Source organism: Mesorhizobium sp. Pch-S, from assembly GCF_004136315.1.
GTDB lineage: Bacteria > Pseudomonadota > Alphaproteobacteria > Rhizobiales > Rhizobiaceae > Mesorhizobium.
Window position 1 is genome coordinate 2,712,832 of sequence record NZ_CP029562.1, and the last position, 113,679, is coordinate 2,826,510.

Below are 113,679 nucleotides of genomic sequence, written 5' to 3' on the forward strand. Positions count from 1 at the left end.
CGACCCGGCCGTCACCGAACCGCTGCATGCGCAGCCGATCGATCCGCCGACCGTCACCATGTCCTTCATCGTCAATGATTCGCCGCTCGCCGGCACCGAAGGCGACAAGGTCACCAGCCGTGTCATCCGCGACCGCCTGATGAAGGAAGCCGAAGGCAACGTCGCGCTGCGCATCGAGGAGTCGGCCGACAAGGATTCGTTCTTCGTGTCGGGCCGCGGCGAACTCCAGCTCGCCGTTCTGATCGAGACGATGCGGCGCGAAGGCTTCGAACTTGCCGTGTCGCGTCCGCGCGTCGTCATGCAGAAGGACGAGGACGGCCAGCTGCTCGAGCCGATCGAGGAAGTCGTCATCGACGTCGATGAGGAACATGCCGGTGTCGTCGTGCAGAAGATGTCGGAGCGCAAGGCCGAGATGGTCGAGCTGCGGCCTTCGGGCGGCAATCGCCAGCGCCTGGTGTTCCACGCGCCGACGCGCGGCCTGATCGGCTACCAGTCGGAACTGTTGACCGACACGCGCGGCACCGCGGTGATGAACCGTCTGTTCCATTCCTACCAGGGCTACAAGGGTGAACTGCCCGGCCGTACCAATGGCGTGCTCATCTCCAACGAGCAGGGCGAATCCGTCGCCTATGCGATGTGGAATCTGGAAGATCGCGGTCCGATGGTCATCGACGCCGGCGTCAAGGTCTACCAGGGCATGATCATCGGCATTCACTCCAGGGATAACGACCTTGAAGTGAACGTGCTGAAGGGCAAGAAGCTCACCAACATCCGCGCCGCGGGCAAGGATGAAGCGGTCAAGCTGACGCCGCCGATCCGCATGACGCTGGAACGCGCGCTCGCCTGGATCCAGGACGACGAACTGGTCGAGGTGACGCCGAAGACGATCCGTCTGCGCAAGCTCTATCTCGATCCGAACGAGCGCAAGCGCTTCGAGAAATCGAAGGTCAGCGCGGCCTGATGGTTCAAAAGGGCGGGGATTTCCCCGCCCTTTCTTTTTGACCGACCATTATGGGCGAGCGTTGCGCAGGATCACGTCCGCGTCGCCCACGGTCAGGTCGATCTCTACCCGGCAACCGTCCCGAACCGGCCGATTGAGGCCCGCAGCCGTAGTGATGTGGCCCGCATGTTCCATGGCACTTATCCGGGCACGGGGCAGGCCAAGTTCCGCCGCGAGCAGACGGTCGAGCCGGATGGCGAAAGGGATCTGTGTCGCTAGAGCGATCTCCAATCGCGCCGGGGCGGCTGGTCCGTTCGCAATCTCCTCCTTGCGGGCGACGCGTCCCGCGAATTCCTCGACCCTGTGCGCGAACCGGCGCAGGGCCGCGACATCGAAGGCGTAGCGCTCGACCAGAGACGGATCATTGGCCTCCAGGGACGAAAGCAGATCCGGATCGAGGTCGCGGGCGTTGCGGCGCTCGAACAGTGTGTGGTTCCAGGTGTCGTCGCATGTGGTGCATTTGTAGACGAGCCAGGCATCGAGCCGCCTGCCATTGGCGTTGAGTCGGAATTTGCCGCTGCATTCGAAGGCGCGTTGGATGCCGCAACGCGGGCAGGAGCGCCAGGGGCGGGGAAAACGGTTTGCAATGAGAGTCCATCGGACGCGGAGCGTGCACGACATGCCGGTTGGTCCTTCCCGTCGGGAAGTCCGTCCAAGCGGCGATAAACGAGATGCCTCTCTTCGAGGCGCGGAATGGCGTTCGTGTGGAGATCAGGCGAGGAGAGCCTCAGCGCATGACCCGAAAATCAGATTCGATTTTTGAAAGGATCATGCACCAAATCAAGGCATCGTCCGGCGCAGAGGCGCTGGCCAAACCGGTCTCGAACCACCACAGGAACGAACGCAATTGTAAAAGCGGCAACGCTCTTGCGCGCTGCCATGCGAGTTCTGGGAGAGCTGACGAGACCGGCGGTTACGATGGCAAAGTCGGGAGCCCGAGGCTGATGACGATGCGGCGTTCTAACGAGCGGCGCCGATGAGATCAAGATGTGCCTTCCGCACTTTTTGAAAGCGGGGTGATGAGAGAACGGCCCCGCATTGCATCGGATGACATTCGGCCTATGCTTCGGCGCCTGCCTCAAGGAGCGCGTCCATGACGTTCACGTCCCTTCTCATTTTCGCCGGTGCGCTGTTCGTCGCCGCCGGCTCCCCCGGGCCTTCGATCGCTGCTTTGGTGGCGCGGGTGATTTCGAAGGGATTCCGCGACGTGCTGCCGTTCCTGCTCGCCATGTGGATCGGCGAAGCGATCTGGCTGTCCTTTGCGGTGTTCGGGCTGGCGGTGGTGGCGCAGAGCTTCCATCTCGCCTTCGTCGCCATCAAATGGCTCGGCGTTGCCTATCTCGCCTACCTCGCCTGGAAGATGTGGACGGCGCCGGTCGAAGCGACCGGAGGTTCATTGCCGAAGGAAGATTCGCCGGTGAAGCTTTTCCTCGCCGGCATGGCGGTGACGCTCGGCAACCCGAAGATCATGATGTTCTATCTGGCGTTGTTGCCCACCATCATTGATCTCGCTTCGGTCACCATGCTCGGCTGGATGGAGCTGACGGTCACGATGGCTGTTGTGTTGATTCTGATCGACTTTGCCTGGATCGTGGCAGCAGCACAGGCACGCAGGCTCCTGAAAAGCCCGCGCGCCATGCGAATCGCCAACCGGGTCTCTGCCGGCACCATGGCGGGTGCTGCCGCGGCGATCGCGGCGCGAAGCTGAGTTTTCCTTTCGGAAAGAAGGCTATCTCGCCATTGCGTGGTATTCAGCGTTCGGTCGCATGTCGATGGCAGCGGCGACGCGGTTCGACATGTTGAAGAAGGCTGCTGTCGAAGCGATGTCCCAGATGTCGCGATCGGTGAAACCAACCTTGCGCAAGGCCTCGCGATCGGCCTCGACGATCTTTGCCGGCTGCTCGGTCAGCTTGACCGCGAATTCCAGCATGGCGCGCTGCTTTTCGGTCAGGTCGGCGGCGCGGAAGTTCATCACCATCATCTCGCCGAATGCCGGATCGCCGGCCAACTGGCGCACGGCCGCGCCATGCGCGGTCAGGCAGTAATAACAATGGTTGATGGAGGAGACGACAACCGCGATCATCTCGCGCTCGAGCTTGGATAATCCGGAATCACCGAGCATCAGGTCGTTGTACGTGTCGGTGAAGGCGCGCAGCTTCTTTTCGTCGAAAGCGTAGGCCTTGAGCACATTGGGTACGAGGCCGAGTTTTTCCTCACACTTTGCAAAATAGGCCCTGGTGGCGTCGCTCAGTTCTCCCTGGGGCAAATCCAGTGCGGTGATTGTCTCGCTCATCGCGGTCTCCTTTCGTCGGCGCCTGCAAATTTCTTATGCAGGCAGCATTTTTCTTAGGCAGCCGTCAAACCTTTGTCGCCAAAAGGCGATCATCTGCTACGATAGTCGCAATGCAGCCTATGGCGGAGGTAAATCGCATCATGGCCAGCCTGAAGTCCGCAACCAAACCAAAGAAACCGGTGGTGAAGGGAGGCGGAAAAGAAGGTCAAAGGCCAGGGCGGCTGGCAGATCATCTGCTGGCGAGAGCACCATCCGAAGACGTTGCTGCGTATGACGCGGCCGATATCGCCCGCGCCGCCGAACTGGCCGAGAATGCTGTTTCCCGCCATAAGAAGGGCGAAAGCATCGTTGCCATCGATACGGCATCCGGCGTGTCGCGCCAGGCGCGGCCAGTCACGGTCATCACCGTCGTCAATGACAACATGCCTTTCCTGTTCGATTCGATCCTCGGCGAGATCACCGAGGCCGCGGGCGAGCCGACACTGGTTACCCATCCTGTCATCGCGGTCAGGCATTCGAAGGCCGGTGTGACCGAAATCGTCGGAGACGGTGGCCTGGTCAAGGAAGACGCGGGCCTCGACAAGGTCAGCGTCGTGCATGTCCATATCGGCCGGCTTTCGGAAGAGGCGGCCGCGGCGCTTGGTGCGCGGCTGACCAAGACACTGGCGCAGGTACGCGCCGCCGTCGTCGACTGGAAGCCGATGCTGGCGCGCCTCGACCAGGCGATCTCGGAATTCCGCTATGCGCCGGTTCCTCTGGACAAGAAGCATGTCGCCGAAGCCATCGCTTTCCTCGAATGGCTGCGCGACGACAATTTCACCTTCCTCGGCATGCGCGAGTTCAAATATTCCGGCGGCGAGAAAAGTGGTAGCCTCGAGCGCGCCGACAAGCCGGGGCTGGGCATTCTTTCCGATCCGGATGTGCTGGTGCTGCGGCGCGGCACCGAGGCGGTGACGACGACGCCCGAAATCCGCGCCTTCCTGCATGGACCGGAACCGCTGATCGTCACCAAGGCCAACGCAAAGTCGGTGGTGCACCGGCGCATCTATCTCGATTACATCGGCATCAAGACCTACGACAAGAACGGCAAGCTGGCGGGCGAGCTGCGCATCGTCGGCCTGTTCACCTCGACCGCGTACACGCGCTCGGTGATGAAGATCCCTTATCTGCGTTCCAAGGCGGAAACGGTGATCGCCAAATCCGGCTTCAACCCGGACGACCATTCCGGCAAGGCACTGATCAACGTGCTGGAAAGCTATCCGCGCGACGAACTGTTCCAGGTGCCGATACCCACCTTGCGCAAACATGCGGAGGCCATTCTCGGCCTGATCGAGCGGCCGCGCGTGCGTGCGCTGGTGCGCGCCGACCAGTTCGACCGCTTCGTCTCCATCCTCGTTTTCGTGCCGCGTGACCGCTACGACAGCGTCGTACGCGAGAAGATGGGTGCGTATCTGAAGACTGTTTTCGATGGTCGTTTGTCGGCTTATTATCCGGCCTTTCCCGAAGGCGGCCTGGCCCGCGTGCATTTCATCATCGGCCGCTCAGGCGGCAAGACGCCGAAGGTCGAGCAGGAAACGATCGAGGCGGCGATCCGCGATATCGTGCGCACCTGGGAAGATGCGCTGGCGGAGGCCGCCGAGGCCGGCGGCAACGATCCGGCTTTGAAGGCGATCGCCGCGCGGTTCCCGGAAAGCTATCGTGATTCCTTCTCGTCGGCGGTGGCGCTGGTCGATGCCGAACGCATCGCAAGAATCTCCGCGGAGAACCCGATCGACATCGACTATTACCGTGACGCCGGCCAGAAGCCCGAGCAGGCTTCGCTGAAGATCTATCATCACGGCAGTCCGGTGGCGCTGTCGCGGCGCGTACCGTTGCTGGAAAACACCGGATTCCGGGTCATCAGCGAGCGCACCTTCGAGATCGACAAGGAGGACGGCAACCGCGTTTTCATCCACGACATGGAGCTGGAGAACGCCTACGGCCAGCCGATCGACCTCGCCGACGAGGGGAAGCTGTTCGAGGATGTGTTCCTGGCGGTGTGGCGCGGCGACGTCGACAATGACAGCTACAACAGCCTTGCCCAGACAGCCGGGCTGAAGGCAACGGAGATCCTGGTGCTGCGTGCCTATGGCCGCTATCTGCAGCAGGCTGGCATTCCGCAGAGCCAGGACTTCATCGCGGCGACGCTGAATCGCTATCCCGACATCGCCCGGGGCCTTCATGCGCTCTTCGTTGCGCGGCACGGTGCGGATGCGGCGGGCGAAGGCATCACCACGGCCAAGCACCTCAAGGCGAAGATCAAGGACGCGCTGGAGGATGTGCCCAGCATCGACGACGACACCATCATTCGCCGCTACCTCAACCTGATCGAGGCGACGCTGCGGACCAACCATTTCGTGGATGGCAAGAAGGAACGCGGCCAGTCGCTGGCGATCAAGCTCGACTCGCGGGCCGTCGACGGATTGCCGGAACCCAGGCCATGGCGCGAGATCTTCGTGTACGGCTCCGAGGTGGAAGGCGTGCATCTGCGTTTCGGCGCGGTGGCGCGCGGCGGCCTGCGCTGGTCGGATCGTGCCCAGGACTACCGCACCGAGGTGCTGGGCCTTGTGAAGGCGCAGCAAGTCAAGAATGCCGTCATCGTGCCGGTCGGCGCCAAGGGCGGCTTCTATCCGAAGCGCCTGCCGCCGGCCAGCCAGCGCGACCTGTGGTTCGAGGCCGGGCGTCAGGCCTACATCAACTTCGTTTCCAGCCTGCTGTCGATCACCGACAACATCGGCATCGACCATGTCGTGCCGCCGGCCGGTGTGGTGCGTCATGACGCCGACGATCCGTATTTTGTCGTTGCGGCCGACAAGGGCACGGCAACCTTCTCCATACCGCCAACGCGATTTCGGAAAAGCACGGCTTCTGGCTGGACGATGCCTTCGCTTCGGGCGGTTCTGCAGGCTACGACCACAAGAAGATGGGCATCACCGCCAAGGGTGCCTGGGAGGCGGTGAAGCGGCATTTCCGTGAAATGAACCGCGACATCCAGACTTCGCCGTTCACGGTGGTCGGCGTCGGCGACATGTCGGGCGACGTGTTCGGCAACGGCATGCTTCTGTCGGAACAGACCAAGCTGATCGCGGCCTTCGACCATCGCGACATCTTCATCGATCCGGAGCCGGACGTGGTGGCCTCGTTTGCCGAGCGCAAGCGCATGTTCGACCTGCCGCGTTCGAGCTGGCAGGACTACGACAAGTCGAAACTGTCCAAGAACGGCGTCATCGTCTCGCGCAACCAGAAGTCGATCACGCTGCCGGCGGAAGCTGCTGCAGCGATCGGCCTTGCCAAGTCGACTGCGACGCCGGCCGAGATCATGACCGCCATCCTCAAGGCTCCGGTCGATCTGCTGTGGTTCGGCGGCATTGGTACCTACGTGAAGGCGGTCTCTGAGACCAACCAGGATGTCGGCGACCGCGCCAACGATCCGATCCGCGTCAATGCGATCGATCTGCGCGCCAAGGTGATCGGCGAGGGTGCCAATCTTGGCGTCACCCAGCGGGGCCGTATCGAGTTCGGACTGGCCGGCGGTCGCAACAATTCGGACGCCATCGACAATTCCGGCGGCGTCAACTGTTCCGACGTCGAGGTCAACATCAAGATCGCGCTGGCATCGGCGATGCGGAAGGGTTCGCTGGCGCGGCCGGCGCGCAACAAGCTGCTGGCAGAGATGACCGATGAAGTCGGCAATCTGGTGCTGTCAAACAATTACGAGCAGACGCTGGCACTTTCGCTCGCCCGCAAGCGCGGGCTGGCCGACATTGCGCATCAGGGCCGCTTCATGGCTGCGCTCGAAGCGCGTGGCCTGCTCGACCGCGCCGTCGAGACGCTGCCGTCGCCGGCGGCGCTTGCCGAGCGCGAGGCGCGTGGCGAACCATTGACCCGGGCCGAGCTCGGGGTTCTGCTTGCCTATGCCAAGATCGTGCTGTTCTCGGACATCGTTGCCTCGGATGTGCCGGACGACGCGCATTTCAACACCGACCTGACCGGCTACTTCCCGGAACGGATGGTCAAGAAGTTCAACGAGGAGATCCATGGTCACCGGCTGCGGCGCGAGATCATTGCCCGTGTCGTCGCCAATGACCTGGTCAATCGCGGTGGCCCATCCTTCACCAACCGGCTGATGGAAGCGACCGGCCGCAGCGCGGCCGACGTGGTGCGGACCTTCGCGGTGATCCGCGACGGCTTCGGCCTGCCCGCGCTCTACAGCGATATCAACGCACTCGACAACAAGATCGACGGACAGGTGCAGATCGATCTCTATCAGATCATAAGCCGGCTTATCTTCGTGACGGCGGGCTGGTATCTGAAGAACGACGCCGGCACCGCGCCGCTCAGCCAGCGCATTGCCGAACTGCAGGAGGCCCGCAAGGCACTCGAGCCGAAGCTGGTGTCGCTGCTGTCGGATTTCTCGCGCGAGCGGCTGGAGGAGAAGCGGCACGGCTTGTTCAAGGTCGGCACGCCCGACAGACTGGCGGAGCGGCTGGCTCTGGCCGACGTCGCCGAGTTGATCCCGGACATTGCGCTGACATCGCGCCTCGCCGGATCGGATATCGTCGCGGCGGCGAAGGCATTCTTTGCCGTGAGCGAGGCCTTCCGCATTCCCCGCATCGAGGAAGCCGCGCGATCGGTGACGCCGCCGGACTATTACGACCAGTTGGCGCTGTCGCGTGCCACCGACACGATCGGCGCTGCACGGCGCGGCATCGCGGTGGCGGCACTTGCGCAGCACGGCAAGGCAGCCGACCCGGTCGCGGCCTGGCTGGAAGCCGGCGGCGAACGCATTGCACGCGTGCGTGAACGGCTGCAGGCCCTGACGGAAGGCGGCGACATCACGGTGTCGCGTCTGTCCGTCGCCTCAGGCCTGATGAGTGACCTGATAGGGGCTTGATGCCCGATTCCGGTCTTTGGTCTGACCCGATCCGCAGCCTGGAAGCTTCGAGCTCTAGGCTGCGAGCCGGCTTCTCGACAGGCCCTCGCGAATGTGGCGGGCAAGCTCGAGCGTCGCGGGGGCCGCATCGCGGGTTGGCAGATGCAGGTTGATCGCGAAGGACGGCAGCGGCGGCAAGCCGGCTTCTGCGGGCAGGATGTCGAGATGCGGCGGCACGGTGAAAGCAAGCCATGCCGTTATCGCCAGATCCGTTGTCACTGTGGCGGTGGTGGCATCGATGCTGCCGTTCTCGAACACCGTGCGCCATTCGCGATCCTGATTGTGCAGGGCTGCCAGGACCGCGGGCCTGAAAGCACAGGTTTCGGCCACCATCGAAACCGGAAGCGGTGTCTTCAGATGTGCGACACCGCCCCTGGCGCCGACCCAGACCAGGCGGTCGACGGCGAGGCACTCGCCTTCCGAAGTGCCAAGCGGCGTCTCGACCAGAGCCAGATCGATCTCACCCCTGGCCAGCGCATGCGTGAGATCGGGCGAGGATGCGCAGAGCAGCGAAATCTCGACCTGCGGGAAGGCGTCCGCGAAACCCTTCAGAACAGGCGCGATGAGTGGACCGGCCAGATCGAAAGGCACGCCGAGCCGGACTGGTCCTTCGACGCGACGTGCCGTCATGTCGGCCCAGATTTCGTCGTTGAGGCCAAGCAGCCGTCTTGCCTTGCCTTGCAGGCGCTCTCCGGCGCTTGTGAGCCGCAGCCCGCGCCGGTCACGCGAAAACAAATCATGGCCCAGGGCTTGCTCCAGCCGGGCGATCTGCTGGCTGACGGCGCTTTGGGTGAGGTGCAGGGCATTGCCCGCAGCCGTCATGTTGCTGCGCTCGGCGACGGCGAGGAAGGTTCGGATCAAGGCAAGGTCGAGATTGCGGGTCATAGCCATCATTATGAGCGCTAATGACCTCTATAATCAACATGCGTTTCTCTAATGGTGTGTCCGGCGCTAGCTAGGAGCTTGCCGCTGTCGCCTGGAGACGCCCATGTCGCCCGAAACCATTCTGCCACTGGTCATCTTTGCACTGGTCTCGTCCGTCACGCCGGGCGGGGCGACGACGATGGCGACCGCGTCGGGTGCGCATTTCGGCTTCCGCCGTTCGATCCCGCTGATGGTGGGCATCGCCGCCGGGCTGGCCAGCATGGCCGCCGCCGCCGCCGCCGGTCTGGCCGGCGTTCTTGCGGCGTTACCGTCACTGCAGCTTGCCTTGAAAGCAGTCGGCTCGGCCTATCTTTTGTGGCTCGCCTGGAAGGTCGGTTCCGCCGGTGCGCCACGCCTCGATGCCGATCTGGCGCGCCCGACCAGTTTTGTCGGCGGGGTCTGGTTGCTGTGGTTCAATCCGAAGGCCTGGGCGATGACCTTGGGGGCGGCGGCCTCCTTTGCCACGCTGGCCAGCGGCCCGGCCCAGCTGAGCATTCTGCTGGCTCTCGCCTTCGGCTTTGCCGCCTCCGTCTCGGTGTCGCTCTGGTGCACTGCCGGCACACTGATGGCACGGCTGATACGCACCGAAGCTCAGTGGCGTGGTCTCAACATGGTGCTCGGCGTTTTGCTCGCGCTTTCGATCGTACCGATGTGGCTGTGAATCTGATGATAGATATGCGCACAAACGAGCGGGTAGGCTTCATCGGCCTTGGCGTGATGGGGCAACCCATGGCGCTCAACATGGCGCGCGCAGGCGTGCCGCTTTTTGTATGGAACCGGTCTTCCGGGCTCTGCGAACCACTGCAAGCAGCGGGCGCAAGCGTGGCGACAAGCGCCAGGGAAGTCTTTGCCAGGACGCGCATCGTCATCCTGATGCTGGCCACCGAGCAGGCGATCGATGCGGTGCTGGCGCGCGACACGGCCGATTTCTCCACCCACGTGGCAGGCCATGTCATCGTGCATATGGGTACGACCTCGCCGGGTTATTCGCGCGAGCTGGAGGCGGATATCCGTGCCGCCGGCGGCCAGTATGTCGAGGCGCCGGTCTCGGGTTCTCGCAAACCGGCGGAAGCGGGGCAATTGGTGGCCATGCTGGCCGGCGAGGCCGCGGTCGTGGAGGAGGTCGAGCCGCTGATGCGACCGATGTGCCGGGAAATCGTGCGCTGCGGCGCGGTGCCCAAAGCTCTTCTGATGAAGCTTGCGGTCAACATCTTCCTGATCACAACGGTGACGGGTCTGGCCGAGTCCGTCCATTTCGCCGAGCGGCATGGGCTGGACCTTGCACGCCTGACGGCTGTGCTCGATTCGGGCCCGATGGCGAGCGATGTCTCACGCATCAAGCTGGCAAAGCTGGTTGCCGGTGATTTCAGCGTACAAGCAGCGATTACCGACGTCTTCAAGAACAACCGCCTGATAGCCGAGGCGGCGCGCGAGGCGAAAGTCGCCTCGCCTTTGCTCGATGTCTGTCACGTGCTCTATGGTGAGACCGAGGCGCTGGGCCTCGGTCAATCCGACATGGCTGCTGTCGTCCGCGCGATCGAACAGCGCACCATGGCGGTGCGGAACACCTGACGGGCACCCGCGCGCCTTCGCGCTGGCGTCGCAGGATTTCAGCATCCGTCGATTGCGTTCGCAGCCGCACGATCATTGGCCTTCCCGCAGGGTCACGGCACCAGGCAGGTTTCAGGTCTTTGCAGCGCAGTCAAAAACGTGCAGACATGGGCCACCGCGAACGGGACAAAGCGGTGGAGGACAGATGAGCGACGTGACCATGCAGCGCGCCTCCGGGCGCGGCATCTGGGGCTGGATGTTCTTCGACTGGGCGGCGCAGCCCTTCTTCACGGTGGTCACAACCTTCATCTTCGGCCCCTATTTCGTCTCACGCCTGTCGGCGGATCCTGCCATGGGCCAGGCGGTCTGGGGCTACGGGCTGGCTGCGGCGGGGTTGGTGATCGCGGTGCTCTCGCCGATCCTCGGTTCGATCGCCGACCAGACCGGGCCACGCAAGCCGTGGATCGCTTTCTTCGCCACGATCAAGATCGTCAGCCTGATGCTGCTGTGGTTCGCTGCACCGGGATCGAACCTTTTCCTGATCGTGCTGTTCTTCTCGCTGGCCTCGGTGGCGGCGGAATTCTCGACGGTCTTCAACGATTCGATGATGCCGCGCCTGGTGCCCAAGGCGGAGATCGGCAAGATCTCCAACATCGCCTGGGGGCTCGGCTATCTCGGCGGCATGGTGGCGCTGATCTTCGTCGTGGCGCTGATGGCGGGCTCGCCGGAGACCGGCAAGACGATCGTCGGCCTCGACCCAATCTTCGGTCTCGATCCCAGGCTCGGCGAGGACGCCCGCGCCACCGGACCATTGTCGGCATTGTGGTATTTCATCTTCATCCTGCCGATGTTTTTCTTCACGCCGGACGCGGTGAAAGGCATCCCGGTGGGGCCAGCGGTCAAGCAGGGTCTGGCAGAGCTGAAATCGACGCTTGCCGAAGTGCGCAAGCGTGTCGGCATCTTCCGTTTCCTCGTCGCGCGCATGATCTACCAGGACGGCGTCAACGCGCTGCTGTCCCTCGGTGGCGCCTTCGCAGCGGCGATGTTCGGCTGGTCGATCACCGAGATCGGCGTGTTCGGCATCATCCTGAACGTTGTTGCCATCCTGGGCTGCTGGGTCGCGGCGCGGCTGGATACCGGGCTCGGGTCGAAGGTCGTGGTGATGATCTCGCTGGTGCTTCTGACCATCGCTACGGTCGGCATCATCTCGACCGGGCCTGGCTATACGCTGTTCGGCTGGCTGCAGCTTCCCGGCGTTGATTCGGGCGGCTTGTTCGGCACACCGGCCGAGAAGGCCTATATCGTCTACGGCCTGCTGATCGGCGTGGCTTTCGGACCGGTGCAGGCGTCGTCGCGCTCCTACATGGCGCGCAGCGTCACGGCAGAAGAGTCCGGCCGCTATTTCGGCATCTATGCGCTGGCCGGGCGGGCAACCAGCTTCCTGGCGCCGTTCCTGATCGCCACCGTCACCGCGACCACCGGTTCGCCACGTCTCGGCATGGCGATGATCATCCTGTTCCTGGTCGGGGGCATGATAATCCTTGCCGGTACGCCTTATCCGGCCGACAGGAAGGAAGGCTAGGCAGCAACTTCCTGTCTTGCCCGGCGAGCAGCGGAACTCTGGTTCGGCAGCGCGCCACCCGCGCTGCCTTCCCGGCGAACGAGGAGAGGCGAGGGTTAGTGCCGGAAATGCCTGATCCCGGTGAAGACCATGGCGATGCCGTGGTCGTCGGCTGCCTTGATGACATCGTCGTCACGCATGGAGCCGCCGGGCTGGATGACTGCCGTGGCACCTGCTTCGACGGCGGCAAGCAAACCGTCGGCAAAGGGGAAGAAGGCGTCGGAAGCGACGACCGAACCCTTGGTCAACGGCTCTGCGTGACCGGCTGCTTCCGCGGCGTCGAGGGCCTTGCGCGCCGCGATGCGCGAGGAGTCGACACGGCTCATCTGGCCGGCGCCGATGCCGACCGTGGCGCGGTCCCTGGCATAGACGATGGCGTTGGATTTTACATGCTTGGCGATGCGGAAGGCGAATTTGAGGTCAGCCATTTCGGCTTCGCTCGGTGCGCGCCTGGTGACGACCTTGAGATCGAGATCGTCGACCACGGCATTGTCGCGGTTCTGCACCAGCAATCCGCCGGCCACTGATTTCACGATGGTGCCGGTCTGGCGCGGATTGGGCAGGCCGTCGGTGACCAGCAGGCGCAGGTTCTTCTTGGCGGCGACGATTGCTGCAGCCTCTTCGGACACATCGGGCGCGATGATCACCTCGGTGAAGGTCTTGACGATTTCCTCGGCAGCCTCGGCATCGAGCAAGCGGTTCAGGGCGACGATGCCGCCGAAGGCCGAGACCGGATCGCAGGCCAGAGCCTTGAGATACGCTTCCCTGAGTGTCGCGCCTTCGGCGACGCCGCAAGGGTTGGCATGTTTGATGATCGCGACCGCGGCAGTGCGGACCGGGTCGAACTCGCCGGCCAGTTCGAAAGCCGCATCGGTGTCGTTGATGTTGTTGTAGGACAGTTGCTTGCCCTGCAGCTGGCGCGCCGTGGCAACGCCCGCGCGCCTGTCGCCATTGACATAGAAGCCCGCTGACTGGTGCGGGTTTTCGCCGTAACGCATGACGTTTTCCAGACGTCCGCCGAAAGCGCGCCATGTCGGCTGCTCGATCTTCAGTTCCTCGGCGAACCAGCCGGAGATCGCGGCATCATAGGCAGCCGTGCGGGCAAAGGCTTTTGCCGCGAGCCGCTTGCGGAAATCCAGCGGCAGCGCGCCACCATTGGCGGCAAGCGTTTCCAGCACCGCGGCATAGTCTTCGGGTTCGGTGACGATGGCGACGTAGGCATGGTTCTTGGCCGAGGCGCGCACCATGGCCGGACCGCCGATGTCGATGTTCTCCACGATCGCGGCGTAGCCGGCGCCGGAGGCGCGGACTTCTTCGAACGGGTAGAGATTGACCACGACCAGGTCGATCGGCTGTATAGCGTGGTCGCGCATGGCGGCGGCATGTTCCGGATCGTCGCGCACGCCGAGCAGGGCGCCATGCACCGAGGGATGCAGCGTCTTGACGCGGCCGTCCATGATCTCGGGGAAGCCGGTCAGTTCAGACACGTCGCGCACGGTTATGCCGGCAGCGGCGATCGACTTGGCGGTGCCGCCGGTCGAGACCAGTTCGACCCCGGCCTTGGCAAGTGCCGCCGCGAAGTCGATGAGGCCGGTCTTGTCGGATACGGAGAGCAGCGCGCGACGAACGGGAACGAGGTCCGGCGCGGGAATGTTCTTGGCGGCAACGGCCATGGCTGGCGGCCTTTCTGCGGGCTGAAGAAGATGGTCCGCGCCGTAGCACACGGAGGCTCAAAATCAAGCAGAGTCAGCGTCGGAAAGCGTGCCGCGTACAAACTCACGCAGAGAGCGCGTCCATCTTGTCACGCCAGAAGGACAGGCGTTCCTTCAGCGCAGCGCCTTCGGGTTGGGAATCGTCTTCGAAGCGCTCGAGCACCTCGATGGCGATGGCGTCCTGGCCATGACGGTTGTATGCCGCCTGCAACTCGGCCGCGCGATGGCTGCCCAGCCGAAGCGTGAACCACAACCGGTTCGGCATTGCGTCGAGATCCGGCGAATGCCCGACCCAGCGCTGATCCGTTTCAGCACAGATCAGCCCATAGATCCCTGCCCGGACATCCCGTTTCTTGTAGGCCGCTACGGCGGCCTTCCTGTCTATGCTCATGTTGGAAACCTTTCGGGCGGCATGTAAGTGCAACGCCCGGTAACGTCAATTATACCCGGGTAATATTTGACATTGCCGGCGAAGACGCTATGAAGGCTGACCAAGGAGAATCCTGATGCCTTTGTCTCTGACTGCCGCCAGCACCGCATTCGACGGCGATCGCCGCCTCGCCGACGGACCGCTGGTCGAAGTGGCGCTTGCCGTGAAAGCGCACGAAGGCGCCGCGCCCCTGCTGGTCTTCGATGACGCTACAGGCGCGGTCATCGATCTCGACCTGCGTGGCTCGGATGCGGAGATCCTTGCACGGCTCGCCGCGCGGTTTCCATCGCTCCCCTCGGCCAAAGCCGCTGCTGAAGACCTGCCCACGGCGGAAGGGTCGGATACCGCAACACGCGGCCGGGGCAGGCCGAAGCTTGGGGTGATCGCACGCGAAGTCACCCTGTTGCCGCGGCAATGGGAATGGCTGGCGGCACAGCCCGGCGGGGCTTCGCAGACATTGCGCCGGCTGGTCGATACGGCACGCCGCGCGGATGGCGATGGAAGCGCCCGGCGCAACCGACAGGAGGCCGCCTATCGTTTCGTCTCGGCCATGGCTGGAAACCTGCCCGGCTTCGAGGAGGCATCGCGAGCCTTGTTTGCCAACGATCCGGAAGGGTTCACACGCGAAATCGCAAGCTGGCCGACCGATATCAGGGCGTATGCCCTGAAGCTTGCAGGGTACGCGGACACCTGATGTCGGAGCGCCGCGATCAGGTCCTTGAGGCAAAGCCGGCCGTGCCGGTGCGCACGAACTGCCAATGCACTTCCGCTTGCGTCGATGCGTGGAAATGCAGCACGATCTGCCGGCTGCGACGCGGCCCGACGATACCGGCGAAGAAAATCGATTCCTCGACCTCGGGCTGTACCTGCGGCGAGGTGAACACCCAGATGTCGCCACCCTCGGCGGCAAGCACGAGCCGGTCGTGCTCGTCGCGGAACAGGCTGGCGTCGGGGTGGATATGGAAGCGGACAGCGACGCCGTCGCGACCATCATTGCGGATCGCACTGTTCCCGGCTTGCAGGAAACGGTCGCGGCCGGTGAGGACATTGCCGTTTGCCGACAGCACGACTTCGCGCTCATGCAGGATTCCGAAGCGCTGCGCATAGCCATCATGCCGGGCGACGAAGCCCTGGCGGCCGCTGTCGTCGAGCCGTTCGCTCGAGACTTTGCGCGGACCTCCGAGCAAGGGTGAGCCCGGCAGGCCGCCGAGCCGCATCGACAGGGCGAAACGCGCGGAAGATGTGTCGTTGAGCGTTGCCGTGGAGTGCGCGGCGGTGGCCCGTGCCAGCGGGCGGAATTCGGCGGCGCCGTAGGTGTCCACCCCGGCATTCACGATGTAGTGCTGGCGGCCCGACGACAGTTCGAACGACAGGCAGCCGGCATGGGCGGAATTGGAAACATCGATCGGCGGTGGTGTGCCCGTATCTGCAATCACCGTGACGTCGCCCATGGCCAGCCGCTCGTAGCCGGAATAGGGCGCATGCAGCAAAGGGGCGCCGGCGGTGTCGTCATGGCGCAGGATCGCGGCAATCCGGTCCTGGATGGTGGCACCCATGCCGTTGAAGCGGGCGAGGCTGCCGTCATGGTGGCGGAAGAAACGCAGCGCCGGCAGCATTCGGTCGATGGCGTTGATCAACGCCGCCGGCGGTGTCTCGGCCTGATTGGCGTAGGTCTGGCGCAGTGGCAGGAGATCGGCCAGGATCTCCAGGACGGTCAGCGGATTGCGCGAGATATGACCGCCATCGGGAAGGATCTGGCGGTCGAGCTCCTCGCCGAGATTGCGGGTGGCCGAGCGTAGCGCCGAGGCCGGCGCGGGCAGGGACAATGCCGCAAAGGCGAGAGCGACGCGGGCGCGCAGCCTGTCCTTGCCATCGGGCATCTCGCGCGCCAGCGAACGCAGGTAGCGAATCTGCACGGCCAGCGTTTTCAGGAAGGCGCGGTAGAATGGAAACTCGGCCCCTTGCAGGACGATGGAGGAATGCTGCTGCCAGGCGATGATGCGCTTGGCCGTGGTGGCCGGTTCCCAGGCCGGGCCTGCGATGCGATTGCCATGCTGGGCGATCCAGTCGGAGACCAGCGCGCGGGCATTGGCGGCGGCAAGATCGGTTCCGGCGGCGCGCATGTGGCGAAGCCAGCGGAAACCATGCAGTGAGCGCACCCAGCCATCATGAGCGACGTCGAGCTGGAATGGCGACAGGCCTCCGGTCTCGACCAGATGGCCAGAGAGCGGGAAACGGCCATAGTAGATCTCATGCGCGATCTGCGGATCGGCCAGCCTGAGATCGGGCGGCGCGATCAGCACGCGTTCAGGTGTGCGACCGGAATAGCGCCAGCGATAGACAGGCCCGGCGCGCAGGCTCCGGCGCGTCTTGCGCCAAAACTCCTTTGCGACGAGCGTCCACAGACGCGTCGTATCATCGGCAGCGAGTGCCAAAAACCACCTCGATTTGTCCCGTCCGCCCGCCTGAATTATAGGATTCAACTATATTCTTGAAAGCGAATTCGGCGGGAAGCCCACAGATCAGGGTTAAGCCAGACCTTTTTGGGGTATTTTGCCGCGACACGATTTGCAGAGTGCGGACTGTCAATCCGTTCTGCGCAGGCGGGCAGCAAAGAAGCCGTCGAGGCCGGACAACGTCGGACTGTCCAGGCTGAAGCCTGCAGGTGTGGTGCGTAGCGTGCCTTTTGGCGTCACGAAAGAGGCGATGCCCGGTATCTCGTCCGGCCGGACTGGATCGTCAACAACACCCTTCGCTTCGGACAGGAAGGCATCGTGGAGCTCCTCTCCTTCGAGCGGATCGAGCGAGCAGTTGGAAAAGACAACGCGACCGCCAGGCTTCAGCAGCGTGACGGCTTTCTCCAGCAATCGACGCTGCAGGTTGGCAAGCTTGTCGATGTCGGCGAGCGTCTTGGTCCAGGGTACGTCGGGGTGGCGGCGCACCGTGCCGGTGGAAGAGCAGGGCGCGTCCAGCAGAACGGCATCGAAAAGCTCGGCGGGGCTGTAGTCGAACAGGTCGGACTGGATGACCTCGGCGTTCATGCCCAGCCGCTCGAGGTTCTGCCTCAGCCGCGCCAGTCGGCTTTTCGATGTGTCGACCGCCGTTACCTTCGCGCCAGCCAGGATGAGCTGTGCCGTCTTGCCTCCGGGGGCCGCGCAAAGGTCGGCAACACGTTTGCCGGTGATGTCGCCGAAAAGCCTTGCCGGGAGCGCGGCGGCTGCATCCTGCACCCACCAGGCGCCTTCTGCGAAGCCTGGCAGCTCGGTGACAGGCGCGGGCAGCTTCTCCACCCGAACCGTACCTGTCGGCAGGACGATGCCTCCAAATCGTTGCGCCCACAGTGCCGGGTCGGCTTTCACCGTGAAGTCGACCGGTGCTTCCAGCCGATGCACGGCGAGGATCGCATCGGTCGTCTCCTGACCATAAGCGTCGCGCAACCGTTGTTCGAACCAAGCCGGCGCATCATCGGTCGCGGCGAGAGCCTGCGGCAACTCGACATCCTTGGTGCGGACCAGAGCGCGCAAGACACCGTTGACGAGACCGGAAAAGCGTGTGGTGCGCGGATCAGCCTTGGCATGGGTGACAGCGAGGTCGACGGCAGCACTGTCGGGCACATCCAGGAACAGTATCTGCGCGGCCGCGACATGCAGGATGTGCGAAAGCGTGGTGGCGTTTGCTGGCAGCGGCTTTTCCAACCGGCGGGAGAGCAGGCCGGCAATGGTCATGCGGTGGCGGAGCGCGGTTACCAGAATGGCGCGCACCAGTGCGCGGTCGCGCCCGTCAAGCGCCCGATACTGCGGATGGCCGTGCTCGTTGTCGGTCAGTCCATCGAGGGGAGTGCGGGCATCGACGACCGCAGCCAGCAGTCGCGCCGCTGCCTGACGTGCGGCAAGGCCGGGTGCCTGCGGCGCATTGTCGGAACGATGAGGCGATGGCTTGCGGGCAGCCTTGCCAGCTTGCGTCACTGCCATGGACCTTTCGGGCCGGACGGGTTGCGGCCCCAGGGATTGGATTTCGGCGCTTCCGGTTGCTCGCTTTCGCCGGAGGAAGGCTCGGAGGCGCCCCAGGGGCCGGCCGAATCGATCTGGCCATGGCGTGGCGAAGCTGCCGCTTCGGGACGCGTCGCTTCGCCGGCCTCGCGGGCCTGGCCCATTTGCACCGCAAGCGCCTGCAAGGCAGCGATGCGGTTTTCCGTATTCGGATGGGTGGAGAAGAGGTTGTCCATGCGCTCGCCGGAAAGCGGATTGATGATGAAAAGATGCGCGGTCGCAGGATTGCGTTCGGCATCGTCGTTGCGGATGCGTTCGGCGCTGCGCGCGATCTTGTCAAGGGCGGAAGCCAGCCAGAGCGGATGACCGCAGATTTCCGCGCCGCGCCTGTCCGCCTCATATTCGCGGGTGCGGCTCACCGCCATCTGCACGATCATGGCAGCGAAAGGCGCAACGATCATCGCCACCAGCACGCCGATGAAGCCGAGCGGATTGTTGTTCTCGCGGTTGCCGCCGAAGAAGAAGGCGAAATTGCCGAGCATGGAAATGGCACCGGCAAGGGTTGCCACGATGGTCATGGTAAGCGTGTCGCGGTGCTGCACATGGGCAAGCTCGTGCGCCATCACGGCTGCGACTTCCTCATGCGACAGGCGCTGCAGCAGCCCGGTCGAGGCCGCAACTGCGGCGTTCTCCGGGTTGCGGCCGGTGGCGAAGGCATTGGGCTGATCGGTGTCGATCAGGTAGACACGCGGCATCGGCAGGCCGGCATTGGTGGCAAGGCTCCTCACGATGGCATAGAATTCCGGCGCGCTGCGCTCGTCGACCTCGACGGCGTGGTTCATCGACAGCACCATCTTGTCGGCGTTCCAGTAGCTGAAAAAATTGGTGGCGATTGCGATGACCAACGCAATCATCATGCCGCCGGAGCCGCCGATCAGGTAGCCGACACCCATGAACAGCGCCGTCATGGCGGCCAGAAGCATGGCTGTGCGCATCGTGCTCAAATGTTTCTCCATCGCCTCGTAAGGGTCGATCCCTCGCCCTTGTTTCGCTATATGATGGTAAGAAGCCCAAGCTGTTTCAATCCACTGGAAGAAAAGCATGTCGGACGAAAACCGCAAGCCGAACGAGATGCCGGGCGAAGCAGGCCAAGATAAGGCGCTGTCGCCGGCGGCAGAACGGGCACTGGCCGAAGCCGAAATCCGCCGCCGGGCCTATCGCCAGGCCGAGGCAGCCCTGCCCAGGGAAATCGGCGGTCGTGGCGGCAACGATCCCAATCGTTATGGCGATTGGGAAGTGAAGGGCCTGACCAGCGATTTCTGACGCGGGCTCGATCTCGACGCCGCACGGTTTTCCCGAGGCTGATCCGCCGGTGGAACCGATACAGTCGCCGATGCTAAATTAGTGTTCTATAACGCTAATTCTCAACGCGGCCGTAACTTTACCCGGCATTTACCTTCGTTAGCGTTTTGGGGCCCGGAAAAGCCAGGCCTTTACCAAGCACTCACCAATCTTGGTCCAGATGCCGGCCCATCCGGCAGGAAACCCGCATTCGAGATACGGGTTCCGCGGGCGGGGAAGGGCGATGATGTTTTTCGGCAGGCTTCGGCAGCTGGTCGGCAGGTTCGGCAAGAACCGCGACGGCAATTTCATGGTCATGGCGGGCGTCGTGCTGGGTGTACTGGCGTTGGCCGTGGGCTTTGCGGTGGATATCGGCCAGATGATGAATGCCCGCTCGGCGCTGGGCAACGCCATCGATGCAGCGGTGACCTCGACGGCACGCGATCTGACTACCGGGACTGCCACCGAGGCTGAGGCGACCAAGATCATCAAGGTCTACCTGGACGCCAATAGCAGCGGCGGCATTTTGAGCGCCAACCAGATCGTGATCGACAAGGTAACGCTGGACCGCACGCAATACACGCTTCAGGTTTCGGCCTATGTCGACGTACCGCTCTTCTTTCCGTTGTTCGGTACGGAAAAGACGCGGCGAGTGTCGCAAACGGGAGCTGCCGTCTATTCGTTCCGCCAGCTTGAGATTGCGATGATGCTCGACCTGACTGGGTCGATGAAAAGCGGGACAAAGGTCCAGGATCTCAAGAATGCCGCAAAAGATGCAGTCGACACTATTTTCAAGGATCAAAGCCCTAGTCGCCCTCGGGTGCGAGTGGCGCTTATACCTTATGCAAATGCGGTGAATGTCGGCAGCAGCCTGGCCGCGAGTTCCGTTTTCATTGAAACCAAGGATAGTGAACGCAAGCAGGCGCCGGGCAACACCACACCGCGGCTGCCGTCGAATTCGAGCAACGGCACGAACAACAAATACAACTGCGCCACCGAGCGTAAAGGCGATTACCAATATACTGACGATGGCCCCGAAAGCAGCATGGTCAATCGGGATCTATTCATAACGACTTTCTCGGACGGATCTGCCGGCTTCTCTGCTACTGTCATGTGCCCTAAAGCGGAAATAATGCCGCTCACGTCGGATGCTCAGGCGCTTAAGTCCCGGATCGATGCATTTGAATTTGAGGGCGGCACGGCCGGTCATATCGGCGTGCAATGGAGCTGGTATCTGCTCTCGCCGAACTGGGCGGGAGCGCTCCCCGAGGCGCAACGTCCAATGGACTATGACAGTACCAAGATAGGCAAGTATGCGATCCTGATGACGGACGGCCTGTTCAATCTTTCCTATTTCGACGCTTCCACCGACAGAGGTGTGTACAAGGATGGCAAGGCTCCGCCACGTGACGCGGCCATCAAGCTGTGCGAAGGCATGCGTGCCAAGGGCATCGAAATCTACACCATCGGGTTCGATCTTTATAACCGCGATATCAGTGCAGATTCACGGGCCAAGGCGATTGATCTGTTACAGAAATGCGCCAGCCCCGACAGTGGCGGGAAGCATTTCTTTGACGCCTCCACGGGACCGGAACTGAAGGCTGCGTTCGACAAGATCGCCAGGAACTTGAACAGACTGGCTCTGACGAAATAACCGGCCTGCCAAGCGGTTCAAACGGAAACGGAAAAGGCCGCCACATCTTGCGATGGGCGGCCTTCCGTGGCTTTCGTCCAGGCGCGGCCCGTGGTCACGATCCCTTCGGACCGTGCACCGCGCGTCTCGCGCTTCAGCGGAGAGGCTGCTCTCCGTGAAGGCGATCCGCCGGGATCACGCTCTGGAAAACGAAATCACTCGACATCGGATCACCTCCTTTCAGTTCGTTGAACACGCCAACAAAGTGGGGTGTTTTCCGCCCAAGCGCAAGTGCAGGACCGCAACAGTTTCATGCTGCCGCGAAAAGCGCTGGAATTCCGGGCTTTGCCAGATGCAGGATGTCGTAGGCGGAACCATGTTCGGGTGTGGTCGCTGCCTCCGCGGAAAGCCGGAAACGCGAGAGACGCCAGTTGGCCAGGTCGATCGCCGTTACCGCGGCATAGATGCCCGCCTGTTTGACGAGCGCGGTGTTGTGTTCGTTCTCGCTGCGTTTCAGCGCCGCGAAATTCGCAGCCGGATCGATCAGGACGTCTTCGCGATAGACGGAGCGTGCGCCTGTCGCCGATCCCAGATGCACATTGAGCGGCAGCCAGGTTTCGATCGCGGGACGACCAAAGCCATCGATCACTTTCTGGAAGCGCTCGCCGGTGATGAAATCGCTGGCAGCTTCGTCATCCAGCCAGAGATAAAGCGACGAATAGGCATTGTTCAAGGCGCCGTTCTCGCCGCGCCGCTGCGCAACGAATGCCTTGAAGCCGAGGCCGGGCGTGTCGTCCCAATCGGGACCAAGACTGGCCGCCCGGCTGGCGATCTTGTTCATATCGTAGTCGGCGGGGAGGCGGTGGATGTACTGCATCATCAACATGGCTGGGCTCCTTGATTTCGACGTAGCTTGCCATCGCCCTTTCATTGTGAAAACATATCTATGAATATATCAGTCATAATGTTTGAACATGAATGACCCGACGCGAACACTCGATATCGATACAGTCCAGGCCTTCGTACTGGTAGCGGATCTTGCCTCTTTCACGCGCGCAGCGGAGGTGCTCGACACATCGCAGGCAACGGTCAGCCTCAAGCTGAAACGGCTGGAGACCCGCCTCGATGCCCGCCTGCTGGAGCGTACGCCCCGTCATGTTCGGCTGACCGCGCAGGGCGAACGTTTCCTGCCGGCGGCGCGCAACCTGCTCGAAGCGCATGAGCGTGCGCTTTCCGGCATCCAGGCAGCCGCACCCAGTCGCCTCACGCTCGGCATAAGCGATCATGTCGCCGGGCCGGAGCTGCCGCTGCTGCTTGCGAGGCTGAATGCATATGATCCGTCGCTGGTGGTGGAGGTTCGGATTGCTTCTTCGCGTGATGTCGTGACCCGTTACGGGCACGGCGAACTGGATGCGGTGATCGCGCGGCGCGGCGACGACAACGCCGACGGCGAGATCCTGTTTCGAGAGCCATTCCGCTGGTTCGCATCACCCTCGTTCCAGCACCGGCCCGGTGAACCGCTCAGGTTGGCGGCGTTGTCTGCGCCCTGCGGCATCCGTGCGCTCGCCATCGACGCTCTCGACGAGGCGGGGCTGCCCTGGACCGAAGCATTCGTCGGAGGTGGTGTCCTTGCATTGGGCGCTGCGGTGAGTGCTGGTCTGGCCGTAGCCGCACTTGCCCAAAGGGTCGCACCTGCGGGTGCCGTGGATGTGGGTAAAAGTCTTGGGCTGCCGCCCTTGCCGGGGCAGGACATCGTGCTGATGACACGTCCCGGCCGGCGCGATGCACGCGAGGTTCTCAAGGTTCTAGCCGCCGCTTTCCGGAGTGCTGCGGGACGGTGACGAGCCCTTGCGGCGACTGCTGTGTGGTTCATCTGGCAGCCATCCTGATCGGGTAAGGAGGTGGGGCTGACGGAGAACCGAAATGAGCCACCGCGTCGACCGCGATATCGACAAGATCTATCCGAGACAGGAATTCGTCGCCAAGCTGCGCCGACTGGCAGATGCGCTCGAAACCGAGAAACGGTTCGAGATCAGCATCGGCGGTGAGAGAATCCGCGTTCCCGCCGGGGCGGTGGCAAGCATCGAACACGAACGCGGCGGAGACGAAGAAGAGATCGAATTCCAGCTTCGCTGGCGCAATGAGGCTGCCGGAGACGAAAATGCCTCCGGCAGGTAGTCCATCGCCAGGATGCCTCAGGCCTTCTTGTTCTGCCGGTTGCTGACGAGATCGTCGACGACGGCAGGATCGGCCAGCGTCGAGGTGTCGCCAAGCGCGCCGAAATCGTCTTCGGCGATCTTGCGCAGGATCCGGCGCATGATCTTGCCGGACCGCGTCTTGGGCAGGCCCGGCGCGAACTGGATCTTGTCGGGCGAGGCGATCGCGCCGATCTCCTTGCGCACATGCGCGATCAGTTCCTTGCGCAGGTCCTCCGTCGGCTCCACACCCGCCATCAGCGTGACATAGGAGTAGATGCCCTGCCCCTTGATGTCATGCGGGTAGCCGACGACAGCCGCTTCCGAAACCTTGTCATGGGCGACGAGTGCCGATTCCACCTCGGCTGTGCCCATGCGGTGGCCCGACACGTTGATGACGTCGTCGACGCGCCCGGTGATCCAGTAGTAGCCGTCCTCGTCGCGACGGCAGCCATCGCCGGTGAAATATTTGCCCTTGTAGGTCGAGAAGTAGGTCTGCACGAAGCGCTCATGGTCGCCATAGACGGTGCGCATCTGACCCGGCCAGGAATCGGTGATGCACAGATTGCCGTCTGCTGCACCCTCCAGCACCTTGCCGTCATTGTCGACCAGTTGCGGTTTGACGCCGAAGAACGGCCGCGTCGCCGAACCGGCCTTGAGGTCGGTCGCGCCAGGCAGCGGCGTGATCAGGATGCCGCCGGTCTCGGTCTGCCACCAGGTGTCGACGATCGGCACCTTCTTTTCGCCGACGACGTTGAAGTACCATTCCCAAGCCTCCGGATTGATCGGCTCGCCGACCGAACCCAGGACGCGCAGGCTCTTGCGCGAGGTCTTCTTCACCGGTGCCTCGCCGGCACCCATCAGCGCGCGGATGGCGGTCGGAGCGGTGTAGAAGATGTTGACGTTGTGCTTGTCGACCACCTCCCAGAAGCGCGATACCGACGGATAGTTCGGCACACCCTCGAACATCAGCGTGGTGGCCCCGTTGGCGAGCGGGCCGTAGAGGATGTAGCTGTGGCCCGTCACCCAGCCGACATCGGCCGTGCACCAGTAGATGTCGCCATCGTGGTAATCGAAGACATACTGGTGCGTCATCGAAGCATAGACGAGATAGCCGCCGGTAGTGTGCAGCACGCCCTTCGGCTTGCCGGTCGAGCCTGAGGTATAGAGGATGAACAGCGGATCCTCCGCCTTCATCTTCTCCGGCTTGCATTCGGCCTTAACCGTCCTGACCTCGTCGTGATACCAGAGGTCGCGCCCTTCGACCCAGCCGATCTTGCCGCCGGTGCGGCGCACCACGACCACGGATTTCACCGCGGTCTTCTGCTTGGCGGCGATCTCGATCGCCTTGTCGGTGTTTTCCTTCAGCGGAATGCTCTTGCCGCCGCGCAGGCCCTCGTCGGCCGTGATGACGAAGGTCGAGGCGGCGTCGACGATGCGGCCGGCCAGCGCATCCGGCGAGAAGCCGCCGAACACCACAGAGTGGACCGCGCCGATGCGGGTGCAGGCCAGCATCGCATAGGCGGCTTCCGGGATCATCGGCATGTAGATGGTGACGCGGTCGCCCTTCTTGACGCCGTGTTTCTTCATCACATTGGCGAGCCGGCTGACATGTTCATGCAGCTCGTTGTAGGTGATCTTCTTGTCGTCGTAGGGATTGTCACCTTCCCAGATGATCGCGACCTGGTCACCGCGTTTCTTCAGGTGGCGATCGATGCAGTTGTGCGAGACGTTCAACTGTCCGTCTTCGAACCACTTGATCGACACCTTTCCGTCGAACGAGGTGTTCTTGACCTTGGTGTAGGGCTTGAACCAGTCGAGGCGCTTGCCGTGCTTGCCCCAGAATTTGTCCGGGTTCTTCACGCTCTCCGCGTACCACTTCACATACGTTTCGTTGTCGATCAGCGCATGCTTTTTCCATGCTGGTTGAACGCGGTGGACCTTCGCCTCGGTCATGTCTTGGTCTTCCTCCTGAGATCGGCCGCCGGTTGGCGGTACTGCGGCCTGCGGGCCGCGAAATCGCGGGCATTATTATCAGTTCGGACGTTACGGCAATATTAGACATTGGGTTTGCCCGTCCGTAACAGAAAATTGCGCGCGGCCGCACACGGTTAGGTCGAACCCTGAGGGCGGCTCGCACGTTTAAAGACATGGTTAACGTTCGAGGCGCACAGTTTTTCCGGGAGGACCGGCAAGGGCTTGTTGAAGCTCAACACACCCGAGATCGACTTGCGAGGGCTGCCATGCGCGACCATTCCGAACTGGAACTGCTGCTCAAGGGCTACGGGCTGACGACGGCCCGCATCCTCTACCACTATCCCGACCACCCGCACCTGCTGCAGACCTACATCTGGCAGGACTACGACATCGCTCCCAAATTCCCGATACTGGGTGCCTTCATCTCCTTCTGGCGCGAGAAGCTCGAAGGTCCGCTGCACTCGGTGTGCTTCACGCACCAGAAGCTGATTTCGGCGAATGAATGGCGCAAGGTCGACGGCGAGATCTTGCTGCACTGATCGACCGTGAGGCTTGCCGCGACAACTGCGGCGGGACAAGGAAGGCCATCATGATCAGCGGCGGGATTTCGACCGCCGCTTGACGGAAGCGAATTATTGCACCGTCTGACGGATCGGCGAGACCGCAGGTCGACGTTCATTCTGGCCCAAAAGCTCATCTCCTTATCGGCTCTGGCTGATTGCAAAAGCCACGGCACGCGGCTAAGCGCGGACCAGGCTTTCGGTCGAACCCGAAGCTGCACTTACGCTCTTAGAGGTTCGCTTGAGGAGGATTCCCGTGAATACGAAGAAACTGCTGACCGGCGTTGCATTCGCCGCTTCCGTGCTGGTTGCGGCTACCGCTGCCCGCGCCGACATCGTCATCGGCCTTGTCGCGCCGCTGACCGGTCCTGTCGCCGCCTATGGTGACCAGGTCAAGAACGGCGCCGAAGCTGCCGTTGAAGTCATCAACAAGGATGGCGGCATCAAGGGTGAGAAAGTCGTGCTGAAGCTCGCCGACGACGCCGGCGATCCGAAGCAGGGCGTTTCCGCTGCCAACCAGCTGGTCGGGGAAGGCGTGAAGTTCGTCGTCGGTCCGGTCACCTCTGGTGTCGCCATGGCGGCTTCCGACGTGTTTGCCGAGAACGGCGTGCTGATGGTGACGCCGACCGCAACCTCGCCGGATCTGACCAACCGGGGTCTTACCAACGTGCTGCGCACCTGCGGTCGTGACGACCAGCAGGCGGAAGTGGCTGCAGCCTATGTGGTCAAGAATTTGAAGGACAAGAAGGTTGCCATCGTCGATGACAAGGGCACCTACGGCAAGGGTCTGGCCGACTCCTTCAAGAAGGCGATCAATGCCGGCGGCATCAAGGAAGTCAGCCACAACTCGCTGACCCCTGGCGAAAAGGATCTCTCGGCCCTGGTGACGCGCCTGAAGTCGGACGGCGCCGAAGTGATCTATTTCGGCGGCTACCATCCTGAGGGCGGCCTGCTTGCCCGCCAGCTCGCTGACGCCGGCGTCAAGGCGCTGATCATCGGCGGCGAAGGCCTGTCCAACACCGAGTACTGGGCGATCGGTAACCAGGCCGCCGCCGGCACGCTGTTCACCAACGCGACCGACGCGCTGAAGAACCCGGACTCGGCTCAGGCGGTCGAAGCGCTCAAGGCCAAGGGCATCCCGGCCGAAGCCTTCACGCTCAACGCCTATGCCGCCGTCCAGGTGCTGAAGGCAGGTATCGAAAAGGCCGGCAAGGACGACCCGGCAGCTGTCGGCACCGCGCTCAAGGGTGGTGAAGCCATCCCGACTGCCATCGGCAAGTTGACCTATGGCGAGACCGGCGACCTGACCAGCCCGAGCTTCTCGCTGTTCAAGTGGGAAGACGGCAAGATCGTCGCGGCCGAGTAAGGCCGCCAGACTGTTGAAGCAGAAAGGCCGGGAGGTTTCCCGGCCTTTCTTTTTTTGATTTGGCGGGAGAGCGGCCCTATCGGTGACCGAAAATGGCCGAACCAACCCGCACCGAACTGGCACCGAATGCCACGGCCAGTTCGTAGTCGCCCGACATGCCCATCGACAGTTTCTCGACGCCGGCCTCGCGGGCGAGTTTTTCAAGCAGGGCAAAGTGGGGGCCGGGGTTTTCTTCCGCCGGGGGAATGCACATCAGCCCCTCGATCGCGAGGCCGTGCTCGTTGCGGCAGCGGACGACGAAGGCCACGGCATCTTTCGGCTCGATACCGGCTTTCTGGGGTTCCGAGCCGGTGTTGACCTGCACATAGAGCTTTGGCGCCTTGCCTTGCCGGGCGATTTCCTTTGCCAGTTCGGACGCGATCTTTTCACGGTCGACAGTCTCGATCACGTCGAACAGCGCGACTGCCTCCTTGGCCTTGTTGGATTGCAGCGGTCCGATCAGGTGCAGCTCGATGCCGGGAAACTCCCCGCGCAGCGCGGGCCACTTGCCCTGCGCTTCCTGCACGCGGTTTTCGCCGAAAACACGCTGGCCCGCGGCAAGCACAGGCCGGATGGCGTCGCCGTCGAAGGTCTTTGAAACCGCGACGAGGGTCACGGCCCCCGCCGGCCGGTTTGCCTCGCTTTCGGCTGCCGCGATTCTCGCCCTGACCGTTTCGAGTTGCTGAACCGCGTCACTCATGTGCCAACCTGTCCTGATCCTGCTGTTTTTGCCGGGCCTCGAGACCCATATGGTTGACGGGTCCCCGAAAGCATGGTGAAGACCCCGACCATGTCCTTGAACTGCCGGACCAACCGGCGGTTTCCCGCATGCTTTGTAAGTGAAAAACCGGCCATGGCAACCGAACGATACAATCCTCGCGCAGCAGAGCCCAAGTGGCAGAAGGCATGGGACGAGGCCAAACTCTTCGAGACGAAGAACGACGATCCACGGCCGAAATATTATGTGCTCGAGATGTTTCCCTATCCTTCGGGGCGCATCCACATGGGCCACGTGCGCAACTATACGATGGGTGACGTCGTGGCGCGCTGGCGCCGCGCCATGGGCTACAACGTCCTGCATCCGATGGGCTGGGACGCGTTCGGTCTGCCGGCGGAGAACGCTGCGCGCGACAACAAGGTCAATCCGCGCGACTGGACCTACAAGAACATCGAGACGATGAAGGGCCAGCTGAAGACCATGGGCCTGTCGCTGGACTGGGCGCGCGAGATCGCGACCTGCGACCCCAGCTACTACAAGCACCAGCAGAAGATCTTCCTGGATTTCTGGAAGTCGGGTCTCGTTGAGCGCAAGTCGGCCAAGGTCAACTGGGATCCGGTCGACATGACCGTGCTGGCCAACGAACAGGTCATCGACGGGCGCGGCTGGCGTTCCGGTGCGCCGGTGGAGCAGCGCGACCTGACGCAATGGTTCTTCAAGATCACCTCGATGAGCCAGGACCTGCTCGACAGCCTGGACACGCTGGACAAGTGGCCTGAAAAGGTCCGCGTCATGCAGGCCAACTGGATCGGCCGTTCCGAAGGCCTGCTGGTCCGCTGGGCGCTGGCCAATCCGCCTGCCGGCGAAACCGAGGTGGAAGTCTATACGACACGTCCGGACACGATCTTCGGTGCGTCGTTCCTGGCGATCGCCGCCGACCATCCTCTGGCGAGGAAGGTCGCCGCGGGCAATCCCGAACTCGCCGCCTTCATCGAGGACGTGCGCCACATGGGCACGTCGGCGGCGGCGCTCGAAACGGCCGAGAAAAGAGGTTTCGATACAGGCCTGCGCGTCGTCCATCCGTTCGACGAGAACTGGACGCTGCCGGTCTATGTCGCCAATTTCGTGCTGATGGACTATGGCACCGGCGCGATCTTCGGCTGCCCGGGCCACGACCAGCGCGACCTCGACTTCGCCAACAAATATGGCCTGCCGGTCATTCCGGTGGTGCTGCCGGACGGCGTCGATGCCGCCGGATTCCACGTCACGGAAGAGGCCTTTGTCGATGATGGCGCGATGATCAACTCGCGCTTCCTCGACGGCATGCGTTTCAAGGAAGCCTTCGACGAGGTGGCGACCAGATTGGCTGACGTGACGATCGGCAACCGGCCGCAGGCCGAACGCAAGGTGCAGTTCCGTCTGCGCGACTGGCTGATCTCGCGTCAGCGCTACTGGGGTTGTCCGATCCCGGTCATCCATTGCGAAACCTGCGGCGCCGTGCCGGTGCCGGCAAAGGATCTGCCGGTCGAGTTGCCGACCGATGTCACTTTCGACAAGCCTGGCAATCCGCTCGACCATCATCCGACCTGGAAACATGTCGGGTGCCCGCAATGCGGCAAGCCAGCTCGTCGCGACACCGACACGATGGACACCTTCGTCGATTCGTCCTGGTATTTCGCCCGCTTCACCGATCCGTGGAACGACAAGGCGCCAACGACGCTCGAGTATGTCGACGGCAAGAACGGCTGGCTGCCGGTCCGGCAGTACATCGGCGGCATCGAGCACGCGATCCTGCATCTGCTCTATTCGCGATTCTTCACGCGCGCCATGCAGGTCACCGGCCATCTCAACGAAGTGAAGGAGCCCTTCGAGGGCATGTTCACGCAGGGCATGGTGGTGCACGAGACCTATCGCGCCGGCACAGGCCCGAATGCGTATTGGGTGCAGCCCGTCGACGTGAACATCGTGGACGTCGACGGCAAGCGCAGCGCCACGCTGATTGCGGATGGCAGCCCGGTCGAGATCGGCGCCATCGAGAAGATGTCGAAGTCGAAGAAGAACGTTGTCGACCCGGACGACATTCTGGCGAGCTACGGTGCCGATACGGCACGCTGGTTCATGCTGTCGGATTCGCCGCCGGAACGCGACGTCATCTGGACCGAGGCTGGCGTCGAAGGCGCGCATCGTTTCGTGCAGCGCATCTGGCGGCTGGTGTCCGAGACCGCGCCTGCGCTGGCAGGCGTTGAAGCTTCGGCTGCACGTGATGGCTCGGCCGCAGCTGTTTCGAAGGCTGTCCACAAGACCGTGAAAGCCGTCGGCGAAGACATCGAACGGCTGTCCTTCAACAAGGCGGTGGCCCGTCTCTATGAACTGCTGAATACGATCCAGCCCGCTGCGACGGCCCTCGTCGAGGGCAAGGGCGATCCGGCAACCGCTGCGGCGTTGCGCGAGGCAGTCGAGGCGCTTGTCGTCATGATCGCGCCGATGATGCCGCATCTGGCGGAGGAATGCTGGTCCACTCTGGGCGGTGCGGGTTTTGTCGCGAATCAACCCTGGCCACGCTTCGATCCCGCACTGGTGGTCGACAACGATGTCGTCTATCCGATACAAATCAATGGCAAGAAGCGTGGTGATTTGACAATCGCCCGCGACGCAGACCAAGCTCAGGTCGAACAGGCCGTCATGGCCCTGGACTTCGTACAGAAGGCGCTCGAGGGCAAGGCGCCGCGCAAGGTGATCGTCGTGCCCCAGAGGATCGTCAATGTCGTTGCCTGACACTCGTAAGACAGCGGCTTCGTTCGCACGCCGCACGGCACTCTTCGGCCTGCTTGCCGGCGTTGCGCTGGTTTCGGCGTGCCAGGTGCGCCCACTCTATTCGAACCAGCCGCTGTCGACCGGTTCGACGGTGAGCGCGCGCGAAGAGCTGGCCTCGATCGCCGTGAAGCCGGTCTCGTCGCGTTACGCCCAGCAGGTTCGCAACAACCTGATCTTCGCGCTGACCGGAGGAGGCGAGCGTCCGAGCGCACCCGCCTATTCTCTGGCACTCAACGTCACCGAATCGGTGATCTCCACGGCGAGCATCCAGGTTGCCAAGGATCAGGACCAGCCGACCGCCGGTACGGTCATCATGACGGCGGCCTATACGCTGACCGATGCCAAGACCGGCAAGTCCGTGGCCAACGGTCAACGTTCGATCTCTTCGTCCTTCGACAAGCCGGGCCAGGAATTCGCGTCCTATCGCGCACAGATCGATGCTGAAAACCGCGCGGCGCGCGAACTCGCTGAACTGTTGCATCTGGCGCTGGCCCAAGACCTCGCCAAGCCCGGCGCCAGGTAAGCGGCGCGCTGGCGAGCGGCGAAACCATGCGCCTGACGGGGCTGGTTGCTGAAGGGTACCGGTCGCTCAAATCGATCCGGCTCGAGCTTGGCCAGGTCGGACTGTTCGTCGGCGAGAACGGCGTCGGAAAATCCAACCTCTACCGCGCCCTGCAACTGATCAAGGCCGCCGGCGAAGGCACGCTTGCCCGCTCGATCGCCGGCGAAGGTGGCATGCAGTCAGCCCTGTGGTCCGGCACACGCCGTCTGGGTCGGCCCGTCCGTGTCATCCTGCAGGCGGATGTCGAGGATGACGAGACCGCGGCGCGTTTTTCCTATCGGGTGGAGATCGGTCTGCCGCCACCCGTTTCGGCGGGATTTGCCTTCGAACCTCACGTCAAGGAAGAGACCCTGACGGTCGAAGCCGGACGCCGGCCGGTGGAAATGATGAGCCGCAAGGGGCCTGCAGCCCACGCGCGCGACAGCGACGGCAGGCGTATCGAACACCCCGCGAAGCTGCTCAATTCGGAAACGGCGCTGGCAGCGCTCGGCGCATCCGGCCGCTATCCGGAAACCGGGGATCTGCGGGCGGCGGTTTCGGGCTGGCGCTTCTATCACGGTTTTCGGACCGACGCCGATTCGCCCGCGCGGAAACCGTCGCTGGCAATCACCTCGACGCTGCTGGACGAGGATGGTGGCAACCTTGCTGCCGTGTTCGCAACGCTCGCCCATATCAGGCAGGACACCGTCGATCTCGATCGTGCGCTGGCCGATGCGCTGGGAGCAAAGCTGGAAGTGCCGGAGCCGGGCGAAACCGCCACCTTCGGCTTGCGTCTTCCGGATTTCCCGCAGCGCCTGTTTCGGCCGCAGGAACTTTCGGACGGGCAGATCCGCTTCCTGGCGCTTGCCGGCGCGCTGATGTCGTATCGCCTGCCGGGGCTGATCGCACTCAACGAGCCGGAAGCCAGCCTGCATCCGCGCATGTTGCCTGCACTGGCCGACATGATCGCCAAGGCCGCTGAGCGGACCCAGCTCTGGGTGGTGACGCATTCGCGCGAACTGGCGGATCTGATTGCCGACCGCACCGGCGCGAGAGCGCTCACCGTGGTGCGGCTGGACGGGGCGACGACGATTGAGGGCCTCAGGCTAACGGGCCAGATGTCGGATGACGACTAGGACGTTTCCGTTTAACGGAAACGCGGAAATGCTCTAGCGGGCCACGGGAATTCCGGTGCGCGGCTTGATCAGGTTCCAGCCCAGCGTCATTCCGGCGGCGGCAATCAGGATGGCGGCGGCGCCCACCAGTTGCAGCGGATGCAGCCGCTGCCCGAAGACCATGAAGTCCGCGACAATGGCTACGACGGGGTAGATGAAGGACAGTGCGCCGACGAGATTGGTGGGCAGTTTCTGGATTGCGCCGTAGAGCAGGATGTACATCAGGCCGGTGTGAACGACACCGACTGCGGCAAGCAGGGCCCAGGTTCGGGGTTCCGTCGGCAGGTTCGTCAGATTCGCGAACGGGACCAGCATCAGGATACCGACAGTGACCTGAATGAGCGCGATCAAATGTGGCGGGACGCCCTTGAGCTTCTTCGCGACGATCGCGGCTATCGCGTAGAAGAACGCTGCACCAAGCGCCAGCAGGATGCCGACCAGGTAGTTCGAACCGGTGTGGGCGGCGCTCGGCTTGGCTTGCACGATCAGCAGCATGCCTGCGAAAGCGATCGCAAGCCAGGTCAGTTTGGTCAGCGTCAGGCGTTCGCCGAACAGCAGCGCTCCCAGTGCCACCAGCATGAAGGGCTGGGTGTTGTAGACGGCCGTGGCAATCGAGATCGAGGCTCGCGGGAAGGCGGCGAACAGCAGCAGCCAGTTGGAGACGATGGCGATGCCGCCGATGACAGCATAGGCGATCTGTTGGCGAGAGATCACGTCGCGCCTGAACAGGCCGAGAGCGCCGCAGACGATCAGCAGCGTGACGGCGCCGAAGGCACAGCGCCAGAACACCACGTCCATCACCGGCTGTCCGGACAGGACGACAAACACGCCGATCGTTCCAGAGATCACCATGGCAGCGGTCATCTCGACCGTCCCGCGCGTGTTGTCCGACATGATGCGACCTTTCCTTCGTTCGTGACCGTTTTGTACGCCGTCGGAGGTTCGGAATATATGGATCAGGAAAGGTATTTGCGGAAGATCGCCTAATCCTGTAAGGTTCTTTGGATTAAAATCCTAAGGATATGCAATGTTGGACGATCTAGACCGGCGTATCGTCGAAATCCTGGTCGATGACGCGCGTATTTCGCTGAAGGAGCTGGCAGCCCGCGTGAACCTGTCGTCGCCGAGTGCGTCGGAGCGATTGCGGCGGCTGGAGGAGCGCGGCGTCATCCGCGCTTTCACGGTGGATGTCGATCCGGCCGCGCTCGGCTACACGCTGCAGGCGATCGTGCGTATCAAGCCGCTGCCGGGCAGGTTGCACCAGGTGCAGAAACTGGTCGAGGAAATTCCGGAATTCACCGAATGCGACAAGGTGACGGGGGATGACTGCTTCATCGGGCGGCTGCATATCCGCTCGATCAGCGACCTCGACCGGATCCTCGACAAGATCACCGACAAGGCCGAGACCAGCAGCGCCATCGTCAAGGCGCAGCCGGTGAAGCGTCGGCTGCCGCCGTTTGCCTGAACCGTTCCGGACAAAAAAGAACCGGCGCCGTAACGACGCCGGTTCTTTTTCTAGAGCGTTTCCGTTTTTCACGGAAACGCTCTAAGTTTTTGTTTTCGTCGCATTTTTGTAACGCCAAGTGATTCCACTTGGCTACAAAATGCTCTAGCGAAAGCTGAAATCAGCCGATCTTCTGGCCGGTCTTTGCCCAGTCGGCGAGGAACTGTTCAAGCCCCTTGTCGGTGAGCGGATGCTTGACCAGGGCCTTCAGCGTGGCCGGCGGGATGGTGGCGACGTCGGCGCCGATCAGGGCGGCGCGCTTGACGTGGTCCGGCGTGCGGATCGAGGCGGCCAGGATCTCGGTGTCGAAACCGTAATTGTCATAGACCTGACGGATCTCGGCGATCACTTCCATGCCGTCGAAGCCCATGTCGTCGAGACGACCGATGAAGGGCGAGATGAAGGTGGCGCCGGCCTTGGCGGCAAGCAGCGCCTGGTTGGCCGAGAAGCAGAGCGTGACGTTGACCATGCGGCCTTCGGCACGGATGGCGCGGCAGGCCTTGAGGCCGTCGAGGGTGAGCGGCACCTTGATGCAGACATTGTCGGCGATCCTGGCCAGCACCTTGGCTTCCTTCATCATGCCGTCGAAATCGGTGGCGGTGACTTCGGCCGAGACCGGACCCTCGACGATGTCGCAGATCTGCTTGGTGACCTCATCGATCTTGCCGCCGGATTTCAGGATCAGCGACGGGTTGGTGGTGACGCCATCGAGCAGGCCCAGCGCGTTGAGCTCCTGGATTTCCTTCACATCTGCGGTGTCGACGAAGAATTTCATGGTGGTCTCCTTGGGAGGGAATGAGGCACTGCGCTGTTGCAAGCGTTCTGGGGCTTGGCGTTGCTCTTTGCTCTAGACCAAAGTCGGGGCAAGGTCACGCGTCATGAAAGAAGATTCGCCCTTCACGACGGCTGCACCCGTCCTGGTGCCGATGCCGGCCGAACGAGCCTACACCTACGCGGTGCCGGAACGCATGCATGTCGTGCCAGGTTCCATCGTACGGGTGCCGCTCGGACCGAGGCTGGTGGCGGGGGTCGTATGGGATGGCGCGATCGAGCACGTCGACGCCAGGAAGCTGAGACCCATCGACCATGTCTTCGACTGTCCGCCGATCGATCACGACATGCGCCGTTTCGTCGACTGGATCGCGCAATACACGCTGACCCCGCCCGGCCTCGTTGCGCGCATGTTGTTGCGCGCGCCCGAGGCCTTCGATCCGGAACCCTGGATCGAAGGCCTGCAGCGTACCGCTGCGATCCCGGACCGGATCACCGCCGCGAGGTCTCGCGTCCTGGAAACCGCCGATGGCGGCCTGGCGTGGACGCGCTCGGGCCTGGCACATGCGGCCGGTGTTTCCTCGACCGTCATCGACGGCCTGAGGGCGCAGGGCGTGTTCGAGACGGTGATGATCCCGCCGCGTCCGGTTGTGGCGGCACCCGACCCGACCTATGCGCGGCCAGAGTTGACGCCCGATCAGGCGGCGGCAGCCGAGACCCTGCGCGCCGGGGCCGCCGCGGGGACCTTTGGCGTGACGCTGCTCGACGGCGTCACCGGATCGGGCAAGACGGAAGTCTATTTCGAAGCCGTGGCGACAGCGCTCGACAAAGGCAAGCAGGTGCTGATCCTGCTGCCGGAAATCGCGCTTACCCATGCTTTCCTCGAACGCTTCCAGACGCGCTTCGGAGCCAAGCCGGCGGAATGGCATTCCGACCTTGCGCCAAAAATGCGCGAGCGCGTGTGGCGGCAGGTCGCGGAAGGCACGGTGCGGGTGGTGGCCGGCGCGCGCTCGGCACTGTTCCTGCCGTTCAAGGAGCTTGGCCTTATCGTCGTCGACGAAGAGCACGACCCTGCCTACAAGCAGGAGGACCGGGTCTTCTACAATGCCCGCGACATGGCGGTGGTGCGCGGCCATATCGGCGCCTTCCCGATCGTGCTCGCGTCGGCCACGCCGTCGGTTGAAAGCCAGGTCAATGCCAATCAGGGCCGCTATGCCCGTGTCGACCTGCCCGCACGTTTCGCCGAAGCCGCCCTGCCGACCTTGCGCTCGATCGACATGCGCCGTGCGCCACCGGCGCGTGGCAATTTCCTGTCGCCGCTGCTTGTCGAGGCGATGACCAAGACCCTTGCCAGGGAAGAGCAGTCGCTGCTGTTCCTCAACCGGCGCGGTTACGCGCCGCTGACGCTGTGCCGGTCCTGCGGTCACCGTTTCGGCTGCCCGGTCTGTTCGGCGTGGCTGGTCGAGCATCGCTTTCGCGGGCAACTCGTCTGCCACCATTGCGGCCACAGCGAGAGGCGTCCCGATGCCTGTCCGGAGTGCGGCACCGTCGACCATCTGGTGGCGTGCGGTCCTGGCGTGGAACGCATCGCCGAGGAGGTGGTCGCCACTTTCCCGGATGCACGCACCATCGTGCTGTCCTCCGACCTTGTCGGCGGGGTGCGGCGACTGAGGCTCGAACTGGAGGCCATCGCGAAAGGCGAGGCTGATATCGTCATCGGCACGCAACTTGTCGCCAAGGGCCACAACTTCCCGAACATGACGCTGGTTGGCATCGTCGACGCCGACCTTGGCCTTGCCAATGGCGACCCGCGCGCGGCCGAGCGCACTTTCCAGCTTCTGTCTCAGGTAACGGGCCGGGCCGGCCGCACAGGCAAGAAGAGCCTTGGGCTGCTGCAGACCTACCAGCCGGACCACCCGGTCATGCGGGCGATCGTCTCGGGAGACGTCGGTGCTTTCTATGAGCGCGAGATCGCGGAGCGCGAGCGTGCTGCGCTACCGCCGTTCGGACGGCTCGCCGGTATCATCGTCAGCGCCGAGACGCGCCACGACGCAGAAGCGCATGCGCGCGGCTTGCGCCGGGCGGCACCGGATGCGTCGGATATCTTCGTGCTGGGGCCTGCGGAAGCGCCGTTGGCTCTGGTCGGTGGCCGTCACCGGTTTCGCCTGCTCGTGCATGGCGAGCGCCGTTCCGACATGCAGGGTTTCGTACGCCAGATGCTGGCCGAGGGACCGAAAGTGAGGGGATCGGTGCGGGTGAGTGTCGATATCGATCCGCAGAGCTTCCTGTGAAGTCCTTTCCATGAGCGATGTCGCAGGCAGCAACCTCGAATTCCATCCTCTCAACCGAGAGCAGCATGGTAGGGGCGTAGCGGCATTCTACGAGCGGGCAGGCGACTATGTATTGATGGAGCGCGGTGAGCTCCCCGATGCGGCGAGCGTTCAAGCATTCTTCGAGGATTGCCCTCCGGGGTGCGATCCGGCAAGCTCCCTCAAGCTGGCGTGCTTTGACGGGCAGGATGCCATCATCGGAATCGCAGACATGGCTTTCGGTTTTCCCGAAGCATCGGATGCCTATATCGGGCTGCTGCTGATCGATCCCGGTATGCGAGCACAGGGTGTTGGCCGGCGTTTCGTGCAGCATCTCGCTCGCGAGGCACGGGCGCGGCTGTGCCAGCGGCTTCTGGTTGCCGTGCTCGATATCAACACGCGTGGCCGCAGCTTCTGGGAGCGCGAGGGGTTCGTGCTGGAGAAAACGTTCGAACCGCGACACATCGGTGCGAAAAGTCATGTGCTGCATCGGCTGATCAAGCCGCTGTAGGCGCGTTCATCAACGCGGGATGGCGACCATCAGCAGCAGGGGCGCATGTTTCGCTTCTTCGACCCTCCGGATATGCCAGCCTGCGGTTTCAAGCCTGGCACGGAGCTTGGCGCTGATTGATTCGATCTGGCTCGCCGATGGCGGTTCATAGGCGAGGGCAAGTCTGCCGTCGGGTTCGAGCAAACCACGGAGGGTTTTGAGGGCTTCATCCGCGTCGATCCAGAACAGGTTGACGTTGACGGCGAAGGCGATGCCGAAACGGTCGGCGCCGGCATCGAAGTTTTCGATGGCGGCCTGAACCAGCCGTAGCCTGCCGCCGCGTTCATCAATTTCGTTGAGTGCACGCGCAGCTTCGATCGCCGTGTCGGAGCGGTCTATGCCAACCAGCCTGCCGGTCGTCAGTTTCGACAGCACGAGCGCTGCAGCGATGCCGCGTCCGCCGCCGATTTCGAGGATCGTTTCGTTGCCCGCGATGCCGAGTCGATCGATCGTCCAGGCAAGCCGTTCGGGAATTTTCATCGCCAGCGCTTGTCCAACAGCGGGATGGCATATCTGAACGGCAGACCGAGGCGGTGGCAAGGGTTGGCGGGATGGATGAGAAAGGTTTCCGTTGATGGAAACTTTTTGTTGCCTTGCGGATCTCAGGCGAATAGTTTCCCGATCTGGAAACTATGAGGACCACTCGTGTCGCTGACCCTTTATCTCCACCCGCTCGCAGCATTCTGCCACAAGGTGCTGATCGCCTTTTATGAGAACGACCTCGATTTTCGGTCCGAGACCGTGGACCTCCTGGATCCCGGTTCGGCGGCGAGCCATCTCGCACGATGGCCGGTCGGCAAGATCCCGGTGTTGCATGATGCAGTCGGCAACCGCGTCGTTCCGGAGACCAGCATCATCATCGAATATGTGCAGCGGCATTATCCGGGGCCTTCTCCGATGTTGCCGCGGGAACCGGAGGCCCGGCTCGATGCCCGTTTGTGGAGCGCTTTTTCGATCTCTATGTCAGTGAGCCGATGCAGAAGATCGTTACCGACCGGCTGCGGCCGGAGGGCGGCAACGACCCGGTCGGCGTCGCCCATGCCCGCAACACGCTGGATACGGCCTACGCCATGATCGACGGCCAGCTGGCAGGCAGGGAATGGGTGATTGGCGACGACTTCACCATTGCCGACTGTGCTGCAGCGCCCTGCCTTTTCTTTTCCTCGATCGTGCACCCGTTCGGTGCCGATCAGGATAATCTCCGCGCCTATCTCGAACGCCTGCTGGCCCGGCCAGCGGTGAAGAGAACACTTGCAGAAGCGCAGCCCTTCTTCTCAATGTTCCCCTATCGCGACGCCATGCCGGAGCGGTTCGCAAGCGGCGCCGCCTTTGTCTGAGGATAATCCATGCAGCAAACCCAGCCTCTTGACCGCATCTTCCTGGCGCTCGCCGATCCCGGCCGGCGCGGCATGATTGAACAGCTGGCGCGCGGCCCGGCGACGGTGAAAGAACTGGCTCGACCGGCCAATATGCGGCTGCCGTCAGCGGTGAAGCATCTCAAGGTGCTGGAAGAGGGCGGTATCGTGGTTTCGCGCAAGGCCGGTCGAACGCGCACCTATGCCATGCGGCGCGATGCGTTCGCACCGGTGAACGACTGGGTGGGTGCGCGGGAAACAGCACTCAATGCTGCATTCGATCGCCTTGCCCAGGCGATTGCCGACATGCCGGAAGAGGAATGATCATGACTGTCGAACACAAGACCTTCGTCGTCGAGCGCGAACTGGCCGCCAGTCCGGAACATGCTTTTCGCTTTTTTTCGGAGCCCGCGCTGAAGGAGCGCTGGACCTCCTGTCATCCCGACTGGACGGTGCTCGAGGAGGAGTTCGATTTTCGCGTCGGTGGTGTCGAGGCCAAGCGCTGGCGTACTGACGAGGGGCAGGAGCAGACCTTCTTTGCCCGCTATCTCGATATCGTGCCTGCGCGGCGCATCATCTATGCCTTCGACATGGGTTTTGGCGGTGAGCGGCTTTCAGCCTCACTTGCGACGGTCGAGTTTTTTGCCGAGGCGTCTCAAACGCGCATGGTCTTCACCGAGCAGATCGCCTGGCTTGGCGATGCGGGCTCGTTGCAGTTGCGTGTTGCCGGCACTGGCGACGGGTTGGAGCTGCTCGCGGATATCATCGCGATGGATGTCGCTGGTGTACATTAAAACTTTGAATCTGCATTGATATATCAATTGATATATCAGGTTGGATCGCGCATCATTTTTGCCGAAATCGTTTCCGACACCTTCGCTGGTGTTCAACTGGCCATCGCCAGGAGCAGGCCGCCGACAACGGCAAAGTTGATGATGAAGGCGGAGCGGAGGCCCTGCCTTTGCGGGCCTGAGTAGCGCCAGAAATTGAGCGCAAGCCCGCTTGCGGCGATGGTGAAGACGATCAAGGCGGCAGCTGCATAGGACCTGTGGAAGCCAAGGACCACGCATAGCCCGGCTGTGACCTCAAGCAGTGAGCCGGCCGCAAGCAATGGTACAGGTGCCGGGAAGCCATGCTCGCCAAGTTGCCCGGTGATGGCGCGGAAGCGCAGGAAATGCTCCAGCCCCGCCCAGACAAAGACGCCACCGAGCAGGATGAAGCCGAGAAGTTGAAGGGACGGGTTCATGGCGGACCTCGCATGGTGTGAACGTATCGCACCATGCTCCGGCATCTCGCCGCGATCTTGAACGAAACGGCCAAACAGCCTGGAGCAAGTTCAGTGCCCGGCGGTTTCCGTCCAGAAAGCTTCAGAGCGTCTCCACATCCCGCAAAAACCCTCTAGTCTTCGGGTGTGCCGGCCGTAACGGCTGCCAGCCAGCGGCGAACGATCTTCTGTTCGTCCTCGGAGTATCCGGCGGCGAGATCGGCTTCGAGCAGGCGGACGCGGCCGCGCGCCTCGGCATAAAGTGCCTTGCCCTTTTCGCTCAGTTCCAGCTGGCGGATGCGCTCGTTGCTGGCGTGGCGGCGTTTCACGATCGTGCCGGCCTTTTCCAGATTTGCGACGATAACGCTCAGCGTCTGCGGCGTCAGCAATGCCGCGCGTGCCAGATCGGCGTTGGACAGGCCGGGATAGCCACTCAGCATCGCCATCACCGCGAACTGCGGCTGGGTGATGCCGAGATCCGCGAGTGTCGCCTCCATGCGATAGCGATAGGCACCCGCCGCCTGGCGCAGCAGATAACCGAAATAGCCGTCCTCGCCGCGCTTGCCTTCGCCGACACGCGGTATTGGCTGTCTGGAATCCGGGGCGGCTATGACGTCTCTCCTCTCATCTGGAATGGCCATCGTGGTCGTCAGGCAGAAGCACCGTCAAGGGGCCGCAGTTTTCGTCCGCAACGAACATGGCAAGCAAGGATGCCGGTTCGGTCTTGCTGGCGTTCTCCGCGAACAGGTGGATTGCACCTTTCGGTTCGAACCAGCTCTGTCCTTGCGTGTAGGTCATCGGCGGCTCGCCGGCGAGCTGAGATTTCAATGTGCCTTTCAAGACGAACGCGGTCACGTTGCCGGGATGGTGATGGCGCGGCGTGTAGGCGTCCGGGGGAAAGTCGACAATGGCCACCGTCACTGCCTTGCCGGGAATGTCCGGCAGCGGTGTGCAGGAGATCGGCTTGATTTCCGTCACCGGGCGGCCCGAGGCCACAGCAGGCATGCTGCCTTCAGCCATATGCATGGCGTCGGGTCGCGAGCTCGGTGCCGTCATGTACAACCCTGCCGAGACTGCACCCGCTGCAGCGACCACGGCCAATGCGAGGACGTACCGCCGCTTCGCCAGGCCATGCGGGATCCTGTCGTGAAAAACCTGGCTGCTCATGGCGTGGTTCTCCTGAAATCGGCATGCCAACCAAGCTCCGCAATGGCTCTTTCAATGGAGACCTGGCCGTTCGGCTCAGCGATGTTGTAGATGCCGGCGCCGCGATCGACGGCGAGCAACGCTGCACAGGCGGCCGCGTCGATGTGTACGGACGCGCCCGGTTTCGGTGTATCAAATCCGGTACCTGGACCATAGAACTGGCCGTAGCGCAGGATGACGCCGTCCATCGGCGCTTCGAGAGCCTGACGTTCGAGCGCAATGACGCCGTTGATGCTGGTGGCACGTGGCCCCTCCGCGCCGGTATCGAGCGGGTCCTTCTCGTCATGCGGCAGCGGGCCGGGCGCATAGGCCCAGGCGATGCTCTGCACGATCAGTCGCCTGGCACCGGCCCGCTTTGCAGCCTCGACCAGATTGCGGGTGCCTTCGTCGCGGATGCGGGCGTTGCGCACGATCGCTTCGCTCATCCGTGCCGGGTCGAGATCCCTCGGCAGGTCGGTCAGCTGGTGGATGATGATCTCGGGCCTGGTTTCAAGCATGGCTGCCGACAGCGCGTCGGCATCGAACACGTCCACGATCACGGCAGTGGCGCCTGCCGTTTTCAGCTCCTCGCCTTTTGAGGCCGAGCGGGTGGTGCCCCACACCAGGTGGTCCTTTTCGACAAGCATCGGCGTGAGGCGTCGCCCGACCGCTCCGCTGGCCCCAGCGAGAAAAATTCTCATACCCATTCGATCGTCTCCATGTATCAGTGTTCTGATATCAGTGTTCTGATATATGGTCAAGCAGGTGAATTTGACCCGTTGCCGGGGTGCGTCTGCGCGCTTGACTTCCCAAGGCGATGATCTTCAATGCGGTCTCGTTTCGAGGGGACCAAAATGGAATTTTCATTTCCTTGGCCGACCACCCAGGGTGAGTGGCTCGCATGGTCGAGCGCGGCGATAACGTTGCTGCTCGGTCTGGCGCTGTTCTTTGCGCCAGGTCTCTGTTTCAAATTGCTGCGCTTGCAGCCTAAGCCGGAAAAGCCGGAGGCCATCGCCGAAGGGCGGGCACGCATGGCGGGTTTTTATCTCGGAGTAGGGCTCTGCGCGATTCTGTTGGCCCAGCCGCTGCTTTATATGGCGCTCGGCTTCTCGTGGCTGTTCACCGCCTTCGGGCGAGTGCTTGCCATGATGTCCGATGGCGCCAATACACCCTACAACTGGGGCGCGGTGGTTGTGGAGCTCGTGCTGGCGGTGTTGCCGCTTGCCTTCGCCTTTGGCTTTTTGCCCTGAATCGCGGTGAATCCGCCGCCAGCCATTGAACTCGGCCGCCGGATGCGACAAAAGTGCCTTGAAAGCATGTCCGTGGACGCATTGCGGTCCTGAAAAGCCTGTGCTAGACGGCAACCGACTTTCGACCGGGGGACAGCGGAAGCCGCGTCCCTTGGCTTGAAAAAATGCAGTAAGGTCAAAGATTTAGCCAGAGTTTTCGCTCGCGCCAACGATCTGCGGCCTCTCAGACAAGAGAAAAGACGGTCCGTGGCCCAAACGTCCTCGCCAATCTCCGCTGTCGCAGAACGCTATGCGTCATCGCTTTTCGAGCTCGCGCTCGAGGCGAAATCCGTCGCCAAGGTCGAAGCCGATCTCAACAGCTTCGATGCTCTGCTCGCCGGCAGCGCCGATCTGAAGCGCCTGATCGAAAGCCCGGTGTTCACCACCGAGGAGCAGGTTCGCGCCATTTCCGCCATTGCCGAGAAGGCCAAGATCTCCGGTCTCGCCGGGAACTTCCTGCGTGTGGTGGCGGGCAATCGTCGTCTGTTCGCCGTGCCCGGCATGATCAAGGCGTTCCGCCGTATCGCTGCCGAGCATCGTGGCGAGACTGCTGCCGAGGTGACGTCGGCGCATGCGCTGACTTCGGCCCAGGAAGCAGAACTCAAGGCCGCACTGAAAGCCGTCGCCGGCAAGGACGTTGCGATCACCGTTACGGTCGATCCTTCGCTGCTCGGCGGCATGATCGTGAAGATGGGCTCGCGCCAAATCGACACGTCGCTTAAAACCAAACTCAATTCGCTCAAGCTTGCACTGAAAGAGGTCGGCTGATGGACATCCGCGCCGCGGAAATCTCCGCAATTCTGAAAGACCAGATCAAGAACTTCGGCAAGGAAGCCGAAGTCTCCGAAGTCGGTCAGGTTCTGTCGGTGGGTGACGGTATCGCCCGCGTCTACGGTCTCGACAATGTCCAGGCCGGTGAGATGGTCGAGTTCCCCGGCGGCATCCGCGGCATGGCGCTGAACCTTGAGGCCGACAATGTCGGCGTGGTTATCTTCGGTGCCGACCGCGACATCAAGGAAGGCGACACCGTCAAGCGTACCGGCGCCATCGTCGACGTTCCGGTCGGTCCAGGCCTGCTCGGCCGCGTCGTTGACGCTCTCGGCAACCCGATCGACGGCAAGGGCCCGATCAAGGCCACCGAACGTCGCCGCGTCGACGTGAAGGCTCCCGGCATCATCCCCCGCAAGTCGGTGCATGAGCCGATGTCGACCGGCCTCAAGGCGATCGACGCTCTGATCCCGATCGGTCGCGGTCAGCGCGAGCTGGTCATCGGCGACCGTCAGACCGGCAAGACCGCCATCATTCTGGACACCATGCTGAACCAGAAGTCGGTGCACGAGACCGGCCCGGAATCGGAAAAGCTGTTCTGCGTGTACGTCGCTATCGGCCAGAAGCGCTCGACCGTCGCGCAGTTCGTCAAGGTGCTGGAAGAGCGCGGCGCGCTCGATTACTCCATCATCATCGCCGCCACCGCTTCGGATCCGGCGCCGATGCAGTTCCTTGCGCCGTTCACCGGCTGCACCATGGGCGAATACTTCCGCGACAACGGCAAGCACGCCCTGATTTCCTACGACGATCTGTCCAAGCAGGCCGTCGCCTACCGCCAGATGTCGCTGCTGCTGCGCCGTCCGCCGGGCCGCGAAGCCTATCCGGGTGACGTCTTCTACCTGCACTCCCGTCTGCTCGAGCGCGCTGCGAAGCTCAACGACGACAACGGCAACGGTTCGCTGACCGCGCTGCCGGTCATCGAGACGCAGGCCAACGACGTGTCGGCCTATATTCCGACCAACGTGATCTCGATCACCGACGGCCAGATCTTCCTCGAGACGAGCCTGTTCTTCCAGGGTATCCGTCCGGCCGTGAACGTCGGTCTGTCGGTGTCGCGCGTCGGTTCGTCGGCCCAGGTCAAGGCGATGAAGCAGGTCGCCGGCTCGATCAAGGGCGAGCTCGCGCAGTACCGCGAAATGGCGGCCTTCGCGCAGTTCGGCTCCGACCTCGATGCCGCCACGCAGCGCTTGCTGAACCGTGGCGCGCGCCTGACCGAGCTGCTCAAGCAGCCGCAGTTCTCGCCGCTCAAGACGGAAGAGGAAGTTGCGGTGATCTTCGCTGGTGTGAATGGCTATCTGGACAAGCTGGCAGTCAACCAGGTCGGCAAGTTCGAGCAGGGTCTGCTCTCGCACATGCGCACCGCCGGCAAGGCGGTTCTCGATGCGATCCGCAAGGAGAAGGCGCTGTCGGACGATCTGCGCGGCAAGCTCAAGGCCGAGATCGACAATTTCGCCAAGACCTTCGCGTAAGGCGACGGAAGACGGGACCGGGTTTGAAGCATGCCTTCACTAAAAGACCTTCGTAACCGCATCGCCTCCGTCAAGGCGACGCAGAAGATCACCAAGGCGATGCAGATGGTCGCCGCGGCGAAGCTGCGTCGTGCCCAGGAGGCCGCGGAAGCGGCGCGTCCTTATTCCGAGCGGATGGGCGCGGTGCTGGCCAACATCACCCAGGCTGTCGGCGGTGGCGGTGACGCTCCCGCCCTCATGACCGGCACCGGCAAGGACGACGTGCATCTGCTCGTCGTCTGCACGGCCGAGCGTGGCCTGTGTGGTGGCTTCAACTCGCAGATCGCGCGTTTGGCTCGCGACCATGTCCGCAAGCTCCTCGCGGCCGGCAAGCAGGTGAAGATTATCTGCGTTGGCAAGAAGGGCTTCGACATCCTGCGCCGCGACTATGCCTCGCTGATCATCGACCGCGTCGACCTGCGCGAAGTGCGCACGCTGAGCTTCGCGAACGCGGATGCGATCGCCAAGAAGGTGATCGGCCTGTTCAACGACGGTCAGTTCGACGTCTGCACGCTGTTCTATTCGAACTTCAAGTCGGTGATCAGCCAGATTCCGACCGCGCAGCAGATCATTCCTGCCGCGGCAGTGGAAACTTCGGGCGAAGCCGCCAACGGTGCCGCTGTCTATGAATACGAGCCGGAGCCAGGCGAAATCCTTTCCGACCTCATCCCACGCAACATCGCGGTGCAGATTTTCCGGGCGTTGCTGGAAAACGCGGCCGGTGAGATGGGCGCCAAGATGAGCGCGATGGACAATGCGACGCGCAACGCGGGCGACATGATCAACAGACTGTCGATCACGTACAACCGCCAGCGTCAGGCGCAGATCACCAAGGAACTGATCGAAATCATTTCGGGCGCCGAGGCGCTCTAAGCGTGAACCGCGAAGGCAGGCGGCCTTCGCGAGGAGCACGCGGTAACCAAACGGACGAAAAAGGGTAAACACGATGGCGAAAGCAGCGACCCCGAAGAAGGAGGCACCGGCCAAGGCCGCGGCTGCTTCCAAGGCGCCGGCGGAGGCAAAGGCCGCTCCGGCAAAGAAGGCGGCCGCTCCGGCCAAGGCTGCGGCGCCAGCCAAGACGGCTGCCCCTGCCAAGGCTGCAGCTCCGGCCAAGGCGGCGGCAACGAAGGCTCCGGCCAAGACCGCTGCGGTCAAGGCCACCGGCGCTGCCGGCAGGGTTCGCCAGGTCATCGGCGCCGTTGTCGACGTGCAGTTCGACAACCATCTGCCGGCGATCCTGAACGCGCTGGAGACCGAGAACGTCGGCAACCGTCTGGTTCTCGAAGTCGCCCAGCACCTCGGCGAAAACACCGTGCGCTGCATCGCCATGGACTCCACCGAAGGTCTGGTGCGTGGCCAGTTGGTCTACGACACCGGCGCTCCGATCTCGGTTCCGGTCGGTCCGGGCATGCTCGGCCGCATCATCAACGTCATCGGCGAGCCGGTCGACGAAGCCGGTCCGGTCGACGGCGTTGAAATCCGCGCCATCCATCAGCCGGCTCCCGCCTATGTCGACCAGTCGACGGAAGCACAGATCCTCGTCACCGGCATCAAGGTTCTCGACCTGCTCGCCCCTTACGCCCGCGGTGGTAAGATCGGCCTGTTCGGCGGCGCCGGCGTCGGCAAGACCGTTCTGATCCAGGAACTGATCAACAACGTCGCCAAGGCGCACGGCGGTTACTCGGTGTTCGCCGGCGTTGGCGAGCGTACCCGCGAAGGCAATGACCTCTATCACGAGTTCATCGAATCGGGCGTCAACAAGAAGGGTGGCGGCCAGGGTTCGAAGGCAGCTCTCGTGTACGGCCAGATGAACGAGCCGCCGGGAGCCCGCGCCCGCGTCGCTCTGACCGGTCTGACGGTTGCCGAGTACTTCCGCGACCAGGGCCAGGACGTGCTGTTCTTCGTCGACAACATCTTCCGCTTCACCCAGGCGGGTTCGGAAGTGTCGGCTCTGCTCGGCCGTATTCCTTCGGCCGTCGGTTATCAGCCGACGCTCGCCACCGACATGGGCGCGCTGCAGGAACGCATCACCACCACCACCAAGGGCTCGATCACCTCGGTGCAGGCCATCTACGTGCCTGCCGACGACTTGACCGACCCGGCGCCGGCAACCTCGTTCGCGCACCTTGATGCGACGACCGTGTTGAACCGCGCCATCTCGGAAAAGGGCATCTATCCGGCGGTGGATCCGCTGGACTCGACCTCGCGCATGCTTGACCCGCTGATCGTCGGCGACGAGCATTATCAGGTCGCCCGCCAGGTGCAGTCGATCCTTCAGCGCTACAAGTCGCTGCAGGACATCATCGCCATCCTGGGCATGGACGAGCTGTCGGAAGAGGACAAGCAGACGGTTGCCCGCGCCCGCAAGATCGAGCGCTTCCTGTCGCAGCCGTTCTTCGTCGCCGAAGTGTTCACCGGTGCGCCTGGCAAGCTGGTTGACCTCGCTGACACCATCAAGGGCTTCAAGGGCCTCTGCGATGGCGACTACGATCACCTGCCGGAAGCCGCCTTCTACATGGTCGGCAACATCGACGAGGCGGTCGAGAAGGCCCAGCGTCTGGCTGCCGAAGCGGCCTGATCGCAAAAACCAATCGCGCGGGCGATGTCGTCCGCGCGTTTCGTTCCGAGCGTTAGTGAGACGACATGGCTAAAGCTTTCAAATTCGAACTGGTCTCTCCCGAGCGCCTGCTTGTCTCGGAAGACGTCGAGTCCGTCGTCATTCCGGGTGCGGAAGGCGAGATGACCGTCATGGCGGAGCATGCTCCGGTCATGACCACCATCAAGCCGGGCGTCGTCACGGTGAAGCCGGCTTCCGGCAATGTCCAGCGCTTCGTGGTGTTCGGCGGTTTCGCGGACATCCTGCCTTCGGGCTGCACGCTGCTGGCGGAATCCGCCGTCGCCGTCGGCGACATCGACCGGGCCGACATCGCTCGCCGCATCCAGGAGGCGCGCGAGGATATCGCCGACGCCAAGGACGATGCGTCCCGCACCAAGGCCGAGCAGTTCCTGCACCAGCTCACCACGCTGGAAGGCGCGATCCTGCCTGCCTGACGGGTTGCTTGCACAGAATTCAAAAAGCCGGGCTTCAACCCGGCTTTTTTGTTGTCTGAAAACGATGGAGTTCTGCGTGGTCCTGAAGTTGCAGCGTATCCAGAGCAATTCCGGCAGCGGTTTCCGTCCAGACTTGCATAAAAACAAATAGTTAGAGCGTTTCCGTGAAAAACGGAAACGCTCTAGACGCGCCAGAGGCGTTTCGCATTGGCTGAGAGCAGCTGCGACCGCTCGTCTATGCTCGTGCCCGCCAGCAAGGCGTGCGTGGCAGCGACCCAGGTCGAAAGCCCTCCGCCCAGCGTGCAGACCGGCCAATCGCTGCCCCAAACCACGCGATCCCAGCCGAAGCTTGTGATGACGTGCTCCGCATAAGGCCGCAGCGTCTCGACGGACCATTCATCCGGATTTGCGTAGGCGACGATGCCCGAGATCTTGGCCACCACATTCGGCCGACGGGAAATCTCGGCGATATGCTCGCGCCAGGGATGCTCGATCCCGCCCTTGATGTCCGGTACCCCGCAATGGTCGAGCACGAATGTCGTCTCGGGCGCGAGGTCGATCAGAGCGATGGCCTTGGGGATCTGGTGCGGCAGCACGCAAAGATCGAAGGTGAGGCCGCCGCCGATCCGTCGGATGTTTTCGCGAAACAAGGCGCCTTCGGAGACATCATCCGGCACGACATGCAGCACGCGGCGGAAGCCCTTGACGAATGGCTCGCTGCGGACGCGGTCAAGATAGGCTGGAAAACCGCTCTCTTCCGGCCGGCAGGAAGCGATGGCGCCGCGCACCAGACTGTCCGCGTTCGTCGCCAGGGCCTTCACATGGGCGGTTTCCGCTTCGATGTCGTTCGGGTGGACATCCACCTCCATGTGGAATGCGCCTTCGATGCCCGCACGACGGGCCTCGAGCGCGTATTGTTCATGCAGAAAGTCGCGGTTGAGCGCCGGCACGCTGCTGAGCCAGGGGTAATGCAACGCCTGCCTGTCGATCAGGTGCAGATGGGTGTCGAAGATCATGGAGCTTCCCTGAATGCGGCGGCGAAAGCACGCCCTGCTTCGACCATGAGAGCATCATTCCGGCGGGAAGGAAATGCTTCTTGGCGGGAAGCTTTTTTGCCGCACCGGCGGCAAGACGTGGTGGTCAAGGCAACTGCCCTTCCCTGGAGCATTTCCGTTACTGGCGGAAACGTGGAAACGCTCTAATTCTTTGTTTTCACGCAATTTCGGACGAAAAAGCGCTGCGCACTTCTCCCGAAATTGCTCTAAGGTGCGGCCCCGGCGCGAAGGCGACCCAAAGCCAAGCCGCGCCTGCATCGAGGAGGAAGACGATGGGTTCACTCGACGGCAAGACCGTGGTCGTGACCGCGGCCGCACAAGGTATCGGGCGAGCGAGTGCAATTGCTTTCGCCGAGGCGGGAGCGAGTGTCGTGGCCACCGACATCAACGAACCGCTGCTCGTCGAACTGGCCAGGACAAAGGGCGTTCAGGTCCGCAAACTTGACGTCCTCGACGATGCGGCGGTCAAGCAGGTCTTCGCGAAGATCGGTCGCGTCGACGTGCTGTTCAATTGCGCCGGCTTCGTCCATTCCGGATCGGTGCTGGAGATGAAGGACGGCGATCTCGACTTTGCCTTCGATCTCAACGTCAAGGCGATGGTGCGCACCATACAGGCCGTGCTGCCAGGCATGATCGAGCGCGGTGACGGTGTCATCATCAACATGTCGTCAGTGGCTTCGAGCATCAAGGGCGTCCCCAATCGCTTCGTCTACGGCCTTACCAAGGCGGCGGTGATCGGGCTCACCAAGGCAGTGGCTGCGGATTTCATCACCAAGGGCATCCGCTGCAACGCCATCTGTCCCGGTACCGTCGACAGCCCATCCTTGGAGGGACGCATGCGTGCACAGGGCAACTATGAAGATGCGCGCGCCGCTTTTCTTGCCCGCCAACCCACCGGCCGGCTCGGCACGCCGGAAGAAATCGCAGCGCTCGCGGTGCATCTCGCCGGCGCCACCTACACCACCGGCCAGGCATACGCCATCGATGGCGGCTGGACGCTGTAACCATTGGGATTGAACTGGAGGACTGTATGAAACTTGTTCGCTATGGCGCCGCCGGCGCCGAAAAGCCCGGTCTCGTCGATGCGGACGGCACCATCCGCGATCTGTCCGGCCACGTCGCCGACATCGGCGGCAAGGCCCTGGATCCGGCGTCGCTCGCCAGCCTTGCCAGGCTCGATGCGAAGGCCCTGCCGGCCGTCTCCGGCAAGCCGCGCTTCGGTGCCTGCGTCGCCGGCACGGGAAAGTTCATCTGCATCGGTCTCAACTATGCCGACCATGCCGCCGAATCCGGCCTGCAGGTGCCACCAGAGCCGGTGGTGTTCATGAAGGCCACCTCGGCCATCGTCGGACCGGATGACGACGTCCTCATCCCGCGCGGATCGCTCAAGACCGACTGGGAAGTCGAACTCGGCGTCGTCATCGGCAGAACCGCCAAATATGTCTCCGAAGCCGAGGCGCTGGATTATGTCGCCGGCTACTGCGTCGCCCACGACGTGTCGGAGCGGGCGTTCCAGACCGAGCGCTCCGGACAATGGACCAAGGGCAAGAGCTGCGACACCTTCGGCCCGACCGGGCCATGGCTGGTGACCAGGGACGAGGTCAAGGATCCGCAGGATCTCAAGATGTGGCTCACCGTCAATGGCGAGACGATGCAGAACGGTTCGACCCGGACGATGGTCTATGGCGTGGCTTTCCTGGTTTCCTACCTGTCACAGTTCATGAGCCTGCATCCCGGCGACATCATCTCCACCGGCACGCCGCCAGGCGTCGGCATGGGCATGAAGCCGCCGCGCTACCTGAAAGACGGCGACGTCGTCGAACTCGGTATCGAGGGCCTCGGCACCCAGCGCCAGACGTTCCGGGCGGACGTCTGAATATCGATCACGCCGCCCTTCCGCAGAAAGGCGGCGTGATCCCGACCTTCAGATCAGGCGTCAGCACGGCGACGATTGGTGTTCCCCTGTTCGTCTGGCTCGACCTTTCGCCATGACGGGAGGCTGCAGCTGCGCTGAGCAGCAAAAAGCTGCAATAGCGCCCACAAGCGCCAGCGGTCCGGCTGTGACGCGACAGCCCTTCCGACGCTCTCCGGCTTTTTCGATTCAATGACCAGGCCGCGCCCACTTCGCGCGAAAGCGCAGGTCGCTTCTTCCAGGGAAGCACGAATTTATCGGAGACAGGACGACAAGGCCCCACGATGCGGAACACCTGGAACTTCGCTTTCTTCGATCATTAGCTGGGCGTTCTCGGGTGTCTAACATTATGAGGGCGCGTTCGGCGAACGGCTCTCGTAGGGACATCGGAACCCGCTTCGCGGGCTCTTTGATACGGGGATCGGGCAATGCAGGCCGAACGGGCGTCGGGACACAGGGACATTCATCGCCGCGCGAGCGAAGGCAACGAGCGGAAGCCTAAAACAGCTTTGCTTCCGTCTCTGGCGATATGGACGGCTCTTGTCGCGAGCATGCCTTGTTCAGTCCCTGCTTATGCGCAGTCGGCCGAGACGACGTCTCGCCCCGGAAGGATTTCTTTCAACATTCCATCTCAATCCTTGTCGAAGGCGCTCATAGCCTATTCCGGTGTGGCCGGCGTTCAGCTTTTCTTCGATGCCAACCTTGTGCGGGGGAAAAACTCTCCTGGCTTGCGAGGATTCTTTACCCGCAACGAGGCGATTGCGCAGTTGCTTGCTGGATCCGGCCTTAGCCACCGCATCAGCAGCAATGTCGTAACGATCAGCGGGCCAAACCCGGTGGCCGGCAATGGCGACGTTGCCGCGGATAAGTCGACGCTGCTCGACCCGATCCTCCTCGAACGCATCGATAACTGGAACGCGCCTCCCGTTTACGCTGGGGGTCAGATCGCGACCGGAGCAGCGCTCGGTGTTCTCGGCAATCGCGACGTTATGAGCACGCCGTTCACCGTCACGAGCTACACGTCGAAATTGATTGAAAACCAGAATTCGCAATCCGTTGCCGATGTCGTGAAAAACGATCCGGCCATCAGCAATGTTGAGCCTACCAATGTCGGCAACAGCAATTATTTCATCATACGTGGTGTCCAGGTCGGCAACGGGGCCCTTGCGTATAACGGACTGTTTGGCGTGGCGCCGAACGGCCAGACCACTCTTGCGGGCATCGAACGTGTTGAGGTCCTGAAAGGACCAGGTGCCTTCCTTGGCGGTCTTTCGCCAAGCGGTGTTGGCGGCGTGATCAATCTCGTGCCCAAACGCGCCGAGGATACGCCTCTGACGCAATTTACCACTACCTACGCCACCGACAGCCAGTTCGGCGGACATCTCGATATCGGGCGCCGTTTCGGCGACGGCAAGGAATGGGGCGCACGCGCCAACATCCTGTATCGCAACGGCGACACGTCGATTTCAGACCAGGCGCAAGAATTGGCGAATGGAACACTTGCGCTTGACTACAAGGGCGAGAGGTTTCGATTTGCCGTGGATCTCGGTCAGCAGGTGCTCAACACCGAGCGAATGAACAATACCGTGATTGCCGCGGCCGGTGTTCCGTTGGCGCGTCCACCAAAGCCCGAAAAAGGTTGGGTGTCGCCATGGAATTACAGCGACTTTACCGACAGATATGGCGCTGTTTCGGCTGAGTTGGACATTTCCGACAGTCTCAACGTGTACGCCAAGGGCGGTCTGAGTTCGATGGATTGGGATCAGGCGGTCGAGGCCGGCACCGGTCTTATGCCCAATGGCAACTTCACCGCAACCGGCCGTCGCTATCTGATCGATATTCACCGTCGTTCTGGTGAAGCCGGCCTGCGCGCCAATCTGGACACAGGTGCCGTTTCGCATGAGATCACGCTTTCGGTGAATGGCTACCGCGCTGACCGGAATTCGGCGGCCACGAGCATTCTGTCGGTGACACAATCCAATATCTACAACCCGGTCTTTGCGCCTGCGCCGACCATCATCGATACGCCGATAGGTCCGCAAAGCAAGACGACCTTCACCAGCCTGGCGCTTTCCGACACGCTTTCCGTATTCGATGAAAGGCTTCAGCTGACGCTGGGGCTGCGCAAGCAATATGTCGAGGTCGAGAATTTCAACGTCGTGACCGGAGCCCAAACGGGCTCGTATGAAAGCGACGCCCTGACACCCGTCATCGGTCTTGCCGTGAAGCCGTGGGACAACACCACTATCTATGCAAGCTATATCGAGGGTCTCAGTGCTGGCCAGACCGTGCCAGACACCTATTCCAATCGCGGCGAAGTCCTGTCTCCCTATGTGACGGAGCAATACGAGGCCGGCGTCAAGATCGATTGGGGCAATGTTCTTACGACACTGAGCGTTTTCCAGACCACGCAGGCTTCCGGTATCGCCAACAGCGCCAAGAACACATTCACGGCCGACGGCGAAACCGTCTATCGCGGCGTTGAATTCAACGTTGCAGGCGAGATCACGCCATCGCTTCGCGTTCTCGGTGGGCTTGTCCTTCTCGACACCAAGGCGACAAAGACGGCGAACGGTCTTTATGATGGAAGGAAGGCCGCCGGCGCGCCGGATTACACCGTTGCGCTCGGAATAGAATGGGATCCAAGCTTCCTTCCCAACCTGACGTTGTCGGCACGCATGAACTCGTCGGGATCATCCTATGTCGATGCGGCCAACATGCAAAAAATCTCCGGGTGGAACACCGTCGACCTTGGCGCACGCTACACCTGGGAGCGGGCAAACGCTCAGCCGATCATCTTCCAGGCAAATCTCACAAACGTTTTCAACGAAGCATACTGGAGCACTTTCCCCGGTTACAATCTGCTCTACCCGAGCGCGCCGCGCGCCTTGACCATTTCGACGACCTTCAAGTTTTGACGTAGCCGCCCGTCGATGCCTCATCTCTCGCGACGCGCGTTCCTGGCAGGTGGGGCGTCCATCGCCCTGTCCACGACAGCATCATACGCCTCGAACGAGTGGCGGAACGTCGAGACATCTCTGGGGCATGTGGACATTCCGGCTCATCCGCAACGCGTATTGGCGATCGATTCCCGCATCAGTCTGGAATCGGCGCTGGCCCTGGATCTGCCGGTGATAGGTTATAGCCACAGCCGCGCCCGGCCTTGGGTTCCTGTGCCCGACAGCGTGCCGATGCTGACAGCGCCACCGGACCTCGAGCAGATACTGATGTTGGCGCCGGACCTGATTTTGTGCCCGGACTCATCGCCAAATTCCGACTGGTGGCCGCTGGCCCGGCTGTCATCCATCGCGCCGGTCCTGCCTTCCAATCACCTTCAAACGTGGCAGATCAACCTACACCGCCTCGGGGACTGGCTTGGCAAGACGCCAATGGTGCAGCAGCGCCTGCGCGAACACGGCAGCCTGATCGAGGATATCCGGAGAGCCCACGCCGCTGCGCTGGCGCACCTGCATTTCGCTGCGCTCTACTACGATCCCGTCAGACGCCGCGCAATGGTCTGCAGCCAAGGCACGAGCTATGGCCTCGTCATGCCGGCGCAGGTCCTTTCGGAACTGGGCGGACGCGAAATCGGCGCGGACCGGCTCGGCCGCAATGGCGAGGTGACACTGGAGTGTTTCGGGAAAGTCTTTGGCGACGTTGACGCGATCTTGCTGATCGATTTTGGCAATGGCGCGACGCGCGCATTGTCGGCGGAGCCATTGTGGCAACGGTTGCCAGCCGTCCGTGCGGACCGAATTCACGTCGTGAAGGGAAATTGCGTGTTCGGTTCGGTATACACCGCACGTTATCTGGCCGAAGGCTGGCGCGGTCTTCTTGCCAGAGGACAGATGCGATGAGGTCGTTTGACGGGACAAACCTCCGGGTGATCCTGGTCTTCCTCGGTCTCGGCCTCGTTCTGGCGGCGACGGCCCTGATCGGCCTCTCCACCGGGGCCCGCAACCTGCCTCTCGGGGCTGTTCTCGAAGCGTTGCGAGGCCGAGGCGACGATGAAGCGCTGCTCATTGTCTGGGACATAAGAGTGCCCCGCGTCGCGATTGCGGCACTGGTGGGCGCTGCGCTGGCGGTGTCGGGCAGCATCATACAATCCGTCACCCGCAATCCCCTCGGGGATCCCGGCCTGCTTGGCATCAATGCCGGAGCGGCACTGGTGATCGTCATCGGAACCGGCATTCTGGGAACCGACGTCATTTCTTCTCCCTTCTGGCTCGCGGCCGTCGGCGCGGGTCTTGCTGCCTTCGCTGTGCAGGCTCTGGCGGGTCTCCCCACCCCGATGCGCCTGACGCTGGCCGGAATCGCCGTTGGCGCCTTTTGCTTCGGCCTTACACAGGCGATTGCCCTGGCCGATCCGGAACGTTTCGACCTCGTCCGGACCTGGCGCGCCGCCTCATTGGCTGCAGCGACGCCCGAAAACGTCATGAACTCGATCTGGATGTTCGGCGTCGGCTTTCTCCTGGCGATATGGCTGGCGCCACGCATCGGCCTGATCGCCCTCGGCGAGGATCGAGCAACCTCGCTCGGGATATCGGTAAACAGGACCAGGTTCATAAGTCTCATAGCCGTCATGCTGCTTGCAGGAAGTTCGACGGCAACCAGCGGACCCATCGCCTTCATCGGGCTTGCGGCGCCGCACGTTGCGCGGCGGGCAGTGCATGCAGGCGAAGGCGTCATGCTTGCCGTCGCGGCATTCATTGGCGCCGAGCTGGTCATCCTGGCGGATACTGTTGCGCGCACGGCCGCCGCACCGAACGAAATTCCCATAAGCGTGGTGATCGCCGCGCTGGGCGCGCCATTCCTCATTTTGGTGGCGCGCAGGCAGCAGCTATCGCTGCGCGCGTAGAGGGCGGACGATGGGACAGCCTGCCGAAGGGCATTTTTCACAGGATTTCCTGCGCAAGGCGGGATGGGCGGCGTTTTTCATTGCCGCAGTCCTGGGGCTGGCCATCGTGGCCCTTGCGACGGGGACGCTGCCGGTCAGCCTGCGTCAGGTGGCGATCGCCCTGTTCGGCGAAGGCGAGCCACGCATCAGGCTCGTCGTGGTGGAATGGCGGGCGCCGCGCATCGCTGCCGCGATACTTGCCGGAATGGCGCTCGGCATGGCAGGGGCACTGTTCCAGACATTGTTGCGCAACCCGCTGGGAAGTCCCGATATTATAGGCTTCGATTCCGGCGCCTTCAGCGGTGCGCTGCTGGCTATGGTGGCCGGTGCTTCCGAGATGACTGTCGCTGGCGCAAGTCTGGCGGGTGGACTGCTGGCAGGTGTGCTGATCTATGGTCTCTCCGGCTTCCGGAACGGCAGCACGGGGCGCATCATTCTGATCGGCATAGCCGTTAGCGCGTTCTTCATGGCGTTGAACGACTGGGTCGTCATGACCGCGCAACTCGATACGGCACTGGCGGCAGCGAGCTGGAAAGCGGGCTCGTTGAATGGCGTGGATGGCACCAAGCTTGCCTTGGGCGGCCTGATGCTGTGTCTGCTGCTGCCTGCGGCGCTGGCCTGCGCGCGCGCCTTGCGTATCCTTGAACTGGGCGACGACAGGGCCGCCAGCCTCGGCGAAAACGTCGCTGCCACGCAGCTGAAGATTGGCCTGGTCGGACTGGCTCTGACTGCCGTTGCGACCTTTGTGGCTGGCCCGGTCGGGTTCGTGGCGTTGATCGCGCCGCGCGTGGCCCTTTGGCTGATCGGCGGCGCATCAATTCCGCTGCTTGCCTCCGCGTTGTTCGGCGCGGTGTTCCTGTTGAGCAGCGATCTTGCCGGCCGGCTTTTTTTTCTGCCCCGCATCATCCCCACAGGAGCAATGACCGCCGCGTTGGGAGGCGTCTATTTCGTCGTGCTGCTCTGGAGCAGGCGAAATGGCAAAGGAGCACTGGCGTGAATGCTATTTCTCCAGCCCTTCATACCGAGGCTCTTTTTGCTGCCCCCGGCGGCACTCCGGTTCTGCGCGACGTCAATGTGCATTTTCCGCGCGGGGCCTTTTCCGCGATTATCGGGCCGAATGCATCCGGCAAGTCCACCTTGCTGCGATGTCTGGCGAAGCTTCTCCCGCCCTCTTCGGGACGGGCATTTCTCGACGGCAGGGATATCAGGCAGTTCGAGCGTGGCCTGTTTGCAAAGAGGGTTGGGTTGCTGCCGCAACAGACACAATTCCCGGATGGAGCGACACCGCTGGAACTGGTCCGGCGTGGGCGCCATCCTCATCACGGATGGTTTCGACCCTGGTCTGCCAACGATACGGTGGCCGTGGAGGAAGCCATGGTGGTGACTTCGACACTATCGATCGCACAGAATCCGGTTAACCAGCTGTCGGGTGGGCAAAAACAGAGAGTATCGCTGGCCATGCTTCTCGCTCAGGGCACCAATATCCTTCTTCTGGATGAACCAACCACATATCTCGACCTTTCGCACCAGATCGAAATTCTGGAAATTTGCAGCGGTCTTGTGTCTGCCGGCAAAACGGTAATCGCTATCATGCATGATCTTACTCTCGCGGCCCGTTACGCAAGCAATCTCGTCATCGTCAATCGGGGAACAGTCGTCGATCAGGGAAGTCCTTGGGATCTTCTGACGGAGACCGCGATCGAACGCTTCTTCGGACTAAGATGCTCCATCATTCCAGACCCGGAATACCGGACGCCAGTGATCCTGCCCAGGACCGCCTCTGCCGGCAGCCCCAATCCCGGGATGCCGCTATCGGCAAATAGGCGCGTCCAGGTTTTCTCCTGACGCCGGCGTCATCGACGATAGACGACGGCGATGTAGCCATCCGTGTTCAAAACCCTGATCGGCAGGGTTTCCGCGATGGTCCGAAGGACATTTTCGGCGTGACGGGTATCGAAAACTGCCGTCACCGGAATGTCACCGATGGAGTTGTCCATGAGAATGATCTTGCCGCGACGGTAACGCTCCAGCTCGGCAAGAACCTGACGAAGGGGGGCGTCTTCGAAAACAATGCGGTCGTGCCGCCAGGCCTGTACGAGGGGCACGTCGATTTGCGTCGCCGGCAGGATGCCGTTGTCACCATAGCTTACTTGCCAGCCCGACTCGACAACAACGGGGTCTGTTCCGGACGCCTTGATCGCCACCGAGTGCTCGACAACCGATACGGTGACAAGATCGAGCAACATCTTGACATCGAACGCCGTTCCGAGCGCCTGGATGTCTCCCATATCCGCCTGAACGACGAAAGGCCGATTTCTGTCAGGCGCCACCTGAAAGAACGCCTGGCCTCTGTGCAGGATGAGACGCCGCTCAGCGTCGGTGAACTGAAGCGACAGGGCGGAATAGCTGCCGAGTTCAACAGCGCTGCCATCGGGCAGGGTGAACGAGCGGCGTTCAGCAATATCCGTCGTGAATCCAGCGAACAGATCCGGTCGATTGAGGACGTATGCAGTTGGCGCGGCAATGAGTGCCACGAGACCACCAATCAGGAAATTTCGGCGATGGACGCGCTCCGATGGCCGCAGCCGATCGTATTCCGGCTTCACGATGTCGAAGCGGTCCCACAAGGTTCGGGCGCGGTCGTAGAAAGCCGGATGGGATGGGGAGATGGCCAGCCAAGTTTCAAAGGCAAGCCGATCCTCCTCGCTGACAGGCTCGTCCTTCATCCGAACGAACCATTCCAACGCTTCTATGTAGATCGGATCGGACTCGTCGCCCTGCATAAGCAGCCTGTCTTCCCGGCTTTGATCTGCTTCGCCCCGCCCGCTGGGTCTTATGAGTTCGCGTGTCCTCTGGTGTATAGGACACCCTGGAGAGGGAGACCAATCAAAGGCAGTTATTCCGAACCCAGGCGGCGATCGAGTTCAGCCATGGCAGCAACCACCTGCGTGATCACGGTATTCCGGGAAATTTTCATGCGGTCGGCGATTTCGTTGTAGGAAAGGCCCTCGATCCTGTTGAGCAGGAAAGCTTGCCGGCGACGTTTGGGCAGTTGGGTGATGGCCTCCAGAAGCCTGCGGAGTTCACTGCGATAGAGCGCCACCATCTCCGGCGAAGGTTTCGTTTCCGCGATGTTGTCCGCCGTGGCACAAAATGTCTCGATCTCTGCCCGCCGCCGCGAGTCTCGTAGATAATTGAGGGCCAGATTTCGAACCGCTCGCATGACATATGCGGCGTCGGGCGGTCTTGACTTGCCGCCACGGCCGATCAGGTTCGCGAACGCCTGCTGCACCAGATCTTCGGCCGTATGGGGATTACGGACCATGCGCCTTACATATGAGCGAAGCCGATCATGTTCGGTTTCGTAAAGCGTTGTTATTTCTACCACGGGAGGTGTTTATCCGGACCTTCTTCCGCGGGTTCTATAACAACAAAACATGACTATTCCAATCATCTTATATCAGACGCCAGCGCGGCGGTGATCGCCCGCCTTTTCTCTCTCCTCGATCGCTTCGACCTTTCGCCATGGCGGCACGCTGTGGCCGGCATTGAGCAGGAACAGCAGCGGCGGCGAACGGCGGATCATCTGCAGGCCGATGACAGCGCACAGGATCGCCAGAAGCGGCAATGTGAAGAAGGTGATCGGAAACAGGTTCGAGCCGTAGTCGCCGAAGAAACGCCGGAAAACGATGCCGGCAAAATTGAACAGGATGGCGTGACTGCAGAACAGCACGAAGGAGTATGGCTCCAGTCGCATGAAGGTTGCAGCGAACCCGGAATGCCGGATCAGGCCGGTGATCACCCAGAAGCCGCCGGCCATGGTGATGCGCAACAGCGTGTCGAGGGTGATGCGCAGCTGATCGTTCATCTCGCTGATCAGGATGTTCTGGACGCGGATGGCGATGAAGATCGCAATCATCACGGCAAGGCCGGCCGCCAGAAACAAGGACAGCCTGTCGATGGTTGCCGCGTTGGTCCCGGCAATGCGCAGCCACATGCCGAGGGAGAAGAACAACAGAAGCTGCGGTCGCTGCAGCAGATAGAGATCTTCACCAAACAGCGTGTAGACGACGAGCAGGACCAGGGTCGGCAGCGCGAAGTGCTTCAGCCCTTGATAAAGCAGCGGCGCCAGGAGGCAGCAGATGAACAGGTCGCGCAGAAACCACAAGGGCACGTCGAGGGGCCACGCAGTGACGGCAAACAGTGCGTTCGCCCGGCCGAGCAGCGTCGGGTCCGGCATGTCTTGCCATTTGTCGGTCATCAAACCGTAGGCGACCAGCAGCGCCAGCATGACGAGGTTCCAGGCCGCGAGCGGCACGATCAATGTCTTGAACTTCGACCGCGCCAGCGCCATCGGATCAGTCTTGAGCAGACTGGCGACGATGAAATAACCTGACACCACGCTGAGCAGCGAAACCGAGCTCAAACCCAGAAGGCGCGTGAAGGCGAAATAGACAAAATCGAAGACGGCGGTATCGCGGTCCTGGATATTCTCCATGATGCCCGGCTGCACGTGGACGAACATCATGAAAAAGATGCACAGGACGCGCGCAATTCTGACACGGTCGGACACTAACGGCGGAACAGCCGGGACGGGCGAGGGGCGGGACACATTGTTTTTCAAGATTCGTCTCCTCGACAAGGTCGGCTCCGATTGACGGAGCGGCGAGCGGTGCGGTCTCTCAGGAGGCGGAGCACAGAGACGCAGCGATGAATGGGCGATGTGTGAGGCCCAGGCACCAGTTTATGGGATTCGGACCGGTTGACGGCTTCACAAAGTACAACCCTGGGTAACAAGTCGATCGGGCGACGACGCCGAGCCATTGCCAGGACCCGGGCGATCATGAAAAACGCCAGATGATCAAACGCGTCGGACGCATTCTTGGCCTGAGAGCAGGTGGCGCCCGGGCTCGCCTGGCGCGCCTGCGTCTCGATATGGCGGACACCGTCGTCTATGCGATCGGCGACGTGCATGGTTGCCTGGACGAGCTTCTGGCGCTGGAAGACGCCATCGTTCGCGACGCGGCGACGCTGCCGGGTCGCAAGCTGATCATCATGCTGGGGGATTATGTCGATCGTGGTCCCGCGTCTGCGCAGGTGCTCGACCATCTCGCAGCGCATCCGCCAATGGGCCTGGAGCGCATCTGCCTGGCCGGCAATCATGAGCTTGCCATGCTCGACTATCTCGACGGGCGGTCCAGTCTTGCCGCCTGGCTGCGCATGGGCGCGGAAAGCACGCTGCAGTCGTACGGCATCGATCATCGGAGGCTGGTCGAAATCTTTCGCGATCAGCAACAGGTCGACGATGCGATCCGCAGATCGATTTCGCCGGCTCATTTTGCGCTGCTGCGCTCGATGCCGGTTCTGGTCGAAACCGCGCGGTACATCTTTGTCCATGCCGGCGTGCGGCCTGAAGTTCCGCTGGACAAGCAGACGGACGAGGATCTCGTCTTCATCCGCTCGGCCTTCTTCGAGCGCGCGCACCTGCTTTCGCGTTATGTGGTGCACGGGCATACGCCGGTCGAGCAAGCCGGCCGCGAAGGCATGCGTGTCAATCTCGACACCGGCGCCTTCTTCAGCGGCCGGCTGACAGCCCTGCGCATCTGGCAGGACAAGGGGCGCTACCTCAGCAACTTGACCCAGGAAGACTGAACGCGACCGGCCGGCCGGATATGCGGCGCCTTCCGTCACCCGATCAAGCGGGCTCCGTGCGGTTTGGCTCAGGCTCCGTCACCGTCTGCTCGACATAGTAGGACGCATAGCGGTCGAGATACTGCTCGGCCGCGCCGAACATGCCGTAACTCGCCAGCTTCTTCATGTCCGTGCGGTTCAAGACGACACCGAGGGTCTTTGCCGCGATCTGGCGGTCGGCCTGCAAAGCGGAACGCACGAGAAGGCGCGGCGTGGCGCCCCACTCGGCCACCAGCACGAAGCCGTCGGCGAGCGGCGCAAAAGCCTTGGCATCGACCACGGGCCCGAGTGGCGGCAAATCGACAACGACATAGTCGAAGGACTTGCGCGCCTCTTCCAGCAATGCCGCCATGGCGGGACCCGAGATGAGTTCGCTGGTGTGCGACAGGCGCCGGCGTACCACGGCGGGAAGGATGACGAGCTTGGTCTTGCGGTCGACCAGACAGGCGCTCTGCCAGCGCTGCTCGCCGACCAATGCCTCGACCAGGCCCTTGTCGGGTGTGAGCGACAGGCCGCGGCTGAGGCCCGGATTGCGCAAGTCGGCGTCGATCAACAGGGTACGGGCGCCATTGGCGGCAAGTAGCCCGGCGAAATTGGCTGCGGTGGTCGTCTTGCCTTCGCGTGGCAGCACCGAGACAAAGCCGATCACCTTGCCATTGGTCCGGTGAAGGACCACGTCGCTGGCCAGTTTGACGTTGCGCAAGGTCTCCGCGAAGGAAGAGGCCGGTTGGTTGATTGCCACTCTGAGGATGCGAGGGGTGACGGTTTCCGGTCCGGAAGGATTCGCCGCTTGCGCATCGGTCGGCTGCGTTCGCGGCCGCGCGTCGGCGAAACGGCCGCCGATCGCCGGCAGATAGCCGAGGAAGTTCAGGTCGAGAGCGTCGCGCACGTCGTCGCCAGTGCGGAAGAAGCGCTCGCGGAATTCCTGGATGGCGCCTGCTGCCGCGCCGGCGAACAGGCCTAGTACCAGGGAAAGGCCGAGTACCATGGTCTTGCGCGGGCTGGACGCCGAGGTCGGGTTGCCGGCGGTCGAGATGACGCGGGCCTCGGCGATCGGGAAGGAACGCTGCTGCGCGGCTTGCTCGTAGCGGGCAAGGAAGGCCTGGTAGAGTGTGTTGAGGGCCTGCGACTTCTGCTCGAGATCGCGCAGCTTCACCTGTGCTTGGCCTGTCTGAGAGTTCTGGCCGGCCAAATCGCCGACATTGCCGCGCAGCGAATCCTCGCGCGATTTCGCGACCTGGTATTCGTTGCGGTAGCTTTCGGTGAGCCGTTGCAGCTCGGCATAGATCTGGTTGGTCAGGTTGGCCTGCTCGGCGCGCAGCGCCACCGCCTGCGCATGGTCCTGTCCGAACCGGCTCGAGATGTCCTGTTCACGCTTGCTGACGTTGAGATAGCGCGCCTTCATCTCGTTGATGGCGGCACTGTTGCTGCCGCTGGCGCCTTTTTCCTGCGGAATGGTGGCGTTCTTGACCGCATTTTCCGGTCCGCTGTCCACGATCGCCTTGAACTGGTTGTAGCGGGCAAGCGCATTGGCGGTATCCGCCTGAGCCAGGATGACCTGCTTGTTGAGATCGGACAGCTGCTGTTCCGACATCAGTTCGCCACGCGCGGCCGTCAGCCCGTTGGCCGCACGGAATTGCTCGACCTCGAGCGCTGCCTTCTGCGAATTTTCACGCAGTTCGTCGAGACGGCCCTGCAGCCATACCGTGGCGCGCTGGGTGGCGTCGAAATTGGCGTCGAGATGATCGGACAGATAGGCGTTGGCATAGGCGCGCGCGATCATGCCTGCCAGCTTGGGATCGGGAGCGGTGAAGGACAGATCGATGACGAAGCTGCGGCCGACACGTTCGGCGTGGACTCCGTCCTGCAGGATGCCGATGGCGCGACCGATCTTGGCGTCCTGTATCGAGCCGGGGTCTTCTTCGGTGCGCGACGAGAAGAAGCCTGCCACGCTTTTGACGGTGGCTTTCAGCGCGCTGAGCGGCGATCGTGGCGGGTTGAGGAAAGCTTCGTTGTCCTGAAGTTTTTCCGCCAGCACCACGGCGCGGGCGAGACGGCTGGATTTGAGGATCTCGACCTCGGATGACACCATCGCGTCGGCCTGCGGACCGGCCGGTGGGGCTGGCTTGTCTTCGGCGAAACGGGTCAGGCTGTCATCAAGGAGGATACGCGTTCCCGACGTGTATTGCGGCGGTGTCGCCACGAGATAGACGACCCCGAGGACCAGGCCGATCAGCCCGAACAGGCCGACCAGCCGGGCCTGCCGGCGTGCTGCCGCCAGCAGGGCGTCGAGATCAATGAAGTCCGATGAATCTTCCGAGGATATGGGCTTCAACGGATAACTTCCCTGGTTCATGGTGCTCCGGCGCTCCGTCGCGAAATGAAAAAGTCGGCCACGGCCAGATGGCCGTGGCGCGTCGTGGAATTTGTTTCGATCTTTCGGCCGGCGCATGACCCCGAAAATCGGAATCGATTTTCGGAAAGGATCATGCGCCAAGTTAAAGTGTTAGAGCGTCCTTCGCGCGTTCGAATGGACGCGCGGCGCTCTAAGCCGCGCGGCTGCGACGTGCCTGCGAAGCGATCATCTCCTCGATCGGTTCGAACACCAGGTCGCAAATGTCCTTGCGCGCGAGCGCGAAAGCGACGTTGGCCTGGATGAAACCTTCCTTCGAGCCGCAATCGAACATGCGGCCCTCGAATGGAGAGGCATAGAATTTCTGGCTCTCCGACAGCCGTACCATGGCGTCGGTAAGCTGGATCTCGTTGCCAGCGCCGCGTTCCTGCGTGCCGAGAATATCGAAGATCTCGGGCTGCAGCACGTAGCGGCCGTTGATGTAGTGATTGGAGGGGGCGGCCTCCGGTGCCGGCTTTTCAACCATTTCGGTGATGGTGAAGCCCGCGCCGGCGCCGGCACCCTTGCCGACGATGCCGTAGCTGCCGGTTTCCAGCGGATCGCATTGCTCGACCGCGACGACATTGCCGCCGGTTTCGAGATAGAGATCCATGGCGCCGGCAAGGCAGCCGCGATCGCCGAACGAGACCATGTCGGGCAACAGAAGCGCGAAGGGTTCGTCACCGACGATATCCCTGGCGCACCACACCGCGTGGCCAAGGCCATGCGGTGCCTGCTGGCGGGTGAAGGAGATCGTACCCGGCTGCGGCTGCATGCGGGTGAGCGAGGCCAGCTGCTCGTTCTTGCCGGACCGCGTCAGCGTCTCCAGCAGCTCGGGCTGGATGTCGAAATAATCCTCGATCACATGCTTGTTGCGGCCGGTGACGAAGACGATGTGTTCGATGCCGGCTTCCAGCGCCTCGTCCACCGCATACTGCACGACGGGGCGGTCGACCACCGTCAGCATCTCCTTCGGCATGGCCTTCGTGGCCGGCAGGAACCGCGTGCCCAAACCGGCAACCGGTATCACGGCTTTTCTCACCTTTTTCATCACGTCATCCCTGTTTGCAAATCGAGCCCCTCCGCCCAATTTCAAAAGTGGTTTGTTCAGCCGGCTTCCGATGGTGTCCGGCCAGGTTGCAAGATTGCCGCCAGCCGCCGCAATCGCGCCGCGATCGGCATGCCCAGATGCCGCAGTGCCGCCGGATCACGCAGCGCCGTGATCGCGGCATCGACCGGCGCACGCGCCTTCAGATGCTGGACCAGCTTGAGGAAGGACGCTGCCTGCCGGAGGCTGCGGGTGCGGCGTGTCTGTGCGGCGGCGGCACGCGGATCGAGCCTATGCTGCTCGAGGAAAGTGGCATCGGCCCCCAGCATCGCCTCGACATGCCGCAGTTCCAGCACGCGCGAGATCGAGCCTTCGCGGATGTGATAGGCATAGCCAACGCCTGGTTCGACGACGCAGCGGCCGCCCTTGGCCATGGCCGAAGCCAGGAAGATGTAATCTTCACCGATGCGCAGGGTCTCGTCGTAACGCAGCTGATGTTGTTCCAGAAAGCTTCGTTCGAAGATCGGTTTCATGTAGCCGAAGGAGAAGGTGCTTTCGAACATGATGTTGGCGGCGATGAAATCGGCGAGCGTGAGCTCGGAATGGGCTTCGAGAAGCTTGGCTTCGAACATCGCTTCGCGGGTGCCTGCGCCGTCGCGAACCACTTCGAGATTGTCGACGGCAATCCGGGCGCCGTGAGTTTCGGCTCTCGTGATCATGCGCAGCAGGCGTTGAGGATGCACGGTGTCATCGGAATCGAGCACCGCGATCCAGCGGCCGCGTGCAGCTTCCAGCCCGGCATTGCGGGCGCCGCCGGGACCACGGTTCTGGCCCAGCGCGATCACCTTGACCAGCTCAGGCGGAAAAGCGCGGGCGATCTCGACCGTGCGGTCGCTGGAGTGATCGTCCACGACGACGACTTCCACCGAGACGTCGCGCTGACCGAGTGCGCTCTCGATGGCGCGCGCGACCGAGCTCTCGGCGTTATAGGCGGCAATGACGAAACTGACGTCAGGCAGCATGGGTGCGCCCTCCAGTCGGTTCTTCGCCATAGAGACGGATTTCGCGGACGCCGAGCAGCCCGCTGATGGCGCCGATATGCATGATGCCGCGGAGCGCCTGGCGGTTGCGTTTGTGCGGGATGATGCCAACCGCCGCAGCGCCGGCAAAACAATAGGCGGCCTTGGCCGCTGCCAAGGCGATCTGCACGGGCTTTCGACCTGCCTTTTGGCTTGCGAGCAGCCTGCCATGGGTCTGGCCCGAGCGGAAGCGGCGCTTGACCAGCCATTGCAGCCGTGCGCGATCCGCGGGTACGGGTTCGAGCACCAGCGCCCTCTCGGCGTAGGCGATCCGTCCGCCGGCTGCGTGAAGCTGTGAGAAATACTCGGTGTCCTCGCCGCCGGTCTTGCCGAGCGACAGGTTGAAACGCCGCCCCTCGACATGGGGCGAGGCGCGGCGCAGCAGTACATTTCCGCTGTAGCCGGTGTGGATCTGCCCATCGACCCAGACAGGGTTGGTCGAGTGGAAATCGCCGCGTCGCATCCAGCTGGGGGCCGTCGAAGCATAGACCGAGCGCACAGGTCCAAGCACGGCATCGGCGCCAGAGGTCTCGGCCGTTTCGATCAGTGTCGCGAGCCAGGCGGCCGTCACGGTCGAATCGTCATCGACGAAGGCAAGGTAGTCGCCGCCTGCGGCATCGAGGCAGGCGTTGCGTGCCAGCGAGATGTTGGACGCCGGGCAATGAATATAGATCAATTCGAAAGGCAGCGAGGGCGCGATGGACGTCGCAAGATCCCGTGCGCTGGGTGCGGCATCATTGTCGGCGACGATGATACGTGCCTGCACATTGGCCGGCAGTTCAAGCGTGGCGAGCGAGCCCAAGGTTTCGGCGAGATACGGCCTGCGATAGGTGCACACGCAGATATCGACCTGAAACCTGGGTGAGGGAGGCTGGGTCATCACGCAGCCTCTCCATGCTTCCATGAGCCCAGAAGCTGCAGCCAGAAACCCATCGACCAGGCGAGATGCATGATCATGGCGCAGACGCTGGCAAGCAAGCCGTAGGGATTGCGCTGACCGACGGCCATCCAGATGCCATAGCCAAGACAGGCGGCGATCCATAGACCTGCGGGCACAAGGGCCGACAGGCTGAGGAATGCCAGCGAAGCACCGACGACCACCGGGAAGACCAGAAGCGGGATCGCCTGCCTCAGCTTCGGCCAGGTGCGGTGCTTCAGGATGTTGCGGGCTCGGCCGCGACCGTAACCGAGATACTGGCGAAACAGCGCCGATGCCGAGGCGCGCGGATAGTAGGTCATGAATGTCCTGTCGGTCATCCAGATGCGGTAGCCAGCGGCGCGCAGCCGGTAGTCGAGTTCGGCATCCTCGTTGTGGCTGAAGCTTTCGTCATAGCCGCCGACGGCGCGGAAAGCCTCGACGCGCATCAGCGCGTGGTGGCCGTGGTCGGTCCAGTGACCCGGTGCGCCCTCGCGATGCGGCGAACCGCCATTGCCCAGTTTCGAATTCTGCGCGACCGCGGTTGCCTTCTGGAACAGGCCGAACCCCTTTGTCGCCATCGAGACAACGACCGAATCGGCGCCGGTGATCGACGCCTCCTCGATCAGGCGGTCGCAGTAGTCTGCCGGATAACCGCCATGGGCGTCTATGCGGATGAAGAAATCGACGTCGTCGCCGTAGGCGGCAACGGCCTGGTTGACCGCAGCGCTCTGCAGGCGTCGCGGATTGTCGAGCAGCATGACACGCGGGTTCTGGTCAGCGATCGCGCGAACGATATCGCGGGTGCCATCGGTGCTGCCGCCATCGGCGACGACAATACGCAGATCGTTCCGCTCGGCGGGTTCGGAAAGTTCGTTGAGCAGGGCGCCGATATGCCTCGCCTCGTTCAGGCAAGGAATGACCACCATGCACCGAGCGGCCGCTCCGTTGGTGACTTGTGTCTCCCCGCCTGCAGGGACTGCAGCCATGCTGGTGTCGAGGGCTATCATGCTGCGACCTCCAGCAAGACGTCCGGCTGTTCCTTGCCGGCAAGGCGGGCCAGTCGCGTCACCAGCGAGCGGCAGTCATCCGGAACGCAGATCCAGGTGCCGAGATCCTGCGCGGTGATCTTGCCACGACGCTCGAGATAGGTGTCGGTGTCGATGTCGCCCACCAGTGTTGAGAGGTTCTCGACGGATGGTACGTCGAGCAGCAGGCCGATGTGGCGATCGGCAAGGAAGCGAGCCGTCTCGGTTCCCTTCATCGCGATCGGCACGGCGCCGAAGCGGCAGCCTTCATAGAGCCTGTTCGGCAACAGCCAGCTCGAATTCAGGCCCTCCTCGAAGAAGTCGATGGCCCAACAGAAATGCACCTCGCCGTAGATGGCGGCGAGATCGTCCGGATTGCGATAGGCACCCTGGAACGAAAGGTAGGGTTGAGCACGCACGAAACCATCGAAATCGTCAAACTCGACGCGGGCCGGGCGACCGCGCAGCACGATCTCGAAACGCCCCTGCATGCGGCGCGTGAAGTCTGCCAGCAGTTTCAGCGATTTGGCACAGCGCAATGCGCCGAACCAGCCGATCTTCCAGGGTTCGCCATTCGCCGGCGGGGCTGGCAGCTTCGCCGGCTGGGCAGGTTTGCCGCTCAGGTCGAGGATCTTGTTCTGCAGCAGCACGGCCGGCACCCGGGTCTGCCCGAAAGCCTCGAAATAGTCGCGAACGAAGGCGGGAGAGCTGGTCAGCAGCAGTTGCGCGTCGCGGCTGAAGAGTCGCTCGGCGCCACGCAACGTTTTTCCAACGGCACCTGTGTCGAGAAGGAAACGATGGATGTCCAGGCACTCGTAGACGATCGGGGCGGAGCCGCCGAAGATGCTGCGCGCCCGGTTGGCCAGAGCCAGCATTTCGAGGTTGCGACCGATGATGATGTCCGGTTTCGGGATGCTGCCAAGCCTGGTACCGAGCGAGAACGCCGCCCTGGTGACGGCGGCAACGCGTTGGGCGAAGGCGCGATCGGCCGTGACGCCAAGATCGATCGGCGACAGGTCTTCGAAATCCGGCACCGTCTCGGCGCGGCGGAAGCCAGCGAGCGTCACGGTGGCGCCGCCGATCTGCAGCATCGTCACGCGCCGGCGTACCGCCGGGTCGCAAAGATCGTGGACCAGGTAGAGGACATTCAGCATGGCCGGACCGTCAGCTTGGGCGATTTCGAAAAATTGTAGCGGCGATTTTGAAGCAAAGGTCGCGCCTGACGGATGGTTGGCCTCCATCGGCAGATGCAGCAATTCCTTGAAATCGCCCTGGATGTCGCTGCGCCATTGGGCGCGGATGAAGGGCCGCGCTCACTGCGTGCTCTTGTTCAGTTTGCAGACGATCGATTCCGGAAACTGGCAGGCGTCGCCCGGGGCTGTGTAGGCAACACGATCTATCTCGGCCGTGACCTGCTGCTGAGGGCTGGCGAAGGCACCCATCCAGGATTTCAGCGTGTCGCTGCCCCAGAGGCTGAGATAGATTTTGGATGGATGGCTTGGCAGCTTGGCCGGGTCGGTAGCCTCCTCCACCAGTTTGCCATCGACATACCAGGCGATGCGATCCTGCTGCCACACGAAGGCGTAGTCGTGGAATTCCTTGTCGGCACCGCCAGGCACGTCGACCAGCCTGGCCGAACCGACGCTCTTGCCGTTGACATACTGGTTGACCTGGACCTTGGAAGGGTCCTTGCCCAGCACTTCGAAGTCGATCTCGTCATGCGGCTGTTTGTGGACCGGACCGATAAAGGAGAAGAAGCCGGTGTTGAGGCCGGACCCCGCCGCAGCCTTCATGCGGACCTCGAAGGTACCGTAGCCGAACCGCTTGTTGGTCTGCACCTCACCACAGACATTGCTGCGGCCCTTGCTTGGTTCGGCCTGGAAGCCGAGCTTCAGGGTCCCATCCGAGACGCTGACCTGTTTGGCTGACCAGGTGCAGTTCTGGTGATCGCCATTCGACCAGCCATCCGAAACATACCAGCGTTTCTTGTCGAGCCTGTCGAAGGTCTCGATGAAAGACTTGCCTGTCGCCTTAGGTTCTTTTTGATCTTCGGCGCGCCCTGAAACGGTACCCGCCATGGATGCGGACAGTACGGACACCGCCACGACACAACTCTTCAGGCCGACTCGCGCCGGTATTCTCAAACTTGCAGCCATACCGCTTGCTACTTTCGTTTTGGGTCGCTCGCCTGCGCTGCGGACCCGCGTCAATTTCGGGCGAATGTTGCAATGCACATAAGATGAATTAGCGGATCAGAATGTGACGCGTCCGCACATTCTGATGCGCTGCGCAGTAACTTTTTATGATCGTCGGTTAAGCCAGCCGTCGGCGAGGAACGGTCGCGGCGGTCGCGACGTCTTCATTTTCATAGGGAAACAGCTCGGCCTGGGCACGCAGTCCGGTAACAAAATCGATCTGCTTCTCAAGAGCAGCTATCCGCGCCGAATAACGGATCATCACATCCGTGAGGTCATTGATGACCGGCGAGATCGATGTGTCCTGGTCATCTTCGAGAGCCTGCTGCGAGAAGGCAGCCTGCGCCGCGATGCTTTCGTGACGATCACGCAGGCCGTCCCTTTCGCGCTCGATCTCCTTGCGCAATCCCTCGACCAGCCCAAGCAGTCGGGCAGCGCGGGTCGCATCGGTCTCACGGTCCCGCCGAAGGCTCCGGACGCGGAACGGCTTGCGTGCGTTGAATTTGAATAAGGCCATGGCCGGTCCCTTCTCCTGCCGTTCGTAACCTTACCCGCCCACTGCGACGATCTTACTCTGCCGCAGCCAGCCCCGTCGAGGCATGCCATTGCCAGGCGGTGCGGACGATGGAGCCGAGGTCATGCCTGGGGCTCCAGCCCAGCACCGACCCTGCCTTGGCGTTGTCGGCGACCAGAACGGGGGCATCACCTTCGCGGCGTCCCTCACGGCGAATCGGGAACGGCTTGCCCGCTTCCGTCGCAATCGCCGTCAGCAATTCCTGCACCGTGGTTCCGGTTCCGGTGCCAAGATTGAGGGCAACGCTTTCGCCACCACCAAGCAGGTATTCGACTGCGCGCCCATGCGCATCGGCGAGATCGGAGACGTGGATGAAGTCGCGCACGCAGGTGCCGTCGCGCGTGTCATAGTCGGTGCCAAAGATGTTGAAGCCGTCACGACGACCGAGTGCCGCGTCAATGGCGAGCGGAACAGCATGCGTCTCCGGGGAATCCGTTCGCCGATTCGCCCCTCCGGATCGGCTCCAGCGGCATTGAAATAGCGCAGGACCACCGAGCGGAAGCCCTGATGACGATCCAGATCGGACAGCATCTGCTCGACGATCAGCTTGGAGCGGCCATAAGGATTGATCGGATTCTGCGGATGCGTCTCCCGCATGGGGACATCGACGGGCAGGCCGTATGTGGCGCAGGTCGACGAAAAGACCAGCTTGTCGATGCCTGCCTGCTGGGCGGCAAGAATCAGGGAAAGCGTGCCCGCAACGTTGTTGTCGTAGAACGCAGCCGGCGCCTTCACCGATTCGCCGACTTCGATAAGGGCGGCAAAGTGCACGATCGCGGCCGGACGATAGGCCTCGATCACCGCGGCAAGTTTCTCGCGATCGCGGATATCGCCGCGCTCCAGCGGCCCCCATTTCACGAATTCGGCGTGGCCGTTGCTTAGATTGTCGTAGACCACCGGCGTGAAACCGCGCCCGGCCAGATCCAGGCAGGTGTGGGATCCGATGTATCCGGCGCCGCCGACGACGAGAATGTTGGTCACGGGGATCAATCCTTTTCGATTGCTGCGATGGGTTAGCGGGGCGTCACCGGGAAGGCGACAAATTTCAGCCCGAATGTACTGGTCTGGGGAGGCTCGCTCCGGCCGACATGTTTTGTCACGCTTTTCAGGTTAAAAGCAGCCGGCATGTGACGAGCACCGTTTGTTTGAACGAGCGGGCCGTGCGTCAGCGAGCTCTGGACGGGGGGCACCGACCAGAATCATCGGAACCACTTGCGCGGGTTCCTAAACTCCTGAAGGCGCGAAAAAATGACGAAATGCACTGTCATCATTCCTTACTACCAGCGAGAGCCGGGAATCCTGGCCCGCGCATTGAGATCCGTGTTCGCGCAAACGCATCCAGACTTCGATGTGATTGTCGTCGACGATGCCTCACCGTTGCCGGCTGAAAGCGATCTCGAAAATCTTGCTCCGACCGAGCGGGCACGAATAACCGTTTTAAAACAACCGAATGCGGGGCCGGGCGGGGCACGCAATACAGGTCTGGACCGTATCGGCGCCGACACTGACTATGCCGCATTCCTCGATTCAGACGACGAATGGACCCCTGATCACCTGAAGAATGCCGTGGCAGGCCTATCACTTTTTGAGGCGGATTGTTACTGGGCCTCGATCAGGGGTGGTGATGCCTTCTATTACCACTTCGGGGTGGCCGACCTTGCCGCGGTGACGCAGGTGGTCCGTCTTTCCGAACAGCCGCCTCTCGTCGAGGTTCCGGCGCTCGGCGCGACCATGCTGAAGAACTGGAGCTTCATGCACCTGTCGTGCATGGTTATCGGCGAGGCCCTGTTTCGCAAGGTTCGCTTCGATGCCTCGTTGCGGCTGGCCGCCGAAGACGTGCTCTTCTTTTACGATTGCGTCAGAAGCGCCCGCCGCACGGTTCTTTCCGAGGGTTTCGGCGCCGTACGTGGTGAAGGCATCAACATCTTCCACGGGCTGGACAGCGATTCGCCGCAGTTCCTGAAACAGCAGTTCAACACCTGGGTGGCGCTCGACCAGCTGGAAAGCCGGTTTCAGCATGTTGCCGAAGACCGTGCATCGATCGAAAGCTACAAGCAGACGGCACGCAATCAGGCGCTCTGGGGACAGGCGCGGCTGGTTAAGGCTCGCAAGGCGCCGCAATTCAAGCAACTGGCTGCCTGGGCGTGGCGCGATCCGAAACTCCTGCGCAGCGCCGTCAATCTCGCCGTTTCCAAGATCGCGAAATAGGACCCTGTGATGCAGCCTTTCTACTGGGAATCCGCGCACGGCAATTTTGGCGACGATCTCAACCTGTGGCTCTGGGATTTTCTCTTGCCAGGTTTCCGCGATGTCCATCCTGACGTGCTTCTGGTTGGGGTCGGCACCGTGCTCAACCAGGAATTGCTCCCGGCCGACGTAAAGAAACTCGTCATCGGCAGCGGTTTTGGCTACGGCTCGTTGCCGGATCTGTCCGATAAGAGGGAGTGGGATACCCGTGCGGTTCGCGGGCCGCTCACGGCACAGAAACTCGGTTTGGCGCCGGAGCTGGGCATCATCGATCCTGCCGTCATGGTCGCCGAGATGCCGGAGTTCCGCAATTTGCCGAAGACCGGTGGCGCGATCTTCGTTCCGCATTGGGAATCGACGGTCGGCGGCATCTGGCCGCTCGTCTGCCAGGCGGCCGGACTGGGCTATGTCGATCCCTGTGGAGAGGCAAAGTCGGTGATCCGGGCGATCGCCCAGGCTGATCTGGTGGTGGCCGAATCAATGCACGCCGCGATCCTGGCCGACGCTTTCCGGGTGCCATGGGTCGCGGTGACGACGTCCCGCTCCATCAATTCGTTCAAGTGGCGCGACTGGGCGACGTCGCTGGGTGTGGACTACAGGCCGCGACAGATCCCGATCTCGTCGCGGGCGGAGGCGGTCACCAAGGGAGCACGATTCTGGGGCTTCGGTTTCGAGGCGCCGGCGGGGACGGCAAACGATACAGGCCGACCCGACGATACCGAAGTTCTGGCACGTAAAAACAAGGAGCCAGAACATTTCGACGGTTCCGAAAAAAGCGGAAATGCCCTGGTGGTGACGCGCAACGAACCGCCGCCGTCGATGCTGCGTTCAGTTGCCAAGCAGGTACTGGCGGCGCCATCGACACTGGCGCTGTGGCAGGCGCGCAAGGCCCGGCCGCAGCTGAGCGGCGATGCGATGCTGTCGGAAAGGAAGGATCGCTTCCGTGAAGTGCTTGCCGACGTGCGGCGGGACTATCTCTGAGCGCCGACACGGGCTGGTAACAGATAGCGCGGCGGTGCCGGCTCGTCGCTGACGGGCCGTTGCCGCGCCCGCCGCGCGTCAAGCTTGTCGGCGAATATGCCGCCGACGATCGCCGGAAGCGCGGCCGGACGCAGCAAGGCATGGATGCCGGCGCGCGCCAGGCCGCGAGAAGCCTTGACGTCGAGGAAATGGCGCAGCTCATAGCGGCCACGGACATGGCGCTCATGGCGACTCAGCATGGTCCTTGCCGTTGCCGGCAAAGGACCGGACAGCATGGTCAGATCGGCTTCATAGAGCCGCTTCAGGTCGTCGGTGCGGTGTTTGCCGCTCAGCGAATCGGGGCGTACGACGGCACCGTAGCCGCAGCCGTGAACGACCTTGTAGCGCGCGCCTTTCAGCAGCGCGCGCGCATAAAGATCATAGTCTTCGCCCAGCCGCAGGCGCTCGTCATAGCGCAGGCCGTTTGCGTCCAGGAAGGCGCGGCGCATGACGGGCTTCAGGAACCCGATCTCGCCGCGCGAAGCGCCGCGCCGCGAAATGTTGCCCTCGACGAAACCTTCGACGTCGAGGAAGCGAGGGGCTGGTTCGAAACGGGGGACGTGCGGTTCGGTGCCATGCGCGCCGCGGCTGTCGATAAAAACGATGTTGTCGGCGACAAAATCCCAGTCTTCTCCATCGATCAGGGCGTCGAAGCGGCCATCCAGGAAAAAGTCGTCGGCATCCAGTATGGCGATCAGAGGTGCCTTGGAGTGTTCGATGGCCCGGTTGCGGGCATAAGCCGGACCATGATTGCGGTCGAGGCGCAGGATATGCAGACGTCCGGTTGCATCATCGGCCTCCAGGCTGGCCTGGGCGGTTGCATCCTGCGAGCCATCATCGACCACGACGACCTCGGAAACCCGCTTTTCGCGTAGCGCCGAGGCGACTGCGCGTCCGATCGTCGCTTCAGCGTTCTTGGCTGCGATGATGACGCAGACCGTGGCGGATGAAGTCATCTCCACACTCCAATTGCGGCTGCTTGCTTGCGGCCAATGTGTCCCTGTGCCCGACTTGTGGCTTGCGGCCACGACCCTATGCCGTGGCTGCCTGTTCGCAGAAACGCAAGGCGATTTGATGACAATTCGTTTCCGAGGGGTAGCCGGCGCGCTTCGGCGCCGGAAGGGTCAGGGTAGCGGGGAACGTCCCACGCCAGGCATCTGCGCGGTTTCGCCTTTCGGCTGGATGTCCGTGGCGGAAGCGGCGGCATTTTCGCCGCGGGCGAGCGTTTCTCCCCGTTTCCCGGTTTCGCCTGAACGCCAGACCATGAACAGAATGGCGATAAAATATCCGACCTGAATGATAACGGCGCAGATCAGCGTCTGGATGAAAGTTGTCCAAGCCGATTGAGTAATCGCATAGCTTGCTACGGCGAATGCAACCAACACTGCGATAAAACCACGAAGGAATAACAGAAAGGACATCTTATCCTTTCCTGTCGTTCTGATTTCGTGTCGTGTTGAAACGCTTGGGCAAAACCTGTCTCCCGCCATGACGGGCGCTGGTCTTACACCTCAGCCGGTGAAATCAAGACTCGCTTTCTTCAAAGCTTGAAGCCCAGATTTCCCATTTGCCCGCACGCCTTCAAATATAGGAATTTCGGCAACACTAGGCAACACACCGCCGGATCACTTCCCTGCTCATGGTTTACCTTGGGTTCGCTGGAGATATTATTGCAACACGTCGGCGTTGCCGGTTGCGCTTGCAAAAACCGAAGTGATGCTGCCGTTGTTATTTTAGCACTATTGGTTAGCTTCGCGACATCTTCATGGCGAAATAAAATACAATTTGATAAATACCGAAATGTGGCGTGAGTTTTGTAGTTTAATATTGAAAAGGTAAAGGAAATCAAACACAAAAGTGAGACTTCATGCGGTGTTCGAACATAGGAGAACCCGCAATGTTTCGATTCGTTACAAAATATGACTGCTGTCTCGTCGTTGCGACCGATTTTCATCATAGAGGTGACATATCCAGCCCTCTATTGTTCGCATGCTGCGGTGCAGCATCGTTGACCTGACCATTTTTTGCGGAGCAACAAAATGAGAGACGCCGCCAGATTGGCCAACGGATTGTCATGCCAGCCCGACGAAGGCACTCCTCCCGCGATTGGCGGTGCGATCAAGCGCGGATTCGACATTCTGGGGGCGTTGGCAGGCATTGCCCTGCTCAGCCCCTTGCTGCTGATGCTGGCAGCGCTTGTCAAAACCACGGGTGGTGGTGGACGCATTCTTTATGGCCACCGACGAATCGGCCGCAACGGGACGGTGTTCCGATGTTGGAAATTCCGGACGATGGTGGAGAACGGCGACGAGGTATTGGCCGCACATCTGGCCAGCAATCCGCAAGAGCGCGAAGAGTGGAATGCGACCCGCAAATTGCAGAACGACCCCCGCGTGACACGTGTCGGTGCCGTGCTGCGCAAACTCTCGCTCGATGAGCTGCCGCAGATCATCAACATCCTGCGCGGCGAAATGAGCTTTGTCGGTCCGCGTCCGGTGGTGAAGGACGAGCTCGAACTCTACGGCAATGCGGCGGAGTACTACCTGAAGTCGCGTCCAGGCCTGACCGGCCTGTGGCAGGTGAGCGGCCGCAATGACGTCTCTTATGGTGCCCGCGTTGCCTTCGATCAGCATTACGTCGAGAACTGGTCGTTTGTCTTCGACCTGAAGATTCTCGTTCGCACGGTGCCAGCCGTGTTTTCGTCGCGGGGCAGTTATTGATTTCCTGCGCCAGCCGGGCGGGTTTTCATCGGACTTTTCCCTTCGGGACGTCCAGGAAGAAAGGACGGCAGTCTTTGAGATACATTCGAGCAGCTTTATCTGTACGGCTGTTTATCCACGCTCTCTGCGTCGGTCTCATGTTGATGGCGACATCCGCCTCCATGGCCGCCGATGATTATCGTCTCGATGCGATGGACAAGCTGCGCATCCGGGTTGCCGAATGGCAGAGCGCCGAGGGCGCGGTCCGTGACTGGGCAACCATCAGCGGCGACTACAGCGTCAACCCTGCCGGAGAGGTTTCGCTGCCTTTCGTCGGCGAGCTCGGCGTCAAGGGCAAGACGACGACCGAGGTGGCAACGGCTATTGCCGTTGGTCTGCAACAGAAGCTCGGTCTTCCCGATCGGCCCGAAGCATCGGTCGAAATCGCCGAATATCGACCTGTCTTCCTTGCCGGAGATGTCCAGACACCCGGCAAATATCCCTATGCGCCGGGCCTCACGGTGCTGAAGGCGATGAGCCTTGCCGGCGGCTTGCGCCGCGCCGACAGCGGGCAGGGAGGTGTTCGCGATTTCATCCAGGCGCAGGGCAATTACGACGTCCTGATCGCTCAGCGGAATGGCCTGCTGGCACGCCGTGCGCGCTTGATCGCCGAGGCAGAGAACAAGGATCAGATCGACTTTCCGCCGGAGCTCAACAAGACCGATGTCGGCCGCAAGCTGATGGCGGACGAGACTGCGCTGAAGGAAGCCCGCGAAAATCGCCTGCGCCTGCAACTCACGGCGCTGGACGACCTGAAGAAGCTGCTGCAGTCGGAGATCGAATCGCTGTCGAAGAAGATCGTCACGCAGAACCGTCAGGTCGAATTGTCGAAGGACGAGCTGAAGAGCATCAGCGGCCTTGCCGAAAAGGGCCTTGTGGTCAACCAGCGCATTATGAGCCTTGAACGGACCAGTGCCGAGCTTGAGGGCAAGGTGCTGGATCTGGAAACGGCCAGCCTGCGCGCTAAGCAGGACATCTCGAAAGCAACACAGGACGCCACCAAGCTGCAGAACGATCGCGATACCGAGGTCGCCCAGAGCCGGCAGCAGACGGAAGCCGACCTGGAAGAGATGGGTTTCAAGGTTGGCATGTATTCAGGTCTCATGACCGAGGCAATGACACGGGCGCCGGATGCCGCGCGTACGGCGAACAATGGCGCCGAGCCGGTCATTCGCTATGCGATCGTGCGGACGGGCGAGGACGGCAAGGCGAGTGAAGTCGCAGCTGACGAGAACACGTCGATCCTGCCCGGTGACGTGGTCAAGATCGAGATCGCAGGCCCCGGCGTGACGTCCAACTGAGACGATCGCGAGAGCCTGGCATGACGAAAACCGCCGGATCGGCGTCGCGCGCCCGAACGGATGCGCGACGTTCGACACATCGGCCTGAAAATCGGAACCGGTTTTCGGACCCCACATTGCGCTGGCTGACAGCGTCGGAGCTTTTCAAGCACGGGTGCACTGGTAGCGGAGCGATGTCGTGAAGATCGCCAAAGCATTGCTTGTGAATCCCGACCGCAACTTCTGGTACGGCGCCGTTGCGGTCGCAGTCTCGATCTTCGTGTTCGCCTATTCGACCCGCTTCGGCCAGGTTTCGATTCTGGCTTATTATGCCTGCTGGCTGCCACTCGTGCTGGTCGACTACAAACGGGCGCTGGGCGACTATCGTCGCTTTTTCTGGATCATCGCTTTCGCGGTTCTTGCCTGCCTTTCCATGTTCTGGTCGGCGGCGCCCGGAGTGACGGCGCGTGCCGGGGTGCAACTGCTCTCGCATGTCGTCTGCGCGCTGATTGCGGCGCGCACCGTTTCGGTGCGCACGCTCAATATCGGTGCGCTCGGCGGCATCCTGATGGTGGTGCTGTTTTCCGTTGCCTTCGGCCAATACAATCTGGACCCGATCGACGGCACCTACAGTTTTGTCGGCGCGTTCTCGTCCAAGAACCAGCTCGGCCTGTTCTCCTCGCTCGGCATCTACTTCGCCTTCACGGCAGTCGCCGTCCAGCACGAGCGTGGCCTCTGGCGATTGCTGGCGATCTGCTGCGGCTTGCTGTGTGCGTACACTTTGCTCGCCGCTCAATCGGCGACCTCGGTGCTTGCGATCGGAGCGACGCTCGCCATGCTGATTTCGCTGAAGCTGGCGATGCTGTTTTCACCCTCTGCCCGCAAGGGCGGGTTGGTGGCAGGCATGGCGATCGGCCTGCTGCTCATCTTTGTCGGGCTCAACATGGGAGCGGCCGACGCGGTGCTTGGCGCTTTCGGCAAGGATTCGACCCTGACGGGCCGCACCTATCTGTGGCAGCAGGGTTGGGAAGCTGCCATGCAATCCCCCTGGTTCGGAATCGGCTACCAGGGCTATTGGGTGCAGGGATTTTCCGAGGCCGAACGACTCTGGCAGGAATTCTACATCGGCTCCCGCAGCGGCTTCCACTTCCACAACACCTATATCGAGGTGCTGGTGGAGCTCGGTCTCGCGGGTATCCTCGCCATCGCGGTGCTGATGGTGCGTGTTCCTTTCGGCCTGCTGCTGCGTCTGGTCGATGCACGGCGGGATCCGGCGTCCTTCACCTTGCTCGGCGTTGCGGTGATGTTCCTGATCCGCTCCTTCGTCGAGGTCGACGTCATCAATCCTTACGTCGTCGGTTCCTTCCTGGTCTATTATGCGGCAGGACAGCTGGTGCTGCCCCAGCGTGTTTCCCATCTTGCGACGACGACACGCTTGCTGCGGCAGGGCGCGGCATGAACAAGCTTTACGGCATCCAGTACCTGCGTGCCGTCGCGGCGCTGGGAGTGGTCGTCTTCCATGCCGCCGAGCGCAGTGGCGGTCATTTCACCATCGGCGCTGCCGGCGTCGATGTTTTCTTCGTCGTCTCGGGCTTCATCATGTGGGTGCTGGCCGAGGTGCGGCAGCCCTCGCCAACGGCTTTCCTGAGGGAGCGGGTCGAGCGCATCGTGCCGCTCTACTGGATCGCGACCGCCGTGATGGTGGCAGGGGGGCTCGCCGGCCTCTTCCCCAAGATGAAGCTCACGGCCTTCCATGTCTTCGGCTCGTTCGCCTTCATCCCGCATGTGTCTCCAAGCGATGGCGGGACATGGCCTGTTCTGGTGCAGGGCTGGACGCTGAACTACGAGATGTTCTTCTACATCCTGTTCGCGGCAGTCCTGTTCCTGCCAGCAGCAAGGCGGTTCCCGGCATTGGCATTGCTGTTCGGTACACTGGTCGCCATCGGCCTGGTCGTTCAGCCGGATGGCGCGGTGCTGCGCACCTACACGAGCCCGCTGATGGCGGAATTCCTCATCGGTGCAGCGATCGGCAAGTTGTGGCTGGCAAACCGAATGCCGCCAGCCGCGCTGGGAGTTCCGCTGATCGTTGCATCGGCAGCCGGCTTTGCGCTGGTCGGCTTCGGCTATCTTCCGTTCGGGCCGGCCGCGCTCGCGCCGCTGTCAGGTATGCTCCTGGTCGGGTTTTTGTGTCTCGAAAAGGCTGGTCGTGTGCGGCACATGCGGGTTCCGACCTATCTCGGCGACGCCTCCTATTCGATCTATCTCTGGCACACGATTGCGATCTCGGTGGCCGTCAAGGCGAGTGGGATGACAGGCCTGTCGGCGCTGCCTGCCTTCGTCCTTTCAATTGGCGCCGGCACCGTTGCGGGTCTGGTCTGCCACGAATTGCTGGAGAAACCGATCGCTGCCTGGTTCAAGGCGCGACGTCACCGCGCACGCGTTCGCTATGCCGGGTAACAGCTTGAATGGCGAGGCGCGGCTTCTTCCCGTCCGCTGCCCTGCCGGTCGTCTTTGTCCCTGCTACCGGCACCAGCGCTCGATGGTCAGCGCTATGGCCTTGGTGCAGTCGATGAGATCGCGCACTGACACGCGTTCGTTCGGCTGATGCGACTGCGCGGGATCGCCAGGGCCGAAATTGACGGTCGGCGTGTTGCCGAGCCCGGTTGGCAGGCCGATATCCGAATGTGCACCGAAGCCAGACAGTTTCGGCGATAGTCTGGCGGCTCCGACTGCACCCTGGAAGGTCTGCACGAATGGATGGTCGGCCGGCACCTCGGCGCAGTCCGCGTCGAGGATCCATTCCACCCGCGCCGGATGCGCGCGCAGGTAGGGATCCGCCTGGCAGACATTGGCGACGTGCTCCTCGATCTCGCGCTTGACCGCGCCACCCAGGGCGAACTCGTCCTTCTCGTGCGGCAGGTACTGGGCGTCGATGATGATCTCTGCGCGCCCCGCGGTGGAGGAAGGATGTTCGCCGGCATTGATCTGCGTCACCATGATCTGGTTCGGCATGTCCATCAGCGGATGTGTCTTGCGGGGATCGAACATCCAGCGGCGGTTGAGGATGTCGATGCCGTCGAGCATCTGCCGGCACAGCTGCACAGCGTCGACAGGCCCGCTGGAATACCATGCATTGGGTGTCAGCTCGGCATGGCCGCCGATGCCGTCGAGGATGATACGGCCCCACAGGATACCGTGGCAGAGCGGCGCGATGCGGTTCGCGGTGGGCTCGGTCATGATGCCGGCATCGGCGCGGAAGCCGCGATCGACCATGGCAAGCGAGCCCATGCCACCGATCTCCTCGTCGACGACCGTGGTGAAGACGATATCTCCGGAGAGCGGGATATCGAGCTCCTTCAGGATCTCGACCGCCATCAGCATGCAGGCGACGCCGCCCTTCATGTCGACGGTGCCGCGACCATGCAGGAAGCCGTCCTTGAGCACGGGCTCGAACGGATCTGTCTGCCAGTGCTCGCGTGCGCCCGGCGGCACGACATCGATGTGCCCGGTCAGCATGATCGACTTGCCGCCGCCGGTGCCTTTCAGCGTTCCGCCGAGATTGGGGCGACCCTCGAAAGTGCGGCCCTTGTTGGCGCCGGGCCTTCCCTTGTATTTCTCATAGAGCGCGGGGCCGTCCGGATCCCACAGGTCGGTGGTGAAGCCGAGTTTTTCCAGTCGTGCCTGCAGATAGAGCTGGCAGTCGCGTTCGCCCGGACCAGCCTTGGTCGGATCGGACATGACGATCGACGGGAAGGAAACCAGCGCACTCAGCGTCTCGACGATGTGGTCGCCGCGCGCCTCGACCCGTTCGGCAATTCTTTCTTCGATGGACGCCATCAATCATCTCCAGCGTTGTGAAAGGCGGTCGGCGAGAAGCACGAAGATCAGCAGCGCGCCGACGATGCCGACCTGCCAGACCGTGTTGACGTTGAGTTGCAGCAGCCCGGTCTTGAGCGTGACCAGCAGGACCACGGCGGCGAGCACGCCACCGACGCCGCCGCGGCCACCGAAGATGGCGATGCCACCGAGCATGGCTGCGGTCAGCGATTCCAGTTCGAGGTTCTGGCCGATATTGGGTCGTCCGCTGCCGAACCATGCCAGCGATACCAGTCCGGCCACGCCGGCGAGCATGCCGCTCAGCCCATAGAGGATGAGACGCGTGCGATCGACCGGGATGCCGACCAGGCGCGCGGAGCGTTCGTTGAAGCCCATCGCATAGATCCAGCGGCCCCAGGCGGTGAACACGAGCACGATGCCGGCGAGCACGAAGGCCGGCAACGCCGCCGAGACGAAGGGCAGCGGAATGCCGCCCACCGTGCCGCGCCCCCACGGCAGCAGCCATTGCGGCACGCCCGGCTGCGGTGCGCCACCGGTAAGCGCCAGCGCCAGGCCGGAATAGGCAAAGAAGGTTCCCAGGGTGGCAATCAACGGAAGGATGGCAAGACGCGTGACCAGAAGGCCATTGAAAAGTCCGAGCAGCAGCCCCGCGACGATACAGGCGACCGGCAGGAGCAGAGGCGGCATTCCTGCCTTGAGGGCAAGCATGGCGAGGATCGCCGAAAGGGAGACGGTGCCGCCGACGGAAAGATCGATGCCGGCGCCACCGGCGAGGATGACCAGCGCCTGGCCAAGCGCGGCGAGCGCCAGGATCGTCGAGAACTGGAGGACCGTGGTCACCGTGGCGGCACTCAGCGCTGTCGGCTTGAGCACGAACAGGCCGCCAAGAACCACCACCCACAGGGCCGCGAGGATGGCCAGCACCAGCGCCGGCCCGTGAAGACTGCGCAAGCGGCTCATCTGCTGGCCCATCCCATTTTCGAGAAAGACAGGCGGCCGGCAAGGACCTCGAGGCTGAGCACGGCAATCAGCAGGCCGCCGGTGACGACCGTCTGCGAGAGCGACGGCACCCCGACCAGCAGCAGACCGTTCTGCAGGATGCGCAGCAAAAGCACCCCGAGCACGGTTCCGATCAGGGAGCAGCGCCCGCCGAGAATGCTCGTGCCGCCCAGCACCACCGCGGCGATCGCATCGAGAGCCAGCGTGCTGCCGGTGCTCATTTCGACGTTTCTATAGGTCGCGACGTAGAAGGTTGCCGCAAGTCCGGCCAGCATGCCGCTGATGACAAAGGCTGCAAAGCGCACCTTGACCACGGAGATGCCGGCAAGCCTCGCCTTCTCCTCGGAGTTGCCGATGGCAAGCAGATGCAGGCCGAAGGGCGTGCGCCGCAAGGCCAGCCATACGGCAAGATAAGCCAGCGCGATCATCCAGAAGGACAGCGGAACGCCGCCAAGCCCGGCACCGAGCATCTCAGTGAGGCCTGTCGGCAGGCCGGAGAGCCATTGCCCGCCCAGCACCACGAATATCGCCGTGCGATAGATGCCGAGCAGGCCGAGTGTGCCGACAATTGCCGGAATGCGGCCGAGCACCACCACGGCTGCCGTCACAAGGCCGAGCAGCGCGCCGGTCAGAGGCCCGATCACTGCAGCCAGCGCCGGATCGAAGTTGGCGCCGAGGGCACGGCCGACGGCGATGGCCGACAGCCCCATGACGACGCCGATCGAAACGTCGATGCCACCCATGGCAAGCAGCAGCGTCATGCCAAGACCGATCAGGAGCAGCTCGACGCTGTTGCGCATGATGGTCGCGGCATTCTCCGGCGTTGCGAACACGGGTGACGCGGACGCAAACGCGATGGTCAGGACCACGCATGCCGCGAGCAGAATAAGCTCGCGGCCTGTCAGCATGGACATGGCCTGGTTCAGGCGGCGCATGGGTTCTCCCGCGTCAGAAGTCGAACTTGTCGACATTCTCGGCGGTGAAGATCGCCGGCGGCCCGAGCAGCAGGATGCCCTTTTCGGCGTCGTAGGTGACGGGTTCGGCAAAACCCGGCACTGTGTTCGATGCCTCGAATTTCTTTCCGTCGATCAGCTGCTTGCCTGCCCATACGGTGAGATAGCCGAGCTGCGAGGGATCCCACAGGACACTGAAGCCGAAGGCGCCGCTCTTGATGTAGGAGCGTGCGGTGTTGGGGCTGCAGTAGCCGGTGCCAACCACCTTGCCGACCTTGCCGGCGGTCTCGATCGCCTGCGCCACGCCGGGGCAGGTGCTGGAGGCCACCGCGATCAGGGCCTTGAGGTCGGGGTTGGCGGCGATCAGATCGCTCGATATCTGCGCGGCGCGCTGCGCCGTACCGCCGGCGAACTGCGGCTCGAGCAGAACGAGCTTGGGGTATTTCTCCGCGGCCCGCTTCTTCATGAAGCCGATCCAGGCGTTCAGGTTGGTGGCGGTCGCCTCGCCGGAAACGATGCCGACCTTGGCGTCTTCGCCGACTTTTTTGACCAGTTCGTCGATGATGGCATAGCCGAGCCCTTCATCGGTCGCCTGCGCCACATAGACGGCGCGGCCGCTGTCGGGGGCATCGCTGTCGCTGGTGAACAGTTTGATGCCCTTTGTCTCGGCAGCCTGCACGACCGGCGCGATGCTCGACGCGTCGAGCACGCTGACCGAGATGGCGTTGACACCCTGGTCGATCAGGTTCTGCACGATCTGTAGCTGGTCGATCGGATTTGCATCGACCGGACCGGTGTAGACGAAGTCGACGCCGAGATCGGCGCCAGCCTTCTTGCCGCCGGCTTCCATCGCGTTGAAATAGGGGATGCCAATGAGCTGCGGGACGAAGGCCACCTTGGGCTTGTCCTGCGCCATCGCTGAGGTGGCAATCGCAAGTATCGCCGAAGCTGCCAGGGCCCGTGCGAGATGTTTCAGCATGTTTGTTCCTCTCTGGGTTGGACGTGCTGTCATTGTGTTTTTTCAAGCGCCCGCACGTCGGGGTGAGCGCCTGTTATGAGAGCAACGATTTCCTCCGGTTCGGTCTCGGCACGCAGCCGTTCCGCAACCTTGCGTCCGCGCCGGAACACGACCATGCGGTCGGCGACCTCGAATACATCGGAAATGTTGTGGCTGATCAGCACGACCGCGCAGCCGCGTTCGGCGAGCTTGCGGATCAAGGTGAGCACCTTGCGGGTTTCTGCGACGGCGAGCGCGGCCGTCGGCTCGTCCATGATGACCAGCTTCGCGTTCAGATTGAGAGCGCGGCAAATTGCAACCGACTGACGCTGGCCGCCGGAAAGACTGCCCACGGGCGCTTCCGGGTCAGAGATATGGGCGTCGAGCTCCTTCAGCAGCTCGGCGACCCGCTGCTTCATTTCCTTGCGCCGCAGGAAAGGAATGCCGAGCACCGAATGCCTCAGCTCACGGCCGAGATAGACGTTTTCCGAGATTGACAGGTTTTCCGAGAGCGCCAGCTCCTGGAAAATCGTGGCGATGCCGGAGGCAGCCGCGTCCTTCGGGGAGGCGAAGGACACCGGCTGCCCCGCGACGAGGATCTGGCCATCGCTTGGAGGGTGCGCTCCGGCCAGAACCTTGATGAAAGTGGATTTGCCGGCCCCGTTGTCGCCCAGCAGGGCGAGAACCTCTCCGGCGCGGATTTCGAGATCGACATTCGAAAGCGCCGTCAGGCCGCCGAAACGTTTGGCGATGCCTTTGGCAACCAGGAATGCTTCGGACATGTCTTTCTCCTCCCTGGCCACGTCGCGATTGATCCCGTCAGAGGCGGGTCAACCAGCCAAGCGCATTGCGCCACAAGGTGGTGTAACCCGGCCAGTTCGAAAAGGATGCCGGAAGCCAGTGCGGGCTGACATCGGACATCCAGGCCAGCGTGCGGCCGTTTTCGAACGTCCCGGTAACCAGCAGCGGATGGCCACCCTGGTCTTCGGGCAGGCTGGCCAGGACTTCGATGCCGGCCTCCGGCTTCAGGCGCACCTCGTTAGCGCCGAGCAGCAGCGGCCACTCACCCTCCAGCCCATTCAGGATCGGGTGGTTGCTGTTGGCGTCGACGACCGCGCTGAAACCTTCGGGGATCTCAAGGCGGTCATCGTAAGGCAGGCATTCCACCGGCAGTACATCCTCGACCGGCGTACGGCGCCAGCGTGCGCGGCCATCGATGCCCTGGAAGGAGAAATAGCCGCCGATCATCGCCAGGCCACCGCCTTGCGCCGTCCATTCCTTCAGCAGCCTGAGCCTGTTGGGCACCGTCTTGCCATGCAGCCAGACATCGGGATGCAGCAGCAGCGACGAAGCGCCGATGTCGGAAAGCAGGATCGCGTCATAGGCATTCAGGCCGTCGAGGTCGAAAGGCAGCTTCTCGACAGCCTCGTGCGCCGGCATGTGGGTGAGGTCGAAGGCGCTGCCCTCAAGCGCCTTGATCAGGGGCTCGGCGCCGGAATGAAAGGTGACGCTGCCGAACTGGTCGAAGCCCTTGAAGTGGGTGGCCGAACTCAACCAGGTCTCACCGACGAGCAGCACTTTCTTCTTCGTGTTGGACAAGGCTTCGATCTCCCATCAATTCCATTCGCTCCTTTCGGCAGCGAGATTTGGACAGGTCGACATACGAGTGTCTTCCTGAACCGTTTCAGGTTTGAAGACTGCCGCAACAATCTCTGCTTTGCAATGGCTGTGTTTCAAATTTTTCTCAGATTGACAAATTCAATATGAACCGGTTCAAATCCGAAGGTCATATGGAGAGCGGAACGCCCATGATCAACAATGCAGCCGCAGATCCACTCGGCCTTGGAAATCTCCTTCAAAAACGCGTAGTTGACGTAACCGGCGTGTTCTTGCGCCGCGACATGGTTTGAGGCCCGCCGCGGACATGAGTGGATCGAGATCTTCGGGCAACGGCCGGCCAACCATTCGCGACGTGGCGCGGGAGGCGGGCGTTTCGATCGGTACTGTCAGTGCCGTCATCAACGAACGCGGGCAGGTCGCCGAGGAAACCAGGCGCCATGTGCAGCGCTTCATCGCAGAACTCGGCTTCGAGCCGAACAACACCGCCCGGAGCCTGAAGAGCCGGCGCATCTCTTCGATTGGTTTTGTCGTGCCTGATCTCGACAACCCTTTCTTCGCCGCGGTGGCGGAGGGCGTGCAGCGCGGCATCGGCGACAACGATATCCTCCTGATGCTGTGCATCACCTGGTCACAGACCGAGCGCGAGGAGTATTTCGCACGCATCCTGCGCACGCAGCGGCTGGACGGCGTCATCTACCTCACCGGCACGGGCCTTCCGAGTTCATCGCTTCTCGAACTGGCCCGCGCCGGATCGGTCGTGTTCGTCGATGAAGTGTTGCCCGGCATCGACGTGCCTTTCGTGTCGAGCAACAATCTGGCTGGCGCCCGCGCTGTCGCCAGGCATGTCATCGATCAGGGACATAGGCGCATCGCGATCGTTGGTGGACCGCCGCGGCTCTGGACCAGCGAGCAGCGGCTGGCGGGCTTTCGCGAGTCGCTGGCGGCAGCCGCCATCGATACCGACGCGGCGCCCTATGTCGCCGGCGACTACAGCGAGCGCTCCGGCTATCTGGCCGCGGAGCGTTTCCTGGCTGGTCCGCGCAAGCACTGGCCCACCGCCATCCTGTGCGCCAACGACCTGATGGCCATCGGCGTGATGCGGTATTGCCGCGAGCACGATGTCACCATTCCGGACGAACTGAGCATCACGGGTTTCGACGACATCGCTGCCGCCGAATTGCTGCAGCCTGCGCTGACCACCGTGGCGCAGCCAGGGCTGGAGATGGGGCGCGCTGCGGCCGAGCTGTTGTTGCACCGCACCGGTGTCAGGCCGGAGCCGCCGGCAACCACGCATTTCCAGACATCGGTCCGCATCCGCAATTCAGTGACCGGAGCCGCGTCCTGACCGTTTCGGTCGGAGGCAGTCAGCCAAAGGCCGAGGGATTCAATTTCCCGGCGAGCAGCAGGTGCTGCAGCGCGTAGGCGACCGACAGGGCATCATCGAGCGCATCGTGACCCTGCAGCGGTGGGTGATCGACGCCGTAATATTCCGCCAGCTTGTTGCTCGGGGTCCTGGCCAGATCTTCGATCGGCATGCCGGCCGCCAGCAGCAGCTTTACCGCGTTGTCGAATCGCTGGGCCGGGATTGTCGGCGCGATACCCTCGACATAGCAACTGATGGCGACCATGTTCAGTTCGTCCTTGCCCCAGGACCAGAGCGTCGCTCCATCCGAAAACGCGTCGACGTCCCGTAGAGCCTGGCCGAGCGGAACGCCTCGCGCGGCGATTTCTTCCGGCGTTATTCCTGTCAGCCGGGAAAAGAACGGGTCGATGTCGTATGGCCGGCCGAAGCGGTCCATTGGACGAATGTAGGATCTGTGCGTGTCCAGGATCGGATACGAGCCCTCCAGGCCGAGTTTTACCGCTCCGATCTGTGCGATGACCGGATCGGGGTCGTGGGCGCCACACCAGAACCGGCGCTGCGAGCCCTCCGCGCACAGGAATTCGCAGTCGAAGACGATCGCGGTTTTCATGCCGGCTTCCCTGAATTTGCGGGGCTCTGTCGGGTTTGATGCCCCATCGTCAGTGTCAATGTCGAGATCGGGAGGGCAAGTCTTGCAGGATACGCTCCATCCAGGCCAAATGTCCCATCATGGTTCGCCGCTACTACAACCTTCCGTCGCTGATCGCGCTCGCAGCTTTCGAGGCAGCGGCGCGTCATCTCAGTCTCACCAAGGCGGCCGAGGAACTCAACGTGACGGTCGGCGCGGTATCCAAGCAGATACGCATGCTGGAGGAGGAGGTTGGCAACCCGCTGTTCCTGCGCCGTCACCGCGCACTCGAGCTGACGCGCGAAGGTGAGACGATGGCGGCAGCTCTCAAGGAAGGGTTCGAGCGGATCTCATCCACCTTTCGGCAGGTCAAGACGTCGGGCGGGCAGTCCAGCGTCACCATCGGATGCACCATGGCGATGGCTCATCTGTGGCTGATGCCGCGCATGAGCGCTTTCTGGGGCAGCCATCAGGACATCGCCGTCGATCATGTGATCTCCGACCATCCGCGCGGCCTCGATCGCCCCGACATCGATCTCAGGCTTCGTTACGGCAATGGTGAGTGGCCGGACGAACTGTCGGCCAGGCTTTATGACGATCGTATCTTCGCTGTCGCCAGTCCGGCGTTTGCGCGCGAGCATGCCGTCGAGACGCTCGACGACCTGGCTCAGTTGCAACTGCTTTCCGTCGAAGGCATGGACTGGAGCTGGACCACCTGGGCGGATTTCTTTCGCGAACTCGGCTGTCCCAACCGGCGTCTCAACGTCAGGCGCTTCAACAGCCACGTCATCGCGCTGCAGGCGGCGCGCAGCGGGCAGGGAGCCGTGCTTGGCTGGGCGAGTCTGGTGCGGCCGCTGATCGAAAGCGGCGACCTGGTGCAGCTCAGCTCCGCTGAAATCGCTGCACCGCATTCCTACTTCGTCACCTGGAGTGCGCGCCGCCCGCTCAGTCGTCAGGCCGGCCTGTTGCGCGACTGGCTGCTCTCGCTCGACGATTGAGCATCGGCATAGCGGCGGGCGCATCAAACGCCCAGCGCTGAATCTGTTTGGACGCTCCGACTGGCGTCAGGCGTTGGCAAGACAATCGACCAGGCCCCTTTGCTCCGCAAAGGCTGGATGGCTGCGCGCCCAGCTTATCCAGTAGCCGGCCTCCATGCGCAGCGTGCGCTCCGTCAGGCGCTGCAACCTGCCGGCGGCAATCGCGTTCGCGCACAGTGCGAGCGAGCCCAGCAAGACGCCGGCACCCGCTTCCGCCGCCCTCAGGGATTGCACGAAGGTGTCGAAGCGCAGCAAGGGCGTTGGTCCGGGTGGCTCACCCATCGCATTCGACCAGTCCCGCCAACCAACCCGCGGTCCTGAGGTGGCGATGCGTGGTCGGTCTTGCCAATTCGGATCACCTCCGAGCAAGGAGGGCGACGCCAATGGCGTCAGCTCCTCGGCGAAAAGCTGGAGTGCCTCGCGGCCAGCCCAATTGCCGGTGCCGAAGCGGATCTCGAAATCGACCTCCAGGCGTTCGTAGTCCGGCAGGTTCTGTATCGTCTCGAACGAGAGCTGCACATGCGGCAGGCGGCGCGTGATGCTGCCGAGACGGGGAACGATCCAGAGTTCGATCACCGAACTCGAAGCCGCGATGCTGATCTTGCGCCGTGGCTGCTCGAAGAGGTTCGCCGCGCTGTGCAGCAGCTCCGCCAACGCTGCCTGGACGTGAGGAAGCCAGGCCTCGCCCTGGGTCGACAGGATGACACCCCGCGCCTGCCGGCTGAACAGCTGTGCGCCGAGATGGAGTTCCAGGTTCTTGATGCGCTGGCTGACCGCCGCCTGGGTCAGGCCCAGTTCATTGGCGGCCGCAGTGAAACTGCCAAGCCGTGCCGACGCCTCGAAGACGCGGATCCATTCCAGCGGCGGCAGGTTCTGCGTATTCTGAGGCATAACTAATTTTGGGCCTTGCTGCCAGTTATTGTTGTTTGTGCTTATGCAAGGCGCGGTGTCAAGTTGAGGTCATCCACTACGACTATCCGCTGAGGAGCGACCTATGGCAGGCAACACCCAATTCGAGATACTGGATGGTGGCGAGGCGCTTGCGCTCGACCTTCCGGGCAAAGGCAGGCGTCGTTTCCATGCCATCTGGCTGCGCGACAATGCCTGGGATGAAGCGACCCGCGCGCCTGGGAACGGTCAGCGATTGATAACGCTCGGCGATATTCCCGCCGATACGACGATCGCTTCGGCGCGCGCTGATGGAAAGCGGCTCCATGTGACGTTCCAGCCGGAGGGCAAGACCATTGCCTACGATCTCGGATGGCTTGCCGACCATAGCTATGACAACGCGCCAAGCCGCGTCACGGGATGGACCGGACCGGAAATCGAAACCTGGGATGCGACGCTGGGTGCGGCGATCCCGGTCGGCGATTTCACGGCGGTGAGCCGGGATCGGGAAGCACTCGCCGCCTGGCTTGCCGGAGTGCGGCGCTTCGGGTTCGGCAAACTCGTCGGCGGTCCGGTCGCAAGCGGTGCGCTGTTCGAGGTCGCGTCGCTGTTCGGCTATGTCCGGGAGACGAATTACGGCCGCCATTTCGAAGTGCGGACAGAGGTGAATCCGTCCAACCTCGCCTATACCGGTCTTGGCCTTCAGGCACATACCGACAATCCTTATCGCGATCCGGTACCGACCCTGCAGATACTCTACTGCCTGGAAAATTCAGCCGAGGGCGGCGAGAACATGGTTGTCGACGGGTTCCGCGCCTGCGAGCGGCTGCGTGCGGAAAATCCGCGCGGTTTCGATCTTCTGTCAGGCCACTGCGCCCGCTTCGAATATGCCGGCAGCGCCGGCGTCTGCCTGCGATCGCGCCGGCCGATGATCGAGCTTGCCCCCGATGGGGAACTGGTCGGTATCCGCTTCAACAACCGCTCTGCGGCAGCCATCACCGAGGTGCCGTATGACGACATGGCCGACTACTACGCCGCCTATCGCCGGCTGGGAGAGCTCATCGACGACACCTCGATGGAAGTGACCTTCAAGCTGTCGCCGGGCGAATCCTTCATTGTCGACAACACACGTGTGCTGCATGCCCGAAAAGGCTATTCAGGCGCCGGCTCGCGCTGGCTGCAGGGCTGCTACGCCGACAAGGATGGCCTGCTTTCCACGCTTGCGGCGATCGAGCGGCAGGAGGCGGCATGATGGCGAAGCCCGCTTCCGATACGTTGACGGCGGATACGATTGTACCGTTCCTTGCTGATATCTTCGAACGCCGCGGCGGAGAAGAATATCTCGGGGAACCGGTGACGATGGCCGAACACATGCTGCAGGGCGCATATCTGGCCGAGCAGCAGGGCGAGCCGGAAATCATCGTCGTCGCGGCCCTGCTGCACGACATCGGCCACTTCACCAGCGAGTTCGGTACGTTTTCGATGGACGACACGCACGACAAACATCACGAAGAGGCCGGCGCCGAAGTGTTGCAGCGCTTCTTTCCGGACCTTGTGATCGACTGCGTTCGCTTCCATGTCGCCGCCAAGCGCTATATCTGCGCGACCGACCCTTCTTATTTCGGGCAGCTGTCGGCGGCTTCGATCCACTCCCTGAACTTGCAGGGCGGGCCGATGAGCCCGGAGGAGATCGCCGTTTTCGAGACGAATCCCAATGTCCGCGACATCGTGCGGGTTCGCCATCTGGACGATGCCGGAAAGATCGCCGGCCTCGTCACCCCCAGCTTTGCGCACTACGCACCGATGGTGCAACGGGTGGTCGATGGGCACTGCGGAGCGGCCGCCTGATCGGAGCGCGGCCTCAGCTCAAACCATCAGCGCGCACGGCTCACCGCTCTCGCTGGTCGCTTGAATTCAACTCAAGCGACCAGCGTTCCTTATTCGCTTGAACAAGCAGCTTGCAGTGCGTTCTCTTTCCGCAAGGGAGAACGCCAGAGATGAGTATCGCAGATCTAAGCCAGGTCACGGAAACGCCGGCCCAGCATCGCCGTGGCGGCGGGCGCATCGGGCGCAAGGCGCTGAGAAGCGCGGCCGTGCCGGCCTTCCCCACTCTGGTTCGCCAGATCCCGGCCTACGAAATCGTCCCCGACGAAGCGGTCGAGCTGATCCACCAGGAATCGCTGTCGATCCTCGAAGAAGTCGGCTGCGAATTCCGTGACGAGGAAGCGATCGCCTTGTGGCGGCAGGCTGGAGCCGATGTCTCCGGCACGCGGGTTCGTTTCGACCGTGCTCTCCTGATGGAGCTGGTGTCGAAGGTCCCGGCCGAATTCACGCTCAACGCACGCAACCCCGAGCGCTCGGTACGCGTCGGCGGCAAGAATTCGATCTTCGTGCCGATGTATGGCGCACCTTATGTGCGCGACCTCGACAACAACAGGCGCTACGGCACGCTGGAGGACCTGCAGAACTTCCACAAGCTGGCCTACATGGCGCCGGCGCTGCATTCGTCGAGTTCGATCATCTGCGAGCCGATGGAAATCCCGGTGCCGAAGCGGCATCTGCACATCATCCATTCGGCGCTGAAGCACTCCGACAAGCCGTTCATGGGCATCGTCACGTCGAGGGATCGTGCCGAGGACACGATGGCCATGGCCGGCATCGTGTTCGGCGAGGACTATGTCCGCGACAATCCGGTGCTGGTGTCGATCACCAACTGCAATTCGCCGCTGGTGTGGGATGCCACCATGCTCGACGCCATGAAGGTCTATGCGCGCAGCAACCAGCCGCTGATCCTCGCCCCCTTCGCGCTTTGCGGCGCCTCGACGCCGGCTTCTTCGGTGGGCGCGGTGGCACAGGTCAACGCCGAAGCGCTGGCGGGCGTTGCCTTCACGCAGCTGCTGCGTCCAGGCTCGCCGCAGATCTACGGACAGTTCATGGTCGCCGTCGACATGAAGACCGGCGCGCCCATGGGGGGTACGCCGGAGGCGGCTCAGATGATGTACCTCATGGGTGCGCTCGCCCGGAAATACCGGCTGCCCTGGCGCACATCCGGCTTCCATGTCGGCTCCAAGCTGAACGACGCCCAGGCGGGTTACGAGGCGAACATGCTGATGCATGCGGCGATCCTGTCCGGCGCGAACTACATCTGGCACTCCGCCGGCTGGCTCGAGGCCGGACTGAGCTGCGGTTATTCGAAATTCGCCACCGACTGCGAACAGCTTGTCGGCTGGTACAAATATGCCGGCGGGGTTCCGTTCGAGGATTTCAAGGACGCGATGGCGGCCGTGCGCGAGGTCGGGCCAGCCGGCCACTATCTCGGCACGCAGCACACGCTCGATCATTTCGAGAACGCCTTCTTCAGCCCCAGCATCATGGATTTCAATTCCTTCGAGCAGTGGAAGGCGGAAGGAGCGAAGGATCACGACACACGCGGCCGCGAGAAGGCGCGCAACATGCTGGCCGATTACGAGGAACCGAAGCTCGACGAGGGCATTGCCGAGGCGCTGGAGGATTTCATCGCGCGGCGCGAGGAAAGGCTGCCGGATACCGTCAATTGAAACGGATGATTTCAGAGCGTTTCCGTTTTTCACGGAAAGGCTCCAACTCTTTGTTTCTACGCAATTCCGGACGGAAAACCGTTGTGCACTTTTCCTGAAATTGCTCGGGCGCCACAAATCGGCATGATCGGGCTTCCATTCAAGTTCAGGCAGGCAGCTCGATGACGTCGCACCCCAAAGATCCGCTTCTCCAACCATACCAGCTGAAGCACCTTGTGCTGAAGAACCGGGTGATGTCGACGAGCCATGAGCCGGCCTATTCGGAAGACGGTATGCCGAAGCAGCGCTACCGGCTCTATCATGCCGAGAAAGCCAAGGGCGGCATGGCGCTGACGATGACGGCGGGCTCGGCCATCGTCTCACGCGACAGCCCGGCCGCCTTCGGCAACCTGCATCTCTACGACGATGCCATCGTGCCCTGGCTGGCCGAGCTCACCGATGCTTGCCATGAGCATGACTGTAAGGTGATGATCCAGATCACCCATCTCGGCCGCCGCACCGGCTGGAACAAGGCCGACTGGCTGCCGGTGCTATCGGCTTCGCCGGTGCGCGAGCCGGCCCATCGCGCCTTTCCGAAGACGGCCGAAGAATGGGACATCGAACGCATCGTCAGGGACTACGCTTCTGCCGCCCAGCGCTGCCAGGCGGCAGGCCTCGACGGTATCGAGTTCGAGGCCTATGGCCACCTCATCGACGGCTTCTGGTCGCCGGCCACCAACCACCGCGACGACGATTTCGGCGGTTCGCTGGAGAACCGGCTGCGCTTCACCGAGATGGTGCTCGATGCGGTGCGGGCAGCGGTGGGCAAGGATTTCGTCGTCGGCATCCGCATGGTGGCGGACGAGGATTTCGCCGCCGGCCTTTCGAAGGAGGAAGGCATCGAGATCGCGCGTCGGCTGGCGAACTCCGGCAAGGTCGATTTCCTCAACATCATCCGCGGCTCGATCGAAAGCGACGCCGCACTCTCCAAGGTCATCCCGGTGACCGGCATGCGTTCCTCACCGCATCTCGACTTCGCCGGCGAGGTGAGGGCAGCGACGAAGTTCCCGACCTTCCATGCCGCGCGCATCCAGGATGTGGCGACGGCGCGCCACGCCATAACCAGCGGCAAGCTCGACATGGTCGGCATGACCCGCGCCCACATTGCCGACCCGCACATCATGCGAAAGGTTATGGAGGGCCGCGAGCACGAGATCCGCCCCTGCGTCGGTGCCACTTACTGCCTGGACCGCATTTATGAGGGCGGCGAGGCGCTGTGCATCCACAATGCTGCGACGGGCCGGGAAGCAACGATCCCGCATGTCATCAGCAGGACAGACGGAGCGCGGAAGCATGTCGTCGTGGTCGGGGCAGGCCCTGCGGGGCTGGAGGCTGCACGGGTCGCGGGCGAACGCGGCCACAAGGTGACGGTGCTGGAGGCCGCTTCGCAGGCCGGCGGGCAGATCCGGCTTGCCGCGCAGAACCCGCGCCGCAAGGAACTGATCGGCATCGTCGACTGGCGCCTTGCCGAACTGGAACGGCTCGGCGTCGACATCCGCTACGACACATGGGCCGAAAGCCAGGATGTGCTGGAGTTCAACCCGGACGTTGTCGTCGTCGCCACCGGTGGCATTCCGCAGAACCCCGCGCTGGAGGCTGGCGACGACCTGGTCACCTCGAGTTGGGACATCCTCTCTGGCGCGGTCAAGGCGGCCGAGAACGTGCTGCTCTATGACGACAATGGCGGCCACCAGGGCATGGGGGCTGCCGAGCTCATCGCCAATCAGGGGAGCAGGCTTGAACTGGTTTCACCCGAGCGGTTCTTCGCGCCGGAAATGGGCGGGCTGAACCATGTGCCCTATATGGCCGCCTTCCACACGAAGGGCGTGACCATCACCATCAATACCCGCCTGCGCTCGGTGAAGCGAGATGGCAACCAGCTGGTCGCGACACTCGGCTCGGACTTCGCCGGAGGATGGCAGGCGACAAGGCTGGTCGACCAGGTCGTGGTCGAGCATGGCACGGCACCGCTCGACGAGCTCTACCTGACGCTGAAACCGCTCTCCGCCAACACCGGCGCTATCGACTATGAAAGGCTCATCGCAGGCGGTGACATCTTTCCGCATCGCAATCCTGCCGGGTCCTTCATCCTCTATCGCATCGGCGATGCCGTCGCCTCCAGGAACATCCATGCCGCCGTCTATGACGGCATGCGTTTCGCACTGAGAGCGTGAGCCGGCCCAAAGACAGAAAGCTCAAAGATCCAAGGGAACACAAACCGAGCACACAAAAGGGAGGAGAAAATGGGGTTCTTCAGAAACAATGGCGACCGCGTTCCGGCAGCCGTCGAGACGATGGCCAAGGAGGTGCTGGCAGGCCGCGTCGATCGGCGCGAATTCCTGGCACTGGCGAGCGCGCTCGGTGCTTCTACGGCTCTTGCCTATGGCATGGTCGGCCTGGCCGCTCCTGCTCCTGCCTTCGCCCAGGAGGCCAAAAAAGGCGGTACGCTGCGCGTCTCGATGCCGGTCAAGGCGCAGAAGGACCCGCGCACCTATGACTGGGTCGAGCTTGCCAATGTCTCGCGCAGCTGGCTCGAGCCGCTGGTGCGCTACACCCGCGAATTCACCTTCGAGCCGGTGCTGCTCGAAAGCTGGGACGTCAATGACGACGCCACCGAATATGTCCTGCATGTGCGCAAGGGCGTGACCTGGAACAATGGCGACGCCTTCACCGCTGACGACGTCGCCTACAACCTGACCCGCTGGTGCGAAAAGGCAGCCGCCGGCAACTCCATGGCTGGGCGCATGGGTGCGCTGATCGACGCCAAGACCGGCAAGGCCCGTGATGGGGCTATCACCAAGGTCGACGACCACACGGTGAAACTGAAGCTCGGCGAGCCGGATATCGCCCTGGTTCCGAACTTCACCGACTATCCGGCACTGATCGTGCACCGCAACTTCGACGCCGAAGGCGCCGATCCGGTCAAGAAGCCGATCGGCACCGGGCCGTTCGAACTGGTGTCCTATGCGGTCGGCCAGAAGGCCGTGGTCAAGCGGCGCGAGAATGGCAAGTGGTGGGGTGGCGAAGCATCGCTCGACGGCGTTGAATTCGTCGACTACGGCACTGATTTCAATGCGTCGGTGAATGCGTTCGAATCAGGCGAGATCGACCTCAACCTGGAAACCCCGGCCGACTTCATCGACATCCTGGACAAGATGGACCTGGTGAAGTCGGAAGTCGCCACGGCGACGACGCTGGTTGCGCGCACCAATGTCACGCACAAGCCTTATGACGACCAGCGCGTGCGCAACGCACTGCAGATGGCGGTCGACAACAATGTCGTGCTGCAACTCGGCTACAGCGGGCGTGGAACGGTCGGCGAAAACCACCATGTCAGCCCGATCCAACCCGAATATTATGCGCTGCCCAAGAAGCAGCGCGACGCTGCCGGCGCCAAGAAGCTGATGACCGAGGCCGGCCAGGCCGATTTCGAGCATGAGCTGATCACGATCGAGGACGACTGGCAGAAAAACACCGGCGACGCCATAGCAGCGCAGCTGCGCGAGGCGGGCATCAAGGTCAAGCGCACGGTATTGCCGGGCTCGACCTTCTGGAACGACTGGACCAAGTACCCCTATTCGATGACGATCTGGTACATGCGCCCGCTCGCCGTCCAGGTGCTGGCGCTCGGTTACCGCACCGGCGAGGCCTGGAACGAATCCGGCTATTCCAATCCCGATTTCGACGCCAAGCTGAAACAGGCGCTTTCCATCAACGATGTCGAGAAGCGGCGCGAGGTGATGAAGGATCTCGAGACGATCTTGCAGGACTCGGGCGTCATCATCCAGCCCTACTGGCAGAAGCTTTTTTGCCACATGAGCAAGAAGGTGAAGAATTACGGTATCCACCAGACTTTTGAGATGGATCTGCAGAACGTCTGGCTGGAACAGGCCTGATCCCTTTGGATGCAAAAACAGCCGGCACAGTCGTGCCGGCTGTTCGCATAGTGGGTGATGACAGGGTGACCGTAGACAAGGGGCTGGCCCCATACATCAACGCGATCACCGGTCGATAAAAGCCGGCACTGCGCGCAAAAAAATGAAACCCCGCCAAATAGGCCGCCGCCGTTTCCGTAAAAAAACGGAGACCCATTGCAACTTTTTCTGGCGCCGCCAATCCAACGAGGAATGCTCGCGAAAGCCCCGGCAAAGGTGCGCTTTTGCAGTTCTCAAGAATTTGGCCACGGTTGCCGGATGGGCTTCAATGAGCGGATAAATTCCCTTATAGGTTGCACGCGCTGACATCTGCGGGTGGACAGGCGCTCTCACGGGGGCTATATGGCGGCTTCGGATTTTAAGATTTATTTCCGTATCATCGCGCATCTCCGGCAATTATTTTGCTTCTACAGGAAATGCCATAATCTTCTTTCCCAGAAGAGGAGAGTTTATCTGCCAGTATGGTGGATTTGCGAATTATTGTATGGCACCAAGTTATCCCGAAACTTCATCTGGTATTGAAAAAGAAAACGCCAAAATATCAGATAGCGTTAAAATAAGACTCAAAAATATATACAAGATATTTGGTGAAAATACCGATCGTGCTTTGGAGATGGTGCGCTCGGGTAGGAGTAAATCTGAAATCCATGCGTCCACCGGTTGTATGATCGGTGTCGACGATGCGAGTTTCGAGATCATGGCCGGCGAGACCTTTGTCATCATGGGTCTGTCTGGTTCGGGCAAGTCGACGCTGCTTCGTCTTCTCAACCGCCTGATCGAGCCAACCGCCGGTGCCGTCGAGATCGACGGGCGCGACATCACGAAAATGTCCAGGCGCGAGCTGATCGAATTGCGGCGGCGTGACATGAGCATGGTGTTCCAGTCATTCGCGCTGCTCCCCAATCGCACCGTGCTCGGCAACGCTGCCTTCGGGCTGGAGATTGCCGGTGTAAGCGAGGCTGAGCGTGCCGAGAGAGCACTCGCCGCGCTGGATGCCGTTGGCCTGAAGCCATACGCGAACAGCAGGCCGGACGAGCTTTCAGGTGGCATGAAGCAGCGTGTCGGCCTGGCGCGCGCACTGGCCACCGAGCCGACCATCCTGCTCATGGATGAGGCTTTTTCCGCACTCGATCCTTTGATCCGCACCGAGATGCAGGATGAGCTGATGCGGCTTCAGGCGGAACAGAACCGAACGGTGATCTTCGTCAGCCATGACCTCGACGAGGCCATGCGCATCGGCGACCGCATCTGCATCATGCAGCATGGCAAGGTCGTGCAGGTCGGTACGCCGGACGAGATCGTCTCGAAGCCGGCCAACGACTATGTGCGCTCTTTCTTCCGCAACGTCGATGTCTCGCAGGTGTTCAAGGCCGGCGACATCGCCCGCAAGACGCAGCTCACCATCATCGACCGGCAGGGCGTCTCCGTGGCGGCCGCGCTGGAGCAGATGGAGCAGTCCGGGCGCGACGTGGCGATCGTTGTTGGTCGCGACAGGAAGTTTCATGGCATGGTCAGCCAGGATGCGCTGATCGAAAAGGTCAGGACCAAAACCAGCGAGCCTTATCGCAACGCCTTCCTGGAGGGCGTGGAGCCGATCGCTGCCGGTGAACCCTTGTCCAATGTGCTCGGCCGTGTCGCCGAAAGCCGCTGGCCCGTTCCCGTGGTCGATGATCATGGCCGTTATGTCGGCTCGATCAGCAAGTCGGCGCTTCTGGAAACGCTCGACCGGGCCGGTTAGAGGCCGCGCGTCCATTCGGACGCGCAAAGGTCGCTCTAACACTTTTATTTGGCGCATGATCCTTTCCGAAAATCGATTTCGATTGTCGGGGTCATGCGCCGAGCGAAGGGAAAGATCATGGATCTCAATTTCAGCGTCGGCCACGGCGCCGACGTCGTCGTCAACTATATCCTCGATAACTTCACCCCTGCGCTGGACGTGATCGCCGCGGCCATCGGCTTTGTCAGCGACGGCATCCAGGGCATGCTTGTGAGCATTCCGCCGATGGCGGGCATCGCTATCCTGGTGATGCTGTCGCTGTGGCGGGTAGGGTGGAAGTTCGCCGTCTTCGCCTTATTGGCACTCGCCCTGGTCGATCACATGGGCCTCTGGCAGGGCACCATGGAGACGCTGTCGCTGGTGCTTTCGGCTACCATCATCGCCGTCGTCATCGGCATCCCGGCTGGCATCGCCATGGCGCGCTCCGACAGGGTGGCCGGCCTGCTGCGCCCCGTGCTCGACCTGATGCAGACGATGCCGGCCTTCGTCTATCTGATCCCCGCCGCGATGTTCTTCGGCCTGGGAGCGGTGCCTGGAACCATCGCCACTGTGATCTTCGCCATGCCGCCCGTGGTGCGCCTGACCAATCTCGGCATCCGGCAGGTGCATGCCGAGTTCATCGAGGCGGGACTGGCCTTCGGCTGCACGCCCTCGCAGCTCCTGTTCAAGGTACAGTTGCCCAACGCCATGCCTTCGATCATGGCCGGCATGAACCAGACGATCATGCTGTCGCTTTCGATGGTCGTCATCGCGTCGATGATCGGCGCGGGCGGGCTCGGCAATCATGTGCTGACAGGCATCCAGCGTCTCGACGTGGGCGCTGGCTTCGAAGGCGGGCTGGCCGTCGTCATCCTGGCCGTTGTGCTTGATCGGATCACCCAGAGTTTTGGCAAGGGCAGCTCCGGCTTTCTGAGCTTTCTTGCTTCCCGCAGGGCCACGGGCGGACCGCAAACTTCGCCGGATCACGTACCGGCCGATGGCAAGCAGCGTTCCGCTGCGGCTTGAATTTCCAGAATACGAAGGAGAAGAGATGTTCAGAACACTGACACGTATCGGGCTTGCCGCGCTTGTTGCCGGCAGCATGGCAACGGCGGCCTTCGCACAGGAGGGCAAGCCCGTGAAGCTTGGCTGGGCTGCATGGTCGGATGCGGAATTCGTCACCAAGCTCGCCGCCAGGCTCATCCAGGACAAGCTGGGCCAGAAGGTCGAACTCGTGCAGACGGACGTCGCGCCGCTCTACCAGGGTGTCAGCCGCGGCGACATCGATGCCATGATGATGGCCTGGCTGCCGCAGACCCATGCCGACTATTTCAAGCGCGTGGAATCCAAGGTCGAGACGCTCGGCACCGTCTATGACGGCGCAAAACTGGGCTGGGTCGTTCCGGCATACATTCCGGAAAGCGAAATCAGCTCGATCGAAGACCTGAAAAAGGACGAGGTGAAGCAGAAGCTTGGCGGCGAGGTGCAAGGTATTGACCCCGGTGCCGGCCTGACGCGGCTTTCGGAGAAAGCGGTCACGGACTACGGCCTGGATTACAAGCTGAAGATTTCCAGCGAGGCCGGCATGCTGACCACCGTCGATCGCGCCATGCGTTCCGAGAAGTGGTTCGTCGCCACGGCCTGGAGCCCGCACTGGATGTTCGGCAAGTACAAGCTGCGCTACATCGAGGATCCCAAGGGTTCGCTCGGCAAGGCCGAGCATATCGACATCCTCGCCCGCAAGGGGTTCAAGGAAGAGAACCCCAAGGTCGCGGAGCTGCTTTCGCGCATGAACCTGCCGATCCCCGAGCTCGAGGCGGCGATGTTCGACGCCCAGGAAACCTCTTACGAAAAGGCGGTCGACAAATACATCGCCGATCACCCTGACCAGGTGAAGAAATGGGTCGAGGGATAAGCTCGAAGTGACTGCCTCGCGGGCGGCGGCGATTGCCGCCGTCCCCTGCGTCGGAGCGACGACAGCAGCCAGCCGCTGCTCTCATTTTCTCAAAGGAGACCGAAACGTGTCCCATCATCATGCCGACTTTTCCGCCGACACCCTGGGCGGACGGATATCGCTTGCTCGCGAATTCGCAGGGCTCTCGGTCACGCAAGCCGCGCAAGCGCTGGGTGTCCTGACCTCGAGCTGGGCCGCCTGGGAATGCGATCGTGCCGAGCTGAGGGCCAATCGCTTGACCACCATGGCCGGTATCCTGGGCGTCAGCCCGATCTGGCTCCTCACCGGTTTTGGAAATGAGCCGAGGGAACACAACAGTCGCGACTCCGCGCAGCTGCTGCGCGAACTGCACAACACTTCCGAGAGCATCGCCACACTGAACAGGCGCGTGCAGCAACTCATCGTCGGCTTCGAAGGTCTCCGGACGATGGAGGGTGGATCGGCAGCCGCATGAGGAGGCTGCCGCTAACTTACCCGCGTCTGCTTTCGAAGGGCTGCGATCAGCCTCAAGCGAATTGCATAGGTCGTTCAAGCGCGCCGAAAACTTGACCGGTTGATTTGCTCCACATCCGATTGCACGGTGCAATCGGATGTGGAGCAACATTGCGTGGGAAGGAAGTGGCATGGCCAAGCTCGTGTTCGGAATGAACCTGTCCCTGGACGGTTATGTCGACCATGAGAAATTTGCCCCGGATCCCGTACTTTTTCGCCACTGGATAGAGCATGTGCGCGGCCTGACCGGCAGCGTCTATGGCCGCCGCATGTATCAGATCATGCGCTATTGGGACGAAGACCATTCCGAGTGGACCCCAGAGCTTCGCGAATTCGCGGTGGCATGGCGGAGCCTGCCGAAATGGGTCGTATCAGGCACGCTGGAGTCGATTGGCCCCAATGCCACGCTCGTCGGGGGTGACCTAGAGACGGAGATGCGCGACCTCAAGGGTCGGCTCGCCGGGGAGATCACCGTTTCCGGACCAGATTTGGCACGAAGCCTGACTGACCTCGGACTTATCGATGAGTATCGGCTCTACTTCCATCCCGTCGTGCTTGGCCAAGGCACGCCATTCTTCGCCGGACCCAGGCCGCGGCTCCGTCTGGTGGCGAACGATCGGATTGGCGAGGATGTGATCCGGTTGACCTATGTTCCTACCTGATCTCGCTGCCAGCCGGATAGAGATCAGAGTGTAGCAGCTATCCCGCAATGGCGAGACGTCGTGTCATTGCATCGAGGGACGGCCACGGCGGTCCCTTGCGCAGGGTGCGGATGAGCTGTTCAGCCCAGTGCCGGCCGTCTGGATATTGGTCGCTCGCGTCCCACCGCCACGCCGCGACCATGACAAGGACAAGGGCGCGGCATGCGCTCAGCAGCGCCGGATCGACGTCCGGATAATGTTCGATGACCGCATCGGGCACATGCGCCAGGTCGAACTCCACCGGCCCACGGCAACATGTCTCAAGGTCGATGAACAGCGGTCCGAACCGGGTGCTCAGCACGTTGCCCGGATGTGGTTCGCCGTGCAGCAACTGCTCCGCGGCCTCGCTCTCGACAATCGTTCGTGTCAGGCTCTCCAGCAGGTTGGCGAGAAATTCCCGATCCTCATCGGCCAGGTCAGGCGTCAGCTCACGGTTGGCCAGAAGTCGCTCTGCTTCCGCGGCCCGGTCGGTGAAGCGCGGCGCGGCGATGGCGATTCTTTCCATGCCGACGTGCAGGCGCCGCAGTGAACGCGCGTAGTCGGCCGGCGTGACGTCCGGCGTCACGGACGCATGGTAGGTCCAGAATGTAATCGCGAAACCATCGCGCTCGTAGACGCGTGGCGGAATGCGGGGATCAAGCGCAGCCGCAGGGCTCCCAGTCTCGGCGAGCAGCCCGGCAAGCTCGACCTCGAAATGCATCACCTGATCCGCTGAGGGCGCGACCCGAGCAAGGGAGTCACAAGGCAGAAGGCGCAAGGTGAGCTTGTTCGAATTCTGGAGGACAACCGCATCATCGACCGTCAGGCCCAACGCCGAGGCTGTCGATTTGGCCGCAGCTACAGCATATGGAACGTCAGTGGCTAGCAAGAGACGGTTCTGTTTTCATCTGCTTAAAGGCGCGCTTAATTTGGATAGCTCCGTATCGAGGCTATACAATGAGAGGCCAGTAAAGATCAGGCCAAAGATCATAAATAGAACACCAAACGTTCTGCCTGCCCGGCTCGATTTAAGGCTCTCGATCCGGCCGGTTTCTGGATTGAAAAAGCCACTGGAGCGCTCACCTAAGGAGTGAATTGGTGTGCTCGATCCATAGGAAGACTTCCGTGTTCTTCCTACAAAATCCCCTTCTTTATACGAAACACAGGGCTGAACGTATTGCCGTCTGCATCTCTGTTTTCAACCAGTCCGGTAATCTCAATGCTGACGGGAACCGCTGTCCTGACGAAGCGACGTTCGCTCCATTGTATCCAAACGCCCGCAGCAAAGAAGAGAATACCTGCCCCTATAAGAAACGTACAAACAAAAACGCCCATCTCTCTTCCAGTAAGGTATGGCGGCATCTGTATGAAGGAGTATATCTAGGATTGCGAATGGGCGAACCTGCTCGAGAGCCCTGGCGGTTGATTTGAGGGCCGAGTACATAAATTTCCCATTTGGGGACGCTGTTCCAGCCATCAAAACTCCCCGGAGGCACCTCCTCAGGAAGTACTTATCGGCGAAGAGCTAGTAAGTGAAAAGGATGGGAGCAAAAAGGAAATGGCGGAGAAGGAGGGATTCGAACCCCCGATACCCTTGCGAGTATGCCGCATTTCGAGTGCGGTGCTTTCAACCACTCAGCCACTTCTCCGCAGCGTGGTCGGCCTTGCCGGCGCGGCGCACTAGATAACGGGTGCTTGGCCGGGACACAAGGGCCTAATTGGGCTGATTTCGGCCCTTTTTGGCGAAGCCGGCTGGCCTTTGCCTTGACTCACCGCGAAGCTGCGGTTATGGACGGCCCGCATTCGGCGTGGGGGATTCTCCGCGCCGCTTGTTTTTTGAACCCGCAGACTGACAAAAAGACGGCCGAACCGCCCCGAAAAGGACAAGCGGTTCAAAAAGGCCGACCGAACAGCGAAAGGCAAAAAATGTTCGCAGTCATCAAAACGGGCGGCAAGCAGTATCGTGTTGCCGCCAACGATGTGCTCAAGATCGAGAAGCTCGAGGCCAATGTCGGCGACGTCGTCGAAATCGGCCAGGTTCTGGCGCATGGCGAAGGCGAGAATGTCGTGATCGGCGCTCCGTTCGTCGACGGCGCGGTGGTTACCGCCGAAGTCGTCGAGCAGGGCAAGAACCGCACCGTCATCGCTTTCAAGAAGCGCCGCCGGCAGAATTCCCGCCGCAAGATCGGCCACCGCCAGCTGCAGACCACCGTGCGCATCTCCGAAATTCTGGTCGCTGGTGCCAAGCCTTCCAAGAAAGCGGCTGCCAAGGCCGAGGTGAAGGGGGAAACCGCTGCAGAGGCCAAGGCTGAAGCCGCTCCGAAGAAGGAGAAGGCTGCGCCGAAGAAGGCCAAGGCTGAGGACGCCGCTGAGTAAGACTGCTGCGGCGGCAGGAGCCGCCTGAAGCAGGCTTGAAACGGAACGCGAACGCGTTCATAAGGGTTTTGAGGCGCCCCCGCGGCGCAAAGGAGCAATGAAATGGCACACAAGAAAGCTGGCGGTTCGTCGCGCAACGGTCGCGATTCGGAATCCAAGCGCCTTGGCGTGAAGAAGTTCGGCAGCGAAGCCGTCATCGCAGGCAACATCATTATTCGTCAACGTGGCACCAAGTGGCATGCCGGCACCAATGTCGGCATGGGCAAGGACCATACCCTGTTTGCGCTGGAAGCCGGCGTCGTAGCCTTCAACAAAAAAGCCAATGGCCGAACCTACGTGTCGGTGAATCCGACTCTTAAGGCCGCGGAGTAGCCGGTTCCGCACCACGACACCGGCACCCCATCTCGGGAACCGGTGTCTGGCCAAGCCAGGAAAAGGATCAGGGGAGATGGGTGACCATCTCCCCTTTTTCTCGTGCCTGGAGGACTTTCAACATGGTTGCCGAAGCGGACTATACGGACGACGGAGGCTTCACGATCGATAACCCGGTGCTGCGCACCGAACGCTTGGTGATGCGGGCGCCGTGCGAGGCGGATATCGATCAACTGGTGGCGCTTGCCGACAACCGTCATGTCGCCGAAATGCTTGCCCGCATGCCGCATCCCTACGGCATTGAGGAAGCCCGCAGCTTCCTTGCCATGGCGCGTGCGCCGCGCGGCGGCATCGTCTATGCACTGACCCTTGCCGAGAACGGCGCCTTCATCGGCTGCGCCGGGCTGAACAGCACGGACCGTGGCCTGGAACTGGGCTACTGGATCGGTGAGCCGCACTGGAAGCGCGGTTACGCCACCGAGGCAGCGCACGCTCTGGTCGATCTCGCCTTCACCCGCACGACGATCCAGGTGCTGCAGGCTTCTACCCGGGTGATCAATCCGGCCTCGCGCCGGGTCATCCACAAGTGCGGCTTCCAGTATGCCGGGCAGGGCATGCTAAATTCGATGGTCGCCGGCCAGGTGCCGGTCGAGCGCTACCGGCTCGACCGCAAGACCTGGGCGAGCCTGAGAAGCTGGGTGCGATTGTAATTCGGCCGATTGGCGGCGTTCAAACATGCCGCCAATGCCGGACCGGCAAAGAGCAAGACGATGAACGACGCAACACAACCCGCCATCGTGGCGATGGCCGAGACCCACATCGAGAGCTTTCATCGTGCGCTCGATACCGTGGCGCGCGAGCGCAAATATCTCGCCTTCCTGGAAGCGCCGCCGCTGCCAGCCACACGCGATTTTGTGCGTGGCATGATCGAAAAGCGTAACCCGCAGTTCGTGGCGGTGATGGAGGATGAGGTCGTCGGCTGGTGCGATATCTCACGCTACGAAAGGCCGATCCACGCACATCGTGGAGCGCTCGGCATGGGGATCATCCCGACCTATCGCGGTCGCGGGCTTGGCCGTCTGCTGATCGAAACGACGCTTGCAGAAGCGCGCCGGCAAGGCTTCGTGCGCGTCGAACTGTCCGCGCATGCCGACAATGCGCGAGCCATCGCCCTCTACCGGAAGGTCGGGTTCGTGCAAGAAGGCGTGGAACGCGATGCGATCTGTATCGACGGACGCTACTGCGACACGATCACCATGGCGATCATCGACAAGGCGAACCGCGATGCCTGGCGAACAACGATGTAGTTCAGCCCATTTCGAGCCAGACAGGCAGATGGTCGGAGCCATCCGCCTTGCGGTCGACCCAGAGGCGTTTCAGCGAACCGGCCAGCGAGGCGCTGGTGAAGATGTAGTCGATGCGCTTGTGGCGGCTTTCGTCCTGCGGTCGGTCAGGGTCGACCCATGTGACGAGGTCCGCCTCTCCGGCATCGAGCCGCACGGCGGCATCGACAGCGAGGTCGGCGCTGAGATGCAGACCGAATTCGTGATCGGGCAGGCCGGCGAAATCGACATATTCGGGCGAGCCGGCCAGCATGTTGAAGTCGCCCATCACCACGAAAGCCTCGGGACATGGCGGTTCCGGCAGGCCGATCTCCTCGAGGCCGCTGAGGCCGCCGCCTTCGAGCGCATAGTTGAGCACACGGTCGCGCAGGAAGCGGATCTGCCTGGCGCGTTCGACGGGATTGCGATGGTCGAGATGGGCGGAATAGAAGCGCACGAAGCCGAGCGGTGTCTCGATCAGGGCTTCAATGGCGCCGCGCTGGAAGTTCATGGTGCCGACGGACCGGCTTCGCGGCAGAAGCAGGTTGCGCGACAGATGGATCGGCGTCTTCGACAGCACCATGTTGCCGAGCTGAAACGTCACCGTGCGGGCGCGGCCGCCAACGATCGAAGAGCCGATATTCGCCTCGAAATTGGAACCATAGACGGCAAAATAATCCGGCAGCGCCTCGCCGATCGCGGCAACCATGTCGTGTCCGCCATTGCGCGGGTTGTTGCGCGAGATCTCCTGCAGGGCGATGACGTCGGCGCCGCGCACGGCGTCTGCGATGCGGCCGAGGTCGTAACGACCGTCGAGGCCGATGCCGTACTGGACGTTGTAAGTGACAATCCTCATAACGCACTCTCCCGCCTCCGGTCGCAAAATCGGCCGGGCCCGCTCTCGCTCTAGGCCTTTCCATGGTTTAGAGCAGACAGGTTCATGAAACTCCATAGCAACAGAAATCGCGTCTTCCGATGAAATTCCTCGATCAGGCCAAGGTTTACATCCGCTCCGGCGATGGGGGCGCGGGTTCCGTCTCGTTCCGGCGCGAGAAATTCATCGAATTCGGCGGGCCGGACGGTGGCGATGGCGGTCGTGGCGGCGATGTCTGGGTCGAGGTGGTCAACGGTCTGAACACGCTGATCGACTATCGCTACCAGCAACATTTTCGCGCCAAGACCGGCGTCCATGGCATGGGCCGCAACCGCAGCGGCGCCAAGGGCGCCGATGTGACGCTGCGAGTGCCGGCCGGCACGCAGATTTATGCCGAGGATAACGAGACGCTGATCTGCGACCTGACCGAAGAGGGACAGCGCTTCCGTCTCGCTGCCGGCGGCAATGGCGGTTTTGGCAACCAGCATTTCAAGACGTCGACAAACCAGGCGCCGCGGCGTGCCAATCCCGGCCTGCCAGGTGAGGAACTGACGATCTGGCTGCGGCTGAAGCTGATAGCCGATGCCGGGCTGGTCGGTCTGCCCAATGCCGGCAAGTCGACTTTCCTGGCAGCGGTCACTGCCGCGAAGCCGAAGATCGCCGATTATCCGTTCACGACGCTGCATCCGGGTCTCGGCGTTGCACGCATCGACGCGCGCGAATTCGTGCTGGCCGACATCCCCGGCCTGATCGAGGGTGCACATGAGGGCGTCGGCATCGGCGACCGCTTCCTCGGCCATGTCGAGCGCAACCGCGTGCTGCTGCACCTGGTTTCGGCGCAGGAAGAAAACCCCGGCAAGGCCTACAAGACCGTGCGCAAGGAGCTGGAGGCCTACGGCAACGGGCTGGAGGACAAGGTCGAGATCGTCGCGCTTTCTCAGGTCGATACGCTGGACGACGATGCACGCAAGAAGAAGCTGGCCTCGCTGAAACGCGCGGCAGGACGCACGCCGTTGCTGGTGTCTGCAGTCACCGGCGAAGGTGTCGAAGCGGTGCTGCGCGCGCTGATGACCGTGGTGGCCGAGGCGCGCGGGGCCGTGCCGGCACAGGCCGAGACGCGCTGGGAACGGTAGGGCATGTCCGTGCAGTCTCTGAAGAAATACCGCCGCGTCACGGTCAAGATCGGTTCGGCGCTGCTCGTCGACCGCACCACCGGACTGAAGCGCGAATGGCTGGCCTCGCTGGCGCAGGATATCGGCACGCTGGCCGCCGGCGGCGCGGAAGTGCTTGTCGTGTCCTCGGGCGCCATCGCGCTTGGCCGCACGATCCTGGGGCTTGGCAAACGGGCGTTGAAGCTTGAGGAAAGCCAGGCCGCTGCCGCTGTCGGGCAGATCGCCCTGGCCGGCGCATGGTCGGATGCCCTTGGTGGTCATGGGCTGAAATCGGGCCAGATCCTGCTCACCCTGGGTGATACCGAGGAGCGCCGGCGTTATCTCAATGCGCGCGCCACCATCTCGACCTTGCTCAAGATGAAAGCCATACCCGTCATCAACGAGAACGATACGGTAGCGACGTCCGAGATCCGCTACGGTGACAACGACCGCCTGGCGGCGCGGGTGGCGACGATGATGGGCGCAGACCTTCTGGTGCTGCTTTCCGACATCGACGGGCTTTATACGGCGCCGCCGGCGCGCGATCCGAACGCCGCGTTCATTCCGGTGGTCGAGCGCATCACGCCGGATATCGAGGCGATGGCGGGTGCTGCTGCTTCCGAACTGTCGCGCGGCGGCATGCGCACAAAGCTCGATGCCGGCAAGATCGCCAATGCGGCGGGTACCGCCATGGTGATCACTTCGGGCACGCGGCTGTCGCCGCTGATGGCGATCGAACGCGGCGAACGCGCCACCTTCTTCAAGCCGAGCCCGACGCCCGTGAAGGGCTACAAGACCTGGATTGCCGGCCAGCTGGAACCGGCCGGCCGGCTGACCGTGGATGACGGCGCTGTCGGCGCGCTGATGTCGGGCAAGTCGTTGCTGCCGGCGGGCGTGAAGCTGGTGAGCGGCAATTTCGCGCGCGGCGATACGGTTGCGATCCTGTCGCCCGATGGCCGCGAGATCGCGCGTGGTCTGGTTGCCTATGATGCCGCCGATGCCGTAAGAATCGCCGGTCTCAAGACAGCCGAGATCGAAACGGTGCTCGGCTATGAGGCGCGTTCGGCAATGATCCACCGCGACGATCTGGTGGTCAGCCATGCCGGCGGGCAAGGTGGAGAATGAGCATGCTCAAGCTGCATGAAGGGTCGGCGGCCGACACGGCCCAGCTGATGGCCGCAATCGGCCGCAAGGCACGGGCTGCCATGCGACCGCTGGCGATCGCTTCGACCGCTGCCAAGAATGCCGCTCTCTCCGCCATGGCGGATGCTCTCCTGCGCAATGAAGGGGCGATTCTGGAAGCCAATGCCATCGATGTGGCGAACGGCGAGGAAGCAGGGCTGTCGCCGTCCTTCATGGACCGGCTGAAGCTCGATCCGGCACGCATCCGCGCGATGAGTGACGGTATTCGCGAGATCGCGTCGCTGAAGGACCCGGTCGGCGACGTGATCACCGAATGGGACCGGCCCAACGGTCTGCATATCGAGCGCGTGCGTACGCCACTTGGCGTCATCGGCGTCATTTATGAGAGCCGCCCCAACGTGACGGCGGACGCCGGGGCTTTGTGCCTGAAGGCCGGCAATGCCGTGGTCCTGCGCGGCGGGTCCGATTCGATCAATTCGTCCGCCGCCATCCATGCCTGCCTGGTCGAAGGGCTGAAGGCGGCCGGATTGCCGCAGGACGCGATCCAGCTGGTGCCGACCACAGATCGCGCCGCGGTCGGCGAGATGCTGAAGGGCCTGTCCGGCAACCTGGACGTGATCATTCCGCGTGGCGGGCGCAGCCTTGTCGAGCGCGTGCAGAACGAGGCACGTGTCCCCGTGTTCGCGCATCTGGAAGGCATCTGCCATCTCTATATCGACAAGTCGGCCGATCTCGACATGGCGGTGAAGATCGCGGTCAACGCCAAGATGCGGCGCACCGGCATCTGCGGTGCAGCGGAAACGCTGCTGGTCGACCGCGCCGTCGCTTCCACGCATCTCGTTCCAGTGCTCGAAGCTTTGCGCGCCGCCGGCTGTGAAATCCACGCCGATGCCGATGTGCTGAAGGCATTCTCGGATGCGACACCGGCAACGGATGCCGACTGGGTGACGGAATATCTCGACGCCATCATCGCGGTGAAGCTGGTAGACGGTATCGGCAGCGCCATCGACCATATCGAAACGTTCTCCTCGCATCACACCGAGGCGATCGTCGCCGAGGATGCCGCGGTCGTGGAACGCTTCTTCAACGAGATCGATTCCGCCATCCTGCTGCACAACGCCTCGACGCAATTCGCCGATGGTGGCGAGTTCGGCATGGGCGCCGAGATCGGCATCGCCACCGGCAAGATGCATGCGCGCGGGCCGGTCGGCGTGGAGCAGCTCACCTCGTTCAAATATCGCGTGCGCGGCAACGGGCAGGTGCGGGCCTAGGGCCACGCCTGCGTCCTGGAAAGCGGTTGGGGACCAGAATTTGAAATCGGACGGACCTCCGACCGGCATCGGCCAAGGGACTGAACCCTTGCGCAGGAACGACGGCGTCCCCGTGCAATATCTGCGCATGCCCTATGTCGAAAAGGGCATGCAGGTCGGGCTGTTCGGCGGCTCGTTCAACCCACCGCATGCCGGCCACTCGCTGGTGGCCGAGATCGCGCTGAGGAAGCTTGCCCTCGACCAGCTCTGGTGGATCGTCACGCCAGGAAATCCTCTGAAGAGCACGCGCGAACTCGCGCCGCTTGCCGAGCGCATCCGCCTTTCGGAAAAGATCACCAGGAATCCGCGCATCAAGGTGACGGCGTTCGAGGCCAGCCATCACATACGCTATACCGCCGACACGCTGGCGCTGGTGCGCGCCAAGAACCCGGGCGTCGATTTCGTCTGGATCATGGGGGCGGATTCGCTGCGCGACTTCCACCACTGGCAGCGCTGGCGCCAGATCGCCATGACCTTCCCGATCGCCGTCATCGATCGGCCCGGAGCGACCCTGTCCTTTCTGTCGTCTGTCGTCGCCAAGACCTTCGACTACGCCCGGGTCGACGAGGGCGATGCGCCCATCCTGGCGCATATGCGGGCGCCGGCCTGGACTTTCATCCACGGCCCGCGCTCGCTGCTGTCGTCCACCGCGATCCGGAAAGCGGCGAAGAAATAGCGCTTTTCCAAGAAAGATCAGCGCTTTGATGGACAAGTGTGGCCCGGCTTGTCTTGAAACTGCAATGCGACTCTGCCTATCTATTTAGCGTCACCTGATTTTGTTGGTGACTTCGTTGTTCTTGTCGCGAAAGGAAAGACACTGAGAACAGCACTGCGGAAGAAGGCCGACATCGTGCCTTCGGCGGCCGGGATAGGCGGCATCGACGCCTCGGCCCGCGCCATCAAGACAGTCCTTGCCAGTCTGGAAGACTCCAAGGCCGAAAACATCGTCTCCATCGACATCCAGGGAAAATCGAGCCTCGGCGACTACATGGTCATCGCGTCAGGCCGGTCGAACCGTCATGTCACGGCGGTGGCCGATCATCTCCTCAAAGCGCTCAAGGACGCCGGCTACGGCGATGCGCGCGTCGAGGGGCTGGCCAGCGCCGACTGGGTGCTGATCGATTCAGGCGATATCATCGTCCACGTCTTCCGACCCGAGGTGCGTGACTTCTACAATCTTGAAAAGATGTGGCAGGCACCCGACCTTGAAGAAGAGACCCTCCACTGAGCCGTGAGGCTCCTTGGAGCAATTCCAGGAAAAGTGCGCAGCGGTTTTCCGTCCGGAATTGTGTGAAAACCAAGGGTCAGAGCGTTTCCGCGTTTCCGTTAAAAACGGAACCGCTCTAGAGGCAGGGATGAAGATCATCATACATGCCGTGGGCCGGATGAAAGCCGGCCCCGAAAGAGATTTGGCAGCTCGTTACTTCGACCGCTTCGCCAAAAGCGGTCCGGCGCTCGGGCTCGAATTCTCCGGTGTCACCGAAATCCCGGAGAGCCGCGGCCAGACCGCCAGCGAACGCCGGCGCGAGGAAGGCCAGAAGCTGCAGACCCAGCTGCAGCCCGGCGGTGCCCTGATCCTGCTCGACGAGCGGGGACGGTCTTTTTCCTCCGAAGAATTCGCCGGTCGCATCGGGCTGTTCCGCGACGGCGGCCGCAAGGCAGTGGTCCTTGCCATTGGCGGCGCTGACGGTCACGATCAATCGCTGCGCGATCAGGCCGATCTGGTGGTGTCGCTCGGTGCCATGACCTGGCCGCATCAGCTGGTGCGTGTCATGCTGGGCGAACAGCTCTACCGGGCGGGAACGATTCTTGCCGGGCATCCCTATCATCGATCATAG

The 113,679-nt window shown here is 62.4% G+C and carries 105 protein-coding genes, 1 tRNA gene and 3 pseudogenes (1 of these 109 only partly in view); 64 read left to right on the top strand and 45 right to left on the bottom strand.

Annotated features, from left to right (window positions below; genetic code table 11):
- A protein-coding gene (gene typA, locus C1M53_RS12545; protein WP_129412548.1) for a translational GTPase TypA crosses the window boundary here: on the top strand, positions 1-961 show its 3' portion. The gene continues 863 nt to the left of window position 1, outside the view; only the last 961 of its 1,824 coding nucleotides appear in the window; its start codon lies off the left edge, out of view; the stop codon is at positions 959-961.
- 48 nt (positions 962-1,009) lie between these two features.
- Here the strand turns inward: typA and C1M53_RS12550 are convergent, their stop codons facing one another.
- The gene (locus C1M53_RS12550; protein WP_129412549.1) at positions 1,010-1,621 is read right to left on the bottom strand and encodes a DUF1062 domain-containing protein; all 612 of its coding nucleotides are present in this window, start codon (positions 1,619-1,621) and stop codon (positions 1,010-1,012) included.
- Positions 1,622-2,093: 472 nt separating this feature from the next.
- Between C1M53_RS12550 and C1M53_RS12555 the strand changes: the two genes are divergently transcribed.
- A complete protein-coding gene (locus C1M53_RS12555; RefSeq protein WP_129412550.1) occupies positions 2,094-2,708 on the top strand; it encodes a LysE family translocator in 615 nt (204 codons plus the stop codon).
- Positions 2,709-2,729: 21 nt separating this feature from the next.
- On the opposite strand, the gene C1M53_RS12560 is transcribed toward C1M53_RS12555, so the two are convergent.
- Positions 2,730-3,293 carry a peroxidase-related enzyme gene (locus tag C1M53_RS12560; protein WP_129412551.1) on the bottom strand — a complete coding sequence of 188 codons (564 nt, stop codon included), beginning with the start codon at positions 3,291-3,293 and terminating at the stop codon, positions 2,730-2,732.
- A 140-nt stretch (positions 3,294-3,433) separates the two neighbouring features.
- Here C1M53_RS12560 and C1M53_RS12565 point away from each other — a divergent pair.
- Positions 3,434-8,226 (top strand): annotated as a pseudogene (locus C1M53_RS12565) (NAD-glutamate dehydrogenase).
- A gap of 54 nt (positions 8,227-8,280) precedes the next feature.
- Here the strand turns inward: C1M53_RS12565 and C1M53_RS12570 are convergent.
- On the bottom strand, positions 8,281-9,150 hold the full coding sequence (locus C1M53_RS12570; RefSeq protein WP_129416148.1) for a LysR family transcriptional regulator: 870 nt from the start codon (positions 9,148-9,150) through the stop codon (positions 8,281-8,283).
- A 103-nt stretch (positions 9,151-9,253) separates the two neighbouring features.
- On the opposite strand from C1M53_RS12570, the gene C1M53_RS12575 reads away from it, so the two are divergent.
- From C1M53_RS12575 to C1M53_RS12585, 3 genes are all read left to right on the top strand, one after another.
- Positions 9,254-9,850: a LysE family translocator gene (locus tag C1M53_RS12575; RefSeq protein WP_129412552.1), complete on the top strand. Its 597-nt coding sequence runs from the start codon at positions 9,254-9,256 to the stop codon at positions 9,848-9,850.
- A 14-nt stretch (positions 9,851-9,864) separates the two neighbouring features.
- Positions 9,865-10,761, top strand: a complete 897-nt coding sequence (locus tag C1M53_RS12580) for an NAD(P)-dependent oxidoreductase (RefSeq protein ID WP_129412553.1) — start codon at positions 9,865-9,867, stop codon at positions 10,759-10,761.
- 184 nt (positions 10,762-10,945) lie between these two features.
- Positions 10,946-12,322 (top strand): MFS transporter, encoded by a 1,377-nt coding sequence (locus tag C1M53_RS12585; protein ID WP_129412554.1) that lies wholly within the window; start codon positions 10,946-10,948, stop codon positions 12,320-12,322.
- A gap of 95 nt (positions 12,323-12,417) precedes the next feature.
- On the opposite strand, the gene purH is transcribed toward C1M53_RS12585, so the two are convergent.
- On the bottom strand, positions 12,418-14,034 hold the full coding sequence (purH, locus tag C1M53_RS12590; protein ID WP_129412555.1) for a bifunctional phosphoribosylaminoimidazolecarboxamide formyltransferase/IMP cyclohydrolase: 1,617 nt from the start codon (positions 14,032-14,034) through the stop codon (positions 12,418-12,420).
- Between the two features lie 103 nt (positions 14,035-14,137).
- Entirely contained in the window at positions 14,138-14,464 is a 327-nt protein-coding gene (locus tag C1M53_RS12595) for a GIY-YIG nuclease family protein (protein ID WP_129412556.1), read from the bottom strand.
- A 115-nt stretch (positions 14,465-14,579) separates the two neighbouring features.
- Here C1M53_RS12595 and C1M53_RS12600 point away from each other — a divergent pair, with 115 nt between their 5' ends.
- Complete coding sequence (locus tag C1M53_RS12600; RefSeq protein WP_129412557.1) at positions 14,580-15,197, top strand: DUF2239 family protein; 618 nt, start codon at positions 14,580-14,582, stop codon at positions 15,195-15,197.
- 16 nt (positions 15,198-15,213) lie between these two features.
- Here C1M53_RS12600 and C1M53_RS12605 read toward each other — a convergent pair whose 3' ends face one another.
- The 3 genes from C1M53_RS12605 to htpX form a co-directional block, all read right to left on the bottom strand.
- A complete protein-coding gene (locus tag C1M53_RS12605; RefSeq protein ID WP_129412558.1) occupies positions 15,214-16,938 on the bottom strand; it encodes a heparinase II/III family protein in 1,725 nt (574 codons plus the stop codon).
- A gap of 150 nt (positions 16,939-17,088) precedes the next feature.
- Positions 17,089-18,474 (bottom strand): RsmB/NOP family class I SAM-dependent RNA methyltransferase, encoded by a 1,386-nt coding sequence (locus tag C1M53_RS12610; RefSeq protein WP_129412559.1) that lies wholly within the window; start codon positions 18,472-18,474, stop codon positions 17,089-17,091.
- Positions 18,465-19,496, bottom strand: a complete 1,032-nt coding sequence (gene htpX / locus C1M53_RS12615; protein WP_129412560.1) for a zinc metalloprotease HtpX — start codon at positions 19,494-19,496, stop codon at positions 18,465-18,467. The genes C1M53_RS12610 and htpX overlap by 10 nt, the downstream gene beginning before the upstream one ends.
- 97 nt (positions 19,497-19,593) lie before the next feature.
- On the opposite strand from htpX, the gene C1M53_RS12620 reads away from it, so the two are divergent.
- Positions 19,594-19,815, top strand: a complete 222-nt coding sequence (locus tag C1M53_RS12620; RefSeq protein ID WP_129412561.1) for a DUF1674 domain-containing protein — start codon at positions 19,594-19,596, stop codon at positions 19,813-19,815.
- Positions 19,816-20,077: 262 nt separating this feature from the next.
- Positions 20,078-21,487, top strand: coding sequence for a TadE/TadG family type IV pilus assembly protein (locus tag C1M53_RS12625; RefSeq protein ID WP_129412562.1), 1,410 nt, complete (start codon positions 20,078-20,080; stop codon positions 21,485-21,487).
- Positions 21,488-21,776: 289 nt separating this feature from the next.
- Here the strand turns inward: C1M53_RS12625 and C1M53_RS12630 are convergent, their stop codons facing one another.
- The gene (locus C1M53_RS12630) at positions 21,777-22,352 is read right to left on the bottom strand and encodes a DUF4865 family protein (RefSeq protein ID WP_129412563.1); all 576 of its coding nucleotides are present in this window, start codon (positions 22,350-22,352) and stop codon (positions 21,777-21,779) included.
- 88 nt (positions 22,353-22,440) lie between these two features.
- Between C1M53_RS12630 and C1M53_RS12635 the strand changes: the two genes are divergently transcribed.
- On the top strand, positions 22,441-23,307 hold the full coding sequence (locus C1M53_RS12635) for a LysR substrate-binding domain-containing protein (protein WP_129412564.1): 867 nt from the start codon (positions 22,441-22,443) through the stop codon (positions 23,305-23,307).
- A gap of 82 nt (positions 23,308-23,389) precedes the next feature.
- Positions 23,390-23,644, top strand: coding sequence for an amphi-Trp domain-containing protein (locus tag C1M53_RS12640; protein ID WP_129412565.1), 255 nt, complete (start codon positions 23,390-23,392; stop codon positions 23,642-23,644).
- Between the two features lie 17 nt (positions 23,645-23,661).
- Here the strand turns inward: C1M53_RS12640 and acs are convergent, their stop codons facing one another.
- Positions 23,662-25,617 carry an acetate--CoA ligase gene (acs, locus tag C1M53_RS12645; RefSeq protein WP_129412566.1) on the bottom strand — a complete coding sequence of 652 codons (1,956 nt, stop codon included), beginning with the start codon at positions 25,615-25,617 and terminating at the stop codon, positions 23,662-23,664.
- Positions 25,618-25,904: 287 nt separating this feature from the next.
- Here acs and C1M53_RS12650 point away from each other — a divergent pair, with 287 nt between their 5' ends.
- Both C1M53_RS12650 and C1M53_RS12655 read left to right on the top strand, forming a co-directional pair.
- A complete protein-coding gene (locus C1M53_RS12650; protein ID WP_129412567.1) occupies positions 25,905-26,177 on the top strand; it encodes an aspartate-semialdehyde dehydrogenase in 273 nt (90 codons plus the stop codon).
- 292 nt (positions 26,178-26,469) lie between these two features.
- Positions 26,470-27,564: a branched-chain amino acid ABC transporter substrate-binding protein gene (locus C1M53_RS12655; protein WP_129416149.1), complete on the top strand. Its 1,095-nt coding sequence runs from the start codon at positions 26,470-26,472 to the stop codon at positions 27,562-27,564.
- 76 nt (positions 27,565-27,640) lie between these two features.
- Here the strand turns inward: C1M53_RS12655 and C1M53_RS12660 are convergent, their stop codons facing one another.
- Positions 27,641-28,303 (bottom strand): YggS family pyridoxal phosphate-dependent enzyme, encoded by a 663-nt coding sequence (locus tag C1M53_RS12660; protein WP_129412568.1) that lies wholly within the window; start codon positions 28,301-28,303, stop codon positions 27,641-27,643.
- Positions 28,304-28,456: 153 nt separating this feature from the next.
- Here C1M53_RS12660 and leuS point away from each other — a divergent pair, with 153 nt between their 5' ends.
- Genes leuS through C1M53_RS12675 form a run of 3 tightly spaced genes read left to right on the top strand, consistent with a single transcriptional unit; the run spans position 28,457 to position 32,812 of the window.
- Positions 28,457-31,096, top strand: a complete 2,640-nt coding sequence (gene leuS / locus C1M53_RS12665; RefSeq protein WP_129412569.1) for a leucine--tRNA ligase — start codon at positions 28,457-28,459, stop codon at positions 31,094-31,096.
- Positions 31,083-31,658, top strand: a complete 576-nt coding sequence (gene lptE, locus C1M53_RS12670; RefSeq protein WP_129412570.1) for an LPS assembly lipoprotein LptE — start codon at positions 31,083-31,085, stop codon at positions 31,656-31,658. Before leuS ends, lptE begins: the two co-directional genes overlap by 14 nt.
- Positions 31,659-31,684: 26 nt before the next feature.
- Positions 31,685-32,812 (top strand): AAA family ATPase, encoded by a 1,128-nt coding sequence (locus tag C1M53_RS12675; protein ID WP_129412571.1) that lies wholly within the window; start codon positions 31,685-31,687, stop codon positions 32,810-32,812.
- Between the two features lie 33 nt (positions 32,813-32,845).
- Here the strand turns inward: C1M53_RS12675 and C1M53_RS12680 are convergent, their stop codons facing one another.
- Positions 32,846-33,745 carry a DMT family transporter gene (locus C1M53_RS12680; protein WP_129412572.1) on the bottom strand — a complete coding sequence of 300 codons (900 nt, stop codon included), beginning with the start codon at positions 33,743-33,745 and terminating at the stop codon, positions 32,846-32,848.
- A gap of 133 nt (positions 33,746-33,878) precedes the next feature.
- Here C1M53_RS12680 and C1M53_RS12685 point away from each other — a divergent pair, with 133 nt between their 5' ends.
- Positions 33,879-34,316, top strand: coding sequence for an Lrp/AsnC family transcriptional regulator (locus C1M53_RS12685; protein WP_129412573.1), 438 nt, complete (start codon positions 33,879-33,881; stop codon positions 34,314-34,316).
- Positions 34,317-34,476: 160 nt separating this feature from the next.
- Here C1M53_RS12685 and fsa read toward each other — a convergent pair whose 3' ends face one another.
- Entirely contained in the window at positions 34,477-35,130 is a 654-nt protein-coding gene (fsa, locus tag C1M53_RS12690; protein WP_129411694.1) for a fructose-6-phosphate aldolase, read from the bottom strand.
- A 103-nt stretch (positions 35,131-35,233) separates the two neighbouring features.
- On the opposite strand from fsa, the gene C1M53_RS12695 reads away from it, so the two are divergent.
- Positions 35,234-37,417: a primosomal protein N' gene (locus C1M53_RS12695; protein WP_129412574.1), complete on the top strand. Its 2,184-nt coding sequence runs from the start codon at positions 35,234-35,236 to the stop codon at positions 37,415-37,417.
- 10 nt (positions 37,418-37,427) lie between these two features.
- A complete protein-coding gene (locus tag C1M53_RS12700; RefSeq protein ID WP_129412575.1) occupies positions 37,428-37,946 on the top strand; it encodes a GNAT family N-acetyltransferase in 519 nt (172 codons plus the stop codon).
- A gap of 9 nt (positions 37,947-37,955) precedes the next feature.
- On the opposite strand, the gene C1M53_RS12705 is transcribed toward C1M53_RS12700, so the two are convergent.
- A complete protein-coding gene (locus C1M53_RS12705; protein ID WP_129412576.1) occupies positions 37,956-38,465 on the bottom strand; it encodes a class I SAM-dependent methyltransferase in 510 nt (169 codons plus the stop codon).
- 165 nt (positions 38,466-38,630) lie between these two features.
- On the opposite strand from C1M53_RS12705, the pseudogene C1M53_RS12710 reads away from it, so the two are divergent.
- The 3 genes and pseudogenes from C1M53_RS12710 to C1M53_RS12720 all read left to right on the top strand — a co-directional run bounded on the left by C1M53_RS12710 (position 38,631) and on the right by C1M53_RS12720 (position 40,134).
- Positions 38,631-39,322 (top strand): annotated as a pseudogene (locus tag C1M53_RS12710) (glutathione S-transferase family protein).
- A gap of 9 nt (positions 39,323-39,331) precedes the next feature.
- The gene (locus C1M53_RS12715) at positions 39,332-39,664 is read left to right on the top strand and encodes a metalloregulator ArsR/SmtB family transcription factor (RefSeq protein ID WP_129412577.1); all 333 of its coding nucleotides are present in this window, start codon (positions 39,332-39,334) and stop codon (positions 39,662-39,664) included.
- A 2-nt stretch (positions 39,665-39,666) separates the two neighbouring features.
- Positions 39,667-40,134: an SRPBCC family protein gene (locus C1M53_RS12720; RefSeq protein WP_129412578.1), complete on the top strand. Its 468-nt coding sequence runs from the start codon at positions 39,667-39,669 to the stop codon at positions 40,132-40,134.
- Between the two features lie 92 nt (positions 40,135-40,226).
- Here the strand turns inward: C1M53_RS12720 and C1M53_RS12725 are convergent, their stop codons facing one another.
- The 4 genes from C1M53_RS12725 to C1M53_RS12740 all read right to left on the bottom strand — a co-directional run bounded on the left by C1M53_RS12725 (position 40,227) and on the right by C1M53_RS12740 (position 42,496).
- Entirely contained in the window at positions 40,227-40,586 is a 360-nt protein-coding gene (locus tag C1M53_RS12725) for a DoxX family protein (RefSeq protein ID WP_129412579.1), read from the bottom strand.
- 152 nt (positions 40,587-40,738) lie between these two features.
- Positions 40,739-41,245, bottom strand: a complete 507-nt coding sequence (locus C1M53_RS12730) for a MarR family transcriptional regulator (protein ID WP_129412580.1) — start codon at positions 41,243-41,245, stop codon at positions 40,739-40,741.
- Positions 41,229-41,771, bottom strand: coding sequence for a cupin domain-containing protein (locus C1M53_RS12735; RefSeq protein WP_129412581.1), 543 nt, complete (start codon positions 41,769-41,771; stop codon positions 41,229-41,231). Before C1M53_RS12735 ends, C1M53_RS12730 begins: the two co-directional genes overlap by 17 nt.
- Positions 41,768-42,496 (bottom strand): NAD(P)-dependent oxidoreductase, encoded by a 729-nt coding sequence (locus C1M53_RS12740; RefSeq protein WP_129412582.1) that lies wholly within the window; start codon positions 42,494-42,496, stop codon positions 41,768-41,770. Before C1M53_RS12740 ends, C1M53_RS12735 begins: the two co-directional genes overlap by 4 nt.
- A gap of 147 nt (positions 42,497-42,643) precedes the next feature.
- On the opposite strand from C1M53_RS12740, the gene C1M53_RS12745 reads away from it, so the two are divergent.
- The 6 genes from C1M53_RS12745 to C1M53_RS12770 all read left to right on the top strand — a co-directional run bounded on the left by C1M53_RS12745 (position 42,644) and on the right by C1M53_RS12770 (position 48,465).
- Positions 42,644-43,039 (top strand): DUF4345 family protein, encoded by a 396-nt coding sequence (locus tag C1M53_RS12745; RefSeq protein ID WP_129416150.1) that lies wholly within the window; start codon positions 42,644-42,646, stop codon positions 43,037-43,039.
- 246 nt (positions 43,040-43,285) lie between these two features.
- Positions 43,286-43,846 carry a F0F1 ATP synthase subunit delta gene (locus C1M53_RS12750; RefSeq protein ID WP_129412583.1) on the top strand — a complete coding sequence of 187 codons (561 nt, stop codon included), beginning with the start codon at positions 43,286-43,288 and terminating at the stop codon, positions 43,844-43,846.
- A complete protein-coding gene (gene atpA / locus C1M53_RS12755; protein ID WP_129412584.1) occupies positions 43,846-45,375 on the top strand; it encodes a F0F1 ATP synthase subunit alpha in 1,530 nt (509 codons plus the stop codon). Before C1M53_RS12750 ends, atpA begins: the two co-directional genes overlap by 1 nt.
- Positions 45,376-45,405: 30 nt before the next feature.
- Entirely contained in the window at positions 45,406-46,287 is an 882-nt protein-coding gene (locus C1M53_RS12760) for a F0F1 ATP synthase subunit gamma (protein WP_129412585.1), read from the top strand.
- 73 nt (positions 46,288-46,360) lie between these two features.
- Positions 46,361-47,992 carry a F0F1 ATP synthase subunit beta gene (atpD, locus tag C1M53_RS12765; RefSeq protein WP_129412586.1) on the top strand — a complete coding sequence of 544 codons (1,632 nt, stop codon included), beginning with the start codon at positions 46,361-46,363 and terminating at the stop codon, positions 47,990-47,992.
- A 65-nt stretch (positions 47,993-48,057) separates the two neighbouring features.
- Entirely contained in the window at positions 48,058-48,465 is a 408-nt protein-coding gene (locus C1M53_RS12770; protein ID WP_129412587.1) for a F0F1 ATP synthase subunit epsilon, read from the top strand.
- 182 nt (positions 48,466-48,647) lie between these two features.
- Here the strand turns inward: C1M53_RS12770 and C1M53_RS12775 are convergent, their stop codons facing one another.
- Positions 48,648-49,481, bottom strand: coding sequence for an amidohydrolase (locus tag C1M53_RS12775; RefSeq protein WP_129412588.1), 834 nt, complete (start codon positions 49,479-49,481; stop codon positions 48,648-48,650).
- Between the two features lie 311 nt (positions 49,482-49,792).
- Between C1M53_RS12775 and C1M53_RS12780 the strand changes: the two genes are divergently transcribed.
- The 7 genes from C1M53_RS12780 to C1M53_RS12810 all read left to right on the top strand — a co-directional run bounded on the left by C1M53_RS12780 (position 49,793) and on the right by C1M53_RS12810 (position 58,174).
- Positions 49,793-50,524 (top strand): SDR family oxidoreductase, encoded by a 732-nt coding sequence (locus C1M53_RS12780; RefSeq protein ID WP_129412589.1) that lies wholly within the window; start codon positions 49,793-49,795, stop codon positions 50,522-50,524.
- Between the two features lie 26 nt (positions 50,525-50,550).
- Positions 50,551-51,396 (top strand): fumarylacetoacetate hydrolase family protein, encoded by an 846-nt coding sequence (locus C1M53_RS12785; RefSeq protein ID WP_129412590.1) that lies wholly within the window; start codon positions 50,551-50,553, stop codon positions 51,394-51,396.
- Positions 51,397-51,860: 464 nt separating this feature from the next.
- Positions 51,861-54,350, top strand: coding sequence for a TonB-dependent receptor (locus tag C1M53_RS12790; RefSeq protein ID WP_129412591.1), 2,490 nt, complete (start codon positions 51,861-51,863; stop codon positions 54,348-54,350).
- A 129-nt stretch (positions 54,351-54,479) separates the two neighbouring features.
- Positions 54,480-55,289 carry an ABC transporter substrate-binding protein gene (locus C1M53_RS12795; protein WP_129412592.1) on the top strand — a complete coding sequence of 270 codons (810 nt, stop codon included), beginning with the start codon at positions 54,480-54,482 and terminating at the stop codon, positions 55,287-55,289.
- Positions 55,286-56,290, top strand: coding sequence for an iron ABC transporter permease (locus tag C1M53_RS12800; protein WP_129412593.1), 1,005 nt, complete (start codon positions 55,286-55,288; stop codon positions 56,288-56,290). The genes C1M53_RS12795 and C1M53_RS12800 overlap by 4 nt, the downstream gene beginning before the upstream one ends.
- Before the next feature lie 10 nt (positions 56,291-56,300).
- Entirely contained in the window at positions 56,301-57,326 is a 1,026-nt protein-coding gene (locus C1M53_RS12805) for an iron chelate uptake ABC transporter family permease subunit (RefSeq protein WP_129412594.1), read from the top strand.
- Positions 57,323-58,174 (top strand): ABC transporter ATP-binding protein, encoded by an 852-nt coding sequence (locus tag C1M53_RS12810; protein ID WP_245488534.1) that lies wholly within the window; start codon positions 57,323-57,325, stop codon positions 58,172-58,174. Before C1M53_RS12805 ends, C1M53_RS12810 begins: the two co-directional genes overlap by 4 nt.
- Positions 58,175-58,182: 8 nt before the next feature.
- Here the strand turns inward: C1M53_RS12810 and C1M53_RS12815 are convergent, their stop codons facing one another.
- The 3 genes from C1M53_RS12815 to C1M53_RS12825 all read right to left on the bottom strand — a co-directional run bounded on the left by C1M53_RS12815 (position 58,183) and on the right by C1M53_RS12825 (position 60,941).
- Positions 58,183-59,112 (bottom strand): FecR family protein, encoded by a 930-nt coding sequence (locus C1M53_RS12815; protein ID WP_129412595.1) that lies wholly within the window; start codon positions 59,110-59,112, stop codon positions 58,183-58,185.
- Between the two features lie 113 nt (positions 59,113-59,225).
- Positions 59,226-59,717, bottom strand: coding sequence for a sigma-70 family RNA polymerase sigma factor (locus tag C1M53_RS12820; RefSeq protein WP_129412596.1), 492 nt, complete (start codon positions 59,715-59,717; stop codon positions 59,226-59,228).
- Between the two features lie 72 nt (positions 59,718-59,789).
- A complete protein-coding gene (locus C1M53_RS12825) occupies positions 59,790-60,941 on the bottom strand; it encodes an acyltransferase (protein WP_281040932.1) in 1,152 nt (383 codons plus the stop codon).
- Positions 60,942-61,186: 245 nt separating this feature from the next.
- On the opposite strand from C1M53_RS12825, the gene C1M53_RS12830 reads away from it, so the two are divergent.
- Positions 61,187-61,981, top strand: coding sequence for a metallophosphoesterase family protein (locus tag C1M53_RS12830; RefSeq protein WP_129412598.1), 795 nt, complete (start codon positions 61,187-61,189; stop codon positions 61,979-61,981).
- Between the two features lie 43 nt (positions 61,982-62,024).
- Here the strand turns inward: C1M53_RS12830 and C1M53_RS12835 are convergent, their stop codons facing one another.
- The 10 genes and pseudogenes from C1M53_RS12835 to C1M53_RS32100 all read right to left on the bottom strand — a co-directional run.
- Positions 62,025-64,376 carry a polysaccharide biosynthesis tyrosine autokinase gene (locus C1M53_RS12835; RefSeq protein WP_165358130.1) on the bottom strand — a complete coding sequence of 784 codons (2,352 nt, stop codon included), beginning with the start codon at positions 64,374-64,376 and terminating at the stop codon, positions 62,025-62,027.
- A gap of 190 nt (positions 64,377-64,566) precedes the next feature.
- Entirely contained in the window at positions 64,567-65,463 is an 897-nt protein-coding gene (locus C1M53_RS12840; protein WP_129412599.1) for a UTP--glucose-1-phosphate uridylyltransferase, read from the bottom strand.
- A 56-nt stretch (positions 65,464-65,519) separates the two neighbouring features.
- Positions 65,520-66,482, bottom strand: coding sequence for a glycosyltransferase family 2 protein (locus C1M53_RS12845; RefSeq protein ID WP_129412600.1), 963 nt, complete (start codon positions 66,480-66,482; stop codon positions 65,520-65,522).
- On the bottom strand, positions 66,472-67,419 hold the full coding sequence (locus tag C1M53_RS12850) for a glycosyltransferase family 2 protein (RefSeq protein ID WP_129412601.1): 948 nt from the start codon (positions 67,417-67,419) through the stop codon (positions 66,472-66,474). Before C1M53_RS12850 ends, C1M53_RS12845 begins: the two co-directional genes overlap by 11 nt.
- Positions 67,419-68,444 (bottom strand): glycosyltransferase family 2 protein, encoded by a 1,026-nt coding sequence (locus tag C1M53_RS12855; RefSeq protein WP_129416153.1) that lies wholly within the window; start codon positions 68,442-68,444, stop codon positions 67,419-67,421. Before C1M53_RS12855 ends, C1M53_RS12850 begins: the two co-directional genes overlap by 1 nt.
- 17 nt (positions 68,445-68,461) lie before the next feature.
- On the bottom strand, positions 68,462-69,637 hold the full coding sequence (locus tag C1M53_RS12860) for a glycosyl transferase family 1 (protein WP_129412602.1): 1,176 nt from the start codon (positions 69,635-69,637) through the stop codon (positions 68,462-68,464).
- A 159-nt stretch (positions 69,638-69,796) separates the two neighbouring features.
- Complete coding sequence (locus tag C1M53_RS12865) at positions 69,797-70,561, bottom strand: glycoside hydrolase family 16 protein (RefSeq protein WP_245488592.1); 765 nt, start codon at positions 70,559-70,561, stop codon at positions 69,797-69,799.
- A 235-nt stretch (positions 70,562-70,796) separates the two neighbouring features.
- A complete protein-coding gene (locus C1M53_RS12870; protein ID WP_129412604.1) occupies positions 70,797-71,195 on the bottom strand; it encodes a hypothetical protein in 399 nt (132 codons plus the stop codon).
- A gap of 52 nt (positions 71,196-71,247) precedes the next feature.
- A complete protein-coding gene (locus C1M53_RS32095) occupies positions 71,248-71,652 on the bottom strand; it encodes a GDP-mannose 4,6-dehydratase (RefSeq protein WP_245488593.1) in 405 nt (134 codons plus the stop codon).
- A pseudogene (locus tag C1M53_RS32100) lies at positions 71,631-72,233 on the bottom strand (NAD-dependent epimerase/dehydratase family protein); the annotation flags it as partial. The gene C1M53_RS32095 and the pseudogene C1M53_RS32100, both read right to left, overlap by 22 nt.
- Positions 72,234-72,500: 267 nt before the next feature.
- Here C1M53_RS32100 and C1M53_RS12880 point away from each other — a divergent pair.
- Positions 72,501-73,460, top strand: a complete 960-nt coding sequence (locus tag C1M53_RS12880) for a glycosyltransferase family 2 protein (RefSeq protein WP_129412605.1) — start codon at positions 72,501-72,503, stop codon at positions 73,458-73,460.
- Positions 73,461-73,469: 9 nt separating this feature from the next.
- Positions 73,470-74,480, top strand: coding sequence for a polysaccharide pyruvyl transferase family protein (locus tag C1M53_RS12885; protein WP_129412606.1), 1,011 nt, complete (start codon positions 73,470-73,472; stop codon positions 74,478-74,480).
- Here C1M53_RS12885 and C1M53_RS12890 read toward each other — a convergent pair.
- Entirely contained in the window at positions 74,471-75,475 is a 1,005-nt protein-coding gene (locus C1M53_RS12890) for a glycosyltransferase family 2 protein (protein WP_129412607.1), read from the bottom strand. The two genes, C1M53_RS12885 and C1M53_RS12890, sit on opposite strands and share 10 nt — an antisense overlap.
- 168 nt (positions 75,476-75,643) lie before the next feature.
- On the bottom strand, positions 75,644-75,940 hold the full coding sequence (locus C1M53_RS32360) for an exopolysaccharide production repressor protein (RefSeq protein WP_129412608.1): 297 nt from the start codon (positions 75,938-75,940) through the stop codon (positions 75,644-75,646).
- Positions 75,941-76,558: 618 nt separating this feature from the next.
- On the opposite strand from C1M53_RS32360, the gene C1M53_RS12900 reads away from it, so the two are divergent.
- The 4 genes from C1M53_RS12900 (at position 76,559) to C1M53_RS12915 (ending at position 81,015) form a co-directional block, all read left to right on the top strand.
- Positions 76,559-77,239 carry a sugar transferase gene (locus C1M53_RS12900; protein ID WP_129412609.1) on the top strand — a complete coding sequence of 227 codons (681 nt, stop codon included), beginning with the start codon at positions 76,559-76,561 and terminating at the stop codon, positions 77,237-77,239.
- A 161-nt stretch (positions 77,240-77,400) separates the two neighbouring features.
- Positions 77,401-78,579 (top strand): polysaccharide biosynthesis/export family protein, encoded by a 1,179-nt coding sequence (locus C1M53_RS12905; RefSeq protein WP_245488536.1) that lies wholly within the window; start codon positions 77,401-77,403, stop codon positions 78,577-78,579.
- Between the two features lie 178 nt (positions 78,580-78,757).
- The gene (locus C1M53_RS12910; RefSeq protein ID WP_129412611.1) at positions 78,758-80,017 is read left to right on the top strand and encodes an O-antigen ligase; all 1,260 of its coding nucleotides are present in this window, start codon (positions 78,758-78,760) and stop codon (positions 80,015-80,017) included.
- Positions 80,014-81,015, top strand: a complete 1,002-nt coding sequence (locus tag C1M53_RS12915; RefSeq protein WP_129412612.1) for an acyltransferase — start codon at positions 80,014-80,016, stop codon at positions 81,013-81,015. The genes C1M53_RS12910 and C1M53_RS12915 overlap by 4 nt, the downstream gene beginning before the upstream one ends.
- Positions 81,016-81,078: 63 nt before the next feature.
- On the opposite strand, the gene C1M53_RS12920 is transcribed toward C1M53_RS12915, so the two are convergent.
- From C1M53_RS12920 to C1M53_RS12945, 6 genes are read right to left on the bottom strand one after another with little or no spacing between them, the layout of a single operon-like run.
- The gene (locus C1M53_RS12920) at positions 81,079-82,395 is read right to left on the bottom strand and encodes an ArgE/DapE family deacylase (protein ID WP_129412613.1); all 1,317 of its coding nucleotides are present in this window, start codon (positions 82,393-82,395) and stop codon (positions 81,079-81,081) included.
- A gap of 3 nt (positions 82,396-82,398) precedes the next feature.
- Positions 82,399-83,355: an ABC transporter permease gene (locus C1M53_RS12925; RefSeq protein WP_129412614.1), complete on the bottom strand. Its 957-nt coding sequence runs from the start codon at positions 83,353-83,355 to the stop codon at positions 82,399-82,401.
- Positions 83,352-84,329, bottom strand: coding sequence for an ABC transporter permease (locus tag C1M53_RS12930; RefSeq protein ID WP_129412615.1), 978 nt, complete (start codon positions 84,327-84,329; stop codon positions 83,352-83,354). The genes C1M53_RS12925 and C1M53_RS12930 overlap by 4 nt, the downstream gene beginning before the upstream one ends.
- Positions 84,330-84,342: 13 nt before the next feature.
- The gene (locus C1M53_RS12935) at positions 84,343-85,326 is read right to left on the bottom strand and encodes an autoinducer 2 ABC transporter substrate-binding protein (protein WP_129412616.1); all 984 of its coding nucleotides are present in this window, start codon (positions 85,324-85,326) and stop codon (positions 84,343-84,345) included.
- A 29-nt stretch (positions 85,327-85,355) separates the two neighbouring features.
- Complete coding sequence (locus tag C1M53_RS12940) at positions 85,356-86,126, bottom strand: ATP-binding cassette domain-containing protein (RefSeq protein WP_129412617.1); 771 nt, start codon at positions 86,124-86,126, stop codon at positions 85,356-85,358.
- Positions 86,127-86,163: 37 nt separating this feature from the next.
- Complete coding sequence (locus C1M53_RS12945) at positions 86,164-86,943, bottom strand: glutamine amidotransferase (protein ID WP_129412618.1); 780 nt, start codon at positions 86,941-86,943, stop codon at positions 86,164-86,166.
- 325 nt (positions 86,944-87,268) lie between these two features.
- On the opposite strand from C1M53_RS12945, the gene C1M53_RS12950 reads away from it, so the two are divergent.
- A complete protein-coding gene (locus tag C1M53_RS12950) occupies positions 87,269-88,309 on the top strand; it encodes a LacI family DNA-binding transcriptional regulator (protein ID WP_129412619.1) in 1,041 nt (346 codons plus the stop codon).
- Between the two features lie 19 nt (positions 88,310-88,328).
- Here C1M53_RS12950 and C1M53_RS12955 read toward each other — a convergent pair whose 3' ends face one another.
- Positions 88,329-88,937 (bottom strand): 3'-5' exonuclease, encoded by a 609-nt coding sequence (locus C1M53_RS12955; RefSeq protein WP_129412620.1) that lies wholly within the window; start codon positions 88,935-88,937, stop codon positions 88,329-88,331.
- A 119-nt stretch (positions 88,938-89,056) separates the two neighbouring features.
- On the opposite strand from C1M53_RS12955, the gene C1M53_RS12960 reads away from it, so the two are divergent.
- Positions 89,057-89,953, top strand: a complete 897-nt coding sequence (locus tag C1M53_RS12960) for a LysR substrate-binding domain-containing protein (protein ID WP_165358131.1) — start codon at positions 89,057-89,059, stop codon at positions 89,951-89,953.
- A 66-nt stretch (positions 89,954-90,019) separates the two neighbouring features.
- Here C1M53_RS12960 and C1M53_RS12965 read toward each other — a convergent pair whose 3' ends face one another.
- Positions 90,020-90,883: a LysR family transcriptional regulator gene (locus C1M53_RS12965; protein WP_129412622.1), complete on the bottom strand. Its 864-nt coding sequence runs from the start codon at positions 90,881-90,883 to the stop codon at positions 90,020-90,022.
- A 103-nt stretch (positions 90,884-90,986) separates the two neighbouring features.
- On the opposite strand from C1M53_RS12965, the gene C1M53_RS12970 reads away from it, so the two are divergent.
- The 10 genes from C1M53_RS12970 to C1M53_RS13015 all read left to right on the top strand — a co-directional run bounded on the left by C1M53_RS12970 (position 90,987) and on the right by C1M53_RS13015 (position 103,275).
- A complete protein-coding gene (locus C1M53_RS12970) occupies positions 90,987-92,132 on the top strand; it encodes a TauD/TfdA family dioxygenase (protein WP_129412623.1) in 1,146 nt (381 codons plus the stop codon).
- Positions 92,129-92,728 (top strand): HD domain-containing protein, encoded by a 600-nt coding sequence (locus C1M53_RS12975; protein ID WP_245488537.1) that lies wholly within the window; start codon positions 92,129-92,131, stop codon positions 92,726-92,728. The genes C1M53_RS12970 and C1M53_RS12975 overlap by 4 nt, the downstream gene beginning before the upstream one ends.
- Before the next feature lie 149 nt (positions 92,729-92,877).
- A complete protein-coding gene (locus tag C1M53_RS12980; RefSeq protein WP_129412624.1) occupies positions 92,878-94,437 on the top strand; it encodes a trimethylamine methyltransferase family protein in 1,560 nt (519 codons plus the stop codon).
- Between the two features lie 161 nt (positions 94,438-94,598).
- Positions 94,599-96,650 (top strand): NADH:flavin oxidoreductase, encoded by a 2,052-nt coding sequence (locus tag C1M53_RS12985; RefSeq protein WP_129412625.1) that lies wholly within the window; start codon positions 94,599-94,601, stop codon positions 96,648-96,650.
- A 69-nt stretch (positions 96,651-96,719) separates the two neighbouring features.
- The gene (locus C1M53_RS12990; protein WP_129412626.1) at positions 96,720-98,372 is read left to right on the top strand and encodes an ABC transporter substrate-binding protein; all 1,653 of its coding nucleotides are present in this window, start codon (positions 96,720-96,722) and stop codon (positions 98,370-98,372) included.
- A gap of 523 nt (positions 98,373-98,895) precedes the next feature.
- Positions 98,896-100,149, top strand: a complete 1,254-nt coding sequence (proV, locus tag C1M53_RS12995; protein WP_129412627.1) for a glycine betaine/L-proline ABC transporter ATP-binding protein ProV — start codon at positions 98,896-98,898, stop codon at positions 100,147-100,149.
- Positions 100,150-100,266: 117 nt separating this feature from the next.
- Positions 100,267-101,193: a proline/glycine betaine ABC transporter permease gene (locus tag C1M53_RS13000; protein WP_129412628.1), complete on the top strand. Its 927-nt coding sequence runs from the start codon at positions 100,267-100,269 to the stop codon at positions 101,191-101,193.
- A gap of 25 nt (positions 101,194-101,218) precedes the next feature.
- The gene (locus C1M53_RS13005; protein ID WP_129412629.1) at positions 101,219-102,082 is read left to right on the top strand and encodes a glycine betaine ABC transporter substrate-binding protein; all 864 of its coding nucleotides are present in this window, start codon (positions 101,219-101,221) and stop codon (positions 102,080-102,082) included.
- A 106-nt stretch (positions 102,083-102,188) separates the two neighbouring features.
- Positions 102,189-102,575 carry a transcriptional regulator gene (locus tag C1M53_RS13010; protein WP_207213103.1) on the top strand — a complete coding sequence of 129 codons (387 nt, stop codon included), beginning with the start codon at positions 102,189-102,191 and terminating at the stop codon, positions 102,573-102,575.
- A gap of 169 nt (positions 102,576-102,744) precedes the next feature.
- Positions 102,745-103,275: a dihydrofolate reductase family protein gene (locus C1M53_RS13015; RefSeq protein ID WP_129412630.1), complete on the top strand. Its 531-nt coding sequence runs from the start codon at positions 102,745-102,747 to the stop codon at positions 103,273-103,275.
- A 37-nt stretch (positions 103,276-103,312) separates the two neighbouring features.
- On the opposite strand, the gene C1M53_RS13020 is transcribed toward C1M53_RS13015, so the two are convergent.
- Together C1M53_RS13020 and C1M53_RS13025 are read right to left on the bottom strand one after the other, a co-directional pair.
- Entirely contained in the window at positions 103,313-104,182 is an 870-nt protein-coding gene (locus C1M53_RS13020; RefSeq protein WP_129412631.1) for an aminoglycoside phosphotransferase family protein, read from the bottom strand.
- Between the two features lie 670 nt (positions 104,183-104,852).
- Positions 104,853-104,942 (bottom strand) — tRNA-Ser (locus C1M53_RS13025).
- A 277-nt stretch (positions 104,943-105,219) separates the two neighbouring features.
- Between C1M53_RS13025 and rplU the strand changes: the two genes are divergently transcribed.
- The 4 genes from rplU (at position 105,220) to C1M53_RS13045 (ending at position 107,348) form a co-directional block, all read left to right on the top strand.
- Positions 105,220-105,669: a 50S ribosomal protein L21 gene (gene rplU / locus C1M53_RS13030; RefSeq protein WP_165358132.1), complete on the top strand. Its 450-nt coding sequence runs from the start codon at positions 105,220-105,222 to the stop codon at positions 105,667-105,669.
- Positions 105,670-105,771: 102 nt separating this feature from the next.
- Positions 105,772-106,041: a 50S ribosomal protein L27 gene (rpmA, locus tag C1M53_RS13035; RefSeq protein ID WP_054309796.1), complete on the top strand. Its 270-nt coding sequence runs from the start codon at positions 105,772-105,774 to the stop codon at positions 106,039-106,041.
- A 122-nt stretch (positions 106,042-106,163) separates the two neighbouring features.
- On the top strand, positions 106,164-106,751 hold the full coding sequence (locus C1M53_RS13040) for a GNAT family protein (RefSeq protein WP_129412632.1): 588 nt from the start codon (positions 106,164-106,166) through the stop codon (positions 106,749-106,751).
- A gap of 60 nt (positions 106,752-106,811) precedes the next feature.
- On the top strand, positions 106,812-107,348 hold the full coding sequence (locus tag C1M53_RS13045; protein WP_129412633.1) for a GNAT family N-acetyltransferase: 537 nt from the start codon (positions 106,812-106,814) through the stop codon (positions 107,346-107,348).
- Position 107,349: 1 nt separating this feature from the next.
- Here C1M53_RS13045 and C1M53_RS13050 read toward each other — a convergent pair whose 3' ends face one another.
- On the bottom strand, positions 107,350-108,219 hold the full coding sequence (locus C1M53_RS13050; protein WP_129412634.1) for an endonuclease/exonuclease/phosphatase family protein: 870 nt from the start codon (positions 108,217-108,219) through the stop codon (positions 107,350-107,352).
- A gap of 119 nt (positions 108,220-108,338) precedes the next feature.
- Between C1M53_RS13050 and obgE the strand changes: the two genes are divergently transcribed.
- The 6 genes from obgE (at position 108,339) to rlmH (ending at position 113,679) form a co-directional block, all read left to right on the top strand.
- Positions 108,339-109,370, top strand: a complete 1,032-nt coding sequence (obgE, locus tag C1M53_RS13055) for a GTPase ObgE (protein ID WP_129412635.1) — start codon at positions 108,339-108,341, stop codon at positions 109,368-109,370.
- Positions 109,371-109,379: 9 nt separating this feature from the next.
- On the top strand, positions 109,380-110,513 hold the full coding sequence (gene proB, locus C1M53_RS13060; RefSeq protein WP_129416155.1) for a glutamate 5-kinase: 1,134 nt from the start codon (positions 109,380-109,382) through the stop codon (positions 110,511-110,513).
- A gap of 2 nt (positions 110,514-110,515) precedes the next feature.
- Positions 110,516-111,802: a glutamate-5-semialdehyde dehydrogenase gene (locus C1M53_RS13065; protein WP_129412636.1), complete on the top strand. Its 1,287-nt coding sequence runs from the start codon at positions 110,516-110,518 to the stop codon at positions 111,800-111,802.
- 127 nt (positions 111,803-111,929) lie between these two features.
- Positions 111,930-112,517: a nicotinate-nucleotide adenylyltransferase gene (locus C1M53_RS13070; protein WP_129416156.1), complete on the top strand. Its 588-nt coding sequence runs from the start codon at positions 111,930-111,932 to the stop codon at positions 112,515-112,517.
- 174 nt (positions 112,518-112,691) lie between these two features.
- Positions 112,692-113,069, top strand: a complete 378-nt coding sequence (gene rsfS / locus C1M53_RS13075; RefSeq protein WP_129412637.1) for a ribosome silencing factor — start codon at positions 112,692-112,694, stop codon at positions 113,067-113,069.
- Between the two features lie 127 nt (positions 113,070-113,196).
- Entirely contained in the window at positions 113,197-113,679 is a 483-nt protein-coding gene (gene rlmH, locus C1M53_RS13085) for a 23S rRNA (pseudouridine(1915)-N(3))-methyltransferase RlmH (RefSeq protein WP_129412639.1), read from the top strand.

Bases quoted from the DNA above. Each gene is read 5' to 3' on its own strand.
- C1M53_RS12550 (WP_129412549.1), bottom strand. From the start codon at position 1,621: ATGTCGTGCACGCTCCGCGTCCGATGGACTCTCATTGCAAACCGTTTT.
- C1M53_RS12555 (WP_129412550.1), top strand. From the start codon at position 2,094: ATGACGTTCACGTCCCTTCTCATTTTCGCCGGTGCGCTGTTCGTCGCC.
- C1M53_RS12560 (WP_129412551.1), bottom strand. From the start codon at position 3,293: ATGAGCGAGACAATCACCGCACTGGATTTGCCCCAGGGAGAACTGAGC.
- C1M53_RS12570 (WP_129416148.1), bottom strand. From the start codon at position 9,150: ATGACCCGCAATCTCGACCTTGCCTTGATCCGAACCTTCCTCGCCGTC.
- C1M53_RS12575 (WP_129412552.1), top strand. From the start codon at position 9,254: ATGTCGCCCGAAACCATTCTGCCACTGGTCATCTTTGCACTGGTCTCG.
- C1M53_RS12580 (WP_129412553.1), top strand. From the start codon at position 9,865: ATGCGCACAAACGAGCGGGTAGGCTTCATCGGCCTTGGCGTGATGGGG.
- C1M53_RS12585 (WP_129412554.1), top strand. From the start codon at position 10,946: ATGAGCGACGTGACCATGCAGCGCGCCTCCGGGCGCGGCATCTGGGGC.
- purH (WP_129412555.1), bottom strand. From the start codon at position 14,034: ATGGCCGTTGCCGCCAAGAACATTCCCGCGCCGGACCTCGTTCCCGTT.
- C1M53_RS12595 (WP_129412556.1), bottom strand. From the start codon at position 14,464: ATGAGCATAGACAGGAAGGCCGCCGTAGCGGCCTACAAGAAACGGGAT.
- C1M53_RS12600 (WP_129412557.1), top strand. From the start codon at position 14,580: ATGCCTTTGTCTCTGACTGCCGCCAGCACCGCATTCGACGGCGATCGC.
- C1M53_RS12610 (WP_129412559.1), bottom strand. From the start codon at position 18,474: ATGGCAGTGACGCAAGCTGGCAAGGCTGCCCGCAAGCCATCGCCTCAT.
- C1M53_RS12620 (WP_129412561.1), top strand. From the start codon at position 19,594: ATGTCGGACGAAAACCGCAAGCCGAACGAGATGCCGGGCGAAGCAGGC.
- C1M53_RS12625 (WP_129412562.1), top strand. From the start codon at position 20,078: ATGATGTTTTTCGGCAGGCTTCGGCAGCTGGTCGGCAGGTTCGGCAAG.
- C1M53_RS12630 (WP_129412563.1), bottom strand. From the start codon at position 22,352: ATGTTGATGATGCAGTACATCCACCGCCTCCCCGCCGACTACGATATG.
- C1M53_RS12635 (WP_129412564.1), top strand. From the start codon at position 22,441: ATGAATGACCCGACGCGAACACTCGATATCGATACAGTCCAGGCCTTC.
- C1M53_RS12640 (WP_129412565.1), top strand. From the start codon at position 23,390: ATGAGCCACCGCGTCGACCGCGATATCGACAAGATCTATCCGAGACAG.
- acs (WP_129412566.1), bottom strand. From the start codon at position 25,617: ATGACCGAGGCGAAGGTCCACCGCGTTCAACCAGCATGGAAAAAGCAT.
- C1M53_RS12650 (WP_129412567.1), top strand. From the start codon at position 25,905: ATGCGCGACCATTCCGAACTGGAACTGCTGCTCAAGGGCTACGGGCTG.
- C1M53_RS12660 (WP_129412568.1), bottom strand. From the start codon at position 28,303: ATGAGTGACGCGGTTCAGCAACTCGAAACGGTCAGGGCGAGAATCGCG.
- leuS (WP_129412569.1), top strand. From the start codon at position 28,457: ATGGCAACCGAACGATACAATCCTCGCGCAGCAGAGCCCAAGTGGCAG.
- lptE (WP_129412570.1), top strand. From the start codon at position 31,083: ATGTCGTTGCCTGACACTCGTAAGACAGCGGCTTCGTTCGCACGCCGC.
- C1M53_RS12675 (WP_129412571.1), top strand. From the start codon at position 31,685: ATGCGCCTGACGGGGCTGGTTGCTGAAGGGTACCGGTCGCTCAAATCG.
- C1M53_RS12680 (WP_129412572.1), bottom strand. From the start codon at position 33,745: ATGTCGGACAACACGCGCGGGACGGTCGAGATGACCGCTGCCATGGTG.
- C1M53_RS12685 (WP_129412573.1), top strand. From the start codon at position 33,879: ATGTTGGACGATCTAGACCGGCGTATCGTCGAAATCCTGGTCGATGAC.
- fsa (WP_129411694.1), bottom strand. From the start codon at position 35,130: ATGAAATTCTTCGTCGACACCGCAGATGTGAAGGAAATCCAGGAGCTC.
- C1M53_RS12695 (WP_129412574.1), top strand. From the start codon at position 35,234: ATGAAAGAAGATTCGCCCTTCACGACGGCTGCACCCGTCCTGGTGCCG.
- C1M53_RS12700 (WP_129412575.1), top strand. From the start codon at position 37,428: ATGAGCGATGTCGCAGGCAGCAACCTCGAATTCCATCCTCTCAACCGA.
- C1M53_RS12705 (WP_129412576.1), bottom strand. From the start codon at position 38,465: ATGAAAATTCCCGAACGGCTTGCCTGGACGATCGATCGACTCGGCATC.
- C1M53_RS12715 (WP_129412577.1), top strand. From the start codon at position 39,332: ATGCAGCAAACCCAGCCTCTTGACCGCATCTTCCTGGCGCTCGCCGAT.
- C1M53_RS12720 (WP_129412578.1), top strand. From the start codon at position 39,667: ATGACTGTCGAACACAAGACCTTCGTCGTCGAGCGCGAACTGGCCGCC.
- C1M53_RS12725 (WP_129412579.1), bottom strand. From the start codon at position 40,586: ATGAACCCGTCCCTTCAACTTCTCGGCTTCATCCTGCTCGGTGGCGTC.
- C1M53_RS12730 (WP_129412580.1), bottom strand. From the start codon at position 41,245: ATGGCCATTCCAGATGAGAGGAGAGACGTCATAGCCGCCCCGGATTCC.
- C1M53_RS12735 (WP_129412581.1), bottom strand. From the start codon at position 41,771: ATGAGCAGCCAGGTTTTTCACGACAGGATCCCGCATGGCCTGGCGAAG.
- C1M53_RS12740 (WP_129412582.1), bottom strand. From the start codon at position 42,496: ATGGGTATGAGAATTTTTCTCGCTGGGGCCAGCGGAGCGGTCGGGCGA.
- C1M53_RS12745 (WP_129416150.1), top strand. From the start codon at position 42,644: ATGGAATTTTCATTTCCTTGGCCGACCACCCAGGGTGAGTGGCTCGCA.
- atpA (WP_129412584.1), top strand. From the start codon at position 43,846: ATGGACATCCGCGCCGCGGAAATCTCCGCAATTCTGAAAGACCAGATC.
- C1M53_RS12760 (WP_129412585.1), top strand. From the start codon at position 45,406: ATGCCTTCACTAAAAGACCTTCGTAACCGCATCGCCTCCGTCAAGGCG.
- atpD (WP_129412586.1), top strand. From the start codon at position 46,361: ATGGCGAAAGCAGCGACCCCGAAGAAGGAGGCACCGGCCAAGGCCGCG.
- C1M53_RS12770 (WP_129412587.1), top strand. From the start codon at position 48,058: ATGGCTAAAGCTTTCAAATTCGAACTGGTCTCTCCCGAGCGCCTGCTT.
- C1M53_RS12775 (WP_129412588.1), bottom strand. From the start codon at position 49,481: ATGATCTTCGACACCCATCTGCACCTGATCGACAGGCAGGCGTTGCAT.
- C1M53_RS12780 (WP_129412589.1), top strand. From the start codon at position 49,793: ATGGGTTCACTCGACGGCAAGACCGTGGTCGTGACCGCGGCCGCACAA.
- C1M53_RS12785 (WP_129412590.1), top strand. From the start codon at position 50,551: ATGAAACTTGTTCGCTATGGCGCCGCCGGCGCCGAAAAGCCCGGTCTC.
- C1M53_RS12790 (WP_129412591.1), top strand. From the start codon at position 51,861: ATGCAGGCCGAACGGGCGTCGGGACACAGGGACATTCATCGCCGCGCG.
- C1M53_RS12800 (WP_129412593.1), top strand. From the start codon at position 55,286: ATGAGGTCGTTTGACGGGACAAACCTCCGGGTGATCCTGGTCTTCCTC.
- C1M53_RS12805 (WP_129412594.1), top strand. From the start codon at position 56,301: ATGGGACAGCCTGCCGAAGGGCATTTTTCACAGGATTTCCTGCGCAAG.
- C1M53_RS12815 (WP_129412595.1), bottom strand. From the start codon at position 59,112: ATGCAGGGCGACGAGTCCGATCCGATCTACATAGAAGCGTTGGAATGG.
- C1M53_RS12830 (WP_129412598.1), top strand. From the start codon at position 61,187: ATGATCAAACGCGTCGGACGCATTCTTGGCCTGAGAGCAGGTGGCGCC.
- C1M53_RS12835 (WP_165358130.1), bottom strand. From the start codon at position 64,376: ATGAACCAGGGAAGTTATCCGTTGAAGCCCATATCCTCGGAAGATTCA.
- C1M53_RS12840 (WP_129412599.1), bottom strand. From the start codon at position 65,463: ATGAAAAAGGTGAGAAAAGCCGTGATACCGGTTGCCGGTTTGGGCACG.
- C1M53_RS12845 (WP_129412600.1), bottom strand. From the start codon at position 66,482: ATGCTGCCTGACGTCAGTTTCGTCATTGCCGCCTATAACGCCGAGAGC.
- C1M53_RS12850 (WP_129412601.1), bottom strand. From the start codon at position 67,419: ATGACCCAGCCTCCCTCACCCAGGTTTCAGGTCGATATCTGCGTGTGC.
- C1M53_RS12855 (WP_129416153.1), bottom strand. From the start codon at position 68,444: ATGGCTGCAGTCCCTGCAGGCGGGGAGACACAAGTCACCAACGGAGCG.
- C1M53_RS12860 (WP_129412602.1), bottom strand. From the start codon at position 69,637: ATGCTGAATGTCCTCTACCTGGTCCACGATCTTTGCGACCCGGCGGTA.
- C1M53_RS12865 (WP_245488592.1), bottom strand. From the start codon at position 70,561: ATGGCGGGTACCGTTTCAGGGCGCGCCGAAGATCAAAAAGAACCTAAG.
- C1M53_RS12870 (WP_129412604.1), bottom strand. From the start codon at position 71,195: ATGGCCTTATTCAAATTCAACGCACGCAAGCCGTTCCGCGTCCGGAGC.
- C1M53_RS12880 (WP_129412605.1), top strand. From the start codon at position 72,501: ATGACGAAATGCACTGTCATCATTCCTTACTACCAGCGAGAGCCGGGA.
- C1M53_RS12885 (WP_129412606.1), top strand. From the start codon at position 73,470: ATGCAGCCTTTCTACTGGGAATCCGCGCACGGCAATTTTGGCGACGAT.
- C1M53_RS12890 (WP_129412607.1), bottom strand. From the start codon at position 75,475: ATGACTTCATCCGCCACGGTCTGCGTCATCATCGCAGCCAAGAACGCT.
- C1M53_RS32360 (WP_129412608.1), bottom strand. From the start codon at position 75,940: ATGTCCTTTCTGTTATTCCTTCGTGGTTTTATCGCAGTGTTGGTTGCA.
- C1M53_RS12900 (WP_129412609.1), top strand. From the start codon at position 76,559: ATGAGAGACGCCGCCAGATTGGCCAACGGATTGTCATGCCAGCCCGAC.
- C1M53_RS12905 (WP_245488536.1), top strand. From the start codon at position 77,401: ATGGCCGCCGATGATTATCGTCTCGATGCGATGGACAAGCTGCGCATC.
- C1M53_RS12915 (WP_129412612.1), top strand. From the start codon at position 80,014: ATGAACAAGCTTTACGGCATCCAGTACCTGCGTGCCGTCGCGGCGCTG.
- C1M53_RS12920 (WP_129412613.1), bottom strand. From the start codon at position 82,395: ATGGCGTCCATCGAAGAAAGAATTGCCGAACGGGTCGAGGCGCGCGGC.
- C1M53_RS12925 (WP_129412614.1), bottom strand. From the start codon at position 83,355: ATGAGCCGCTTGCGCAGTCTTCACGGGCCGGCGCTGGTGCTGGCCATC.
- C1M53_RS12930 (WP_129412615.1), bottom strand. From the start codon at position 84,329: ATGCGCCGCCTGAACCAGGCCATGTCCATGCTGACAGGCCGCGAGCTT.
- C1M53_RS12935 (WP_129412616.1), bottom strand. From the start codon at position 85,326: ATGCTGAAACATCTCGCACGGGCCCTGGCAGCTTCGGCGATACTTGCG.
- C1M53_RS12940 (WP_129412617.1), bottom strand. From the start codon at position 86,126: ATGTCCGAAGCATTCCTGGTTGCCAAAGGCATCGCCAAACGTTTCGGC.
- C1M53_RS12950 (WP_129412619.1), top strand. From the start codon at position 87,269: ATGAGTGGATCGAGATCTTCGGGCAACGGCCGGCCAACCATTCGCGAC.
- C1M53_RS12955 (WP_129412620.1), bottom strand. From the start codon at position 88,937: ATGAAAACCGCGATCGTCTTCGACTGCGAATTCCTGTGCGCGGAGGGC.
- C1M53_RS12960 (WP_165358131.1), top strand. From the start codon at position 89,057: ATGGTTCGCCGCTACTACAACCTTCCGTCGCTGATCGCGCTCGCAGCT.
- C1M53_RS12965 (WP_129412622.1), bottom strand. From the start codon at position 90,883: ATGCCTCAGAATACGCAGAACCTGCCGCCGCTGGAATGGATCCGCGTC.
- C1M53_RS12970 (WP_129412623.1), top strand. From the start codon at position 90,987: ATGGCAGGCAACACCCAATTCGAGATACTGGATGGTGGCGAGGCGCTT.
- C1M53_RS12975 (WP_245488537.1), top strand. From the start codon at position 92,129: ATGATGGCGAAGCCCGCTTCCGATACGTTGACGGCGGATACGATTGTA.
- C1M53_RS12980 (WP_129412624.1), top strand. From the start codon at position 92,878: ATGAGTATCGCAGATCTAAGCCAGGTCACGGAAACGCCGGCCCAGCAT.
- C1M53_RS12985 (WP_129412625.1), top strand. From the start codon at position 94,599: ATGACGTCGCACCCCAAAGATCCGCTTCTCCAACCATACCAGCTGAAG.
- C1M53_RS12990 (WP_129412626.1), top strand. From the start codon at position 96,720: ATGGGGTTCTTCAGAAACAATGGCGACCGCGTTCCGGCAGCCGTCGAG.
- proV (WP_129412627.1), top strand. From the start codon at position 98,896: ATGGCACCAAGTTATCCCGAAACTTCATCTGGTATTGAAAAAGAAAAC.
- C1M53_RS13000 (WP_129412628.1), top strand. From the start codon at position 100,267: ATGGATCTCAATTTCAGCGTCGGCCACGGCGCCGACGTCGTCGTCAAC.
- C1M53_RS13005 (WP_129412629.1), top strand. From the start codon at position 101,219: ATGTTCAGAACACTGACACGTATCGGGCTTGCCGCGCTTGTTGCCGGC.
- C1M53_RS13015 (WP_129412630.1), top strand. From the start codon at position 102,745: ATGGCCAAGCTCGTGTTCGGAATGAACCTGTCCCTGGACGGTTATGTC.
- rplU (WP_165358132.1), top strand. From the start codon at position 105,220: ATGTTCGCAGTCATCAAAACGGGCGGCAAGCAGTATCGTGTTGCCGCC.
- rpmA (WP_054309796.1), top strand. From the start codon at position 105,772: ATGGCACACAAGAAAGCTGGCGGTTCGTCGCGCAACGGTCGCGATTCG.
- C1M53_RS13040 (WP_129412632.1), top strand. From the start codon at position 106,164: ATGGTTGCCGAAGCGGACTATACGGACGACGGAGGCTTCACGATCGAT.
- C1M53_RS13045 (WP_129412633.1), top strand. From the start codon at position 106,812: ATGAACGACGCAACACAACCCGCCATCGTGGCGATGGCCGAGACCCAC.
- C1M53_RS13050 (WP_129412634.1), bottom strand. From the start codon at position 108,219: ATGAGGATTGTCACTTACAACGTCCAGTACGGCATCGGCCTCGACGGT.
- obgE (WP_129412635.1), top strand. From the start codon at position 108,339: ATGAAATTCCTCGATCAGGCCAAGGTTTACATCCGCTCCGGCGATGGG.
- C1M53_RS13065 (WP_129412636.1), top strand. From the start codon at position 110,516: ATGCTCAAGCTGCATGAAGGGTCGGCGGCCGACACGGCCCAGCTGATG.
- C1M53_RS13070 (WP_129416156.1), top strand. From the start codon at position 111,930: ATGCCCTATGTCGAAAAGGGCATGCAGGTCGGGCTGTTCGGCGGCTCG.
- rlmH (WP_129412639.1), top strand. From the start codon at position 113,197: ATGAAGATCATCATACATGCCGTGGGCCGGATGAAAGCCGGCCCCGAA.